75 protein-coding genes and 4 pseudogenes are annotated in these 84,205 nt (G+C 67.7%); 37 read left to right on the top strand and 42 right to left on the bottom strand.

From position 1 onward, the window contains the following. Positions 1-621 precede the first annotated feature (621 nt). The 3 genes from MKK60_RS02940 (at position 622) to MKK60_RS02930 (ending at position 3,213) form a co-directional block, all read left to right on the top strand. A complete protein-coding gene (locus MKK60_RS02940) occupies positions 622-2,166 on the top strand; it encodes a chromosome partitioning protein ParA (RefSeq protein ID WP_243983874.1) in 1,545 nt (514 codons plus the stop codon). 33 nt (positions 2,167-2,199) lie between these two features. After that, entirely contained in the window at positions 2,200-2,694 is a 495-nt protein-coding gene (locus MKK60_RS02935) for a hypothetical protein (protein ID WP_147725143.1), read from the top strand. A 72-nt stretch (positions 2,695-2,766) separates the two neighbouring features. Continuing rightward, a complete protein-coding gene (locus MKK60_RS02930) occupies positions 2,767-3,213 on the top strand; it encodes a hypothetical protein (RefSeq protein ID WP_243983873.1) in 447 nt (148 codons plus the stop codon). Positions 3,214-3,292: 79 nt separating this feature from the next. On the opposite strand, the gene MKK60_RS02925 is transcribed toward MKK60_RS02930, so the two are convergent. Next, positions 3,293-3,781, bottom strand: coding sequence for a hypothetical protein (locus tag MKK60_RS02925; RefSeq protein ID WP_243983872.1), 489 nt, complete (start codon positions 3,779-3,781; stop codon positions 3,293-3,295). A 236-nt stretch (positions 3,782-4,017) separates the two neighbouring features. On the opposite strand from MKK60_RS02925, the pseudogene MKK60_RS02920 reads away from it, so the two are divergent. Beyond that, positions 4,018-4,218, top strand: a pseudogene (locus MKK60_RS02920) (DUF4113 domain-containing protein); the annotation flags it as partial. An 86-nt stretch (positions 4,219-4,304) separates the two neighbouring features. Here the strand turns inward: MKK60_RS02920 and uvsE are convergent. From uvsE to MKK60_RS02905, 3 genes are all read right to left on the bottom strand, one after another. Next, on the bottom strand, positions 4,305-5,459 hold the full coding sequence (gene uvsE, locus MKK60_RS02915; protein WP_243983871.1) for a UV DNA damage repair endonuclease UvsE: 1,155 nt from the start codon (positions 5,457-5,459) through the stop codon (positions 4,305-4,307). After that, positions 5,456-6,472: a DHH family phosphoesterase gene (locus tag MKK60_RS02910; protein ID WP_243983870.1), complete on the bottom strand. Its 1,017-nt coding sequence runs from the start codon at positions 6,470-6,472 to the stop codon at positions 5,456-5,458. The genes uvsE and MKK60_RS02910 overlap by 4 nt, the downstream gene beginning before the upstream one ends. A 650-nt stretch (positions 6,473-7,122) precedes the next feature. Next, positions 7,123-8,031, bottom strand: coding sequence for a Ku protein (locus MKK60_RS02905; RefSeq protein WP_243983869.1), 909 nt, complete (start codon positions 8,029-8,031; stop codon positions 7,123-7,125). A 205-nt stretch (positions 8,032-8,236) separates the two neighbouring features. Between MKK60_RS02905 and ligD the strand changes: the two genes are divergently transcribed. Together ligD and MKK60_RS02895 are read left to right on the top strand one after the other, a co-directional pair. Further along, a complete protein-coding gene (ligD, locus tag MKK60_RS02900) occupies positions 8,237-10,744 on the top strand; it encodes a DNA ligase D (RefSeq protein WP_243983868.1) in 2,508 nt (835 codons plus the stop codon). An 803-nt stretch (positions 10,745-11,547) separates the two neighbouring features. Then, the gene (locus MKK60_RS02895; protein ID WP_243983867.1) at positions 11,548-14,199 is read left to right on the top strand and encodes an EAL domain-containing protein; all 2,652 of its coding nucleotides are present in this window, start codon (positions 11,548-11,550) and stop codon (positions 14,197-14,199) included. Positions 14,200-14,661: 462 nt separating this feature from the next. Here MKK60_RS02895 and MKK60_RS02890 read toward each other — a convergent pair. The 13 genes and pseudogenes from MKK60_RS02890 to MKK60_RS02830 form a co-directional block, all read right to left on the bottom strand. Continuing rightward, positions 14,662-14,810, bottom strand: a pseudogene (locus tag MKK60_RS02890) (IS3 family transposase); the annotation flags it as partial. A 53-nt stretch (positions 14,811-14,863) separates the two neighbouring features. After that, entirely contained in the window at positions 14,864-15,886 is a 1,023-nt protein-coding gene (locus MKK60_RS02885; RefSeq protein WP_243983866.1) for a zinc-binding alcohol dehydrogenase family protein, read from the bottom strand. A 136-nt stretch (positions 15,887-16,022) separates the two neighbouring features. Next, on the bottom strand, positions 16,023-16,298 hold the full coding sequence (locus MKK60_RS02880; protein WP_243983865.1) for a hypothetical protein: 276 nt from the start codon (positions 16,296-16,298) through the stop codon (positions 16,023-16,025). Between the two features lie 8 nt (positions 16,299-16,306). Continuing rightward, a complete protein-coding gene (locus MKK60_RS02875) occupies positions 16,307-16,618 on the bottom strand; it encodes a Rieske (2Fe-2S) protein (RefSeq protein WP_243983864.1) in 312 nt (103 codons plus the stop codon). Positions 16,619-16,631: 13 nt separating this feature from the next. Next, entirely contained in the window at positions 16,632-17,336 is a 705-nt protein-coding gene (locus MKK60_RS02870; protein ID WP_147725158.1) for an ABC transporter ATP-binding protein, read from the bottom strand. After that, the gene (locus MKK60_RS02865; RefSeq protein WP_243983863.1) at positions 17,329-18,156 is read right to left on the bottom strand and encodes an ABC transporter ATP-binding protein; all 828 of its coding nucleotides are present in this window, start codon (positions 18,154-18,156) and stop codon (positions 17,329-17,331) included. The genes MKK60_RS02870 and MKK60_RS02865 overlap by 8 nt, the downstream gene beginning before the upstream one ends. Further along, the gene (locus MKK60_RS02860) at positions 18,153-19,181 is read right to left on the bottom strand and encodes a branched-chain amino acid ABC transporter permease (RefSeq protein WP_147859438.1); all 1,029 of its coding nucleotides are present in this window, start codon (positions 19,179-19,181) and stop codon (positions 18,153-18,155) included. The genes MKK60_RS02865 and MKK60_RS02860 overlap by 4 nt, the downstream gene beginning before the upstream one ends. Then, positions 19,178-20,050 carry a branched-chain amino acid ABC transporter permease gene (locus tag MKK60_RS02855; RefSeq protein ID WP_243983862.1) on the bottom strand — a complete coding sequence of 291 codons (873 nt, stop codon included), beginning with the start codon at positions 20,048-20,050 and terminating at the stop codon, positions 19,178-19,180. Before MKK60_RS02855 ends, MKK60_RS02860 begins: the two co-directional genes overlap by 4 nt. 73 nt (positions 20,051-20,123) lie before the next feature. Further along, on the bottom strand, positions 20,124-21,287 hold the full coding sequence (locus tag MKK60_RS02850) for an ABC transporter substrate-binding protein (RefSeq protein ID WP_243983860.1): 1,164 nt from the start codon (positions 21,285-21,287) through the stop codon (positions 20,124-20,126). A 37-nt stretch (positions 21,288-21,324) separates the two neighbouring features. Next, a complete protein-coding gene (locus MKK60_RS02845; protein WP_243983859.1) occupies positions 21,325-22,548 on the bottom strand; it encodes a xanthine dehydrogenase family Fe-S subunit in 1,224 nt (407 codons plus the stop codon). Next, on the bottom strand, positions 22,545-23,411 hold the full coding sequence (locus MKK60_RS02840) for an FAD binding domain-containing protein (protein ID WP_243983857.1): 867 nt from the start codon (positions 23,409-23,411) through the stop codon (positions 22,545-22,547). The genes MKK60_RS02845 and MKK60_RS02840 overlap by 4 nt, the downstream gene beginning before the upstream one ends. Beyond that, complete coding sequence (locus MKK60_RS02835) at positions 23,408-25,711, bottom strand: xanthine dehydrogenase family protein molybdopterin-binding subunit (RefSeq protein ID WP_243983881.1); 2,304 nt, start codon at positions 25,709-25,711, stop codon at positions 23,408-23,410. The genes MKK60_RS02840 and MKK60_RS02835 overlap by 4 nt, the downstream gene beginning before the upstream one ends. Before the next feature lie 65 nt (positions 25,712-25,776). Further along, entirely contained in the window at positions 25,777-27,051 is a 1,275-nt protein-coding gene (locus MKK60_RS02830) for an amidohydrolase/deacetylase family metallohydrolase (RefSeq protein ID WP_147840963.1), read from the bottom strand. A gap of 122 nt (positions 27,052-27,173) precedes the next feature. On the opposite strand from MKK60_RS02830, the gene MKK60_RS02825 reads away from it, so the two are divergent. Further along, complete coding sequence (locus tag MKK60_RS02825; protein ID WP_243983855.1) at positions 27,174-27,695, top strand: MarR family winged helix-turn-helix transcriptional regulator; 522 nt, start codon at positions 27,174-27,176, stop codon at positions 27,693-27,695. 38 nt (positions 27,696-27,733) lie between these two features. On the opposite strand, the pseudogene MKK60_RS02820 reads toward MKK60_RS02825, so the two are convergent. From MKK60_RS02820 to MKK60_RS02810, 3 genes and pseudogenes are all read right to left on the bottom strand, one after another. Further along, positions 27,734-28,892, bottom strand: a pseudogene (locus MKK60_RS02820) (M20 family metallopeptidase). Between the two features lie 66 nt (positions 28,893-28,958). Beyond that, positions 28,959-29,261 carry a class II aldolase/adducin family protein gene (locus MKK60_RS02815; protein WP_279603949.1) on the bottom strand — a complete coding sequence of 101 codons (303 nt, stop codon included), beginning with the start codon at positions 29,259-29,261 and terminating at the stop codon, positions 28,959-28,961. A 105-nt stretch (positions 29,262-29,366) separates the two neighbouring features. Then, positions 29,367-30,347: a LysR family transcriptional regulator gene (locus tag MKK60_RS02810; RefSeq protein ID WP_243983880.1), complete on the bottom strand. Its 981-nt coding sequence runs from the start codon at positions 30,345-30,347 to the stop codon at positions 29,367-29,369. A gap of 100 nt (positions 30,348-30,447) precedes the next feature. Here MKK60_RS02810 and MKK60_RS02805 point away from each other — a divergent pair, with 100 nt between their 5' ends. Further along, positions 30,448-31,191 (top strand): SDR family oxidoreductase, encoded by a 744-nt coding sequence (locus MKK60_RS02805; protein WP_147840966.1) that lies wholly within the window; start codon positions 30,448-30,450, stop codon positions 31,189-31,191. 453 nt (positions 31,192-31,644) lie between these two features. Here the strand turns inward: MKK60_RS02805 and MKK60_RS02800 are convergent, their stop codons facing one another. The 9 genes from MKK60_RS02800 to MKK60_RS02760 all read right to left on the bottom strand — a co-directional run bounded on the left by MKK60_RS02800 (position 31,645) and on the right by MKK60_RS02760 (position 41,159). Continuing rightward, the gene (locus tag MKK60_RS02800) at positions 31,645-32,349 is read right to left on the bottom strand and encodes an FAD-dependent oxidoreductase (RefSeq protein ID WP_243983853.1); all 705 of its coding nucleotides are present in this window, start codon (positions 32,347-32,349) and stop codon (positions 31,645-31,647) included. A 636-nt stretch (positions 32,350-32,985) separates the two neighbouring features. Continuing rightward, entirely contained in the window at positions 32,986-34,467 is a 1,482-nt protein-coding gene (locus tag MKK60_RS02795; protein WP_243983879.1) for a PAS domain-containing protein, read from the bottom strand. Between the two features lie 460 nt (positions 34,468-34,927). Next, the gene (locus tag MKK60_RS02790; RefSeq protein WP_147840968.1) at positions 34,928-35,110 is read right to left on the bottom strand and encodes a hypothetical protein; all 183 of its coding nucleotides are present in this window, start codon (positions 35,108-35,110) and stop codon (positions 34,928-34,930) included. Positions 35,111-35,674: 564 nt separating this feature from the next. Then, entirely contained in the window at positions 35,675-36,427 is a 753-nt protein-coding gene (locus tag MKK60_RS02785) for an amino acid ABC transporter ATP-binding protein (RefSeq protein ID WP_279603944.1), read from the bottom strand. 29 nt (positions 36,428-36,456) lie between these two features. Next, positions 36,457-37,305, bottom strand: a complete 849-nt coding sequence (locus tag MKK60_RS02780; protein WP_243983851.1) for an amino acid ABC transporter permease — start codon at positions 37,303-37,305, stop codon at positions 36,457-36,459. After that, positions 37,302-38,048, bottom strand: a complete 747-nt coding sequence (locus tag MKK60_RS02775) for an amino acid ABC transporter permease (RefSeq protein ID WP_243983849.1) — start codon at positions 38,046-38,048, stop codon at positions 37,302-37,304. The genes MKK60_RS02780 and MKK60_RS02775 overlap by 4 nt, the downstream gene beginning before the upstream one ends. A gap of 40 nt (positions 38,049-38,088) precedes the next feature. After that, positions 38,089-38,919, bottom strand: coding sequence for a transporter substrate-binding domain-containing protein (locus tag MKK60_RS02770; RefSeq protein WP_243983847.1), 831 nt, complete (start codon positions 38,917-38,919; stop codon positions 38,089-38,091). 130 nt (positions 38,920-39,049) lie between these two features. Next, positions 39,050-40,219 (bottom strand): N-methyl-L-tryptophan oxidase, encoded by a 1,170-nt coding sequence (solA, locus tag MKK60_RS02765; RefSeq protein ID WP_243983877.1) that lies wholly within the window; start codon positions 40,217-40,219, stop codon positions 39,050-39,052. Between the two features lie 319 nt (positions 40,220-40,538). Beyond that, positions 40,539-41,159 (bottom strand): helix-turn-helix domain-containing protein, encoded by a 621-nt coding sequence (locus tag MKK60_RS02760; protein WP_409567354.1) that lies wholly within the window; start codon positions 41,157-41,159, stop codon positions 40,539-40,541. Positions 41,160-41,437: 278 nt separating this feature from the next. On the opposite strand from MKK60_RS02760, the gene MKK60_RS02755 reads away from it, so the two are divergent. The 5 genes from MKK60_RS02755 to MKK60_RS02735 all read left to right on the top strand — a co-directional run bounded on the left by MKK60_RS02755 (position 41,438) and on the right by MKK60_RS02735 (position 46,034). Beyond that, positions 41,438-42,745, top strand: coding sequence for an MFS transporter (locus MKK60_RS02755; RefSeq protein WP_243983876.1), 1,308 nt, complete (start codon positions 41,438-41,440; stop codon positions 42,743-42,745). Between the two features lie 120 nt (positions 42,746-42,865). Then, on the top strand, positions 42,866-43,264 hold the full coding sequence (locus MKK60_RS02750; protein ID WP_147840973.1) for a Rid family detoxifying hydrolase: 399 nt from the start codon (positions 42,866-42,868) through the stop codon (positions 43,262-43,264). Then, positions 43,261-43,830, top strand: coding sequence for an MOSC domain-containing protein (locus MKK60_RS02745; protein ID WP_243983844.1), 570 nt, complete (start codon positions 43,261-43,263; stop codon positions 43,828-43,830). Before MKK60_RS02750 ends, MKK60_RS02745 begins: the two co-directional genes overlap by 4 nt. Before the next feature lie 3 nt (positions 43,831-43,833). Further along, a complete protein-coding gene (locus MKK60_RS02740) occupies positions 43,834-44,781 on the top strand; it encodes a PDR/VanB family oxidoreductase (protein ID WP_243983841.1) in 948 nt (315 codons plus the stop codon). Between the two features lie 50 nt (positions 44,782-44,831). After that, entirely contained in the window at positions 44,832-46,034 is a 1,203-nt protein-coding gene (locus MKK60_RS02735) for a Zn-dependent hydrolase (RefSeq protein WP_243983839.1), read from the top strand. Between the two features lie 60 nt (positions 46,035-46,094). Here the strand turns inward: MKK60_RS02735 and MKK60_RS28380 are convergent, their stop codons facing one another. Then, positions 46,095-46,217: a hypothetical protein gene (locus MKK60_RS28380; RefSeq protein WP_279603943.1), complete on the bottom strand. Its 123-nt coding sequence runs from the start codon at positions 46,215-46,217 to the stop codon at positions 46,095-46,097. Positions 46,218-47,047: 830 nt separating this feature from the next. Between MKK60_RS28380 and MKK60_RS02730 the strand changes: the two genes are divergently transcribed. Together MKK60_RS02730 and MKK60_RS02725 are read left to right on the top strand one after the other, a co-directional pair. Beyond that, positions 47,048-50,245 (top strand): efflux RND transporter permease subunit, encoded by a 3,198-nt coding sequence (locus tag MKK60_RS02730; protein ID WP_243983837.1) that lies wholly within the window; start codon positions 47,048-47,050, stop codon positions 50,243-50,245. Between the two features lie 13 nt (positions 50,246-50,258). Beyond that, on the top strand, positions 50,259-51,530 hold the full coding sequence (locus MKK60_RS02725; protein ID WP_243983835.1) for an efflux RND transporter periplasmic adaptor subunit: 1,272 nt from the start codon (positions 50,259-50,261) through the stop codon (positions 51,528-51,530). Between the two features lie 194 nt (positions 51,531-51,724). Here the strand turns inward: MKK60_RS02725 and MKK60_RS02720 are convergent, their stop codons facing one another. Beyond that, entirely contained in the window at positions 51,725-52,294 is a 570-nt protein-coding gene (locus MKK60_RS02720) for a thermonuclease family protein (RefSeq protein WP_243983833.1), read from the bottom strand. Between the two features lie 118 nt (positions 52,295-52,412). On the opposite strand from MKK60_RS02720, the gene MKK60_RS02715 reads away from it, so the two are divergent. The 5 genes from MKK60_RS02715 (at position 52,413) to MKK60_RS02695 (ending at position 58,112) form a co-directional block, all read left to right on the top strand. Then, positions 52,413-52,721: a PepSY domain-containing protein gene (locus tag MKK60_RS02715; protein ID WP_187274690.1), complete on the top strand. Its 309-nt coding sequence runs from the start codon at positions 52,413-52,415 to the stop codon at positions 52,719-52,721. 21 nt (positions 52,722-52,742) lie between these two features. After that, a complete protein-coding gene (locus tag MKK60_RS02710) occupies positions 52,743-53,423 on the top strand; it encodes a response regulator transcription factor (RefSeq protein ID WP_147843851.1) in 681 nt (226 codons plus the stop codon). Then, positions 53,420-54,769, top strand: coding sequence for a sensor histidine kinase (locus MKK60_RS02705; protein WP_243983831.1), 1,350 nt, complete (start codon positions 53,420-53,422; stop codon positions 54,767-54,769). Before MKK60_RS02710 ends, MKK60_RS02705 begins: the two co-directional genes overlap by 4 nt. A 656-nt stretch (positions 54,770-55,425) precedes the next feature. Beyond that, positions 55,426-57,150, top strand: a complete 1,725-nt coding sequence (locus MKK60_RS02700; protein ID WP_243983829.1) for a putative bifunctional diguanylate cyclase/phosphodiesterase — start codon at positions 55,426-55,428, stop codon at positions 57,148-57,150. A gap of 26 nt (positions 57,151-57,176) precedes the next feature. After that, a complete protein-coding gene (locus tag MKK60_RS02695; protein WP_243983827.1) occupies positions 57,177-58,112 on the top strand; it encodes a BLUF domain-containing protein in 936 nt (311 codons plus the stop codon). A gap of 89 nt (positions 58,113-58,201) precedes the next feature. Here MKK60_RS02695 and MKK60_RS02690 read toward each other — a convergent pair whose 3' ends face one another. Beyond that, positions 58,202-59,425, bottom strand: a complete 1,224-nt coding sequence (locus tag MKK60_RS02690; protein WP_243983875.1) for a lytic murein transglycosylase — start codon at positions 59,423-59,425, stop codon at positions 58,202-58,204. A 166-nt stretch (positions 59,426-59,591) separates the two neighbouring features. Here MKK60_RS02690 and MKK60_RS02685 point away from each other — a divergent pair, with 166 nt between their 5' ends. The 7 genes from MKK60_RS02685 (at position 59,592) to MKK60_RS02655 (ending at position 68,370) form a co-directional block, all read left to right on the top strand. Next, positions 59,592-61,028, top strand: a complete 1,437-nt coding sequence (locus MKK60_RS02685) for a carotenoid oxygenase family protein (RefSeq protein WP_243983826.1) — start codon at positions 59,592-59,594, stop codon at positions 61,026-61,028. Between the two features lie 364 nt (positions 61,029-61,392). After that, a complete protein-coding gene (ugpB, locus tag MKK60_RS02680; protein ID WP_243983825.1) occupies positions 61,393-62,736 on the top strand; it encodes a sn-glycerol-3-phosphate ABC transporter substrate-binding protein UgpB in 1,344 nt (447 codons plus the stop codon). Between the two features lie 30 nt (positions 62,737-62,766). Next, positions 62,767-63,648: an ABC transporter permease subunit gene (locus tag MKK60_RS02675; RefSeq protein ID WP_243983822.1), complete on the top strand. Its 882-nt coding sequence runs from the start codon at positions 62,767-62,769 to the stop codon at positions 63,646-63,648. Between the two features lie 11 nt (positions 63,649-63,659). Continuing rightward, positions 63,660-64,481 carry a sn-glycerol-3-phosphate ABC transporter permease UgpE gene (gene ugpE / locus MKK60_RS02670; protein ID WP_243932763.1) on the top strand — a complete coding sequence of 274 codons (822 nt, stop codon included), beginning with the start codon at positions 63,660-63,662 and terminating at the stop codon, positions 64,479-64,481. Then, a complete protein-coding gene (locus tag MKK60_RS02665; protein ID WP_243983820.1) occupies positions 64,481-65,596 on the top strand; it encodes an ABC transporter ATP-binding protein in 1,116 nt (371 codons plus the stop codon). The genes ugpE and MKK60_RS02665 overlap by 1 nt, the downstream gene beginning before the upstream one ends. 26 nt (positions 65,597-65,622) lie before the next feature. After that, the gene (locus MKK60_RS02660) at positions 65,623-66,669 is read left to right on the top strand and encodes an alpha/beta hydrolase (protein WP_243983819.1); all 1,047 of its coding nucleotides are present in this window, start codon (positions 65,623-65,625) and stop codon (positions 66,667-66,669) included. 198 nt (positions 66,670-66,867) lie between these two features. Continuing rightward, positions 66,868-68,370, top strand: coding sequence for a short-chain fatty acid transporter (locus tag MKK60_RS02655; RefSeq protein WP_243983817.1), 1,503 nt, complete (start codon positions 66,868-66,870; stop codon positions 68,368-68,370). 19 nt (positions 68,371-68,389) lie between these two features. Here MKK60_RS02655 and MKK60_RS02650 read toward each other — a convergent pair whose 3' ends face one another. The 4 genes from MKK60_RS02650 to MKK60_RS02635 form a co-directional block, all read right to left on the bottom strand. After that, entirely contained in the window at positions 68,390-69,169 is a 780-nt protein-coding gene (locus tag MKK60_RS02650; RefSeq protein WP_243983815.1) for a DeoR/GlpR family DNA-binding transcription regulator, read from the bottom strand. A gap of 155 nt (positions 69,170-69,324) precedes the next feature. After that, positions 69,325-70,332, bottom strand: coding sequence for a 4-hydroxythreonine-4-phosphate dehydrogenase PdxA (gene pdxA, locus MKK60_RS02645; protein WP_147726469.1), 1,008 nt, complete (start codon positions 70,330-70,332; stop codon positions 69,325-69,327). After that, positions 70,329-71,636 carry a four-carbon acid sugar kinase family protein gene (locus tag MKK60_RS02640; RefSeq protein ID WP_243983813.1) on the bottom strand — a complete coding sequence of 436 codons (1,308 nt, stop codon included), beginning with the start codon at positions 71,634-71,636 and terminating at the stop codon, positions 70,329-70,331. Before MKK60_RS02640 ends, pdxA begins: the two co-directional genes overlap by 4 nt. A 1-nt stretch (position 71,637) precedes the next feature. Next, on the bottom strand, positions 71,638-72,678 hold the full coding sequence (locus MKK60_RS02635; RefSeq protein ID WP_279593283.1) for a 2-keto-3-deoxygluconate permease: 1,041 nt from the start codon (positions 72,676-72,678) through the stop codon (positions 71,638-71,640). Positions 72,679-73,083: 405 nt separating this feature from the next. Here MKK60_RS02635 and MKK60_RS02630 point away from each other — a divergent pair, with 405 nt between their 5' ends. Continuing rightward, entirely contained in the window at positions 73,084-73,464 is a 381-nt protein-coding gene (locus MKK60_RS02630) for a ComEA family DNA-binding protein (RefSeq protein ID WP_243983812.1), read from the top strand. A gap of 132 nt (positions 73,465-73,596) precedes the next feature. On the opposite strand, the gene MKK60_RS02625 is transcribed toward MKK60_RS02630, so the two are convergent. The 3 genes from MKK60_RS02625 to MKK60_RS28375 form a co-directional block, all read right to left on the bottom strand. Further along, positions 73,597-74,874, bottom strand: coding sequence for a cation:proton antiporter (locus tag MKK60_RS02625; RefSeq protein ID WP_147725579.1), 1,278 nt, complete (start codon positions 74,872-74,874; stop codon positions 73,597-73,599). A gap of 349 nt (positions 74,875-75,223) precedes the next feature. Next, positions 75,224-75,694 carry a regulator gene (locus MKK60_RS02620; protein ID WP_243983810.1) on the bottom strand — a complete coding sequence of 157 codons (471 nt, stop codon included), beginning with the start codon at positions 75,692-75,694 and terminating at the stop codon, positions 75,224-75,226. A 181-nt stretch (positions 75,695-75,875) separates the two neighbouring features. Next, entirely contained in the window at positions 75,876-76,001 is a 126-nt protein-coding gene (locus MKK60_RS28375; RefSeq protein ID WP_279603942.1) for a hypothetical protein, read from the bottom strand. Between the two features lie 130 nt (positions 76,002-76,131). Here MKK60_RS28375 and MKK60_RS02615 point away from each other — a divergent pair, with 130 nt between their 5' ends. From MKK60_RS02615 to MKK60_RS28370, 5 genes are all read left to right on the top strand, one after another. Continuing rightward, positions 76,132-76,506, top strand: a complete 375-nt coding sequence (locus tag MKK60_RS02615) for a response regulator (RefSeq protein ID WP_147840804.1) — start codon at positions 76,132-76,134, stop codon at positions 76,504-76,506. Between the two features lie 260 nt (positions 76,507-76,766). Next, on the top strand, positions 76,767-77,045 hold the full coding sequence (locus MKK60_RS02610) for a hypothetical protein (RefSeq protein WP_243983808.1): 279 nt from the start codon (positions 76,767-76,769) through the stop codon (positions 77,043-77,045). Between the two features lie 128 nt (positions 77,046-77,173). Then, the gene (locus MKK60_RS02605; RefSeq protein WP_243983806.1) at positions 77,174-77,569 is read left to right on the top strand and encodes a DUF4149 domain-containing protein; all 396 of its coding nucleotides are present in this window, start codon (positions 77,174-77,176) and stop codon (positions 77,567-77,569) included. Positions 77,570-77,737: 168 nt separating this feature from the next. Beyond that, positions 77,738-78,373, top strand: coding sequence for an NAD(P)-dependent oxidoreductase (locus MKK60_RS02600; RefSeq protein WP_243983804.1), 636 nt, complete (start codon positions 77,738-77,740; stop codon positions 78,371-78,373). After that, on the top strand, positions 78,271-78,933 hold the full coding sequence (locus MKK60_RS28370) for a helix-turn-helix domain-containing protein (RefSeq protein WP_313901109.1): 663 nt from the start codon (positions 78,271-78,273) through the stop codon (positions 78,931-78,933). The genes MKK60_RS02600 and MKK60_RS28370 overlap by 103 nt, the downstream gene beginning before the upstream one ends. A 125-nt stretch (positions 78,934-79,058) precedes the next feature. Here MKK60_RS28370 and MKK60_RS02590 read toward each other — a convergent pair whose 3' ends face one another. Further along, positions 79,059-79,868, bottom strand: coding sequence for a GntR family transcriptional regulator (locus MKK60_RS02590; protein WP_243946009.1), 810 nt, complete (start codon positions 79,866-79,868; stop codon positions 79,059-79,061). Positions 79,869-79,921: 53 nt separating this feature from the next. Here MKK60_RS02590 and MKK60_RS02585 point away from each other — a divergent pair, with 53 nt between their 5' ends. Continuing rightward, the gene (locus MKK60_RS02585; protein ID WP_147858497.1) at positions 79,922-80,890 is read left to right on the top strand and encodes a PfkB family carbohydrate kinase; all 969 of its coding nucleotides are present in this window, start codon (positions 79,922-79,924) and stop codon (positions 80,888-80,890) included. Here MKK60_RS02585 and MKK60_RS02580 read toward each other — a convergent pair. Then, complete coding sequence (locus MKK60_RS02580; protein WP_243983800.1) at positions 80,853-82,244, bottom strand: helix-turn-helix transcriptional regulator; 1,392 nt, start codon at positions 82,242-82,244, stop codon at positions 80,853-80,855. The genes MKK60_RS02585 and MKK60_RS02580 overlap by 38 nt on opposite strands. A gap of 36 nt (positions 82,245-82,280) precedes the next feature. Between MKK60_RS02580 and MKK60_RS02575 the strand changes: the two genes are divergently transcribed. Genes MKK60_RS02575 through MKK60_RS02565 form a run of 3 tightly spaced genes read left to right on the top strand, consistent with a single transcriptional unit; the run spans position 82,281 to position 83,839 of the window. Further along, positions 82,281-82,484, top strand: a complete 204-nt coding sequence (locus MKK60_RS02575; protein WP_243983798.1) for a hypothetical protein — start codon at positions 82,281-82,283, stop codon at positions 82,482-82,484. A 16-nt stretch (positions 82,485-82,500) separates the two neighbouring features. Further along, positions 82,501-83,277, top strand: a complete 777-nt coding sequence (locus tag MKK60_RS02570) for a LysE family transporter (RefSeq protein ID WP_243983797.1) — start codon at positions 82,501-82,503, stop codon at positions 83,275-83,277. A gap of 25 nt (positions 83,278-83,302) precedes the next feature. Beyond that, positions 83,303-83,839 (top strand): hypothetical protein, encoded by a 537-nt coding sequence (locus MKK60_RS02565; protein ID WP_243983795.1) that lies wholly within the window; start codon positions 83,303-83,305, stop codon positions 83,837-83,839. A 237-nt stretch (positions 83,840-84,076) separates the two neighbouring features. Here the strand turns inward: MKK60_RS02565 and MKK60_RS02560 are convergent. Continuing rightward, positions 84,077-84,205 (bottom strand): annotated as a pseudogene (locus tag MKK60_RS02560) (IS5/IS1182 family transposase); the annotation flags it as partial.

Raw genomic sequence — 84,205 nt, 5'->3', positions numbered from 1 at the left:
GGTCAGATACCATGTCTTCGATGAAGCCTTAGTCAGCAACACCATCACACAGTGCTCCACACCCATACAATAACGCCAGAATCTCTTGCCTTGTTGTGCGGGGGTGTCCAGACAGAGGGGCAAAAGGTTGGGGTCCGTTTGGGCGGCGCCCACGCCCGCCCCGGTCCCCCCGTTGTGGCGCGCGCTTTCCCCCCCCCCCCCCCCCCCCCCCCCCGGTGACCTCGACGGGGGCTCTGCGTCGCTTGGGACGGCTGACAGCCGGCGCCTGCTCACCATCAACGGCAGCTCCCTTGTGGCCGAGATCGTCATCGCGCGACGTGGGCGCCGCCGCCGCAGATGTCAGCGCGATCGCCCACTGTACATCGGAAAGCCTTCAACATTCCTTATAGGAAAAAAACGAACAACCCATCCATGAGAGGACGCATTCTCATCCGAAAATTTCTGCGCGCATTCGACTAGACGCCGAAACTGGACGCTTGAACGAGCTTGAATCAAAAAACAACGCTCGATGTCGATCCGAATGTCCCCGCCGCATTTGGGATTCGCCTTTGATAGATTTGCGTGATATAAATCTACTTATGCCTATAATAGGTATTTAATGCGTATAGGATCGTCTTCGCGATGGCATGGTCATCTTTTCGGAACGTGCTGGCCTCGCCGTCGTCTGGCTCGTCGCTGAAGGATGCGCCGGTCGATGAGGTATCGAGACAGCCCAAGCCTGACATCGCCCTGCCCAAAGCGAACCTCGATGCGTTCGATAGCCCAATGAAACGGACGAGCGCGGCGCGCGCAGAGAAGCCGTTGTCTCTCGACTCGATCGGCCAGCGCGATGAGGTCGTAAGGCAGCGCATCAATGCGATGATGGATCGCCTGGAGGACTTGAGGACATTGGAGGAAGATTTTTCCTCCATTCTCGAGCCGATCATCAGTATTAGCGATGAACTGCCTCGCGCAAGCATGCGCATCGCCGAACTCGAGACGTCGCTTGCGCAGGAATTCCAATCGAGCCGAACGATCAGGCTCGAAGTCGCGGAGCTTCTCACCCGATCGGCAGGTCTGGCGACCGAGCTCTCCGATGCCCTCGCGCGAGCCGATCGATCTGAGAACCAGTTGCGCGCCGCGGATGCTACGATCGCCGACCAGCGTGTCGAGATCCGCGACAAAGCGCTCTCCATCGAAAACATGGAGCGGCAACTCTTCGCTGAAGCCGAACAGGTGAAGGCTTTGAGCGGCGAGAACAAAGCCCTGCGGCTGGAAGCACAGGCCGCCGACAGCGCGCTCGCACGATCGGAGCATGAGCTGCTCGGCGCCCGCGAGAGCCTTGGTGTCCTCGATGCGGACAACCGCCGCATGACGACGCTCAACGAGGAGCAGGCCGTTCAGCTCTCGGAACTGGAGAGCCGCCATCGAAGCTTGGAGGCTCTGGCTGACGTGGAGCGCCACCGCTTGCGGGCGGCCGAGAGCCAGCTCGCGAGCGAGGTCGCCGCGCGAGAAAGGAACGAGGCTCAACACGAGACGGACCTCAGCTTCTTGCGCACCGAGCGCTCAGGATTGGCCATGAAGCTCGAAGCCGCGACCAATCGAGCGGAATCGAACGAGCAGCTGCTCGGCCAGGCACGCAACCAACTCCGTGAGAAGGATGAGGCGCACAGGATCGCGGATCGCAATTTCAAAGAGGCTAGCATCGCGCGTACCACTGCGGAGAGGCGCTTGGACTCCCTACAGACCGATCTGGCGCGTCAGACCGAACGGTTCCTCGACATGCAGCGGTTGCGCGGTGAGCTCGAATCGCGCTGCGACATGCTCGGCAAGGCGCTGGCGGCCCGAGAGGCGGCGGTCGAGCAAGCTGGCATTCGCAACGCTGCCCTCGTCGAGCGCATCGAGCAGATGACCCATCGTCAGGAAGCGGCGCGCGCCGAGTTCGAGTTGGCAAACCGGCGGTTGACGGAGGACTTGCAGAACGAGCGCTCGGAGCGCGCTCTGGTCCAAGGCGCCTTGGACATCGCCCGGGAAACGCGTGTATCGCTTCAGAAGCAGTACGAAGTCCTCAAACGCTCGGGCCGAGGATGGCGGGCCGGGGAAGAGGATGCGTCTCCGGTTGGTGCCGAGCCAACGTCGGAGCCCGTCAGCAACGTCCGGCCGTTCAACCCAGCCGTTCAAAATTAACGATCAAATATTCATTGCGGAACAAGGTTTAGGATGAGCGATCCCGCCTCCAAAGACATGCCGTTCTCTACGGGGCAGTCGATGATGCTTCGTGCATGGCAATCGAACGCGACGAAGCCTGGAGAAAAGGTCGTCAGCTTCCTCCCGTCATCGGAAGGTGGGTCTGGAGCGATGTCGGCAAACCCGGAGAATGCAGGAGGGCCGCCCCTGAGGGAGTGGTCGGCCGCCGTCGATCTCATCGAAGAGGCGAGCGAAGCGATCCGCATCGGTGAGCAGCGAGCTGCGGAATTGGAAGCCCAGCTTACGCATGTCACCACCCAGGCATCGGAGGAGATGCGCCGTCTGAATCAGCAGATTTCGCTCACGGAGCAGAAGCTTTCTCGTGCCGAGGAGCGCGCGCGTCTGGCCGAAAGCCGGGCCCACGAAGCTGAGGCGTGGCTCGTCCGGCTTCACGACGCGGCAATCACGGCTTTCGGATCGAGGGCCGCACAGAAAGCCGCGTCCCTCAATGGCGAACCCTCTGACTGAAACGGACTCGGTGCAGTGTTCAGGTCGGACCCGACGTCCTCGTTTACGGCTACTTCCGCCGATCATGCTCAGGTGGGCTCGTCGAGCCTTGCTACACCGTTGCATTTTGCCAAGGTCAATGCGGGTGTCGTCCTTGAACTGATTGCGCAGGCCGAGACAGAAATTACCAGTTTCGACCTTTGGCGCAACAAGATCCATTCCGATGCGTGCCTGCTGCTCGCTCGCATCAAGCAGGAACGCCTGGACTACGCCACGCAAATCAGGAACCTGGACCATGAGGTCAGGGTTTTACAGGAGAAATCCACCGAGGCAGAGCGTGTCGCCTATATGGCGCTCGTTGAGCTGGACGGCGCACTCCGTCTCTGCGAGATGGCAAATGCAAGAATTCTAGAAGCTGAAAAAAGGGCAGAAGCTGCCGAGAGGCGCGCTGAAAGCGCCGAAGGTTGGCTCGAGAAGGTACAGGCCGCCATTACGTTCGAATTAATAGATCAGCCGCGCGAGCGCCATGGCGGCGAATGAACGCTTCATCAAATTAAGAGATTTATACAAAAGCTATCATTCGTCTCTATCTTGCCTGTGGTCATTTTGAAGGCCGACATCAGATAACGTGTTTTAAGGCTGGCTTCTCTGAAAATTCTGCCACGATAGTTTCCTGGACCCGCGCCAGCCACTCCTCGGAGATACGCGCACGCTCCTCGGCCGCCAGCAGTTTTTCGTCGGCAGCCTTTAGCAAGGCGTCGGCGCGGCTCTGGATATCGGCAGAGCGTGCCTCGGCAGCCCGGACACGCTCAGCGGCATCCCGGACATCCTGCCGGACACGGTCGAGCAATGCCTGAACGCGCAATTCCTGTTCCTGAGCCTGCGCCTCAATATCACGAGCATGCTGGGCCGCCTGACGAACCCGATCGATTAGTTTTGACCAATCCTCAGGTGGCGAACGAGGGTCAGAGGTAATCTCTGTTCCAACGCTGTCGAAGTGACTGACAAGCGGTAGCACCTTCGTGATATGAGTGCCGACAGCATCCCCTTGATTAGACGCATCGAGAGCTGAGAGGTATCCAAAAGGGAATCTCTTTACCGGTTTCATGGAGCTCCTTGGCGCGACGCGGGCGCCATTTAGGTAGGCCGCGATTATTGATGATAGTAAATTTAAGCTATCTAGTGTCCGGTTTGCAAGTCACGGCGTCCTAGCTCCGGCCGATCTCCACACAGCTCTCCCAGCCTTGTGCCGTACCAAGGCCTTCCGCTGCCGATGGAGCTTGACCTTTAGCATGGGACCCCAGCGCCACGCGTTCTCGATACCGTGCAAGACCCTCTCCTGTTCGCGCATCGATCGGCCAACTCGACCGCGAGCGCTCCCGGCCGCTGATGGCGGCGATCGACGCCTGCAACGCCCGCTTCGGCCGCGGCAGCGTCGTCCCCGCCCGGGCTAGACTCGTGAGGAAACGGACATGGAGCACGAAGTTTGAGATGCGGACGCCGCGCTACACGAGCCAGGTCGGCAAGTTGGCGATGGCGCACGCGCGACCGGCGGTATGGCGGGCCGTCGCAGCAGGGTCGTCTTGTCGTGAAGTGCGCACCTTTGAGGTGGCGTCCCGGGATTTCCAGGGTCATTCCACGGCTTCAGCGCGCCCCTCGTCGACATCCGCCTCATCGTCGGCGTCGACGCCTTCCTCCAGCTGCTCCTCGTCGTCCGTCGCTGCCTGCGGGGTGATCCCAAACCGGGCGGCGACGTCGGGTGCGAACCGCAGCAAATCGGGGCGAAGACGCAGGAGGCTGAGGTCCTTGGATTTTCCTTCCAGCATCACGTCGAAAACCAATCCCTCGGCCATCCGCATGAACGTCGCGAACTCGAAGGGGTTGGTGAAGTCGGCGTGACCCGTCCAGACCGGGGGCCGCAACACCGTCTTCACCCGTGCCGTCGCCTTGATCGGCGCCTTCAACACCTCCTTCGATTTACCCCTGGCTTTTCCGGCCTTGGCCGCCTCTCGTTGCTTGGGGGTGATCTTTTGCTTGATCTCGCGCAACTCGGTGCGCGGCGAGGAGAAATGCATTTTCGGGCGGACGCCAGCGGGCCACGTCGCAAGGAAGCGCTCGAAGGTCTCGCGCATGTCCAGCCGCTCGGGATTGAGGCACCAGAAATGCTGGTAGTCGAAGATCAACCGCACCCCGGTACGCTCGTGGATCCAGAGCACGTCCGCCGCCGAGAAGCGCAGGTCATCATTCTCCAGCACCAGACGGCGCTTCACGTGCTCCGGGCAGAGGTTCCAGCCGTCAACCCAACGCGCCCGGCTCGCCTCGTGGTCGTCGTAGACGCCACCGACATGGGTGATCATCACCGCCTCGTCGTCCAGCTCCATCCGGTCCAGCATCTCGGCTTGGCTGGAGAGATCCCAGATGCTCTTCTTCGTGAGCTCGGGGTTCGGAGCGTTCAGCAGCACGTACTGCGAGGGATGGAACGACAGCCGGATGTCGTAGGCCCGGGCCTTTGCGCCGAACGCCCGCAGCTCGGCATCGCTCTCCGCCACCATGTTGTGAAACCGGGGCATGTCCGGGTGGGTCGCATAAGGCGCGATGTCCGACGACATCCGGTACATGTCGAGGTTCTTGGACTTGAGGTAGTCCAGCACGTGGTCCAGCAGTTCGAGGGAGCACTTGAGATGCGGATCCTTCTGCCAGCGCCGGGTGTCCTGCGACTTCAGGTCTGGCCGCCCCATCACCTTGACGGGAAAGCCCAGCCGCAAGGGACGATCATTGCCGGTCATGCCTGCACCTGTGCCTGGGGAAACCCGAGTCCCTGGATGAAGTCGTTCCAGTCGGCGTTGCGCAGCGCCCCGCCTGTCGCCTGGGCGTGGCCGTTGCCGTAGCGCCCGTCGGCGTTGGCCGGACGATGCTCGGCGAGGAAGGCGATGAGATCGCGCCCGCTGGCCGACCGAGCGGCGAAATGCACCCAGCCGGGGCGATAGCCCGCGTTCGCGGCGATCACGATCTTGTTCTTCAGGCGCCCCCGCCATTGCTGGGCGATCAGGGGATGGATCTGGCACGGGGAGTCGAGCGATATCAGCGCGACGTCGCCGCCGATGGCGGGCGGCACGCGCTTGGCCGTGTCCATGGCCGCCCGGACCTCGGTCTTGGCCGCGTGCAAGGCTAACGCATCGGCATCGTCGCCCTTGGTGATGCGTTTTGGGCCGTCCGAGGCCAGCAGAAGTCGTAACGCCGGCCCTGCATCGGCCGCCGCGGTTCGGCGGGGGGCGTTGACGAGCGACGTGGCATCGCGAAGGGCCGTCTTGCCCCAGCGAGCCTGGGCCTCGGCGATCTCCGGGAAGTCGAGGCCCTCGGCCATGTCGCCGATCAGGCCCACCGCCGCCAGCCATAGCAGGTCGGCCTGGTCCCCCATGGCGCCAACGGCCCACCAGGCAAGCAGGGCGGTGGTCGGCTCAGGGACGAGACCGTTCCCGCTGATCGTGATCGCGTCCCTCGGTTCGCCGGTCGGGACGTGGTGGTCGATGACGAGTGTCGGGCAGCCCGACAGCACGGGGTCGGCTCGGGTGCCGAGGTCGGCCAGGATCAGTCCGCCGGGCTCGTGCTCGCCCAGCCGGTCGGCGACCTGGGGGTCCCACGGTGACTCCCCCTTACCGACAACGACCGATACCGCCTCCCATCCCGCTTGCCGGAGGGCTCGCACCAGTATGGCGGCCGCGGTCAGACCGTCCGCATCGAAATGGCTGACGATCAGGATGGGCTTCTCTTTGTTGAACTTCGCGAGGGCGGCCTTCATCGCGTCCCGTGCCGACCCTCGTGTATCGCCATGCGATGACAGGCTTCCGACCATTCGAGACCTCACTGACCCACCCGTCATTTCATACCCTGTGGCCCCGTTCGAAGGCCGGCCCCGAAATCCTTTGATGCAAGCCAGAGATGCGCATCGCCCGGCGAGGCAACGTCCGAGTTTCGGAACCGATGGCAGGCCAATCAGAGAATTCTGTTCAAAGATTCCATTGCCCGGGGTGCAAGCGCACAGGCGATCGGCCGTCGGCACCATACGGCCTCCCAAACGGCATCGGCCTGCTGATGTCCGGGGTCGGAGGATGTTAGGATCTGGTCGGAATCACGTCGAGGGGCTCTGGGAGCCATGCCTGGTCCGACCTGCCGGTTTCCCGGCAGCTGCGATGCCCTTGGACCGGGAAAGCCCTGTCGCCACTGTATCGCGGCCGCGATTGCGCAACGTGCCGTCAGTCTCCGTGAACGCATCGCCGCGAACCGAATGGAAGGACGGCCGCCATACGCCAACCAACTGGAACAACCGTCGAATCCAGATCGGGCGCTTCATGGTTCGCGCATCGGGCTAGCAACCGCAGCGAAAGCGGCCGTCGGAGCGTCGGATTGTCGGTCAAGAGCGTTGACCGGCGACGTCGGTCACACGCCGGGTCAAGCGGCCTTCCGGGTTTTGCCGGCCATAGCCTTGCCCGAAATGCGCTTCCGCGTAGCCGTCGAGGTCTTCGCCTTGGTCTTGCGCGGCTGCACCTTCGCTGATCCCTCCCCATTCTCGGACCTGATGCTGCGCTTAAGGGCCTCCATCAGGTTCACGACGTTACCGGAGTTCGGCGCACCGGCCTTCGCCTTGCCCTTGCTCTTGCCCTTCGCCGGCTTCGGTGCCTTGCCCTTCACCAGGGCGATCAGCGCCTCCTCGTAGCGGTCCTCGAACTTCGACGGATCGAACTTTCGGGTGGAGCGCGCGATCAGCTCCTCGGCGAGCGCCCGCATCTCGGCCGTGGGATCGCCGTCGGGCATGTCCTCGAAGTAGGCCGTCGGCGAGCGGACCTCGTCCTCGTATCGCAGCAGCGTCGCGAGCAGGCCCTTGCCGTACGGTTCGAGCAGGACCACCCGCTCGCGCTTGTAGATGACGATGCGGCCGAGCCCGGCCATGCCTTTCTTCTTCATCGCATCTCGGATCACGGCGAAGGCCTCGCGCGAGACCTTGTCCTCGGCCGCCAGGTAGTACGGCTTGTCCAGGTAGCGCTCGTCGACCTCCGCGCGCCTGCAGAACGCCTCGATGTTGATCGTGTGCGTGCTCTCCAGGGCGATCTCGCTGAGTTCGTCGTCCTCGATCGGCACGAGGTCGTCCTTGGCGATCTCGCATCCCTTGACCTGATCGTCGCGATCCACGGTGTCGCCGGTCACGGAATCGACCATCAGCTGCTTGAGACGGTTGCCGGTCTCGCGGTTGATCGTATGGCACTTCAGCTCCCTCGACGAGCTGACTGCCGGATACAGTCCGACCGCACAGGAGACGAGTGAAAGTCGAAGATGACCTTTCCAGTTGGCGCGGGCTGCCACGTCCGTCTCCTGTGTCCGTCGAAGTATTTCCGGCCGCCGATGCCTTCGCGCCGCGAAGGTCGGGAGCTTGACGGTTCAACGAGAGTCCAACTCGACTCGTTCCTCCACAGGCGCAGCTGTGGATAACCTGCCCATTATTGTAGATGGCCCTGCCGAAGGAGTCGGCTCAGGAACCCGAGCGGGCCGTTCCGGTTCTCACAGGACGATGACCGAGCTGCTCAGATCCTATCGGGACAAGCGGGACTTCGGGGCCTCGCCCGAGCCCAAGGGCAAGCGCGGCCGCAAGGCGGCGAAGGCGCGGTTCGTCGTCCAGAAGCACGACGCGCGGCGTCTGCACTACGACCTGCGGCTCGAGATGGACGGGGTGCTCAAGAGCTGGGCGGTGACGCGCGGACCGAGCCTGTCGCCCGCCGAGAAGCGGCTCGCGGTCCAGACGGAGGATCACCCGGTCGACTATCTGGCCTGGGAGGGCGCGATCCCGAAGGGCCAGTATGGCGGTGGGACCATGATCGTCTGGGACACCGGTTCCTGGGAGCCCATGGGTGATCCGTCCGTTGGACTGGCGAAGGGGCACCTCGAATTCGCCCTGCACGGCGAAAGGCTCGTGGGCCGATGGCATCTCGTGCGCATGAAGGGCCGCGGCGGCGAGAAGAAGCAGCCCTGGTTGCTGGTGAAGGCCGACGACGAGCACGCCCGCCGCGACGGCGACATCCTCGTCGAGCACGAGGCCTCGGTCCTGTCGGGCCGGACCAACCAGGATCTCGCCGAGGGCGGGGTCGTCAGAGCCGATCATGCGGCCCGCGCCGAGGTCGCCGCCGAGCGGAGGACGAAGCCGCCCGCGAGCCGCTCCAAGGGGGCCCGCCAGGCGATCCTGCCGCCCTTCGTCGAACCCGCGCTCGCGACCCTCGTCGACGACGTACCCACCGGCGACGGCTGGCTGTACGAGATCAAGCACGATGGCTACCGCATGCAGGCCCGCATCGCCGGCGGCTCGGTGAAGCTTCTGACGCGCTCGGGCCTCGACTGGACCGCGAAGTTCGAAGCCGCGGCCCAGGCCCTGAAGGGTATGAAGCTGCCCTCGGCCCTGATCGACGCCGAAATCGTCGTCGAGACGGAGAGCGGGGTCTCCAGCTTCTCCGCCCTGCAACAGGCGCTCGCCGCCGGCGATACGGGATCGGCGGTCGTCTACGCCTTCGATCTGCTCTACCTCGACGGCAGGGATCTGCGTGCCCTGCCCCTGACCGAACGCAAGGACCTGCTGCTGCAGGTCCTCGACGACGCCCCGCCGGGCGGCCCCATCCGGTTCAGCGAGCATCTCACCGCCGATGGCGAGGCCATGGCGCGCCACGCCTGCAGGCTCGGACTGGAAGGCATCGTCGCCAAGCGCGCTGACGCGCCCCACCGCTCGGGCCGGACCGATGCCTGGCGCAAGATCAAATGCAGCTTGTCGAAGGAGTTCGTCGTCGCCGGCTACATGCCGTCGACCACCGCGTCCAGGTCCGTCGGGTCGTTGATCCTCGGGACGCACGAGGACGGCACCCTCGTCCACGTCGGGCGGGTCGGCACCGGCTTCCGCGACGCGGTTGCGCGGGATCTCTGGACGCAGCTGGAACCGCTGCGCATCCCGGCGGCGCCCTTCGCGGCCGAGCTGCCGCCGCCGGCGCGCCGCAACGCCCGCTGGGTCGAGCCCCGGCTCGTCTGCGAGGTCACGTTCCGCGGGTGGACGGGCGACCGCCAGCTTCGGCACGCGTCCTTCAAGACCCTCCGGAGCGACGTGCGGCCTGAGGAGGTCGTACGGGAGAAGGGGGCCGCGGCCGCGAAGCCTCGTATGCGGAAGCCGCCGGTGAAGGCCACGCCGCTGACGCATCCGGATCGCGTGCTCTGGCCCGACGTCGGCCTGACCAAGGAGGGTCTCGCCGAGTATTACGAAGAGGTTGCCGACCGAATCCTGCCGCACGTCGTCGACCGGCCGCTATCGCTTCTCCGGTGCCCAGATGGCCTCGGATCCTGCTTCTACCAGAAACACGCCTGGGCCGGTCTCGACGACCGCCATATCCGGTCCGTGGACGGGGAGAACACCGTCGTGATCCGGGATCGGGATGGCCTTCGCGCCCTCGTCCAGTCGAGCGTGCTGGAGATCCATCCATGGGGGGCGACGGTCTCGGACCCGAATCGGCCGGACCGGCTGGTGTTCGACCTGGATCCGGGCGACGGCGTCGCGTGGGACGATCTCGTCGCCGGCGCGCTGGAGGTGCGCGAGCGGATGTCGGCCTCGGGCCTCGCCAGCTTCGTGAAGACCACCGGCGGCAAGGGGCTGCACGTCATCGTGCCGATCGAGCCGAAGGTCGGCTGGGACGAGGCCAAGGCCTTCGCGAAGCGCATCGCATCCGAGATGGCGAAGGACGTCCCCGACAGCTTCGTCGCGACCGTGTCGAGGAAGGCCAGGGAGGGACGGATTTACGTGGACTACCTGCGCAACCAGCAAGGCGCGACCGCCGTCGCGGCCTTCTCCACCCGGGCGCGCCCCGGGGCGCCCGTATCCGTTCCCATCGATTGGAACGAACTTCCGTCGCTCGGCTCCGGGGCGCGCTTCGACGTTACAAGCCTGCTGGGGCGCCTGTCCGCATTACAGCGCGATCCCTGGACCGGGTTCGAACGCGCGGCTCGTCCGCTCGAGGTTGCTGGGCGCCGACCCCGTCGACGGACCTCGTAGGCGAAACCTGACGCTTGGTACCCATTCACGAGGGGCGTTTGGGCTGGCGACCAGACTTTGGTCCTTCGTCCCGAAGCGGATGTTCCACCGTCGACCCAAACTCGCCGCTCAAGGCTGCTCGCGCCGGGCCCGAAAGCGGTCATTCGGCCAACTGCCGTCCTTGCAGCAGCGAACCCAGCAATGACCGTTCGCCCGTCCGCGGCCGCGTTCGAACCGGAAAAGAAGTGCCTCTTCCGTGTGCGATCATTCGATCGCTATCGGCGTTTCGCTCAGGAGGCCTGGGACATCCTGCCGGATCGCGTAACGATGCTTGTGAGCGACATCACGCTCTGGATCAGTGCCGATTTGGTCCAGGAGCCCTACCAGCATGGGCAGATCCAGAGCTTGGACACAGTCAGGAAGCGATCAAGGAGCTGGTGTACCGCAAGCGATATTTCGTGGGCGATGGCGACGTCGACGAGGATGCGGCGGAGGAACGAGCAAGGTGTCTTAGAAGAGATCTATCTTCCTTCTTCCCCTAGCGGATACTGAGACCAGTATCATCCCCTTCACGCCGGGTAAGAAAACATGTGGCTCTCCGACGAAGCCAGGCCCGATCGAAACGACGCCCTGTTCGCTCGACGAAGATCCCGCGAATGTCCCTGAGCGTTAAGGGGTTAAGCCGCCGCTGGCACCTTTCGTTCGCAGGCGGGCTCAAGAGGGCTGTTGCTCGGGCATAGGTCTGTTCTCGGCGTACAATTGTCGGCAGCGATCCAGGCAGGATTAAGGATCGATTAAGCCGCCGTGAGCGAGACATCGCGTAAATGTTGGTTTCAAAAATGGTGGATCGCCCGATCCTGGAGTTCACGCTGATGAACACCCCCTTGTTGCGATCTTCCAATGAGGCCGAGCGCCTTGCCGCCCTGCGTGACCTGAACATCCTTGATACCGCACCGGAGACCCAGTTCGATGCGATCTGCCGTACGGCGCAGGTCTTGTTCGGAATGCCGATTGCCCTGGTCTCGCTCCTCGACGAAGACCGCCAGTGGTTCAAGGCGCGCTGCGGGCTGAGCCACGACGCAACGTCCCGGGACGTCGCATTCTGCAACCATACCATCCAGGCCGACGAGGTCCTCATCGTCGAGGATGCCCGTGACGATGCCCGGTTCAAGTCGAACCCCCTGGTCACGGGGGAGCCGGGCATCCGCTTCTATGCCGGCGCACCGCTGATCCTGAGGTCCGGCATCCGCGTCGGATCACTCTGCATCATCGATACCGAGCCGCGACGCTTCTCGAGCGAGCAGGGCCGCCAGCTCCGCGACCTGGCCGAGGTCGTGACCGCGAACCTGCGCGTCTACCAGGATCGTACCGAGCACCGCCGCGTGGCGGCGACGCTGGCGGATACCGATGATGCGTTGCGCGACGCCCGATCCCGCTACGCCTCACTCGCCGATGCCCTGCCGCAGATGGTCTGGACCGTCTCGCCGGAGGACCGCGTCACCGCCTACCGGAACGCGAGCTTCCGTGCCTACTACGGCGAGGCCGACGGTTCGCGCGGCCGGGCCCACAGCCGCAACCATCCGGGTGACGTCGACCGCATGTCGAGCGCCTGGGAGGCCGCGGTCTTGGGCAAGCAGGCTTTCGAACTCGAAGGTCGCCTCAGGCGGCATGACGGCGACTACCGCTGGCACCGGATCGTCATGATTCCGCTGAAGCGCAGCGGAGAGGTGATCGAGTGGCTCGGTACGGCGCTCGATATCGACCACATCATCGCGGCGCAGACCGCGCTGAAGGCGACCGGAGACCTCCTGCGTCTCGCCCAGGAGGCGGCCGAGGCGGGCATCTGGGAGTGGGACATGCGCGACGACGTCGTCCGGCTTTCATCGATGAGCGCCCGCATGCACAACCTTCCGGTACCGGTCGGCCAGGACGCGATGGAGATCCCGCTGGCCGATTGGAAGGTGCAGGTCCATCCCGACGACCTTCCTAAGGTCTGGGACGAGGTAAAGCGCGCCATAGCCGATCGGACCACGTACAGCTGCGAGTTCCGCATTGCCAATCCTGCGGTCCCGGCCGAACCGCGATGGATGCAGTCTTTCGGTCGCATGCTCGACGACGCGGCCGGCGAGCCCGTCCGCTGCGTCGGCCTCCAGATCGACATCACGGATCGAAAAGTCTCTGAGGCGCGCATCGCCCACGTCGCGAGTCACGACAACCTCACCGACCTACCCAATCGCGTGGTCTTCCACGCGACGCTCGAAAGATGCCTCGCGGATCTCGGAAACGGTCAAGCCGCGCTGCTCTGCCTCGACCTCGACCGCTTCAAGACCGTCAACGACACGCTCGGACACCATGCCGGGGACAGGCTCCTACGCGTCGTCGCCGACCGTTTGAGGGACTCCGTCGGGAATGAGGGCGTCATCGCGCGCCTCGGCGGGGACGAGTTCGCGATCATCCTGCCGGGGGACGGGCTTGAGACCGCGCAGGCGCTCGCACGGACCGTCATCGACGCCATCGGCCAACCGATCCATCTCGGCAGCCAGGTGGTGACCATCGGCGCGAGCATCGGGATCGCGCTCGCACCGGAACATGGACTGGAGGTGGACCTCCTGCATCGCCATGCCGACCTCGCCCTCTACCGGGCCAAGGGGGCCGGACGGAACAGCTCCCAGGTCTACACCAAGGGAATGGACGAAGCCCTGGAGGACAGGAACAAGCTTGAGTTCGACATGCATCTCGCCCATCGCAAGGCGGAGTTTCGGCTGTATTACCAACCCGTCGTCGCACTGACGGACGGGCAGGTCCGTGGCTTCGAGGCCTTGATGCGCTGGCCGCATCCGATCCGCGGGATGGTCTCGCCGGCCGAATTCATCCCGATCGCAGAGGAGACTGGCCTGGTGGTTCCCCTCGGGACCTGGGCACTGGAGGAGGCCTGTCGCTTCGCCGCGTCGTGGCCGATCCAGGCGCGCATCGCCGTCAACGTCTCGGCGGTCCAGTTCCAGCAGCCCGGCCTTGAAGCGGCCGTTGCGAACGCCCTTGCTGTCTCCGGTCTCGCGGCCAACAGGCTCGAACTGGAGATCACAGAGAGCCTGATGATCCAGGATGGCGACGCGGTCATCGCCTGCCTGCATAGGCTTCGGTCCATCGGCGTCCGCATCGCCCTGGACGATTTCGGGACGGGGTACTCCAGCCTGAGCTACCTTCGGCGCTTCCCGTTCGACAAGATCAAGATCGACCGGTCGTTCGTACGCGAGATCGACGACCCCGACGCGCAGGCCATCGTCCGCGCCGTGGTCAGCATCGGCGAACGTCTTGGGACCGCGATCACCGCCGAGGGTGTCGAGACTGAGGATCAACTCGCCCTGGTGACCCAAACGGGATGCACGGAGGTTCAGGGTTTCCTGTTCGGCAAGCCGATGACGCCCGAGCAGGCCCTGGCTATTATGAGAGAGCAAACCCCGCGGAAGGCGGCGTGAAGCAGCCGTCATGCTACAACTGCAAGATCAATGCCGCTTGAGGACCGGACGCGGCTGTAAGCAGCCAGACGTTTCCCACCCCGAACGGTCATTCCGGATCCGACTCGGCCCGGCTGACATACCCGGCTTGCCTCGGCTTCCGATGCAAACGCTCGGACATGCTGGTGCTGTGCTGCGCCAACCGGGACATCACGCGGACTTCCGGCCGGGTTCGCGGGAGCACGTGGCTAGGCGGTGGTTAGGCGTCGGGACTTCGCGTGGCGCCTTGACGGTGATGACGACCTCCTGACCGACGAATTTCACACTATCGGCGCACCGGCGTGTGTTGCGCTGCCCGACCGCTTCGGGCGCCTTCCCACGTGGCAGCCAGCGCGGCGGTACGGCCGCGCTGGCCCGACCCGGCTCAGCGCAGGAGCTGGAGGATGCCCTGGTTGGCGCTGTTGGCCAGCGACAGCGCCGAGATCGCCAGCGACCGGCGCGTCGACAGTCCGTGACCTCCGTTATCTCGATCGACCGGATTGCTTCGGCAACCCAGCGGCCTTGCAACCCCAGGATATCCACCTGACGCAACTTCGCGACAATTTTCCAGCCGTATGCTGCTTCCGACCCATGATGACATCCTCCACATGGCTCAGGGAGGACCACTTTTCAGGGGCAGGCCAGCTTAATCGTCGAAGCCTTCCAGAACGACTTTGCCCTTCGCGCGACCGCTCTCGATCAGTGCATGAGCCCGCGCGAGGTTGGTGGCATTGAGAGGTCCGAATGACTCATTGAGCGTGCTGTGGAGTTTTCCCGCGTCGATCAGGCGGGAGACCTCGGTGAGGATCTCGTGCTGCCGCTCCATGTCTGCCGTTCCGAACAGCGAGCGGGTGAACATCAGCTCCCAGTGAAGCGACAGGCTCTTTGGCTTGAGCGGCATCACGTCGAGGGTTGTGGGATCGTCGATCAGGCCGAGCCGCCCCTGCGGCGCAAGCAGCTCGATGATCTGAGGCAGATGCGCATCGGTCCCTGTCGTCGCAAACACGAAGCCCGGTACGCTGACCAGACCCAGGGCCGCTACCTCGGCGGCGAGCGGCTTGGAATGGTCGACGATGTGGTGGGCGCCGAGATCCCGGCACCATTGTGCGGTCTCGAGGCGCGACGCGGTAGCGATCACCGTCAGTTCGGTAAGCTGCCGGGCGAGCTGAATCGCGATCGACCCGACGCCACCCGCGCCGCCTATGATCAGGAGCGCAGTCGCGGCGCCGGGCACTGGCTTGGAGACGTCGAGACGGTCGAACAACATCTCCCAGGCGGTCAGCGCTGTGAGCGGCAATGCGGCGGCGGCCGAGAAGCCCAGGGTGTCGGGCTTCCGCCCGACCAGGCGCTCGTCCACGCATTGCAGGGTAGCGTTGCTGCCAGGTCTGTCGAGGGCACCGGCATAGAACACCGCGTCGCCTGGTTTGAACAGGCGCGCCTCGGGACCGACGGCCGTGACGATTCCGGCCGCATCCCAGCCGAGAATCTTCGGCGTGCAGGCCTGCTGATAGACCCCCTGCCGCACCTTGGTGTCGATCGGGTTCACGGAGACGGCGTGGACGCGCACGAGCAGGTCGCGGCCGGTGGGGACGGGATCGGCGAAGGTCGTGTCCACAAGCGCGCCCGGCGCCTCGATTGGTGAACCTTCGGTGTAGGTGACGGCACGCATGGCTCTCTCCTAACGCTTGGTTCGATGTCGCCCAGGGATGAAGGGCCTTCAAGCCAGCTCATATAGGCCGGGAAACGGATCGGATGAGTGCCGGGTGGGGGCTGCCGCCATTGACGGCGCCGTGGGACCGAACGGCTCAAGCGTCGTTCACGCCGGCATCGGACGACGGCTCGGCATATCGACATTGATCGACCCCCACGAGGCAGTCGCGGCCCACGTCGCCATCATGCCGCCGGATCGCTCGCGGGCCCGCCGCCGTAAGGGATGCTTCATTCCAAGCCTGGGCGTCGGCGGGCGTGTCGAAAGCATCGGGCGCAACGACGGCATCTCGCGGAACGCCTGCGCGATTGAAGGCCGAGGCTGCCCTGACCGTCCGGCGCGTTTTCCATTTCGATGGATTCGCGTCGTTCATTCCATGCTTCAGGTCGGATCGATAGTTATCCAGAATCCATCAAGTGACTGATCTACGCGATAGAGGCGAAGCGCACGGAAAGACCAGCCCGGAGAGACCTTTCCCGACCTGAGGTCGAAGGAGGCCAAGTGCCTCGGACAATGGATCCGGCCCGCCGCGCAGCGCCCGAGCGACAGGTCGGCGCCTTCGTGAGGGCAAGCCCGCTCCGCCGCGACGAGCCTTTCGCCGTCCCGCATGAGGATCAGGTGATGCCCCCGCACGAGAATCGGCGTCGGCGCCGGCCCGTCGAGGATGTCGAGAGGACCGAGGTGCAACCGCACGGGCCGCTCCGGGTCAGCCACCGAGGTAGGCGTCGCGAACGTGCGGATCGGCGATCAGGTCGGCGCCCTTGCCCGCGAGCACGATGCGGCCGGTCTCCAACAAGTAGGCGTAGTCGCAGAGTTCCAAGGCCGCGAAGGCGTTCTGCTCAACGAGCAGGACCGTCGTCCCGGCATCGCAGATCGCGCGGATCACCGAGAACATCCGCTCGACGATGTTGGGGGCGAGCCCCAGGGACGGTTCGTCGAACAGGACGAGCTTGGGCCGCGCCATCAGCGCCCGGCCGATCGCCAGCATCTGCTGCTCGCCCCCCGAAAGGGTTCCGGCCGCCTGCGCCCGGCGCTCGGCGAGACGCGGGAACTCGCCGTAGATCCGGGCGAGGTCGGCGGCGATGCCGGCCTTGTCTCGCCGGAGATAGGCACCCATCGCGAGGTTCTCGGCGACGCTCATCTGCGGGAAGACCCGGCGCCCCTCGGGGCAATGCGCGATCCCATGGCCGAGCACGCGGCGCGGGTCGGCTCCGGTGATGTCGCGGCCCTCCAGGCGGATCGAACCCGAGCGGGCGGGGACGAGGCCCGAGATGGCGCGCAACGTCGTCGACTTGCCGGCCCCGTTGGCGCCGACCAGTGCCACGAGCTGCCCAGCCCGGACCTCGATCGTGAGACCTTTCAGCGCCGTCACGTGTCCGTAGCCGCAGACGAGGTCGCGGATCTCAAGCATCGCTCGTCTCCCGTACCGCGGCGGCTCGGTGGGCGGCCTCGCGGGCCGCACTGCCCTGGCCGAGATAGGCTTCGATCACCGCCGGATCGGTGCGGATCGCCGCCGGCGGCCCTTGCGCGATCAGGCGTCCGTGGTTCAGCACGGCGATGCGGTCGGAGACCGCCATGACCATCGGCATGTCGTGTTCCACCAGCAGGATCGTGATGCCGTCGTCGCGGATGCCGCGGATCAGGCGGACGAAGACCTGGGTCTCGGAGGCGTTCATGCCCGAGACCGGCTCGTCGAGGAGCAGCATCGTCGGGTTGCTGGCTAGCGCCAACGCCACGCCGACGAGGCGCTGCTCGCCATAGGCGAGCGCGCCCGCCTTCTCGCCGGCGCGCGCGGCGAGGCCGACCCGATCGAGCAGTTCGAGTGCCCGCCCCCGCGAGGCCCGCTCCGCGGCGCCGTCTCGCCCGAGCAGGGTGTCGAGCAGCCTCGGATGGTCCCCGGACGCCCCACGTCGGTGCAGGCCGATCATCACGTTGTCGAACACGGTGTCGTCGGGAAACACGCTGGTGCGCTGGAACGTGCGCGCGAGCCCGAGCCGGACGATCTCGTGGGGCTGGAGGCCGCCGAGCGGGGTGCCGCGGAAGCGCACCTGCCCGCGGCTCGGCTTCAGGAAGCCGGTCATCACGTTGAAGGCAGTGGTCTTCCCGGCCCCGTTCGGGCCGATCAGGCTGACGATCTCGCCCGGAGGGACGTCGAAGTGCAGGTCGGCGATGGCCACGAGGCCCCCGAAGCGCACCCCGACATGGTCGATCGCCAGGAGCGGCGCGCTCATGGGTGCACCTCGGCGGCGAGCGGGGCGGGGGCCGGCCCGGCGCGCCGGCGGACGAGACCGGCCAGTCCCGGCACGATGCCCTTCGGCACCACGAACAGGATCGCGATGAGGACGAGGCCGTAGACCATCCACTGCGCTTCCGGCGCCATCACGGGGCGGAGCGCCACCGGCAGCATCCCGAAGATCACTCCACCAATGATCGGCCCGAGCAGGGTGCCCTTGCCGCCGCCGACCACCATGATCACCATCGTGACGGTGGTGGAGAACTGGAACACGTCCGGGTCGATGATGCGCAGATAGTGCGCGTAGAGGCTGCCGGCGGCGCCCGCCATTCCCGCCGAGATCACCGCGGCGATGGTGAGCGTGCGGGTCGCGTCGATGCCGACCGAGAGCGCGAGCGACTCGTTCTCCTTGAGCCCGCGCATCGCCCGGCCGAAGCGCGAGCCGACGAGGCGGGCGACGATCAGGTAGCAGAGCGTACCGACCGAGAGGACAAGATAGTAGTTCTGCAGCTTGGTCTTCAGGGTCCAGGTGCCGAGCCCCGGCAGGCCGAGGGTGAAGGCCGGGATGCCGGTAAGCGCAAGCGGCCCCTGGGTCAGCTCGACCCAGTTCAGCGCTACGAGCCGCACGACTTCGGCGAACGAGATCGTGACGATGACGAAGTAGGCGCCGCGCACCCGGAACGACAGCCGCCCCACGAGCCAGCCGCACGCGCCCGCCGCCAGGATCGCCAGGGGAAAGCCGATCGCCGCCGGCCAGGGCGCGTGCACGACGCGCAGGCCGAAGCCGAGGTCGACGTCGAACCCGAGGCTCGTCAGGGCACTGACGTAGGCGCCGATGCCGAAGAACGCGATGTGCCCGAGGCTGAGCTGCCCGGTGAAGCCGAGCAGCAGGTTCAGGCTCATGGCCGCGATGATCAGGATGCCGGTCGTGATCATCGCGTTGAGGAGATACGGGTTGGTGCCGAGCGCCAGCGGCAGCAGGCCGAGGCCCGCAAGAACGGCGAGGGGGGCGAGCCGGGTCATCCGATGCGCTCCGCCTTGGCGAACAGCCCGGTCGGCTTGAACACAAGCACCGCGATGATGATCAGGAAGCCCATCGCGTCGCGATAGCCCGAGGAGATGTAGCCGGCGCCGAGTTCCTCGGCGAGCGCCAGGATGAAGCCGCCGATCGCGGCGCCGGTGATGTTGCCGAGGCCGCCGAGGATGACGATGGCGAAGGCCTTCAACTCGGCCATCCCGCCCATCTGCGGAAACACCACGTAGACGGGGCCGAGGAGCGCGCCCGCGGCGGCAGCGAGGCTCGACCCTATGGCGAAGGTCGCGGTGTAGATCAGCCGCACGTTGACCCCCATCAGGGCGGCGGTGTCGTGGTCCTGGAAGGCCGCTCGCATGGCGAGGCCGAGCCGGGTGCGGTTGATCAGGACGTAGGTGAGCACGATCAGCGTCAGCGCCGTGCCGAGGACGAACAGGCGGAGCCATGAGACGGAAACCGGCCCGATCTGAAGCGGTGCCTCTGGAAACGGCGTCGGGATCGCCTTGGCGACGCCGCCGAACAGCCAGAGCGTTCCCGATTGCAGCACGATGCCGGCCCCGATCATCACCAGCATCGTCGTGTCGATGTCGGAGCCGCGCAACGGCCGCAGCAGCACGAGCTCGATCGCGGCCCCGAGGACGAGGCCCCCGAGGATCGCCGCCGGCAGCGCCAGGAAGAAGTTCAGTCCGAGCGCGGCCACCGCGAGGTAGGTGAGGTAGGCCCCCACCGTGTAGAGCGCCCCGTGGGTGAAGTTCACGACGTTCATGATCCCGAAGATCAGCGTCAGCCCGATCCCGAGGAGCGCATAGGTGCCCCCGAGGACCAGGGTGTTGAGGAGGTGCTGGTAGAATTCTGCCATCGGGCAATCCCTGTCCGTCGCGGGCGGGCCCGGCCGGGCTCGGTGCCGGCCGGGATCGATCGGGCTGGCGGCGTCAGAGGGTCGGAACCGCGACCTTCCCGTCCCGGATCTCGATCAGGTAGACGTCGGGCTTGCTCTGCCCGCTCTCCTTGCCGGCGGGGCCGGCCTTGATGAAGCGGATCGGGCCGTTGAGCCCGGTGAAGTTGACCGACCAGAACGCCTTGGTGATCGCGGCGGGATCGGCGGACCCCGCCTTCTCGATCGCCTGCGCGATCGCCCGGATGCCGTCGTACCCGCGAAAACTCTCGGTGACGCCGGCGAACTGGAAGCCGCGCTTGTTCCATTCGCCGATGAAGTAGGCGGTGGCCTGCGGGTTCGGGGTCTTCTCGGGGAACCAGGGCAGGAAGGTCGTCAGGTGCATTGTGCCGTCCGCAGCGCTGCCGGCCTGTGCGATGATCTGGTCCGGGTTCTGCGATCCGCCGGTGGTGATGACCCGCTTCTTGAGGCCGAGCGCGGCCATCTGCTTGAAGATCAGCACCAGTTGGTCGACGGCGCTGGTGATCATGATGGTATCGCTGTCGGAGGCCTTCAGCTTGGACAGCTGGGCACTCATGTCCTGCGCCCCCTGATCCATGGTCTCGACGAGTCCGACGGCGACGCCCTTGCCCTTGATCATCGTGCCGAAATCGGCCGCGGCCCCACGGCCGAAATCGTTGTTCAGGATGAGGAAGTCGACCTTCTTCAGCCCAAGCTTGGCGACCATCGGCGCAAACGTCTCGGCCTCCAGGGACGAGGGCGGCGAGATGCGAAAGACGTACGGGTTGCCGGACGTGGTGATCTTGCCGGACGAAGAGGTCTCCACCAGCATCGCCGTCTCGTAGTCGGCGAGCTTGGGCATCACGGCCAGCGTCAGGCTGGAGCCCCAAGCGCCCATCAGCACCGGGGTCTTATCGCTGGTGATCAGCTTCTCGGCCACTGCCGCGGCCTCGGTGGGGTTGCTCTTGTTGTCCTCGATCACAAGTTCGATCTTGCGCCCGAGCACGCCGCCCTTGGCGTTGATCTCGTCGGCTGCGATCTTCGCGCCGTTGACTACGTAGGTGCCGGATGCCGCGAACGCTCCGGTGAGCGGCTCGTTGACACCGATGCGGATCGCCTGCGCGTAGGCCGTGCTCGATGCGAGGACCAGCGACAGGGCCAGGGCGTGTGTCAGGGCGGGCGCGAGGGTCTTGCGGGTCATGTCGATCTCCGGGACGTCATGGGGCGATTGGCGAAGGTCAGGGCCGCGGCCCGCGCCACGCGGCGAACCGCTGGCGCAGCGGATCGAGCAGCAGGCCGAGGATCAGGCGGATCGGATGGAGGTCGGCCGGCGGTGCGGGCGCCGCGCCGGACAGCCGGGCCTCAAGGTTGCGCGCGAAGTCGGCCGTGAGCCGCCCCGCAAGGTCGCGCACGAGCCCGGGGCGGCCAAACTGCGCCAGCGGCCCCTTCAGGGTGTAGCCGACAGCGAGCACCACCCGCGCCGTGCCGGGGGCCTCGCCGGGTTCCACCCGATACCGGATCTCGCCCTCGGTGGCGGAGCGTCCACCCGCGTCGCTGCCCGCCCCCAGGATCCGGCCGGTGCGGGCGGGCACGTCGCGCCAGATCCGCGCCCGACCCGCGAAGCGCGCTGTGATCGGCCCGATCCGTACTTGAAGCGCGCCCTCCACCGCATCCGGCCGCGGCGTGCCCAACAGTATGGCGCCCGGCAAGCAGGCGGCGACGGCCTCCACATCCCCGAACAGGGCGAACACAGCCTCGGGGGCATGGGCGACTGCGAAGGTCTGCGCGAAGCCATGCGCGGGCTCGAAGTCGTCCGCGACATCGAGGATCGCGGCGGGTGCCGCGACCGATGGGCGGGCGGCGGCGGTCGTCGCCCCTGCGGCGGCGGTCGTCCCGGTCCTGGCGCCGACAGGCCCGAGCGTGCGCACGGCATCCGCCCCGCCATGCGCCGCGGCGGGAATGCCCCTCGCCCGGCGCTCGGCGATTACCGCGCGCACGGCCCGGACGATGCCGGCGTAGCCGGTGCAGCGGCAGAGGTTGCCCGAAAGCCCGGCGCGGATGCGCCGCTCGTCGGGCTCGGGCAGGCGGATGACGAGGTCGCGGGCGGCGACCAGCATCCCGGGGGTGCAGTAGCCGCACTGAAGCGCGTGTTCGCGGTTGAACGCGGCGCGCAGTTCGGCGGCGATCGGATCGTCGTCGAGGCCCTCGATGGTGGTGACGACGCTGCCTTCGCAGGCGCCGCCGAGGGTCAGGCAAGCGCGGGCCGGCTCGCCGTCGAGCAGCACCGTGCAGGCGCCGCAAACGCCGTGCTCGCAGCCGAGATGGGTACCGGTGAGGTCGAGGGTGTCGCGCAGTAGATCGGCCAGGTGCGTGCGCGGCTCGGCCTCGGTGCGAACGGCACGGCCGTTCACCGTGAGCGCTAGCGGCATCCGGTCGTCGCGGGCAAGCGCCGCCGTGCTCATGCGGCCTCCGTCAGGCGTACGGGTGCGGGACGTGCCGCCTGCGCCACGGCGCGGGCGAGCACGGTGACGTGGACGTGGCGGTCGATCGCCTCGGACATACCCGCCTCTCGCAGGGCGTCGTCGGCCGCCCTCGCATCGAAGCGGTCCGAGAAATCCGCGCCGATGCGGCCGCCGAAGAGCGGGCGGGCGTCGGCCAGCAGGAGCGGCGCCCGCTCGATCGCGCCGATCACCACCCGTCCATGTCCGGCTTGTCGGTCGATCAGGACGGCGCCGATGGCGTGGGCGAACTCGCCGATCTTCGAACAGTGCTTGACGTAGCCCCAGGCGGAGCCTTGCGGGATCGCGGGGATCCGCACGGCGACCAGCATCTCGCCGGGCTCCAGAGCCACGTCGAGGGCGCCGCGGACGAAGGCGTCGAGGGCGAGGCGCCTGCGCCCGGACCGCGAGACCAGCTCGACCTCGGCCCGAAGCGCGATCAGCGCCGTGACCCAGTCGGCGGCGGGGTCGGCGTGGACGAGGCTGCCGCCGACGGTGCCGCGGTTGCGCACGGGACGATAGGCGATGGCAGAGGCGACGCGCGCCATGGCGCCGCCGGTCACGTCCGGCACCCGTCCGTCCTCGATGTCGGCGTGCGTGACGCACGCGCCAAGCACCAGGGTCGTGCCGTCGAGGTTCGCCCGCCGCAACTCGGGAACACCGGTCACGTCGAAGACCCGGTCGGGCTCGACGAGCCGCAGGTTCAGCATCGGCCCGAGAGACTGGCCGCCGGCGATCAGCTTGACCGAGCCGTCGGCCTCGGCGAGCCGCTCGAGGAGCGCAGCGAGGTCTGCGGGACGTTCGTAGGCGAAGCGGGCGGCCTTCATGCGGCGGCCCTTGCGCCGACGGCCGTCCGATGGCGGGCGGCGAGCACGGCTTCGACGATGCGGCGCTGGCTCATCGGCGACCGCAGCATCTCGACGCCCAGCGGCCCGAGCGCATCGTTGATCGCGTTGGCGAGTGCCGCAGGCGGCGCGATGGCGCCGCCCTCGCCGATGCCTTTCACGCCGAATTGCGTGTAGGGGGAGGGCATCTCCATGTGGTCGATCCGGGGATCGGGCACCTCGGCGGCGCCGGGCAGGAGATAGTCCGCGAAGGTCGAGGCGAGGGGCTGACCGCGGTCGTCGAAGGCCATCTCCTCGTAGAGCGCTGTGCCGATGCCTTGCGCGAGCCCGCCGCAGATCTGGCCGTCGACCACCAGCGGGTTCACCAGCACGCCGCCATCCTCGACGATGACATAGTCCAAGATCTCGACCGCGCCGAGGTCTGGATCGACGGCGACCACCACCGCGTGCGCGGCGTAGGAGAAGGTGCCGGAATCGCGCTGTGGCTTGTAGCCGGCGGTAACCTCAAGGCCGCCCGGGTTCACGTCGGGCGCGAGATCCTGCGGCCGCCGGTACCAGGTGCGGGCGATCTCTTCGAGCGACACGTCGCCCGTCGGGCCGATCACCCGTCCGGCCGCGAACCTACAATTCACAGGCTCGGCCTGGAGCAGGTGCGCGCCGATGGCGAGCGCCCGGTCGGCCAGTTCCCGGCAGGCGGTGGCCACCGCGCCGCCAGCCATCACCATCACCCGCGAACCCCAGGAGCCGGTGGAATAGGGCGTCATCGCGGTGTCGCCGTGGACGAGACGGGTTCTCGCGACGGGCACGCCCAGGATCTCGTGGGCGACCTGGGCGAGCGTCGTCTCGAGGCCCTGGCCGTGGGAATGGGCGCCGATGCGCAGTTCGAGGCCCCCGTCCGGGGTCAGTCGGGCGCCGGCTTGCTCGTGGCCCGGCACCATCGGAATGCCCCAGCCCGAATAGACCGAGGTGCCGTGCGCCGCCTGCTCGCAGTAGATCGACAGGCCGAGGCCGACCCGGCGCCCGTCCGCCTCGCCCGCGGCCTGCCGGGCGCGCAGGGCCGGCAGATCGACGGCGTCGAGCGCGCGGGCGAGCGCCTGCGGATAGTCGCCGCTGTCGAAGTGCTTGTTCGTGATGTTGTCGAAAGGCATCTGCTCGGGCCGCACGAGGTTCTTCGCGCGCACCACCCACGGCTCGATGCCGGCTTCGCGGGCCACCGCGTCAAGGACGAGTTCCAGCGCGAAGCAGACGCCGGTGCGCGCCACCCCGCGATAGGGCAGGATCGGGCACTTGTTCGTCGCCACCGACCACGTGCGGCAGCGGTAGCTCGGGAAGTCGTAGGGGCCGGGCAGGATGCTCGCGACCTGCGCCGCCTCCAGGCAGGCCGAGAACGGATAGGCGGAGTACGCGCCGGAATCGACGGTGGCCTCGCAGTCGATGCCGCGAAGCGTTCCGTCGCGGTCGGCATAGGCGGTGATGCGGTAATGGTGCTCGCGGCAATTGGCGTTGGCGGTGAGGTGCTCGCGCCGGTCCTCCAGCCAGCGCACAGGATGGCCGCAGCGCAAGGCGAGCCATGCGAGGCAGATCTCCTCCGCGAGCAGAATGCCCTTGTAGCCGAAGCCGCCGCCGACATCGGGCGCGACGATGCGGATGCGGCCCTGCTCGATCCCGAGGCACTCGCTAAGGCCGTTGCGCACGATGTGCGGCATCTGGCTGGCGGAGTGGACCACGAGCTGGTCCATGCGATGATCGAGATGCACCACCGCGCCGCGCCCCTCGAGCGGAGCCATGCACTGGCGGGCGGTGGAGATCGTGCGCGAGACCTGGATCGGCGCATCGAGCGCAGCGGCGAAGTTCACGTCGACCTGCGTCTCCAGGAAGACGTTGTCGCCCCAGTGCTCGTGGACGAGCGCCGAAGCTGGTTCGCGGGCGGCGAGCATGTCATGGACGGCCGGAAGCTCCTCCAGGTCGAGGACGACCGAGGCGGCGATGTCCTCGGCCTCGGCCCGCGTCGGCGCGACGCAGAACGCCAGCAGCTCGCCGACTTGCCGCACCTTGCCCGTGGCCAGCACCGGCTGCTCCGAGACCTTGAAGCCCGGCAGCCCCGAGACCGCGCGGATCGGCTGCACGCCGTCGAGATCGGCCGCGGTGAACACCCGGTCGCGATAGCCCTCCGGCACGTGGATCGCCCGGATGCGGGCATGCGCCAGGGGGCTTCGTACGAAGGCTACGTCCTGCATCTTCGGCATGCGGATGTCGCCGACATACTGGCCGCGCCCGCGCATCAGGCGGTCGTCCTCCTTGCGCGGCAGGCGGGCGCCGACGCCCTCACCGAGGATCGGGCGCGCCGTCACGCCGCGATCGCCTGCGGCAGGATCGGTGAATCCGCGTCGAAGCGCTTGCCCGCGCGCAGGCAGAAGGCCGGCTGGAGCAAGCGCTGTGCGATGACCTGCGTGTCCTCGTTGTCGCGCAGGAGAAAGCGGCCGCGATGGTCGTGGAGCACCGACACGTCGGCGGCGAATCCCGGTGTCAGCGCGCCGATCCGGTCGGACAGGCCCAGCATCTCCGCCGGGTGCGAGGTCACCATCGGCACGACCTGCTCCAGGGAGAGGCCGAGTGCCATCATCGAGCTCATCGCTTGGGTCAGGCTGAAGCGCGCCTGACCGAGGAAGGGATGGTTCTCGTCGTCGTGGTGCTCGTCGGGGGTGCCGGCGGGCTTCGGCACCTCGGTGTTGTAGCCGTGCATGTCGGCACCGAGGGTGTAGGGCATCACGCCCGCCGGCAGGGAGGCGCGGGCGACCCGGTAGGAGAAGTGGCTGCCATGGCCGACGTCGACCCGCAGGCCCGCATCCATTGCCGCGCGGATGATCGGGTGGACGACGCCGTCCTCGTTGATGAAGCCGCCCGGATGCCGGGTGAAGGGGTGGGCGAGAAAGTCGCCGGGGCGCAGCAGCGGGATCACCCGCTCCATGATGGTATTGGCATCCTCGCCATTGGCACCGCTCTCGGGCAGGCCCCAGAGCTGACCGAAATGCACGTAGAGCGGCAGGTCGGAGCGGCGGCTGATCTCGGCGGCCATCTCCATGACCTTGATGCCCCAGCGGGCGAACCCCCCGATCTCGGCATGGCCCTTGATGCCGCGCACGAGGTCGCGGTTCTCGGTGGCCGACTTGACCGTCGCCTCGATGTCGACGCCGTCGGGGCTGTAGAGGTTCGGGTAGAAGTGCCCTTCGAGGCCGCCCACGAGGTAGGCGGAGAGGAAGGCGTAGACCCGCGTCTCGGCTTTCTCCGCGACGAAGTGGCGGAAGCCCGGCAGTGTCATGCAGGAGGGGCCGCCCTGATCGATCACCGTGGTCACGCCGGAGCGCACGCCGACCATGTCGGGCGGCAAACCGAAGCGGCCGGTGACGTACTGGTAGACGTGGCCGTGGGTGTCGATCATGCCCGGCAGCACCAACTTGCCGGAGACGTCGATCACCTCGGTCGCTGCCGACGGGACGACGGACTCAGCGACCGCCGCGATGCGCCCGTCTCGGATCGCCACGTCGCGGATGCCGTCGATGCCGGAGACCGGGCAGATCATGCGTCCGCCGCGCAGGAGCAGATCGAAACGGGGATCGTCCATGGGACTGCCTCATCGTCGGAGCGCCGGTCGGGCCGACGCTCTGATGTATCGAAAAGCGAAGTGTGCTTCGTAATTGTCGGTATGCAGTCCGCGTGCCAGACTGGTTCGGAGGATGGATTGCGATGGACGACAGGATTGCCGACGACAGGGCCGGCGACCACGAGGAGACGGATGCCGCGGCGGCCGCCGCACGCGCCTGGCCGCTGACCGAGCGCCCCGGCTTCCTCGCGCGGCGCCTCCACCAGATCCACGTGAGCCTGTTTTCCGAGCGCTGCGCTGCGTTTCGGATCACACCGCTGCAATACAGCCTGCTGTCGCTTCTGCGGGATCTCGAGGAGGCCGACCAGACGACGCTGGCCAACGCCGTCGCGCTTGACCGCACGACCACGACGGGCGCGTTGAAGCGGCTCGCCATCCGCGGGCTGGTCAGCCGTTCGACCTCCTTGGCGGATCGCCGGGCGCAGGTCTGTCGCATCACCGCGGAGGGCAAAGCGCTCCATGCGGCGATGGAGCACGCCGCCCACGAGGCCCATGCCCTGACGATCTCGGCGCTCGCCCCTAAGGATCAGGATCTTCTGGTCGGACTCCTGAGGCGCGCCGTGGCGGGCCACGATCATCGGCGAGGCCACCTCGATCTTGGGTAGTCCAGGCCGGCCGATCGCCGGCCCGACAGGCGCGGCCGCTAAGCTTCCATGATCGTCACGGCCAGCGCGCGGGCACGCGGGACGAGGCTCTCCACCTCCCGGTACTCCTCCGGGGAATGGGCCCGGCCGCCGACGGGTCCGACCGCACAGTGAGTCGGGCAGCCGACGCTGGCGGTGAATCCGGAATCGGCGCAGCCGCCCGTGAACGCGCCCGAGACCGTCGCGCCGTAGCGCACGCTCGCTCCGGCATAGGCCTCGAACAGGGCGCGCGAGGCCGCATCCTGCAGCGGCAGGAATTCCCCGCGGATCGTCAAAGCGGCCGAGGCGCCGGGAAGCATGGCCTCGGTTACGATCGCCGCGATGCGTGCCATGGCTGCTTCGCGATCCTCCGGGCGGACGTAGCGCAGGTAATCTCGCAGGTGGCGAGCGGCGCGACCGTGTTGACCGACTGGCCGCCCGAGACGAGTCCGACGTTCACGGTGGTGCCGCGTTCGAGGTCGGTGATCGCATGCAGCGCGATCGTCTTGTGGGCGAGTTCGCCGATGGCGCTGGTCCCGCCCGCGGCGTCGGCGCCGGAATGGACAGCCTTGCCATGCACCGTCGACGCCATGAACACGCCGCCCTTGCGGCCCGTCACCACATCGCCCGACGGACGCCCCGGCTCCGAATTCAGCACCGCGCGCGCGCCGCGCGTCGTCTCCTCGATGATCGGGCGGCAGGCCGGCGACGCGGTCTCCTCGTCGCTGGTGAACAGGCCGACGAGCGGAGACGGTGCCCCGCCCACCCGTTGGAAGGCGGCGAGGCGGAAGGCGTTCATCGCGAGCCCGGCCTTCATGTGGGCGACGCCCGGGCCGTAGGCGCGACCATTCGAGACCCGGAACGGCCGCCGCGCGGCCTCGCCGGTCGAGAACACCGTGTCGCGGTGCCCCATCAGCACCGCCGGCCGATTGGCGGCTCCGCGCCCGGCCACGTGGGCCTTCAGCGCATCGCCGTATCCTGCGATCGGGATCGTGGCGACGGACACACCATGCTCGGCGAGAACCCACCGATCCGGGCAGCGACGGCATCGACGCCGGCCTCCTCGTAGGAATTGGAATCGATGTTCACGAGAACCGCGAGCAGGGCCAGCATCGCGGCCTCCCGTGCTTCGAGCCAGCGGACCGTGTCGGCGCCTCTGTCGGACAGCGCAACTCCCATCGGGCTGCCCCGGCACTTGGGACGGATGGATCCGCCGCCGGCCGTGCCTTCGTTCCTTCCGCCGCGTCAGTCCCGGTACGCCGGCTCCTCGCGATCCAGGATTCTCCGGATCGCGGACAGGGGCAGGCGGGCGGATTCGGGATCGCCGGCGCGCATCTGGCGGGCCGTGGCTTCGGCGATCGCGGGATCCACGGGAATGACCTGGCGCCCGGTCGAGAGCGCCAGGGTCTGCACCTCGGCAGCCCGCTCGAGATCGTAGAGGTCGTCCCAGGCTTCCGCGATGGTCGGCCCCAGGACCATCACCCCGTGATGCTTCATGAAGAGGCAACCGAACCTTGATCTTGCTTCCGGAAGAAGACGTTCCGTCAGCGACTCGAGCCGGTCGCTTCGTGTCCGGCGAAGGCTCCCCGCAAGTGGATCGCTATCGAGCGCGATGGCCTTGCCGTCAGCCTTCGAGCTCGGTCGCCATCGAGCTTAGACGGGCTTACCAACACGATCCTGGGACATGCGGCCCACATGAGCTGCCACTGTCACGTCCCAGGGCGCCGGGGTTCGAAAGATTTCGCCGAGGAAGGTCAGGAACGCCTTCACGTTTGGATTGCCCCGGCGGCTCTCTGGCCACAGGGCGATCATTGCGTGGCGGTCCACGGAATACTCATGCAGGATCGGGATGAGTTCGCCGCGTTCGACGAAGGGAGCCGCCAGATAGGTCGGCGAGATGCTGATGCCGCCACCCGCGACGAGAGCGAATGCAACGGCGTCGCTGTTGTCGGTGACGATGCCGGCGTTGGGTACGATCTCCAGAATGCGATCCCCGGCTCGAAAAGGCCAGCGTAGCGCTTGGCCAGTGCTCTGGAAGCGAAAGTTCACGCAGTCGTGGTCCACGAGTTCGTCCGGATGCCGTGGGGTTCCGCGCCGGACCAAATAGGCCGGGGATGCGAATGCGCAGACACGGTGTGGCGCCAGCGTTCGAGCGATCAGTCGGCTGTCTCCGAGATCCCCGACGCGGATGGCGACGTCGATGCCGTCCGCGATCAGGTCGGCAAAGCCATCGCCGAGGCGCAGGTCCACCATCAGCTTCGGGTAGCGCTCACGGAAACGGGGCAGTGCCGGAGCAATCAGGTGCAGCCCTACCGGCAACGGCGCCGTGACCTTCAAGGTCCCGGCCGGTTCCGAGCGGGCCGCCACCGCCATCTGCTCGATCTCCTCGGCATCGCGTAGCAGGCGAAGCGCTCGCTCGTGCAGGTCGCGTCCTTCCGAAGTGAGCGTGAGCGACCGGGTGGTTCGGTGGAAGAGGCGCAGACCAAGATGCTGCTCTAGGCGCTGGACGCTTTTGCTCACCGCGGAGGGCGAGATCGAGAGCGCGCGCGCTGCCGCGGTATAGCTCCCCAGCGAGCCGGCACGAGCGAATGCGATGAGGCCGGTGAGCCGGTCGAGCCCAATTTGTGCCGTCATGGCGTAACTGAACCGCCATGCGGCAGAATTATCAAGCCCAAAGCGAAGATCTAAGTTTTGGTCCCCGGCGACCGACGCCTGGAGCACGAGGATCAGGACCATGAACGACATCAGCTCGCTTGCGGCTTCCACCCTTCAAGATCGCACCGTCGTCATCTTCGGTGGCACCTCCGGCATCGGTTTGGCCTCCGCGATCCAGGCCAAGGCCGCGGGCGCCAAGGTCATCGTCGTCGGGTTCAACCCTGAGGGCGCGGAGCGGGTCGCGACGGAGAACGGCTTCAATGGCTGGCGTGCGGCCGACGTGACCAAGCCCGAGACCATCGCACAGGCCCTCGTGGACATCCCGCACGTGGACCACCTCGTCCTCCTCGCCGGCACCTTCGTCGCCGGCAAGGTCCTGGATGCCGAGGTCGAGTACTTGAAGCGCGCCTTCGACGAGCGGATCTGGGCGGCCGTCCATACCCTACGGACGCTCGGTGAACGCCTCGCTTCCGATGGCTCCGTGACCTTCATCTCGGGAGCGCTGGCGGATCGCCCGAGCGCCCAGGGAACGGCAGTGCTCGCCGCCGCCTCGGCCGCGATGGAGGCTTTTGCCCGGGGTCTGGCGCTGGAACTCGCGCCGATACGCGTGAATACGCTCTCACCCGGCACCACGGACACGCCGCTTCTCTCCCATACGCTGGGCACGCATCGCGACGCCTACGTCGCCGCCCTCACCGAGAAGCTCCCCCAGCGTCGTCTCGGCACGGCGGAGGAGGCTGGTGCAGCGGTCGTCTTCCTCATGAGCAACGGCTTCATGAACGGCGAGACCCTCCACATCGACGGCGGCGCACGGCTGGTCTGACCGCCCGGCCAAACCTCGCCGAAGTCTGCCTGCCGAAAGTCGTTGCCCGAACGAAGGTCCGCTTCATAGCTTGAGTTCCCCGAAGCGGATCAACCCCCAATCCATTCGACCTGGACGGAGGTCATCCTCCACCAAGCTACCGAGAAGCGGACCTCCCCAGGGTCCGGAAGGGTCGAGAGCGGAACGTCCGAGGCGGCTAGGTTTCCGCAAGTCTACTCTTGGAACGCAGACCCGAGAAACCGGACGTGAGCGCGGAATGCGACGCATGTCGGCTTTTCGCCCATTCCGATCGGTCGTGAACGCCGGACGGCATTCGACCGCCGATGCCCTGGGGGCGCGGCGGTCCGCGCGGCACGAAAGGACGGAGGGCCGGCGCCACGCCGACCCGGCGGCTTGATCCCTGAACCTAGCGCCTGACCTTGCCGCGGTTCGCGATCGGTTGCCGGACAGCCGCTAGGCAGCCTCGCGCGCAAGGGTGGGCAGGTCCGCCCCGGCCTCGATCTCGGCCGCCGAGGGAAGACTTCCGAGGCCGAGCAAGTGCAGGAAGGCGGTGAAGGCACTGTTGCGGCCGATGCTGCAGGCGGCGGTCACTCTGTCGCCGGTGACGTAATAGGCGATGAAGTCGAGGGCGGCGGGGTCGCCCTGAACGATGATCCGGTCGAAACCTTTGGCGTATCCACCGTAATTGAGCCGCTTGTCGCCCTGGTTGCTCCAGAAGAATGGAGCACCTGCGAACACGCCGCTTCGGCCGAGGATGGCATGGGCCACATGGGTGCCGTGCTGCTGCGCGAGACGCCAATGCTCGATCCGTGCGGTCTCGCCGCTCGCCCTCTCCGGGAAAGCGGCGATATCGCCTGCGATCCAGACGCCGTCCGCGAGCTTGAGGTCCCCGCCGACCTCGAGACCGCCGCCCTCGCCGGGCTCGACGCCTGCGATCAGGCTGCTTTCCGGATCTGCACCTGCGCCGACGAGAACGATGTCGGCCGGGAGGCGCCGTCCGTCCTTCGTCTCGACAGCTTCGACACGACTGATGCCAGTGATCCTGACGACGGAGCCGGTCTCGAACGTGACGCCGTTGTCGGCATGGTACTGCTTCAGCGCTGCGCCCACCGCCTCGCCGAAGCGCTTGGCGAAGGGCACCTCCTCGCGCGCCAGCACGGTTACGGACAGCCGGCGGCGACGATACTGACGATGCCCCATTTGCGCCGAGCTACGCCTTCCGAACGCGCCGCATGAGCGGCGATGGCGGATGAGGCGTAGATGCCGACGCTGCATACGACTGCGGCCAACAGCAACAGCTGCTCGTCGTGGAAGTCTCGAACGCAAGTCACAATCGAATGCATGTCGACTTCACTGGTGATATCAGAGTCGGAAGTGTCCGGTGATCAGAGGTGGCCATCGCACCTGGCTGCGGTGGCTTTACTCGCGCCTTTTTATGGTTGCGCCTTTGGGTGTGGACCGAGCAGAGTTTTGCCGTGTCGGATCAGGAGCTCGACTTCCGCTAGGGCTCGCACGGAGATGTCTTTCAGGTCGTCGGTGGAGGGACCAAAGCTCGCGTGCATCTGCAACGAAGACGTCCAAAATCTTTCGATGCCCGATCGTAATGTCTCCCGTCGAGCGCGTAGGCCTTGGAGCAGCAAGCGAACCGGCACTGCGTTGGTGGATCCGTTTTCCTGATCGGCATCCACGATCGTATCACGTGCGCTTGAGCCGACGACCGACCGCGTCGGCTTGGACCATCGGACAAGAGAAGCGAACTCAGCGCTCATCTCGTCCTCGCCTGGGACGACGTCTCTAGACAGCCGCTCGTGATGCCTGACGAACCTTTCGGGTGGCTTGATCGACTTGCTCGCTTGCCCGGGCAATGTCCTCCATGCTTCCGGCGATCGTCGTCACCCCGTGGGCGGCCGTATGCATGCTTCCCGACATCTCCCGGGTCACGGCGGACTGTTCCTCCACAGCAGCGGCGATGGCGCCCGACACCTCATCGAGCGAGCGTATCGTTCCCTGGATGGAGCCGATGGCATCCACGGCTTCGCGTGCGGCGGCCTGTGTGGCGGAGATCTGCCCACGGATCTGGTCGGTCGCCTTGGCGGTCTGCTCAGCCAAAGCCTTCACCTCGGAGGCGACCACCGCGAAACCTTTCCCGGCCATGCCGGCGCGCGCTGCTTCGATGGTCGCGTTCAAGGCCAAGAGGTTGGTCTGCGCGGCGATGCCCTGGATCAGCGTCACCACGTCGCCGATCTGCGCCGCCTGGCCGCTCAGCCCGGCGACGATGCTGCCCGTGCGCTGTGCCTGCTCGACCGCCTGGGCGGCCATCCGCGCGGCATGGCTCACCTGCTGGCTGATTTCGCCGACCGAAGCCGATAACTCCTCCGCGCCCGAGGCGACGCACTGGATGTCGTTGGACACCTGCCCCACCGTGCCGGCGGTCTCGGCCGTCTGACGGGTGACGTTCTCGACGGCTTGGCCGATCGCGTCGAGATCGGTGCCGATCGCCTGCTGCGCTTCGGCGCGACGCTGCCGCTCGTGCACCTGGGCCGTGATGTCGGTCGCGAACTTCACCACCTTGATCGGAACCCCATCGCGATCACGGATCGGATTGTATGTTGCCTGGATCCAGACCTCACGCCCCCCCTTGGCGATCCGCCGGAACTCGCCCGACATGAACTCGCCGCGTCCCAGCTCAGCCCAGAAGTTGCGATAAGCCTCCCCCGTCCGTTCGTCCGCATCGACGAACATGCTGTGCCGCTGCCCGCGGATCTCATCGAGCCGGTAGCCGACGGCAGCGAGGAAGTTGGCGTTGGCCGTCAGGACGGTGCCGTCGAGAGAGAGCTCGATCACCGCCTGCGAGCGGTTGAGGGCAGCAAGCTGGCCTTCATGGTCGATCGCGCGCTGAACCTGCGAGGTGATGTCGGACGCGAACTTGACAATCTTGCGAACGCGGCCGGCGCGGTCCAGCACCGGATTATAGGTCGCCTGGATCCAGATCGCACGACCATCGTTGGCAATGCGCTTGAACTCGCGGGTCTGGGACTCCCCTTTGCGCAATGCGTCCCAGAACGCGTGATAGGCCGGCGCGTCGCGCTCTGCCGGCGTGACGAGCTTGCGGTGGTTCTGGCCTTTCAGCTCCGCCAGCGTGTAGCCAACGAGGCCGAGGAAATTCGCATTGGCATCGAGGATCGTGCCATCGGGGGCGAACGCGATGCGGGCGCGCGAGCGGTCGATGGCCTCGAACAGCGCACGAAAAGAGCTATCGAACAAGCGCACCAACAGACTCCCAGCCGGAGGGTCTACGACCTCTTCGACTTGAATTGTAATTCTTGCGGTAAATTATAGATTAATTTCTCGATCAAACTGCCTATTTGTCGCACATACGGGATATTGGATTACAATCTAGAGGCCGGCTGGAACCACTGAAGATATGGTAGGGGCCCCTGTGGGATTTGCCCTTTTCGCGCGTATCCGCTTCTTCCAACCCGTCCCATGCGAACTTCAAGTTGGCCGCGTTCCGTCACTCGCCGTCCGCGCCCCTGACACATCAGCGCCCCGCCGCCTTATCAACAGCGCCAAGCGGACCGCCGCGCGACATTTCCAGCTTTGCGCAAAGGAAAGCGCTCGAGAGCATGCCGGCAGCAATCCACCAAAGCTGAATAAAAACGCGGATGCTGGTGACCGCGTAGAAAGATCATCTCCGACGTCCTCGATAGAAAGCGCTGCAGGCACCATTCAGAGCCTAGCGAACCCGCGACGCCGCAGTGATCGGCCCGAACTCGGTGCCCAGGAGGGTGACGGCGTACGACACGCGTGCCCCTGCCCCTTGGCCGCCCTGCGCGAACGCGTCGGCGAGCCCGACGATATCCAGCGTCTGAGACAGCCGAGGTGCCACCAGGCCGACGGTCACGACTCTGGCGTCCATCGGAAGTCCTGCCGCCGGATGTGACGCGGCACTTCCCGCGCGGCCTAGCTTCTCAAGTGTATGACCGATTCGCACAATCAATCGCCGCGCGGTCCGGAGCCGGACTTGTGCTTCTTCCTCACTACATCGGGCGCAGAGACCCGATGTTGAGAATGACTGAACTCGGACCCGTGCCGCCTGGCAAGGACGTCTTCCTGCTCACCCGTAGCCGCGACAGGAAGGATTTGTCGATTTGTACCGTCGCTCCTGAGCTGGCCATCATGTGTGCGCAGGATCATGCTCTATGTCCAAGCTAATGCTCTATTTCCATGAAGACAAGTTCGCACATCAGCACGTTGTCAGCGACAAATATCCGGATGCCCGCAATGCCAGCCATCTAGCCCCGAAAATGCCGCTCCGCTTTCGGCCATTTCCTGCCGCCCACGACAACGGAGGCTTACGTCCGCTTTCCGGCAGCCACGATGTCGTCTCGTACGGATGGGTTGGGCCGCAAGCCGCCGATCACCTTCCTATCGGGTAGGGGGGCGATGCCACGAGTTTGTCTGCCTCTACTCGGATAGGCTCTCAAAGAACTTGCGATAGGAATCGTCGTGTGCGCGGGTCGACAGCGGACGCGAACAGCGACTCGGGCGGCCCGTGCTCGACGATCACACCGCGATCGGTGAAGTAGACGTGGTCGGCGACCTCGCGGGCGAAGTTCATCTCGTGTGTGACGAGGATGCAAGTCATGCCCTCCTCGGCGAGTTCGCGAATGGTGACCAGCACCTCCTTGACAGTCTCCGGGTCGAGCGCGGCTGTGACCTCGTCGAACAGCATCACGTCAGGCCGCATCGCGAGCGAGCGGGCGATGGCCACCCGCTGCTGCTGCCCTCCCGACATCTCGCCCGGATAGGCCGCTTCCTTGCCGGCGAGCCGGACCTTGGCGAGGAGGGCGTGCGCCCGGACCTCGACCTCGCGCCTGTCCTGGCCGAGCACGTGGATCGGCGCCATCATGACGTTTTCCAGCGCCGTCTTGTGCGGAAACAGGTTGTACTGCTGGAACACCATGCCGACCTTGCGCCGCAGGGCGAGCTTGTCGAGCTTCGGGTCGGCCACCTCGATCCCATCGACCCGGATCGTGCCGGAGGTGAGCGGTACGAGAGCGTTGATGCAGCGGATCAGCGTCGACTTGCCCGAACCCGACGGTCCGATAATGCAGACGACCTCACCCCGGCGCACGGCGAAGCTGATGCCCTTGAGGACCTCGGCCTCGCCGAAGGACTTGTGCACGTCGAGCAACTGCACGATCGGCAGATCGGCGGGCGGAACACTCAGCATCGGGGACGCACCATCGGACACGCGAGGCCTCACGCCGTCTCGAAGCGCCGCTCGAGGCGCGCGGTCAACCGGTCGATCGGGTAGCAGTAGAGGAAGAAGCACAGCAGGGCGAAGCCGTAGAGGGGCGCGAACAGCTCCGGCCGGCCTCCTTCCGCCGCGTGTACCTGCGCCGTCAGCGTCAGCATCTCGGTGACGCCCACGATCGAGGCCTGGACCGTGGCCATGGCAATCAGGGCGTAGACGTTCATCCAAGGCGGCAGCATCCGCTTCAGGCATTGAGGCAGGATGATGCGGAACAGCGTCTGGCGCCGGGTGAAGGCCAGGGACTCGGCTGCCTCCCACTGGGTGGCCGGCACCGAGCGCACGGCGCCGCGCACGATCTCGGCGACGTTGGCCATCACCGGAAGCGCGAACCCCACGGTCGCCTTGATCCAGTCGGGCAGCGGCACCCGCATGCCGAGCACCGTGACCTGGAACGGCACAAGGAACATCACGAAGAACAGCAGCACCAGCCAGGGCACGTTGCGGAAGAACTGCGTCAGGGCCCAGGCGATGCGGCGCAGGATCGGGCCCTCGCTCAGGAGGCCGAGCCCCAGCCCGACGCCCGCGGCCGTGCCGAGAAGCATCGCGATGAGCGAGATCGCGACGTTGAAGGCAAAGCCCGTCAGCAGCAGCGGCGCCCAGCGCAGGACGACCTGGAACGGCGACAGCACCGCGTCCGGCCCCTCCGCGAAGGCCGGCGCCACGAGGACGAGCCCGGCGAGCCCGGCCCCGAGGAGCCCGGCCCGGACCGGTCCTACGGCGAACCGAGCCCGCGTGCGCGAGACCCGGAACGGCAGCAGCACCGGCAGGTCGCTCGCGGTCTGCGGCGGCCTCACCGGCTGTAGCCCGGGATTCGCAGAGCCCGCTCCCAGCAATGCATGATCCAGACGAGGACGCCGACGAGGACCGCGTAGGTCGCCAGCAGCACCATCATCATCTCCAGCACGTTCTGCGACTCCGACCAGATCTGCTTCACCGCGTAGAGTGTCTCGGGTACGGCGATGGCGTAGGCCAGGGTTGTGGTCTTCAAGAGGTTGATCAGGTTGTTGTTCAGGGCCGGCAGGCAGACCCGGAGGGCGAGCGGCAGCACGACGTAGAGGTAGGCCTTGCGTCGGGTGTAGCCGAGGGACTCGGCCGCCTCGACGGTGGTGCGCGGCACCGCCTCGATGCCCGAGCGGAAGATCTCGACGTTGAAGGCCCCGGCGAACAGGGCCAGCGAGACGATGGCCCATTGCACGTTGTCGAGGAGGGGTACGCGCAAACCGTCGGCGGTTCGGGCCGCCGGCAGCAGGGTGCCGAGCCCGAAATAGAAGAAAAAGATCTGCACCAGCGGCGGCGTGTTGCGGAACACGACGACGAAGCCGTTCACGACGCTGCGCAGGAAGCGGGACGGGCCACCCTGGATGAATGCCCCCACGGCGCCGATGACGAGGCTCACCAGGATCGTCGTCACCGTGAGCAGCAGGGTGATCTTCAGACCGTTGACGTAGCGATGCCAGTCGTAGGGGTCGTAGAAGACCGTGAAGTTGAAGCCCGTGGTCTCGTAGAGGGACCGGAACCAGTTCGGAACGGCGTCCATCGTGTTCCTCAAGACGGCCCGTCGAACGGCCAAGCGCGGCTCAGTTGGTCGCGTTCTTGTACTTCTCGTGCATCGCCTTCGAGTATTCCGTCGGCTCGATCCCCCACTTTTTCTCCTCCTCGACGACGAAGCCGGACTTCATCCAGTCCTTGGTCGTCGTCTCCAAAAGGGCCTGCAGCGAGCTGTTGCCGAGCGCCACGGCCATCATCCAGGGGGCGTCGAGGATGCCCTTCAGCGGCAAGGCGTAGTCAGCCTTCCAGTCTGCGTCGAGAAGCTTACCCTGCAGCATGCTCTGGTCGTAGACGTAGCCGACGCAATTGCCCTGCTTGAGCGCGAAGAGCGGCTTCTCGGAACCGTCGAAGGCGACGATCTCGGCGCCGTAGGAGCGGGCCACGTCCTTGTTGTACCAGGCTCCAGAGGTGGCGCAGAGAGGCTTTCCCTTGAGCTGCGCCCAGTCGGTGATGCCGGCCTTCTTCGGCAGCATCACGTTGACGAAGTCAGAATAGTATTGCGGGTCGATCGCCTGCACTACGCGGCGTCGCTCCGGTTTGTCCGAGAGCGTGGCGATGAGGAGATCGACCTTGCCCTGCTGCAGGAACTCGATCCGGTTCGAAGAGACCACCGGCACGAGTTCCAGCTTCACACCAAGACGCTTGGCGACGTCGGCGGCGAGGTCCGGTTCCAACCCGATGATCGCCCCGCTCGGATCGCGGAAGCCGAAGGGGCGGTAATCCGCCTTCACACCGACGACGAGCGTCCCACGTTGCTTGATCGCCTCGATCCCGTCCGCCGCGATCGCCGAGGAGGCGGAAAGCAAGGCGGCGGCCGCGAGCAGGCGAGAGCCGAGGAACGCCGAAGTCCGCTTGCGCATGGAACGATACCTTGTGCTTGGTAAATCCGGGTCACCGGAGAGGAGACCAGGGCTCGACGAGCGCTTTTCGGGGAGACTGCCGTTTCCGGTTAAACCGAGTCAAGCAATCCATAGGCCATCGCTCCGGGGATCAGCCGAACCGCGCGAGCGAGTACGGCGCGAGATCGATGCGGCCGTCGGCCCGAACCATCTCGTTCGCCACGGCCTCGCCGATCCCCGCCGAGTGCTTGAAACCGTGCCCAGAGCAGGCCGAGACAACGAGGACCCGGTCCATCCGCGGGTGGCGGTCGATGATGAAGCCGCGGTCGGGCGTCACGGTGTAGAGGCAAGCGGCGGCCTGGGTCACCCGCGCCGTCGCACCAGCGAGCCGGCCCGCCACGTGATGCTGGTACATGGCGGCGGATTCGTCAGAACTTACGGTGCGATCGAGGGCTTCGGCCGGCGTGGCAATCTCGTACTGCTCGGTGGCAACCTTGACCTGGGCCTCGCCCGGCAGGGGCGGGAAGCCGTAGAGGTAGTCCGTGTCGCCGGCGCCGTGCATCCAGATGAAGACCGGCGCGCCGGGGCCGTAGGCCGAGGCGTCGTCGAGGGCGTACCAGTGCAGGAGTTGCCGGTTAACCGTAAGCAGGTCCGTGAAAGGTGCGCCGAGAAGAGGCGCGGTCCAGGCCCCGGCCGCAACCACCACCTGATCGGCCAGGACGACGCCGTGGTCGGTCTCGATGCGGACCCCGCCCGGTTCCTGGAGAATCGAACGCACCGTCGTCCCGGTTCGGATTGCTGCGCCGAGTTCGCCGGCTCGGCGCAGTTGCGCGGCGATGCAGCGTTCGGGGCGCACGTAGCCGCCGCCCGGCTCGTAATAGGCCTTCTCGTCGCCGGTGAGATTCCGGAATTGCGGGAAGCGGCGCGCGACCTCGTGCCCGTCGAGGACCTCGTGGGGAATCGCAAAGGCTTGCGCGGCGTCGATCGAGCGTCCGACGAAATCCGGCTTGCCGTGATGGGAGGAGATTCCGCTGCCCGGCCCCATCACCAGGGCGCCGCAGGCGGTCAGCAGCGTCTCGCCAGTCTCCGCTTCCAGGGCCCGCCAGATCCGGTGCGAGGCCAGGACGAAGGGGACGTAGTCGCGGCCCTCGCCGACGGCCTGACGGGTGATGCGGCTCTCGCCGTGGCTCGATCCCAGAGTGTGCGGCGGGGCGAAGCGATCGATCCCGACCGCCTTCGCCCCGCGCAGCCTCAACTGATAGAGGGCTGCGCTACCCATGGCGCCGAGGCCCACGACGGCAATGTCAAAACGGCCTTCCATCGTTGGAGGCGCTCCGTCCGCACTCGAGCCGCTCTGTGCTTCGCTTGAGGGCAAATCCATTGCGAGGCAATGCGTCTGGCCGCATGGTACGCCCAACGCGCCGATGGGGCGGCACCTGCCGGGTCGCTCCACCGCTGAACCGAGCGGGGATCGGTTCATCCACCGTGGAGGCGGCGGGCGCCTAGCAGTATCGTCCGGTGCGACATCGGCCTGCCGCACCAACACGCTTTCAGGAAACGGACGGACTGTCGCTCACGCCGACCGGTTACGCCGAACCTAAACGTCGCATGCGAAAACCCGGGCGTCCGACACCGGCTCGCTACCGAGCGCGGGACGGATCGATCACCAGGATATACTCGCAGGGCTCCTTGCCGAGACTCGTGAAGGCGTGCCCAGCATCGGCTTCGAAGTACAGGCTATCCCCCGTCTCGGCGACGACGGTCCGATCGCCGATCACGGCACGCAGGCGGCCGCGCAGGATGTAGATGTATTCCGAAACGCCGGGGCGATGGGCGGTAAACTCGCCTGTGCTGCCACCGGGCGGCAGGGTGTTCAGCACCAGATCGATGCCTCGGCCCGGCAGGACCGGGGACAGGCACCGGCGTAGGAAGCCCGACTCGTCATCCCGCAGCACGGGCTGCCGGCGCGCCGGAATCAGCAGCACCTCACGTTCGGTCGTGGGTGACATCAGGCGCGAGAAGGTCACCCCGAGCGCCTCGGCCAAGCGCGAGAGCACGACAGTCGACGGGACCGCCTCGGCTCTCTCGATCTTCGAAATCATCGAGCGGCTCACGCCGGACCGCGTCGCCAGCGCCTCCAGAGACAGGTGAAGCTCCCTGCGGCGGCGACGGATCTCCTCGGACACGTAAATCTGAGAACTCGTCTCCGTCCCGCTCTGCCCCGGGGCGACCATCTCCCTCACCGACATGCCGTCATCCACTCCCATCCTTCCGGTACCCCGGCAGCATGGCCGTGCGGGTCAGCTTTGCCCCTGAATAGTTGATCAGCGGGACGTTTGCACGAGCCCCGCGCCCCGGTGTTCCGACCCTCGCAGCCCCCCGGGCATCGTCGCCCGAGATGTCGCGCTCCTGCGCCACCGTCCTGCCGCGTCCTCGCCGAAAGATCCACACTCAGCTGGCATGCCGATTGCCTCCACGTGAGTGGAAATTTCTCCAAGTCGGTGGAGGGCTGAACATCATGGCCAGTGCGGCGATCGCGATGGAGGCGGAATCCGGTCTCGACCAGAATGAGAGCTCGCGCGCGGACCAACGACAGATCGTCTGGTCGAGCGTGATCGGCACGACCGTCGAATGGTACGACTTCCTGATCTACGGCACGGCCAGTGCCTTGGTGTTCAACAAGCTCTTCTTCCCGAGCATTGATCCCGTCGTCGGGACCATCGCGGCTTTCGGCTCCTATGCGGTCGGTTTCCTTGCTCGCCCCTTGGGCGGCGCCGTCTTCGGCCACTTCGGCGACAGGATCGGCCGCAAGGCCATGCTGTCCCTGACGATCATGATCATGGGCCTCGGCACCTTCCTGATCGGCTGCCTTCCGACCTATGCGCAGATCGGCGTCTGGGCGCCGATCCTCCTCGTCGCCCTTCGGCTGGTTCAGGGTATCGGGATCGGCGGGGAATGGGGCGGTGCGGTCCTGATGGTGGTCGAGAGCGTACCGGCGCATCGGCGCGGCTTCTTCGGGAGCATCGTTCAACTCGGCTATCCCCTGGGCGTGATCCTCTCCATCGGAGCCTTCGCCTTGGCCGGGCTCATGCCCGAGGCCGAGTTCCTTGGCTGGGGCTGGCGCCTGCCGTTCCTGGCCAGCGCCTTCCTCGTCGCTGTCGGGCTCTTCATCCGGCTTCGTCTGCATGAGACACCTTCCTTCCAGCGCGTGAAGCAGCGTGCCGCCGTCGCGAAGATCCCGGTGGTCGAAATCCTCACCGAGCATCCCCGCACCTTCCTGAAGGCTGTCGGCCTGAAGGTGTCGGAGATCGCCTATGTCAGCATCGTCACGGTGTTCTCGATTTCCTACGTGACGGGGCAACTCGGCCTGCCGCGTAGCGTCATTCTGAACGGCATCCTCGTCGCGGCCATCATCGAGCTCTTCACGATCCCGGTCTTCGGATGGCTCTCGGACCGCTTCGGCCGGCGCGCCCTGTTCGTGGCCGCGTGCCTGTTCTCGATCGTCTTCGCCTTCCCACTGTTTCAGCTTCTCGACACCCGAAACCCGACCATCATCACACTGACCGTCGCGGTAGCCCTGAGCTTCGGCCAGGGCATCATGTTCGGTACGGGGGCGGCCTGGATGTCGGAACTGTTCGACGCACGCCTGCGCTACAGCGGTGCCTCGCTCGGCTTTCAGGTCGGGGCTGCCCTCAGCGGTGGCTTCACGCCACTCATCGCCGCAGCCCTACTGACCTGGAGCAGCGGTGCGACCTGGCCGATCTCGATCTACCTGATCGTGCTGGCCTGCGTGACCCTGACTGCCGCGTTCCTTTCGCCAGAGACCGCGCGGCGTCAGATCGATTGAGCGGCCGGACCCGGGTGGTTTTTGACACAGCGGGAAACCGCCACCCACAACTCCTTCACAGTGGATAATTTTCTAGTATCGTAGATGGATTCTGGAGCCTGTCGGCTTCGAGGAGGATGGATGAATAGGACGATCATCAAGACGGACAAAGCTGCTCCGGCGGCCGGTCCCTACGCCCAGGCGACCCGTGTCGGCGATCTGGTCTTCGCTTCCGGGCAGCTCCCGATCGACCCGGAAACGGGTGGATTTCCCGACGGCATCGCGGCGCAGACGCGCGCCTCGCTGGCCAATCTCGCAGCGGTTCTAGAGGCGGGTGGCGCGAGTCTGGCGAGCGTGGCCAAGACCACCGTGTTTCTGAAGGACATGAACGACTTCAGCGCCATGAATGCCGTCTATGCGGAGCACTTCCCTGGCGATGCCCCGGCGCGCTCGACGATCGAAGTCGCACGGCTGCCCCGCGACGCCATGGTCGAGATCGAAGCCATCGCCCTCGCGACCCGGCCGGAGACCACCCGATGACGGACGCATCGGCTCCCCGCATGGTTGAGGCGTTCTCGCACCCGGCCGGCGCGATCGCAGTCGGCGTCCCCGGCGGAGCCGTGGGATGGCAGGGCGTCCTGCTCAACATCCATACGGCTCCAGCAGCGAGCTACGAGATGGAGGAGCATACCGAGGCCCGGTGCGTGGCCGGACGCGGCATCGAGGGCGACCGCTACTATCTCGGTTCCGGCACCTATTCGCCCAAGCCGGATACCCGCGAGGTGACTCTGATCGAGCAGGAGGCGCTAGATGCGATCAACCGAAACGACCCGCCCCTGCAGAGTGGCCCCATACACATGGCGCCCATCGATCACCGCCGCAACCTTACCGTCCGCGGCGTTCCCCTGAACCACCTCGTGGGACGACGCTTTCGCGTCGGTGAGGTGATCTTGCGCGGCGGACGGCTGAACTTCCCCTGCAGGTACCTTGAGGAACTCCTCGGCCAGCCTGTCTATCTGCCGCTGTACAACCGCTCGGGCCTGAATTGCGGGATCGAGCGAGGCGGCATCATTCGCGTCGGCGATACGATCGAGATGGTAGACTAGCTCGTGAGCGCACGCCTGATCATGAAGTTGCAGGTTGCGGCGGCCGTCGCGACGACGTCCGACGTCCTGCATCTCACCCTGGTTCATCCGCGTCGGCCGGAACTCCCATCCTGGACAGCGGGTGCCCATATCGATCTGCGGCTCCTCGACGGCCGCGTGCGCCAGTACTCGCTCTGCGGCGATCCTGCCGAGCGCGGCCGATACGAGATCGCGGTCAAGCGCGAGGATGCGGGTCGCGGAGGTTCGACCTGGGTGCACGGCAACCTCACCGCGGGTTCGGTTGCTGACGTTTCCGCGCCTCGCAACAACTTTCCACTCGCCCCCGCTGCACGCCGCCACATCCTCGTTGCAGGTGGGATCGGCGTAACGCCGCTCCTCGCCATGGCGCGGACACTTGCCGACGAGGAGGCTGACTTCGATCTGCATTTCTGCGCACGCTCCGCGGCCGACGCGCCCCTTCTCGCACCTGTCCGCGCAGTCTGCGGTGATCGCCTTCAGCACTGGTTCTCCGATCAAGGACAGCGCTTCGATCCAACACGGCTGGGTGGCTCTGCTGCGGACACCCACGTCTACGCTTGTGGCCCGCGGCGCCTCACCGAGGCCGTCCAGGCTGTTCTTGGCAAGAAGGGCTGGCCGCCGGAGCAGGTCCATGTCGAGCATTTCGCCGCCCTTTCGGACGAGACCTCCAAGCCCGAGCCGTTCGAGGCGCACATCGCATCGACAGGCGCCCTGCTTCACGTGCCAGCGGATCGTTCCCTCCTCGACGTCCTGCGGGAGCACGGCATCTCTCAGCCCGCCTCGTGCGAACTCGGGGTCTGTGGCGCTTGCGAGTGCGGCTATCGCGACGGTACGGTGATCCATCGCGATGTCGTTCTCTCGGTCGGGAAACGGCGGGATCGAATGACGCCATGCGTCTCGCGTGCTCGGGGCGGCGTGACCCTCGATCTCTGAGAGAGGGTGGGGCGATGACCACCGAACGCGATCATTCGCATGGACCGAGCATGACCGAGATCGATACCGAAACGTTTCTGGCCGACCTGTACGAATTGCGCGAGATCGGCCGGTTCCGCACCGGCGTCCACCGGCCGACCTTCTCGCTTGAGGATATGCAGGCGCGCCGCTGGCTGATGACCCGGCTCGAAGAATGCGGTCTCGAGGCGTCGATCGACGGCATCGGCAACGTGCTCGGTCGTCATCGCGGCCCGGGACCCCACCTCTTGGTCGGCAGCCACATCGAGACCCAGAACGAGGCCGGCTGGCTCGACGGGGCGCTCGGCGTCGTCGCCGGGCTGGCGCTGGCGAGGGCCGGGCTGCCCGTCGACGTCGTCGCCTTCGCCGACGAGGAGGGGCACTTTTCCGGCGGCTTCCTGGGAAGCCGCTCGGCGATCGGTGATCTGACGGAGGGTGAGATCGACGCCGCCCGCAACCGCACAGACGGCACGCCCCTGCGGATGGCCCTCGAATCCGCAGGGCTCGCGGGCCTTTCCCGGATGCAGCTGGATCCCGCCCGCTACCGTGGCTTCCTGGAACTGCATATCGAGCAGGGCACGCAGCTCGAAGCCGCCGGCCAGCATCTCGGCGTGGTCAGCGGCATCGTGGCGATCTGGCAGTTTCAGATCCTATTCGAAGGCAACCAGGACCATGCCGGCGGCACCACAATGATCGAGCGCAGGGATGCCGGGCTCTCGGCGGTACGCCTCCTTGCGGCGGCCGACCGGGAATTTCCGAAGGTCGGCGGCCCGCGCAGCACCTGGACGACAGGACGGATCACCCTGGATCCCGGCGGCTACAGCATCATCCCGGGCCGGGCCGAGGTGGCCTTCCAGTTCCGAGACGTGTCGATTCCAGTGCTGGAGCGGATGGAGGCTTGCCTCGAAGCGCTGGTGCGCGAGTCGAACCGGCGGGAGCGTTGCACCGCCACGCTCACGGCCCTCTCGAAGGCGATCCCCGCCCCGTGCGACCCGAACCTGATGCGTGCCCTCTCGGAAGCGGCCGAACAGGTCTGCCCCGGCCGCTGGCAGGTGATGCCCTCGGGGGCCGGGCACGACGCACAGAACGTGGCCCGCATCCTGCCGGCCGCCATGCTGTTCGTCCCATCGATCGGCGGTATCAGCCATCACTGGGCAGAGGATACCTGCGACGCAGACCTAGTTTCCGGCGTGCGCGCCCTTGGAGCGGCGGCGAAGCAGGTCCTCGCCAAGTGATTTCGCCCAGCGTTTCTGGAAGCCCCCGTCAAGACTCCAGCCGCTGACCCGTCCTGATGTTTAGGCAATGACGTCGATGATCGGCGATAGAACCAGCTCGGACTGACCGACGCGGTGCCGTGCGAGCGCCTGCGACGCGCGGTTATGGCCGTATTCATGCAGGATCGCGTCGACCTGATCCACGTCGGGCTGGGGATGGTGGCGTGGCGGCTACCTGAGGCTGGACGATGTGCGTGCGGCGCTCGTGATCCATGACGAGGTTCAGGAAGGCGTTTTCGCAGAAGCCTTCGTCGATGGCCGCTGTTCAGCGCATGCCGTTGCCGTGCCCCAGGTCGGGGGAGACCGATGGCGGAACGTCAGCCCGGACCAAGCCCCCGTTGACGCGAGCGCTGCCGGGTTGGAAGCGATCGGCTGCCGGACCATCCGGATCCGGCAGCCGGGACGGGGGGCAACGCCAGGAGGATGGCCTGGTTTTGGACATCACAGGGTGGGATGTCGGGCGACAATCCGGGCCGGCTGCCGGTTGGGCAGCAACTCCGATGGCGGAAATGGCGTTCACCGTCCGAAAACCGTGGTGCGGTCTCATCGACCAATAAACGTCCGCCCGGTCTCGCTCCAGACCGCGGCGTCTACCGCATCGAACGATGAGCCGCCGGTCCGGCACCCGTGTCGTCCGAGATCCGCTGTGAATTCAAAGCGGGTGTGGGTCAGTCCCACCGCGCCCTCATCCAAGAGAAAGCTCAGGTTGCCGCAGCGGCAGCTTAAATCGTCAGGTCGCAGTCATCGCTCGGCGTGCCATAAAAGTACGCTACGAATCGTATTCAGTGCCGTCAACGACAGCAGAAATGACTGCACTGACCATCGATAGAGGATTGTATCTCCTTGTTTCTGGTCGCCTCGCGCGTGTGACGTCATCAAATTGCCGCACTGGCCCGATGAATGCATGATACGATATGCTTCTGTACGCGGCCGTCGAGCCCCGCCCAACGGATTGATCGAGGCGAATTCAAGGTATGGCGGCGATCGTCCGACTGGCCCTGCTGCGGCCCTACACCTTCGTCGTGATGTCGATCCTGATCCTGATCTTCGGGGTCATGGCGATCGTGCGCACCCCGACCGACATCTTCCCCCGGATCGGCATCCCGGTGATCAGTGTCGTCTGGCAGTACACCGGGTTGCAGCCCGACGACATGGCGGGACGCATCGTATCGGTGTTCGAGCGCTCGCTGACCACCACGGTCAACGACATCGAGCACATCGAATCGCAATCGGTCCCGGGCTACGGGATCGTGAAGATCTACTTCCAGCCCGGCGTCGACATCACCGCGGCTCAGGCGCAGGTCACCTCCATCTCGCAGACGCAGCTCAAGCAGCTGCCGCCGGGCGTCACGCCGCCCCTGATGCTCGCCTACAACGCGTCGAGCGTGCCGATCATCCAGCTCGCCCTGTCCAGCGACAGCCTCTCGCAGACGGCGCTCAACGACCTCGCGCAGAACTTCATCCGGCCTCAGCTCACCACGATCCCCGGGGCGCAGCTGCCCTACGCCTACGGCGGCGCCGCGCGCCAGGTACAGATCGATCTCGACCAGTCGGCGCTTCACGCCCACGGCCTGTCGGCGGCCGACGTCGGCGCGGCCTTGGCCCGGCAGAACCTGATTAATCCGGTGGGCACCCAGAAGATCGGGAGCTTCGAGTGGATCGTTGACCTCAACGACTCACCCAAGAGCATCGAGGCGTTCAACGACCTGCCGGTCAAGGTCGTGGACGGCGCCGTGGTTTTCATGCGCGACGTCGCCCACGTGCGCAACGGCTCGCCGCCCCAGACCAACGTCGTCCAGCTCGACGGCAAGAAGGGCGTGCTGATGTCGATCCTCAAGATCGGCAACGCCTCGACCTTGGACATCATCGCCGACGTCAAGGCGCGCCTGCCCGCCATCCAGGCGGGCCTGCCGACGGGCGTCGACCTCAAGTACGTGGCCGACCAGTCGGGCTTCGTGCGCGAGTCCGTGGTGGCGGTGGTGCGCGAGGGGGTCATCGCCGCCGCGCTGACCGGCCTGATGATCCTGGTCTTCCTGGGCAGCTGGCGCTCGACGCTGATCATCACCGTGTCGATCCCGCTCGCCGTGCTGTGCTCGCTGATCGCGCTCTCGGCGCTCGGGCAGACCATCAACGTGATGACGCTCGGCGGGCTCGCGCTGGCCGTCGGCATCCTCGTCGACGATGCGACCGTGACCATCGAGAACATCAACCGGCACATGGAAGAGTTCGGCGAGGACATCGTCACCGCGATCACCCGCGGGGCGCAGGAGATCATGCCGCCGGCCACCGTCGCCCTGTTCTGCATCTGCATCGCCTTCGTGCCGCTCCTGGCGCTGGGCGGCGTGGCGGGCTTCCTGTTCCGGCCGCTGGCGATGGCGGTGGTGTTCGCGATGATCGCGTCCTACGCGCTCACCTATACCCTGGTGCCGACGCTGGCGCGCTACCTGCTGACCGAGCACGCCCACGAGCAGGATCCGGCGAACAAGCCCGGCCCCTTCGCCCGGTTTCAGCGAGGCTTCGAGCACCGCTTCGAGGCCCTGCGGCAGGCCTATCTCGGGCTGCTCGGCTTGGCGCTGTCGCGCCGGAAGTCGTTCGCCGTCGGCTTCCTCGCGGTGGTCGGCCTGTCGTTCGGCCTCGTCCCCTATCTCGGGCGGGACTTCTTCCCGGATGTGGATGCAGGGGCGCTCCGCATCCACCTGCGGGCCCCGACGGGCACGCGCATCGAGGAGATGACGGCCCTGACCGGGCGGGTCGAGGGACGGCTGCGCGCGCTGATTCCGCCGGGACGGGTGGCCAGCGTCGTCAACAACATCGGCCTTCCGATCAGCGGCATCAACATTTCCTATGGCAACAGCGGCACCATCGGCACCTTCGACGCCGACATGCTGGTGACCCTCGACGAGACCAGTGGCGGCAGCGAGGGCGGCCCATCGACCGCGGCGCTGACCCGGCAGCTGCGCGAGCGCCTGCCGCAGGATTTTCCCGGCGTGACCTTCGCCTTCCTGCCCGCCGACATCGTCAGCCAGATCCTGAACTTCGGCTCCCCCGCCGCGCTGGATGTCCAGGTGGCCAGCCGCGACATCGCGGGGGGCCGCGCCTACGCCAACATGCTCCTGGCCCGGGTCCGCCGCGTAGCCGGGGTCGCGGACGCCCGCATCCAGGAGCAGGCGCGCAACCCGGCGCTGCGGGTCGATTTCGATCGCGCGCTCGCCGGGGTCGTCGGCCTGACCGAGGGCGACGCGGCCGCGAGCCTCCAGGCGACGCTGTCGGGCAGCACGCAGACCGCTCCGACCTACTGGCTCGACCCGCGCAACGGCGTGTCCTACCCGGTCTCCGTCCAGACGCCGCAATATTCGATCGACACGCTGGGCGCGCTCAACAACCTGCCGATCACCGCCGCCCGCTCGGAGCAGCTCCTGGGGGGCTTGGCGACGATCCGCCCCGAGCCGCTCAGCGCGGTGGCGACCGACTACAACATCGCCCCCACCGTCAACATCCTGGCCACGACGCAGGACCGCGATCTCGGCGGCGTCACCGCGGACATCCAGGGGGCGATCGACGCGACGCGGGCCGACCTGCCGAAGGGGGCGACCGTCACGGTGCGCGGGCAGGCGGTGACCATGGCGCAGGCCTACCAGCAGCTGCTCGTGGGCCTCGCCTTCGCGATCGTGCTCATCTACCTGCTCATCGTCGTCAACTTCCAGTCCTGGGTCGACCCGTTCGTCATCGTGACGGCGCTGCCGGCGGCGCTCGCCGGCATCGTGTGGATGCTGTTCGCCACGCACACCCACGTTTCGGTGCCGGCGCTGACGGGGGCGATCATGTGCATGGGCGTGGCGACCGCCAACTCGATCCTGGTCATCAGCTTCGCCCGCGAGCAGCTCGACGCGGGACGCACGGCGATCGAGGCCGCGCTGGCGGCCGGGGCGACGCGGCTGCGGCCTGTGATGATGACCGCGCTGGCGATGATGATCGGCATGGCGCCGATGGCGATCGAGCCGGGCCAGAACGCCCCGCTCGGCCGCGCCGTGATCGGCGGATTGCTGTTCGCCACGCTCGCGACCCTGTTCTTCGTGCCGGTGGTCTTCGGCATCGTGCATGGGCGGCCGCGCCGCGCCGCGGCCCGGCGCGAAGACGCTTCCCCCCAGCCCCTCTCGTCCCCATCGGCCTGAGCGCAGATCCCGCATGCACCCGACCCAACACGCCAAATCCGACGACGCCGCGCACGCGAGGGCCGAGCCCGCAGTCGCGTCGCCCCGCACGCCGTCGGGGCGCCGGGTCGGCGCGCTGCTGGCGGGCGTGGCCATCGGCGCCGCGGCGCTGGCCTGGGTCGGCATCAACGACCGTGCGAAGGGGATGCAAGAGGTCGAGAGCTGGACCGAACGGCAGGCCGTGCCCACCGTTCGGGTGGTGCACGCCCGGCGCGGGCCCATGGACGAGGACCTCACCTTGCCCGGGTCGCTGAGCGCCTTCTACACCGGGACGCTGTATGCCCGCGCCAGCGGCTACGTCACGGCCTGGCATCGGGATATCGGCGCCCGCGTGCGCAAGGACGAGGTCCTGGCCGAGATCTCGGCGCCCGACCTCGACCAGCAACTCGCCGAGGCGCGCGCCACCCTTGTTCAGCTTCAGGCGGCGGTCGACCAGGCTCAGGCGAACGCCGATCTCAGCGCGGCCACCAACAAGCGCACCGCCCGCCTGGTCACGCAGGGCTGGTCGAGCGAGGAGCGCGGCGACACCGACCGCTTCACCGCGGCCTCGCGCACGGCGGCCCTGTCGGTGGCCAAGGCGAACATCGTCGCCCAGCAGGCCAATGTCGGGCGCCTGGAGGAACTGACGCGGTTCAAGGAGGTCCGAGCACCCTTCGACGGGGTCGTGACCGCGCGCAACGTCGACATCGGCGACCTGCTCACGGCGGGGGGAACCTCGGGTCGGCCGCTCTACCGGGTCTCGGATCTCCACCGGGTGCGCGCCTACGTGAACGTGCCGCAGGCCTTCCTCGCCGTGATGAAGCCGGGGTTGAAGGCCTCCCTGCGCGTGCCGGGGCAGGAGGCGGCGTTCGACGCGGAGGTGACCTCGACCGCGAACGCCATCGCGGAGGATTCCCGAAAGGGTCTCGTGGAGCTCCAGGCCGACAACCCGGAAGGCAAGCTCTGGCCGGGGGCGTTCGTGGAGGTGCGATTCCACGTGCCCTCGGACCCGGGGACGTTGCGCGTGCCCGCCACCGCGCTGGTGTTCGACCGCAACGGCACGCAGGTGGCGCAGGTGGGCGACGACCACCGGATCGCGCTGAAGCCCGTGACGCTCGGGCGGAACCTCGGCAACGAGGTCGAGGTGCGCGCGGGCGTGACCACCGCCGAACGGCTGATCGACAATCCTCAGGAGTTCCTGGCGAGCGGGGACGTCGTCCGCGTCGCCGGAGAGGAGGCCGCTCCGCGGACCGCCTCGGCGAACTGACGATCGCCCCCGCGGCGGACGTTTCCCGGGCCCCGCGTGGTGCACCGCGACCCGCCATCGCGAATGGGTCAGGCCGCCGTGCAGCCTGACCGCACGGCGATTTCGCCGGTCGCCGGCGGGCACGTCATGGCAACTGCACGCACCTAGAGCGGCGCCGTTCGTCTATCAGATACGCCCTATCGCCCGCCCTGCCGTCAGTCCGTCGGATCGTCGAACACTCCGGCCCACAAGCCGGCACGACGCCCCCAGGCCCGGTCGCTCGCCCGCCTGTAGGATGCCGGCGCGTCGCGGGCGGGCATCGCGTAACCGTTGGCGATCATCCAATCGCCGAGGTCCTCGTCACCGATTCGACACGTCGCCTCGGCGGAACCGCTGTCTGGGCGATCGTGCCGCTCGCAAATCGGCTCCGCCGTCCCGATGCGTGCGATCATCTTCTCGCGGACTTGACGGCCGCACGCGTAGGGAACCTCGTGGGCGTCCCAACACGTCGCATCCGGTGCGGGCATCACGATGCCGAACAGCGTGACGGATCCGCCGTCGATCGTGAGGGTGGTCCCGTTGATCAGCGAGACATGCCCCGTCGCCGGTTCCCCAGCCAACGCCGGTTTCCCCGCGATGGCGAGACAAGTGGCCAGGGCCAGCGTCAAGACGCGGTTGTCCGGGACCCGGGCCGGGGGGTGATGTCTTGTGGCCGGCGGCGGGCACAGGATCGTGCCGGCAATCGCCGCCACGACGGTCAGAAGGATGCCGATGATGATGGACATGGCCGTGCGGCTCCGCGAACGAGGGATCTGCGGAGCGTTCTGGCGGATCCTGAACCCGCCGGCCTGACGGAGCCCGTCAGCCTCCCGTCAGGTTGACCCACCCATGGTGCCAGTGTCCATGCCGATCCTCCGCATCCTTCTCGTCGCCGCCCTTTGCTCAGGTCTCGTCCGGATGGTCCCTGCGCGCGCGGACGACGACGCCGACCGGGCCCGTCGCGCCCTCGAACGCGGCGAGATCCGTCCGCTCGACGAGGTCCTGCGCGCCGCCCGTGCTGCCGTGCCCGGCGACGTCGTGGCCCTCGACCTGAAGCACCACGACGGGCACTGGCTGTACAAGCTGCGTATCCTCGGCGCGGACAGCAAGCGTCGCGACGTGAAGGTCGATGCGCAGTCGCTGCAGATCATCGACAGGGACGACGATGACTAACCTGACATGGAAACGCGTCCGATGCGGGTGCTAGTCGTCGAGGACGAGCCCCGCATCGCCGCGGACGTGAGCGCTGGCCTGGAGCGTGCCGGCTACGTTGTGGACGTCGTCGCGGATGGCGAGGCCGCGTGGTTCCGCGCCGAGACCGAGACCTACGACGCGATGGTGCTGGACTTGGGCCTGCCGCGCCTCGATGGCCTCGGCGTGCTCCGCCGCCTGCGCGCAGCCGGCACGATGGTCCCCGTGCTGATCCTCACCGCGCGCGATGGCTGGCGGGAGCGCGTGGAGGGCATCGACGCAGGCGCCGACGACTACCTCGCCAAGCCATTTCGAATGGAAGAGCTCGCAGCGCGGCTGCGCGCAATCCTGCGGCGCACCGCCGGCCACGCTTCGCCGGTGCTGCGCGCCGGCGCCGTTGAGCTCGATACGCGCACCCGGGCCGTCAGCGTCGCCGGTCGCGAGATCGACCTGACCGCGTTGGAGTACCGCCTGCTCGCTTTCCTTATGCACCAGCAGGGACAGGTGGTTCCGGCCGGCGAACTTCTCGACCACCTCCACGGCGTCGGAAGCGACCGCGAGGCCAACGCACTCGAGGCGCTGTTGACGCGGTTGCGACGCAAGCTCGGGCCGGGAATGATCGAGACCCGGCGCGGCCAGGGGTACCTCGTCCCCGCCGACCAACCGAAGGCGCCTGGCCGTTGAGGGCGGACTCCCTGCGCCTGCGCCTCGGGATCACCGGCGCCGCCTTGATCGGCCTCGCTCTACTGCTGGCCGGCTTCGGCCTGACGATCATCTTCGACCGCGTGCTGGACGCCCGCACGGCCGACGAGCTCGACCGCTCGGCCAAGCTCATCGCCGGGCGCGTCGGACTGGCTTCGGACGGTGCCCCGACCCTGTCGCGCGAGCCGCCGGATCCGCGTTTCGCCACACCCTATGGCGGCCTGTACTGGCAGGTCGAGACGCCGGACCGGCGGTCCCTGCGGTCGCGCTCGCTTTGGGACAAGAGGCTCGAATCGTCGGGCCTGGACACGGGTGATGCGCCGATGGTCGCCGATGCGACGGGACCGGATGGGGGGCGGCTCCTGTCCCTATCGCGACCGGTCGAGATCGATGGGGCCGGTGGAACGGCGACACGGTTGCGGGTCACCGTCGCCGAGGATCGGCGTGGACTGGCCGCGAGCCGGTCGACGTTCCTGCGCCTTCTTATGCCGTCGCTCGCCGCGCTGTTCGTTGTGCTGACCCTGGCGATGGCGGTCTTCGTCCATCGCGCGCTGACGCCATTTCGAACGTTGCGCGCGAGCCTTGCCGCGGTGCATGCCGGAACGCGCGAACGCCTCCCGGACGTCTTCCCGGACGAGGTTCGTCCGCTCGTGGCCGACCTCAATTCGTTGCTCGACGCACAGGAACGGGCGCTCAAGCGAGCGGAGGCCGGCGCGGCGGACATGGCACACGGACTGAAGACGCCGTTGGCCGTCATCGACGCCCTGATGCGCAGGCTCTCCACAACGGAACCGCTTGTGGCGCAGCAGATCGCGGAACAGACACAGGCGATGGGCGGTCAGGTCGATCGCACGCTGGCTCGAGCGCGCCTCGCGGGTGCTCGGGACCTGCGTCGCAGATCCTGTGGCGTGGCGGCGGTCGTGGACAGGCTCGTCGCCACGATGCGGCGGCTTCCCGAGGGCGACTCACTGGTCTGGGACGTATCTGTCCCTGCCGATCTGTCTTACCCGGGCGACGAGGGCGAGCTGATGGAGGTTCTGGGCAACCTGCTCGACAACGCGCGCAAGTGGGCACACCGGCGTGTGCGCGTCACCGGGACGCCGGACGGGGCGGGAGGCCGCTTGTCGGTCAGCGACGATGGGCCGGGGATGGACCCTCCGGCCCTGGCCGGGCTGGGCCGTGGGGTGCGCTGGGACGAAAGCCGACCGGGCACCGGTTTCGGGTTGGCGATCGCCCGCGACGTAGCCGAGGCAGCCGGTGCCCGGATGGCATTCGGCGAGGCCGCCGAGGGGGGGCTGATGGTCGAGATGGTTTGGTTCTCCGGCTGAGGTCTTCGGCAGTCTTCCGCCGGCAGGGGACAGTCGAGACCGCCAGGGTGGATCTCCAGGCGGCTCCGCGAGCCACCTGGCCCGAGACGGCCCTTGCCGGCGCTGCCGGGACGCAGAGGCGGCCGCTGACGCTTCGAGTTCGAATCGAACGTCAGGTTCAAGGCCAAACGTCGGACGGGATCGACGCTTTACCCCGGAAGCGGACATCCGTTTTCTGCCGTTCCGGCAGCGGTCCGTTTCCCCCGTCACCGCGGTGGATCGAGCAAAGCTTGCGAGTTTGGCAGCTGCGGATGCCGGCGTGCGACGACCTTGCACGCCGCCGGGAATATCATGCCCGTGCGTGTCGACCCCGGTATCCGGCGTCGCCTCAGGTGCCGGATGCCTGCGTTCGACGGTCGATCCAAGTTCGACCTACCGGCTCCCACTGAACCGCTGCCGGAGGGCGTCGGCTTTGCCGCCAGTCCGTTGCCGCCGATACGATGGAGGCCAAGGCCGTCGACCTGTCCGGTGGCAACAGGTTCGAATGGCGGCTGATTGCAACTTGAGAGCGCGAATTCAACGCCCGGTGTAGCCTCTAATTAAGAATTCTACCTCTATAAATAAGTGCTTCCATTCGGCACGCTCGCTGGGCGGCCTGAGATCGGGTCCGATGTGCCATGAGCGCTGAACGGCACTACCTTGGCGCTGTCCGGCGCGAGACGCCGCGGAGCCTGCGGCCGAACGCGGGCACCCCCTCCCACTCCTGGGCGCGCTATCTCGACGTGATCCGGCACGGGCTGCTGATGATCGACGATGCGGGGCGCGTGATCGTCTCGAATGCGCCGGCCGAGCGCCTCCTGACCAACTTCCTGCCGCCTTCGCGCGAACCGGGTGCCAGGCCGTTGCTTCGCGCCCTGTGCGCCGGGACTGCGAAACCGAGGCGCGAGGTCTTCCGATCCTTGCGCCAGGGACGCGATCGTCGCACGGCCGTTTCGTTCGAGGTCAGGGATCAGGGGCTCACGCTGCAGGTCGAGCTGAATCCTGCAGAGGAACAGGGTTGGATCGCGACGATCGAGGACGTCAGCGCGCGCAAAGCCAGCGAGGCGCGCGCCGACGAGGCGGCACGCCAGGATCCGCTCACCGGCTTGCCGAACCGGCTGCTCCTGCAGGAACGACTCTCCGAGGCCCTCGTGCGCCTCCATCGCAACGGCGAGAAGTGCGCGCTTCTCCTCGTCGACCTCGATCGCTTCAAGCCCGTCAACGACACGCTCGGCCACCCGATCGGCGACGCGCTCCTGAAGAAGGTCGCCGATCGACTGCGCTCGGCCGTGCGGCCCACCGACACCGTCGCCCGGATCGGCGGCGACGAGTTCATCATCGTGCAGGCAGGCATCCGCGAGGCCAGCGACACGCAGGCCCTGGCTCGGCGCCTCGTCGACCTGATCGGCCGAACCTACATGATCGACGGGCACCTCCTGACGATCGGGGCCAGCGTCGGCGTCGCGTTGGCGCCCAACGACGGGGACGCCTCCGAGACGCTCCTGAAGAACGCCGACCTGGCCCTCTACCGGGCCAAGGTCGACGGACGCGGCACGTACCGCTTCTTCGAGCCCGAGATGGACGCGCGCATGCAGGCGCGCCGCCGGCTGGAGCTCGACATGCGTCAGGCGCTCGCCCGCCGCGAGTTCCAGCTGCACTACCAGCCGCAGATGCAGCTCGACGGTGATCGGCTGATCGGCTGCGAGGCCCTGATCCGCTGGAAGCATCCCGAGCGCGGGGCGGTGTCACCACTGGACTTCATCCCGCTGGCCGAGGAGATCGGCCTGATCGTGCCGATCGGCGACTGGGTCATCCGGCAGGCCTGCCGCGATGCGATGCACTGGCCGGCGCACATGGCGGTGGCCGTGAACGTGTCCCCGGCCCAGTTCAAGAGCGACCGCCTGGTCGAGACGATCATGTCGGCGCTTGCCGGCTCGGGCTTGCCCGCCCGGCGCCTGGAGGTCGAGATCACCGAGGGCGTGCTGCTTCAGGAGAACGAGAAGACGCTGCGGACGCTGCATCGGCTGCGCGAGCTCGGCGTCCGCGTGTCGATGGACGATTTCGGCACGGGCTACTCCTCCCTGAGCTACCTGCGCTCGTTCCCCTTCGACAAGATCAAGATCGACCGCTCCTTCGTGAAGGACCTGTCGAGCAAGCCGGACGGCGACGCGATCATCAGGGCCATCGCGGGCCTCGGCAAGAGCCTGGGCATGACGACGGTCGCCGAAGGCGTCGAGACGCCGGAGCAGATGCAGCGCATCCGCGAAGAGGGCTGCACCGACGTGCAGGGCTATCTCATCAGCAGGCCGATACCGGCCGACGACCTCATGACCTTCCTCGCGAGCTACCCGCCGCACGCGTGATCCACCCCAGTCCCGGATAGTCTCTGATGAGCGAACTCTATCGCCTGGTCTACGCGAGCAAGAACCTGCTGAAGGGATCGGAGGCCGAGATGACGGCATCGATCACGCAGATCCTCGCGGCGTCGCAACGGAACAACGCCGAGTCGGACGTGACCGGCGCGCTGATGTTCAATGCGGGGGCGTTCGCCCAGGTTCTGGAGGGACCGCGCCGCGAGGTCGAGGAGACGTTCGAGCGGATCCAGTGCGACGATCGGCACGGCGACGTGACGGTCCTCCAATGCGGGCCGACCGAGAAGCGCGGCTTCGCGAACTGGTCGATGGCCTTCGTCGGCCAGTCCGCCGGGGGACAGGCGCAATTCAGCCAGCTTGCGGCCGAGAGCGGCTTCGACCTCTCGCGCCTGGACGGCGACGCCGTGTTCGCGATGCTGCACGGGCTCGTGCTGGAGGAGGAGCGGGTGCCGGCCCCCGCGCAGATCGCTTCGCCGTCCGAGGATCTCCCCGCAACGGGCCTCGATGTCGAGCAGCTTCGAACGGAGATCGCGCAGCTTCGGCGAGAGGATGCGGCCCCCCGGATCCCGCCGGCGCCCGACTCGGTCCTGGCCGGCCCGATCGCGGTCGTCGGCCTGCCCGCCCGCCCGGGAGGCGACGCGACGGGCTCGGTGGCCGGCGCGGCGGACGCTGCCTTGTCCGTGCTCAAGACCGCCCTGGCGCGCGAGCGGCAACGGACGAGCGAGCTTCGGACGGAGATCGACGCGCTAGAGGTCGCGCTGGCCTTGCACCAGGACCAGATGGAGGCCCTGCGGGCGGACCGGGACCGCTGGGCCGAGCGCGCACGCCTTCTTGCCGCGGCGATGGTCCAGGAGGCGGGCGAGGTCCGGACGTCGCCCGATCACGCGAGCGCCGGGTCCAGGGAGCCGACATCCGCCGCGGCGCCGGGCGCGGCCCGTCGCCTGCGCGCCTAGAGCCTGTTCCGGCGAGCGGGATGCCCCGGTGATCCGATCGCGGGCCGGCGCGAATACGGACCGTCGTCCACGCCCGCCGGCGCCGGACGTCAGGGCGACGTCCGCAGCCGCTCCAGCAGGGTGACGTCGGCATAGCCGTCCGGACGGAGGCCGGTCGAGGCCTGGTAGGCGCGGATCGCGGCCCGAGTCTTCGGACCGATCCGGCCGTCCACGGCGCCGGCCGTGTGGCCGTGCGCGTCCAGGCGGGTCTGAAGGTCGCGGCGCTCGGCTTCGGTCAGGACGCGGTCGCCACGGGGCCAGTCGCGGGCGAAAGCGGCCTGCCCGCGAAGGCGGTCCGACAGGTGCGCGACGGTGAGCGCGTAGGACAGCGAGGTGTTGTAGCGCAGGATCACCGAGAAGTTCGGCCGCAGCAGGAAGGCCGGGCCGCCCGCGCCCGCGGGGACGACGAGGGTGGCCTGCGCGACGCCGTCCGTTTTGCGATCGGGGACGGGCGTCGCGCCGAGCGCGTGCCAAGCGTCGAGGCTGCGCGAGGTGGTCTCGTCCGCCAGCGCGTAGTCGAAGCTTTCTCCCAGCACGGCGTCGGTGCCCCAGGGCTCGTTGCCGCGCCAGCCCATGGCGACGAGGTAGTTCGCCGTCGAAGCGAGCGCATCAGGCACCGACCAGAGGTCGCGCCGGCCGTCGCCGTCGAAATCCACGGCGTGGGCGCGGTAGACGCTCGGCATGAACTGGGTATGCCCCATGGCGCCGGCCCAGGAGCCGGTCAGGCGCGCGGGCGGCACATCCCCTTGCGCGAGGATCCGAAGCGCCTCGACGAGCTCGTCGCGCCAGTAGCTCGGTCGGCCTGGATCGCCGCAGGCCAGCGTCGCGAGCGATTGCACCACCGGACGGACGATCGCGGCGTCGTCGAGGACTTTGCCGTAGCCCGACTCGACGCCCCAGAAGGCCACGAGGGTGAAGCGGTCGACGCCGGTGCGTCGCTCGATCGCCTCGAGGACCGCGGCCCATTCCTCGAGCTTGCGCTGCCCTTCGGCGATGGTCGCCTCGGTGATCGTGGCGTCGAGGTAGGCCCAGATCGGCTTAACGAACTCGGCTTGGCCGCGGGTCGCCGCCAGCACGTCCGGATTGGCCGCCAAGCCGGCGAGCGGCCCGTCCGCCCAGGCCGGCGGCACCCCGCGGGCCTGGGCGTCGGCGGCGATCCTGCCCAGGCAGTCGGCCCAGGGCGATGGTTCCGACGATGGTTCCGAGGATGCCGGGCCGGCCGTCGTCAGGGCCATGGGGAGGGCTGCGGCGCGGAGCAGGTGGGCGAGGCGCATCATCGGTTCTCCGCGTCGGGGTGGCGATCGCATTGCCGGAGGAAGCCCCTCGGCCCTATGTCGGTTCTCGATCCCGCTCAAGGCGCGCGTGCGGTCGCGACCCGGCGCATCCGTCACGGTTCATCACGGCTCTCGTCCCCGCACCGCCCTTGGAACCCCTCGACCGATGCCGAACCGTCTCACGTCGACCGTCCGCGCCGCCGCCGAGGGGCTCGTCGCGCTGGTGGCGGCCGGCAACCGGCTGCGCCTGCCGGGGACGGCGCACCCCTTCGTGGTCGGCGTCCACGCGCCGATGCGCGCGGAGCTGACGCTGCGGGACCTGCCCGTGACCGGGACGATCCCATCGGGGCTCGACGGGCGCTACCTCAAGATGGGCGCCAACCCGGCCCGCCCGACGACGCGCGGCCACGATTGGTTCCTGGGCGACGGCATGGTGCACGGCCTCCGCGTCGCGGGGGGCAAGGCCCTGTGGTACCGCAACCGCTGGATCGGATCGCGGGCGGCCTCGGCGGCGCTCGGCCGGCCCGCCGCCCCCGGACCGCGCCGGGGCGACGACACCGTCAACACCAACGTCGTCGAGATCGGCGGCCGCGCCTTCGCCCTGGTCGAGGCCGGCAGCTATCCGGTCGCGCTGTCCAAGGATCTGGAGACGCAGCTTTACGATCCGTTCGAGGGGACGCTCGCCGGTTCCTTCACCGGGCATCCGCACCGCGACCCCGAGACCGGCGAGACGCATGCCATCGCCTACGACGGCCGGATCTGGGACAGCGTGCGCCACGTCGTCGTCTCGCCCGCCGGCCGCGTCGTGCGCGACGTATCGATCCCGGTCGAGCACGGCCCCTGCATCCACGATTGCGCGATCACGGCGCGCTTCGCGGTGGTGCTGGACCTGCCCCTCACCTTCTCGATGCGGGCGGTGCTGGCCGGCCACCGCTTCCCGTTCCGCTGGAACCCCGCCCACCGCGCGCGCCTCGGCCTGCTCCCCCGGCACGGGACGGCCGCCGACATCACATGGTGCGCCCTCGATCCATGCTTCGTGTTCCACGTCGCCAACGCCTACGACGACGCGGACGGGCGGGTGGTCCTCGACGTCGTCGCCTACGAGAGCGTGTTCGCCTCGGCAGGCGGCGGCCTCGACAGGCCGGGCCGGCTGGAGCGCTGGACCGTCGACCCCGCGACGGGGCGGGTCGACCGGCGGGTGGTCGATCCGGCGCCGCAGGAGTTTCCGCGGATCGACGAGCGCCGCTTCGGGCGACCCCACCGCTACGTCTACGCGGTCTCGGTCCCCGCCGACGGCAACACGCAGCTCGAAGGCGCGACGCAGATCTACAAGCACGATCTGGCGCGCGGGGCGCGGCGCGTGCACGAATTCGGTGCCGGCCGCGTCCCGGGGGAGTTCGTGTTCGTGCCGGCGCGGCCGGAGGCCGGCGAGGACGAGGGATGGCTGATCGGGCTCGTCGTCGACACGGCGCGCGACACGACCGACTTCGTCGTCCTCAATGCGCGCGCGTTCGAGGCGCCGCCCGTCGCCACGATCCACCTCGGGCACCGGATCCCGCCGGGCTTCCACGGCAACTGGTTTCCCGCGCGCGATCCGGCGTGAACGGTCGCGGAGGTTGACCCCGATCACCGCGTCGATGCCCGAGGGCGTGATCGCGCTCCAGCCGCATACAGCGGCGAAAGCCATCGAACGCCGTAAGCGAGTGCTGCGATGCAAGGCGAGCCGACGGCGCCTCCGGCGGGGCGGCGAAGCCGGCAAAACGACCACGAGGAGCGCGAAGCGGGGATGGCTCCTCCGACGCCTGAAGCCAAATCGCGGGACCGCACGGCGTGGCGCTTTATTCCGCTGGTCGGTCCGTGCATGATGAAGGCATGAGCGTCGCGCCGTCCGGTGCGGGTGCCGCGGGATCGCATCTCAAGCCCGAGGACAACGGGCAGGGCGGTTCCGCCGACGGGGAGGGTTTTGGATGGATCGTCGCGTCCTGTTGGCCGGCGTCGGCGGTCTTGCCGCGTGGGCTGCGCTTCGCCCGTCGGCCTCCGTCTCCGCCGGCGACAGGACGCCCATCGTGCTCTGGCATGCGATGTCGGGCGCGAACGGCGAGGAGATCGAGCGGCTGACGCGCGATTTCAACGCGAGCCAGTCCGATGTCACCCTCCAGGCGGTGTTCAAGGGCACCTATCCCGAGACGTTGACGGCGGCGATCGCGGCCTACCGCGCCGGCAAGGCGCCGCACGTCGTCCAGATCTTCGAGGTCGGCACGGGCACGATGCTGCAGGCTGGCGCCGCCATCAAGCCGGCCTGGAAGCTGGCGGAGGAGACCGGGCTCGCACTCGATCCCAAGGCCTACATCCCAGGCGTGCGCGGATACTACAGCCTGGCCGACGGCAAGCTCGCCTCGATGCCCTTCAACTCCTCGACGGCGGTCATGTGGTACAACCGCGACGCCTTCGAGAAGGCAGGGCTCGACCCGGACGCGCCGCCGGCCACCTACGACGACTTCGCCAAGGCGGCCCGCACCCTCGCCTCCAAGGCGGCCACGCCCATCGCCAGCACCTCGGCCTGGATGACCTGGATCCAGTTCGAGGAATACGCCGCGATCCAGAACCTCGCCTACGCCACCGAGAACGACGGCTACGACGGCCTCGGCGCGGAACTGCTCATCAACACCAAGCCGTTCGTCGACCAGCTCCAGCGCTTCTTGGACCTGTCGAAGGACGGCGCCTTCAAGTACGCCGGCCGCGACGGCGCGCCCGATGCGGTCTTCTATTCCGGGCAGGCCGCGATCGGCTTCGGCTCGTCCTCGGGCCGTGCCGACATCGTCAAGAACGCCAAGTTCCGTTACGCCGAGGCCTTCCTGCCGACCGAGCCGGCGCTGAATCCGCGCCCGAACAACTCCATCATCGGCGGCGCCAGCCTGTGGGCGATGACGGCGCCGAAGCGCAGCGAGGCCGAATACAAGGGCGTCGCGGCCTTCTACGCCTTCATCGCGAAGCCCGAGCAGGTCGCCCTCTACGCCCAGAACACCGGCTACGTTCCGGTGACGCTCGCGGGCTACGCGGCCACGAAGCAGGCGGGCTACTTCGACAAAAATCCCGGCACCGACGTGCCGGCGCGGCAGCTCTCCCGCGGGGAGCTGACCTCGAACTCGCGCGGCCTGCGCCTCGGCCGCCTGCCGGAGATCCGCGCGATCCTCTACGAGGAGATCGAGAAGGCGCTCCAGGGCCAGCAGACGGCGCAATCGGCGATGGACGCCGCCGCCGCGCGCGGGAACCGCGTCCTGCGCGACTTCCAGAAATCCGCGCGCGGCTGACGCGGCGGACCGGCGGAAGGCACGCGTGGGATGGAACGACGGATGCTGTTCCCGGGCCGGGTGCTCCCGGCGCTGCTGATCCTGCCGCAACTGGTGCTGACCGGCGTCTTCTTCCTGTGGCCGGCCATCCAGGCGATCAAATCGAGCCTGGAGCGCGAGGACGCCTTCGGCACCAGCGCGGAATTCGTCGGCCTCGACAACTTCGCCGACCTGTTCGGCGATCCGCTCTACCTCGCTGCGATCGGGCGGACGCTGGTGTTTTGCGCCTGCGTGACCGGGATCGCGATGGGCGTGGCGCTCGTCCTCGCGGTCCTGGCCGACACCGAGATCCGGGGGCGCGCCTTCTACCGCACGATGCTGATCTGGCCCTACGCGGTGGCGCCGGCCATGGCGGCCGTGCTGTGGGTGCTGATGTTCCACCCGCAGATCGGTCTCGTCGGGGCGTGGCTGAACCGGATCGGGATCGCCTGGGACTACAAGCTCGACGGCACGCAGGCCATGGGGCTCGTAATTCTGGCCGCCGCGTGGAAACAGGTCAGCTACAACTTCATCTTCTTCCTGGCGGGCCTCCAGGCCATCCCGAAGACGATCATCGAGGCGGCCCGCATCGACGGCGCCCGCGGCGTCCGCCGGTTCCGCACCATCGTCCTGCCGCTGCTGATGCCGACCGTCTACTTCCTGCTCGTGGTCGACCTCGTCTACGCGGCCTTCGACACCTTCGCGACCGTCTACGCGGTGAACGGCGGAGGGCCCGGCCAGTCGACCCAGACGCTCGTCCTCAAGGTGTACCTCGACGGCGTCGTCAACGCGAACGTCGGCTCGTCCTCCGCGCAATCCGTGGTGCTGATGGCCGGCGTCATCGTCCTCTGCGCCCTGCAGTTCCGGTTCCTCGGGCGAAAGGCCGCCACCTGATGCGCCGGAGGATGCCCCCTCTGATCCCGCATGCCGTGCTGATCCTGGCGATCCTGCTCTTCGCCCTGCCGATCTGGATCGCCGTCGCGGGCTCGACCCAGGATTCGGCCGCGATCGCCCGTGGCGAGGTCTCGCTCGTCCCGCGCCTCTCCGGCCTCGGCGTCTACCGCGACGTGCTGGTGAACGGCTCGGCGGGGGCCGGGCCGGTCTGGCGCTCGCTGCTCGTCTCGGCCGCGATGGCGCTGGCGATCGCGTTCGGAAAGATCGCCCTGTCGCTGCCCTCGGCCTATGCGGTCACCTTCTTCCGCTTTCCCTTCCGCATGACCGCCTTCTGGCTGATCTTCCTGACGCTGATGCTGCCGGTCGAGGTGCGGCTGATCCCGACCTTCCAGGTCATGGCCTCCCTCGACCTCATCAACAGCTTCACGGGGCTGACGATCCCCCTCGTCGCCTCCGCCACGGCGACGCTGCTGTTCCGGCAGACGTTCCTCGCGGTTCCGGACGAGCTCGTGGAGGCGGCGCGCATGGACGGGGCCGGGCCCCTGCGCTTCCTGCGGGACATCCTGATCCCGGTCTCGGGCGCCAACATCGCGGCCTTGTTCGTCATCCTGTTCGTCTACGGGTGGAACCAGTACCTGTGGCCGCTCCTGGTCGCGACCGATCCGAAGCTCGACACGGTGGTCATCAGCATCGTCAAGATGGTCGGCGTCGACACCGCCACCGAATGGAACAAGGTCATGGCGACGGCGGTGCTGGCGCTGGTCCCGCCGGTCGCGGTGGTGCTCCTCATGCAGCGCTGGTTCGTGAAGGGCCTGACGGAGGGCGACAAGTGATGGCGGGCCTGAAACTCGACGGCCTGCGCAAGCGCTTCGGCAACAACGAGATCCTGAAGGGCGTCGACTTCGCCCTGGCGGACGGCGAGATGCTGGTCATCGTCGGCGCGTCGGGCTGCGGGAAATCCACCCTCCTGCGCATCGTGGCGGGGCTCGAGACGCCGTCCGCCGGGCGCGTCCTGATTGACGGGCGCGACGTCACCGGCCTCGACCCGTCGGCGCGCGACATCGCCATGGTGTTCCAGAACTACGCCCTGTACCCGCACATGAGCGTGTTCGAGAACATGGCCTACGCGCTGAAGATCCGCGGCCTTCCCCGCTCCGAGATCCGGGCTAAGGTCGATGCCGCCTCGGCCCTCCTGGGCCTGGAGGCGCTGCTCGAGCGCAAGCCGCGCCAGCTGTCCGGCGGCCAGCGCCAGCGGGTCGCCATGGGGCGCGCCATCGTCCGCGACCCGAAGCTGTTCCTGTTCGACGAGCCGCTGTCGAACCTCGACGCGAAGCTCAGGGTGCAGATGCGCGGCGAGATCCGCCGCCTCCAGCGCCGGCTGAAGGTGACGAGCCTCTACGTCACGCATGATCAGGTCGAGGCGATGACGCTCGGGGACCGGCTGCTCGTGATGCACCAGGGCGTGCCGGTGCAGCTGGCGACGCCGACGGAGGTGTTCGAGCGCCCGGCCGACACCTACGTCGCGGGCTTCATCGGCTCGCCGGCGATGAACCTGCTTCTCGGCACCCTCGGTCGCGACGGGACGTCGGTACGCGTGGCGGACGCGGACGTCGCGCTCGGGGCCTGGCGGTTCGACCGGCCCGACGGCCACCGGGTGGTGCTGGGCATCCGGCCGGAGCATGTCGTGCTCGACGCATTGGGCATGACCTGGCCGGTCGAGGTCGTGGAGCTGCTCGGGTCCGAGATGCTGGTGCATGCCGGACGCCCGGGCGGGGCGTCGCTCACGCTCAAGATCGCCAACGGCGCGCCCGTGGGCGACGCCATCCGGGTGTCGTTTCCCGCAGCCCACATCCACGTCTTCGACGAGGCGACCGGCTTGCGGATCGAGCCGGCCCTCGCATCCTCGCGCGTGAGGGAAGCCGGCTCGCGTGCGGATGCGGGGGCCTGACCGTGTTCCATCGGAGGACGCACCGCATGCGCTTCGTGACCGCCATCCTCCTCGCCTGCCTCGCGGGCCCGTCCGCGGCGTGGGCGCAGGCGGCGCCGCCCTCGCCCCGCGAGGTGCCGGCCAAGACGATTCCTGTACCGGACACCGTGAGCCCGGCCCTGCAGGCGATCATCGCCCAGCCGCTGCGGACGAACTGGGACAAGCCGCCGACGACCCCGGACAGCTGGAAGCAGCTCTCGGACGGCTTCGCGACGCTTGCCGCCCCGCAGATCGGGCCGATGTCCGAGCGTCTGCGGGTGACCGTGGCGCCGACGACGATCGACGGCGTGCGGGCGTACACGATCACCCCGACCGACATCCCCGCCGCGAACCGGGAGCGGATCGCGATCCACGTCCACGGCGGCTGCTACGTCCTCAACCCCCGCGAGGCCGCCCTGCCGGAGGCCATGCTGCTGGCCGGCTTCGGCCGGATGAAAGTGATCGCGGTCGACTACCGGATGCCGCCGGAGGCGTTCTTTCCGGCGGCGCTCGACGACGGCATGACGGTCTACAAGGCCGTGCTTCGGACCACCGCCCCCGGCCGGATCGCGGTCTTCGGAAGCTCGGCCGGCGGCGCCTTGACCCTCGCGATGATGCTGCGGGCCAAGGCGGAAGGCCTGCCGCTGCCCGGGGCCATCGCACCCGGCACGCCGATGTCGGACGCGACGCAACGCGGCGACTCGTTCCAGACCAACGCGAGGGTGGACAACGTGCTGGTCTCGCCGGCGGGATTCTGCGACGCGGCCACGAAATTCTACGCCGCGGGGCACGATCTCTCCGATCCCCTGCTTTCGCCGATCAACGGAGACGTGCGCGGATTCCCGCCGACGATCCTGACGACGGGCACGCGCGACCTCCTCCTCTCGAACACCGTCCGGATGCACCGCAAGCTTCGGCAGGCCGGGGTCGAGGCCGCGCTTCAGGTCTTCGAGGGGCAGTCGCACGCGCAGTTCTACCGGGACGATCGCGTGCCGGAGGTGAAGGAGGCGTTCGAAGAGATCGCGTCCTTCCTCGACCGGCATCTCGCGCGCTGAACCCGGGGCCGCCACGTCGCCCGCGACAGGCCTCGGGCGACGTGGCCTGCGGGGATGCGGCGGCCCGCAGACGAACCGGCCGCCTCCACGATCGCGGCCGCCTGTCACGATCTTGATCGGGGCACGCCTTCGAGGTCGAGCGAGGGCGTGTCATCCATGCGGCTCCTGCCGCGAAGAGCCGAAGCCCAGAGGACATCCATGGCGATCGCGCCCGTTGATCCGGCCCCGTCCAAGCCCCGGCCCTCCCAGGCCGTGCCGTCCAATCCCGCGCCGGCAACGGATCCCGGAACAGCGCCGGCGGCCGGGACGCTCGAGCGCCTCGGCATCCGCTTCACCGCCTGGGCGGAGCGCTGGTTTCCGGACGCCTTCATCTTCGTCGCCATCGCGGTCGTGATCGTCGCCCTCGGCGTCCTGGCCAACGGCGCGCCGGCGGCGTCCGTCGCCAAGAGCTTCGGGGACGGGTTCTGGAGCCTGATCCCCTTCACCATGCAGATGGCCTTCGTCACCATCGGCGGCTACGTCGTGGCGGTCTCGCCGCCGGTGCGGGCGCTGATCGAGCGCATGGCGCAGGTGCCCCGGACCGGGCGCGGGGCGGTCGGCTTCGTGGCGGGCGCGACGATGCTCTCGTCGTTCCTAAGCTGGGGCCTCAGCCTGATCTTCGGCGGCCTGCTGGTCCGGGCGCTCGCCCGGCGGACGGACCTCCGGATGGATTACCGGGCCGCGGGCGCGGCGGCCTATCTCGGGCTCGGCGCGACCTGGGCGCTCGGTCTCAGCTCCTCGGCGGCGCAGCTCCAGGCCAACCCTGCGAGCCTGACCAAGAGCCTGCTCGCGATCTCCGGCGTGATCCCGTTCAGCGAGACCATCTTCCTGTGGCAGTCGATGCTGATCGCGGCGATCCTGTTCGTCGTCTCGGTGGCGATCGCCTACGCCTCGGCGCCGCGCGGGGCGACGGCCGTCACCGCCGAGACCCTGGGCGTCGACGTGAGCCGCGAGTCGACCGACATCCCGCCGCCGCGCCAGCCCGGGGAGTGGCTGGAGCATTCGCCGCTCCTGACGATCCTCCTCGTGGTGATCGCCGGCGGCTGGATCGTGCAGGAATTCGCCCGTCAGTCGTGGATCGTCGCGATCTCGAACCTCAACACCTACAACCTGCTGTTCCTCACCCTGGGCCTGCTGCTGCACTGGCGGCCGAAGCGCTTCCTCGTGGCCGTCTCGAAGTCGGTGCCGGCGATCGCGGGCATCCTGATCCAGTATCCGCTCTACGCGGCGATCAGCGGGATGCTGACCGTGCCGAAGAACGCGGCCGGCGCCTCGGCGTCCGATGCGATCACCCATGCCTTCGTCAACCTCAACACCGCCGGCACCTTCCCGCTGACGATGGGCGTCTACTCGGCGATCCTCGGCTTCTTCGTGCCCTCGGGCGGCGGCAAGTGGCTGCTCGAGGCGCCCTACGTGCTCCAGGCAGCCAACGAGCTGAAGGTCCACCTCGGCTGGGCGGTGATGATCTACAACGCCGCCGAGGCGCTGCCGAACCTGATCAACCCGTTCTGGATGCTGCCGCTGGTCGGCATCATCGGCCTGAAGGCCCGGGACATCGTCGGCTTCAGCTTCCTCCAGCTCATCGTGCACCTGCCGCTGGTGCTGTTCCTGCTCTGGGCCCTGGCCTTCACGTTGACCTACCATCCGCCCGTCATGCCGTGAGGGCGAGGCGGCGGGAGGGTCAGATCTTGCGCGATGCGCCATGGCCGACGAGGACGGCGGCGCCGGCATCCGCGAGACGCTGCATCTGATCCTTCGGCGCGTCCGAATTCGTGACCAGCGTCCAGCGTTGCGGGAGAGCCGCCCAGGCGTTCTGCTCGGCCCGGCCGAGCTTGCTCGCGTCGGCGAGCACGATCACCCCGTTCGCCTGGCGCATCATCAGGGATTTGAGCGCCACCTGATCGAGGCTCGCCTCGCAGAGGCCGCGCCCCGCCACCACCCCGTCGGCGCTGAGGACGACGTGATCCGCGGTCATGAGGCGAAGCGCCTCGACGGCGAGGGGGCCGACCGTGCTCATGCTGGTGGCCCGCAAGGCGCCTCCCAGGACCACGAGCTCGATCCCCGGCGCCTCGGCGAGGGCGGGGAGCAGGGCGAGGTTGTTGGTGACGATGCGCAGGCGGCGCTTGGCGAGGAGCTGCCCGAATGCGGCGACCGTGGAGCCGGCATCGAGGATCAGCGTGTCGCCGTCCTCGACCAGCGTGATCGCCTTGCGGGCGATGGCGAGCTTCGCGGGCCCGTTCACGGCCATCCGCTCGGCCAAGGTCGTCTCGACCGGGTGGCCGGCGAGGATCGCGCCGCCGTAGGTCCGGCGGACGGCCCGGGTGGCGGAGAGGACCTGGAGATCGCGCCGGACCGTGGAGGCGGAGACGTCCAGGCGGGCGGCGACGTCGTCGACGTCGATCTCGCCGAGCTTCAGCGCCTCCAGCAGCAGCGCCTGACGCGCCTTGCTCCGCATCGACATGAGGACGACGACCCTACCGAGATGATCCGGTGCGCCCGATCCGACCCGGACGATCCCTTCGGGACGGCGGATCCGGGCGCGGCACGGGCTCGCCCGATCCGCCCTCCGCTCCGATCGAGGGGAGGGCGCATCATGCCGAAGGTCGGGCCGGCTGGCTATGCGGAAGCCGGTGCCGCCTTCGGCGCGAGGTCGACCGCCTGTCGCAGGGCCTCCATCAGGCTGCGCTCGTCGGCGACGCCCTTGCCGGCGATGTCGAAGGCGGTCCCGTGGTCGACCGAGGTGCGGATCACGGGAAGGCCCACGGTGATGTTCACGCCGGCCTCGAGACCGAGCACCTTGATCGGGCCGTGACCCTGATCGTGGTACATCGCGACGACCATGTCGTAGTCGCCGCGTCCGGCGAGGAAGAACAGCGTGTCGGCCGGCAGCGGGCCGCGCACGTCCCACCCCCGGGCCCGACAGGCCTCGACCGCCGGCGTGATCTTCTCCGCCTCCTCGCCGTGGCCGAACAGGCCGTTCTCGCCCGCGTGCGGGTTGATCGCGCAGACGCCGATCTTCGGGTTCGCGATGCCGGCCTTCACCAGCACCGCGTGCCCCCGCGCGATCACGCGCTCGACCAAGCCGGGCTCGATCTTCGCGATCGCGTCAACAAGGCCGATATGGGTCGTGACGTGGATCACCCGGAGTTTGGGCGAGACCAGCATCATCGAGACCTCCGGCGTGCCGGTCAGGTGGGCCAGCATCTCGGTATGACCGGGGAACTTGTGGCCGGCGGCATGAAGCGCCTCCTTGGACAGGGGCGCGGTGCAGATCCCGCCGGCCTCGCCCGCCTGCACCAGCTCGACGGCCTTGGCGATGAAGCGGTAGGCCGCCTCGCCGCCGACCGGCGACACCTGCCCGAACGGCAGGTCGGCGGGGACGACCTTGAGGTCGATGCATTGCACCGCCCCCGTGTCGAAGTCGGCCTCGCCGACATCGGCCAGGGCATCGACCGGTACCCGCGATCCGACGATCTCGCCCGCCTGCCGCAGGCGCCCGGCATCGCCGACGACCAGCGGACGGCACAGGGCCTGGACCTCGGCATGGGCAAGCGCCTTCATGATGATCTCGGGGCCGATGCCGGCCGGGTCACCCATGGTGATGGCGATGGTCGGACGTGTCATGAGAAGCTTCCTTCGATGCGGACCGCACGCAAGCGCTCGCGGATGCGGATGAGGCTGTCGGCGTCGCCGAAGGCGCCCGCCTTCGTCGCGACGGGGATGGCGAGGCGGCCGAGCGTGAGGCCGAGGGACACGCCGGGCTCGATCTCGTCGACGAGGCGGATCCCGTCGACGCCGAAGCGCGACAGGAGGGCGGAGGCGGTCTCGCCCCCGGTGGCCGCGAACGCGCCGATCGCGGCGCCCAACGGCGCGAGCGCGTCGGCGAGGGCATGCACGAGGCGGGGGCCGAGGGCCATATCGGGAACGCCCGCCATCGCGATCTCGACCAGGACGTCGTGCCCGGCGGCGATCGCGATCGCGACGCGCGCGACCGCAGCGGCCAAGTCGCCCGGATCACCGAGAAGGGTCTCGGACGAGACGGGCAGGTGGACGACGCCGTCGAGCGCCGCGAGCTTGCGGCTGGCCGCGCGGGAGGTCGTCGCAAGCGATCCCACCACGATCAAGCTGCCGCCCCGGCGCGACGCGATCCGCAACGGCGCGAGCGCCGGCCTCGCCTCGACCGCTGCGAGGGCGTGGGCAAGGCCGGCGCTGCCGACGAAGAACGGCGCCAGCCCGCCCGACGGGCCCGCGGCGGCGATGCGCAGGCCCTCGGCGGCGATGCGCAGGCCCGCGGCGGCGATGCGATCGAGATCCGCCTGGGTCTCGGCATCGCAGACGGCGACGACGTCGCCCGTGGCGGCGACCTGCCCGAGCGCCGACGCGAAGCCCGGGCCGCGCACCGTGACCAGCGGCACGGCCATCGTCCGGATCCCGGCCGTGCCCAGCACGAAAGCTAGGTCGGCGTTGGCGTAGCTGTGGTCCCGTGCCCAGACCTCGGCCTCCTCGAGGGGGCGCCCGTCGACCTGGACGCGCCCGCCGACGGTCGTCCGCCCAGTGGCCGGAAAGGCCGGGGCGCAGATCCCGAACACGGTTCCGGCGAAGCCGGCCTCGGCGCGGCCCTTCAGGTGACGGATCGCGGCGGCGGTCTCTGCGGCGGGCTGGCCGCGCAGGGTCGAGTCGATCTTCTTGAACAGGATCCGGTCCGGATCATGGAGGCGCCTCAGGCATTGGGCGTGCCGCTGCGCGGCAGCCGCGGCGGAGAGGCCCCGGCTGTCGGCATCGTAGGACAGCACCGGGAGATCCGCCGACCCGCATCCCGTCGCGGTTCCCCACGTCACCGCCGCCGCTCGGCCGCGACGACCGAAGGCGATGGCGCAATCGGCGGCGCCGGTCAGGTCGTCGGCGAGGATGAGCCAGCGCTCGGCCATGTCAGCGCCCGGCGACGACGCGGTCCGGCTCGGCCGTGCGGCCGGCAGGTGCGCTCCCCGTGACCTCCGCGATTTCGCCGTCGGCCCCCACGGGATCGCCGAACCGCCGCGCGGCCCAGGCGGTCGCCACGGGGACGAGGATGGCCGTGACGACGACGCAGGCGGCCACCAGGATCGTCGCCGGACCTGCGGCGTCGGCATAGGCCGGGTTGGCCGAGGCCACGATCGCGGGCACCGCCGCGGCGTTGCCGGCCGTCGAGGCGGCGGCGATCCCCGCGACCCCGGTCCCGCCGGTGAGCCGGTCCGCGAAGAAGAGCGGGATGCCCGTCACGACCACCACGGCGACGCCCATGGCGAGGCCGAGGAGGCCCGCCTGCCAGACCTTGGTGAGGTCAAGCCCCGCACCGAGCGCGAAGGCGAAGAACGGGATCATCACCGGGATGGCGCGGCCGAGGAAGGCACGCATCTCGCGGTCGAGGTTGCCGATGATCATGCCGACGAGGAGCGGCAGGATGGCGCCGACCAGCGTCTGCCAGGGAAAGGCCGAGAGTCCCGCGACCCCGAGCGTGACCATGGTGAGGAACGGCCCGCTCTCCAGCGACATGACCGTGTAGGCGCCCACGTCGCGCGGGCGGCCGTACTGGCCCATCAGCGCCATGTAGAGGCCGCCGTTCGTGTCGTTCATCGCGGCGACCACGGCCAGGGTGGACAGGCCCGCGAACATGCCGGCGGCGACCGGCGCCTCGCCCAGGACGCGTCCGAAGACCAGGCCCAGAAGCACGGCGATGCCGACCTTCACGAGCAGCAGGGTGCCGCCCTTCCTGGCGATGTACGGCGTCGCGCGGAAATCGATGCTCGCCCCCATGCACACGTAGAAGACGGCCAGGATGGTCAGCGCCCCGGAGAACAGGGCGCCCGTGAACGAGCCGAAAAGCTTCGGCGTGCCGGGGAAGAAGGTGGCGATGAGCGCCCCGGCGAGCAACGGAACCACCATCATGCCGCCGGGCACGGCTTCGATCGCCCGCTTGATCGGGATCTGCATCTCGGGCTCCTCCCTGCGCATTTTGCGCAGATTTTTCATTCTTGTGCTGATCAAACCCACAACGAGGTCATGCAGCGCATTCATTCTGCACTGTTTGCGCAGTTTGTCTACAAAGTCGTTCAAACCGCGCGATCCTAAACGTTCGACCAGCACGACAGATGCCGCATGGGGCGCCGTGTCGATCCTAGACAGGTGACGCGCACGCGGCGCGAAGACGTTGCGTGGGACGAGGCGGTTGTGACTGGTCCAAGGGCCACCCGCGATGCGGTGCTCGGCCGAGGGCGGCCTCTCCGGCCCGTCGCCCGGACAAGCCTTTCAGGGCCGTCGGTCAGGTCCCCGCCTGCTGGCGCCGGTATCCGCCCGGCGTCGTGCCGACCCGGCGGACGAACGCACGCCGATGTGGCCATGGACATCTCCCGTCCCGGCGCGCGCAGCCAGCTCGCGGAGCATGGGGACGTGATGCAGATCCTGCCGGTGGTTTCGGCCGATTCGAACGGCCTCTCTCGATTCCTCGGGATCGGGACCGGTGCGTCACCCGAGCCTGAAACCCATGGCTCCCCTTCCGGCTTTCCCCATTCCACAGAAAGGCGTGTGATGATCGACCTGAACACCGCGACCGCCGAGGAACTCGACACCGTAGCGGCGTTGAGGGGCCACGGCTTCGAGATCGTGCGGTACCGTGAGGAGCGTGGCCGTTTCACCAGTCTGCGGCAGCTCGACGAGGTGCCAGGTCTCAGTGGCAAGACGGGCGGCGTCGAGCGCGACGTCGATGTCGGCAAGACCTAGAGCATTCTCGAGCGAGGTGGATCGCTGCCCGCGTGAAGAAAATGCGATTCCACAACAAGATAGAGAATTTCCCGTGATCCAGGGATCACGCAAAATTCTCTAGCGTCCGGAACCCTCGCTGGCACCCGCGTCTCAGGGGTGGGACAGGGTCAGGTCGAGCTGCGCGCTTTCCGTATCCCGTCCCATCCGCCGATCCAGCGCTCGCAGGACCGGCGTGACCGAGACCCCATGCATGAGGATGGAGATCAGCACGGTCAGGCTGGCCGTGGCCCAGAGAAGGTCCGCCTGTGCGAACGTCGCGTGGCCCATGGCGAAGGACAGGTAGTAGACCGTCCCGAGGCCGCGGATGCCGAAGAAGCTGACCACCGCACGATCCTCGCGGGATCGACCGCTACCGAGAAGACCGAGCCAGCACGCGAGGGGTCGAACCACCAGTATCGCGATCAAGGCGAAGGCGGCGGCTGTCCATGTGAGGGCCTGGAGCAGCCCTCCGGCGGCCAGCATGGCTCCGAAGCCCACGAGAAGCACCATCATCAGCAGGCGCTCGAGCTCCTCGGCATAGCTGTGCATCTTGCGGTGATAGTCATGCCCGTGGCTGGAGGCGCGCAGGGCCAGGGCCGCCGCGAAGACGCCCACGAAGCCGTAACCGTCGACGGCCTGGACGCAGCCATAGGCGATGCAGGTCACCCCGAGGGCGACGAAGCCGTCGCCGGTCCGGGACAGCTTCGAGACGTTGGGGAGATGGAAGGTCAACCATCCCAAGGCCCGCCCGATCAGCGCGCCGAGGACGGCGCCGACGAGGATCTTCCAGAGGACGTCGACCGCGAACCAGTGTGACCAGGGTACGCCGGCAAAGCCACTCGTCCCCGCAAGGGCGATGGCGAGGTTCACGAAGGGGAAGGCGAGCCCGTCGTTGAGGCCGGCCTCGGAGGTCAGGGCGAAGCGGGGCTCGTCCTCGTTGTCCTCGGCAGGCTCTCCGACTTGGACGTCGGAAGCGAGCACCGGGTCGGTGGGTGCCAGCGCCGAGGCGAGAAGCAGGGCTCCCGCAGCGCCCAACCCGAGCAGGGCCGACCCAAGGAGGGTCAGGGCCAGGATGGTGAGCGGCATGCCGATGCCGAGCAGACGCCAAGTCATCGACCAGCGCTTCCAGCCGATGAAACGGTCGATCTTCAGACCAGCTCCCATCAGCGAGATGACGACCACCGCCTCGGTCGCGTGCTCGACGAGCGTGGGGTGCGTGCCGGGATGCGGGGTGAGCTCGCCGATGGCAGGGACGAGCGACAGGGCGGCACCGATGCCGACGCAGCAGATCGGCAAGGACAGGGGCAGGACCCGGAGCACCATCGGCAGCCATGCCGTCAGAAGCACCAGGACACCGAACCCGGCGACGACGAGGACATAGGTTTCCATTTCAGGGCGAACCGTCCCAGGTGCGGTCACGTTCCCGATACCGGCTCCTCTGCGACCCTGGCGACCTGCGGGACACCACAAACTATCGTCGATTTCCGACCGTCGGCCGCGGGAAGCGGTTCGAATTCGCGGCAGAGCGGGACTCCAAGCCCATCTGCAGGCGAGCGGCACTGACAAGGACAAGCTGACGGCAGGGCAGAAGGCCGAACGTCGCAGCCGCGCGGTGGCGGAACCACGCCGTCGCTACGACGCTCCGGCCACGCGAAGTTGCGGTTGGGCCAACGGTTTTTCGCGGTTTGGAACGCTGCCTCGCCGGGAATGCAGCTCGCTTTCCCGGCGCTCGCTGGGGTCATGCTGCTCGAGCGGCGACCTTCGCGAAGGTGCCGGTCGCGATCTGCTCTTGGAGCTGCGCCTTGAAGTCCGCGATGCCGAGGACCTGAACGGGATTGCCCGCATCGTCGAGGAACTCGTAGAGCGCATCCTCGATATTGCGGTTGCTGAAGAAGACGATCGCATCCTCGTCGCCGCCACCCTCCATGTGGGGGTCGGCGTTCGCGACGCCCGAGACGTAGCTGCCCGTCGGACGGGTCTCTTTCAGGGTTCCGTCCTCGCGGTAGAACCTCAACTCACCTTGCATCACCAGCGTCACGTACGGGCTCTTGTGCCGGTGCAGCATCACCCGCTGGTTGGCGGCGAACTTGAACACGACGTCGACGATGCGGTTCTCCTCGTCGACCTTGTAGACGAAGAAGGCGATGTGCGGCAGCCAGTCCAGGGTCCGCCAGGTAATGTTGGTTTCGTCGAACGTATGCTTGGACATTTTGTTTCCTTCCGTTCCCCCATCCCGCCGCACTCGGCGGACGCGCTGTTTTCAGCTGCTTCGGATGGTTCGACGTAGACGCAACGTCCTCCGCGATGAATCGATACGCGGCTTTTTCGCCGATCCGTCATGCGTCCGACGTCACCGGGCGATCACGTCCGTCCCTGACATGGGCCTCCGGTCAGCGCCTCTCGCTCCGCCTCGGGACTGCCATGGCCTCGATGAAGTTGCGGATTTCCGTCTGGCGCTTGTCGCCCTCCGTGACCTGGTCGTCCGGGCCGAGGCGCCAGGCGAGGTCCCGGGACATAACCCGCCAAGGTCGTCCCGGCTCCGGTCGCGCTTTCCCCGATCTCTTCAGGTCGAGGCCGGCATGCGCGACGCTTCAGCCCAGGGATGCCTCGGCTGCAACAAACGTGCGGATGGCTCGTTGATCGCCCATGTCCGCGAAGCGCCCCTTGGATGCCTCGGTGATCCTCGTGGTCGAGGACGACGATCTCGTTCGCCTATGCGCCGCCGAGATGCTTGAGGACGCAGGCCTGACGGTGATCGAGGCCGGCAACGCCGATGAGGCTTGGGACATCCTCGAACGGCGCTCGGATGTCGGGGTGCTGTTCACCGACATCGACATGCCCGGCTCGATGTGCGGCAAGACGCTGGCGGAGCGCGTCTACGCCTCGTGGCCGGATATCCGACTGGTCCTGACCTCCGGGCGACACCGCTTGGCGGATGAGGAGGTCCCCGATCACGGCCACTTCGTGTCCAAGCCCTACAGCACGCGGGATGTCGTGGAGGCCGTCGCGGACGCCAAGTAGGGCGCCCTCGACGTCAAGGTCGGTGCCAAGCCCCTCGTCGACAAGGCCATGGGGAGGCGTGATGCAGGCAAGGGCGGCGCGACCTGGGACAGGGCCCGCCGACTGGGGAAGTCGCGCCTTTCTACCAGTCGGTGCAAGCATAAAAACTACGGTTGCCGAAGCGGACCACCGTTCTTGTGCTCGTTCACCAAGCGCCTTGAGGCGATGCGAACAAGTAGCCGGCGACTGTTCCAGGACCACTTTGATGGGGGAAATCCAAGATGCCGGTTCGCGCTTTCGTGATTTTGATGCTGGGATCGATCGCGACGCCAGCCTTGGCCTTGCAACCGCAGGACACCCTGCGGGACTGGAGTGCCGCAACGGGCGCGGACCGTGATCGTCTGCTGCAGCAGCTAGAGAAATCCAGCGCAATAGCTGCTCCGCGCAAGGATGTGCTGTCCTGCCTCAATGATGCCGCGAGCATGAATGCGCATGCCGACTTGGCGATCGGCGATGTGTTCAGGGCCTGTGCCAAGCAAGCATCGGAAGACTCGATCTGAGTGCCGACCATCCCCTGACCTCGCGCGTGAAGCGGAGAGGCGTTTCAGGACGCAGGGGACGGCTATCAGCCGAGCGAAACAGATGCCGCCCACGAGGGCGATCTGAAAGCCATTGAGGTTTGGAACCGATGCTCACGCAAGCGGCTATTCTCGTGACGGCCCTCCTGTTCGGCGGGATGGTCCTGTACTCGTTCGGTTTCGCTTCGTTTCTGTTCAGCGCGCTGCCCGCCGACGCGGCAGGCCCACTGCTGCGCCGCGCCTTCCCGCATTTCTACATCTTCGTCATGGTGTGCGCCCTCGGTGGCGCGGCGCTGACAGCCACCATCGATAGGGCATCCGCACTCATACTGGGACTGATCGCCGTCACGGCGCTCCTCGCGCGCCAGATACTCATGCCGGCCATCAATGGCGCGACCGACATGGGTAATCGCGCTCGCTTCGGCATCCTTCATACCGGATCGGTCCTGGTGACCCTGGCTCACATCGTTGGGTCCTCCGCAGTAATCCTGAGACTTTCCGCCTAGCCGCGTCCGATCAGGGGCACTCTTGCAATGCCCGGGGGCATGCCAACGATATCTCGGGCTTTCAGGACAGCTCGATCACCGAACCGTAGAGAGGCTGGTCAAGCGACCGCATGGCGCGTCCGCGGTTGATGGGGTCTCGTCGCGCATTCAACCAACCGGGAAACGACCATGGCCCACGTCCTCGTCATCGGCGCCAGCAAAGGTATCGGCCTGGAGACCGTGAAAGCGTCGCTCGCGGCCGGACATCGCGTCCGGGCTTTCGCGCGTTCGGCCACGACCATGACCCTGTCCGGTACGGGTCTGGAGCGTTTCACGGGTGACGCGCTGAAGGCTGGAGATGTCGCCGCCGCCCTCGACGGCGTTGACGTCGTCGTCCAGGCGCTCGGGGTGCCGGTCAAGGATCTGCTCGGCCCGGTGACGCTGTTCTCGGACGCGACCAACATGCTGGTACCGGCCATGGAGAAAGCCGGGGTCAAGCGCCTTGTCGCCGTCACCGGCTTCGGCACGGGCGATAGCAGAGACTCCATCGGCCTGCTTCAGCGCGTCCCGTTCCGCCTCGTCTTCGGTCGCGCCTACGACGACAAGGATGCGCAGGAGATGCGCATCCGCAAGAGCGACCTCGACTGGACGTTCGTTCGGCCAGGGGTTCTCACGCCCGGATCGGCGACCGGCCGCTACAAGGTTCTCACCGAGCCCTCAAAGTGGCGGAACGGCCTGATCGCGCGGGCCGACGTCGCCCACTTCATCGTCGGGCAGGTCGACCAGCCGACCTACGTGCGAAAGGCCGTCGTCCTGATCGGCTGATCGACCACGGCCGGACCCAGGCATCCAAAAATTCCGTGACCCGTATCGGATGCCGTGACGCGGCATGCGTTACCCTCGGAGCGGCGCGGCTCCCGCCCGAGGCCCAGGTCGACCCGTCATGTTCGCCTCCGTCTACGTCATCCTGCCGGTCTCGGACCTCGCGCCCGCCGAGGCCATCCGCGCCTCGCTGGCGCCCTTCCAACGCGGCGGCAAGGCCTTGGCAATCCGGACCTCAGCCTGGCGACCGTGGCACACAGGCCCAGCGCGTCTCCAGCCGCCAAGTCCAGCCGATGTTCCAGGCGGAGGGCCAGACCTTGTCGGGCTTCGTCCTCGACCGACGCCTCAACCGCGCCATGCAGCGCCTCATCGAGGCCGAGGATGCCCGCCCGGTGAGTGCGATCACCTTTGATGTCGCTTTCGGAGACCTGTCCTACGTCAATCGGACCTTCCGCAAGCGCTTCGCCCTGACTCCGTCCCAGGTCCGCCGACTGGGCAGAACCACCGGCGGAGTAGCTTCGGGGCCGGCCGGAGCCCGCGAGTCACTGCGCGCTGAGCGGTAAAGCAGGCACAGACCTTCGAGCCAAAGCCGTAAGCATCGAAGCTCCTATCCATCCAACCCAAGCCGATGGGTTCATCCATTCGAAGCAGTCCACGCGAGGAGGGATCAGACGTCGGATCTCAGTCGCTACGCGCTCAGATTCAGCCGATAGCGATAGGCATCGCCCCGGAACAAGCCCTCGACGTACTCGATCATGACCGAGTCCTGGTTGTAGCTGTGGCGCTTGATCAGCAGGCATGGGAGGGGCCGTTCAAAGGCAAAGATCTCGCATTCGTCCGCCGTCGGCATGGTCGCCTCCACCGTCTGCTCGCAGCGCACGAGGCGGCCGCCCGGATGCTCGCCCAGGAAGGCGTAGACCGAGCCGGAAAGGTCGCCGGTCTCGAGGGCGGGCACCGCGCGGATGTTGTACCAGGCGACCTCGCGCGACATCGGCACGCCGTCGCCCGACCGGACGCGCGTCAGGCGCAGGAACGGGGCCGTCGAGGGGAGGCCGAAGATCGAGGCGATCGAGCGGTCCTCTGTGACCGTCCGCTCCAGAATGCGCGAGGACGGGATCTTCCCCAGCTCCCGCATCTCCTCCGTGAAGCCCTTGAGCCGATCCATGCCCGGGCGCACGGGCTCGGGGGGACGGCGCACGAGGAAGCCGGAGCGCCCGCGCGGCACGAGAAACTCGTCGTCGCTGAGCTCGGCATAGGCGCGCTGGACCGTGACGCGGCTGACCCCGAGGCTGTCGGCGAGCTGGCGCTCGGCCGGCAGGATGACGCCCGGCGGCAGCGAGCCCGAGAGGATCAGCTCGCGCAGCTGGCCCTCGATCTGCCGGTAGAGCGGCATCGCGGTGTCGCCGCGCAGGCGCAACAGAGACAGCACCGAGGGACGCTCGCCGCTCGCGATGTCCCGGTCGACCTCCCCCTGCATCGTCCGATTTTTGGGGCGCACGTCCGATCGACCTCCGGTACAGAGGCTTATATCGGATCGGCTCGGAGCGCTCCATGCGTGTCTTTGTCATCGGAAGCTTCGTGATCGCCTGCTCGGTCAAGGTCGCGCGGCTGCCGCAGGCGGGCGAGTCCCTCGACGGCTCGGCCTTCGTGGCCGAGCCCGGCGGCAAGGGCTTCAACCTCGCGTTCGCCGCGCACCGGCTCGGCGTCACGGTTGACGGGCTCTTTGCCGTGGGCACGGACGTGTTCTCCCCGGTGGTCCGCGCGACCTTCGCGCAGGTCGGGTTCTCCGAGGCCATGCTGGTGCCGCATGCCGGCTCGACGGGCGCCGGCGTCGCCTTCGTCGATGCAGCCGGCGAGAACTGCCTGGCGGTCTGCCTCGGCGCCAACCTCGCCCTCGCTGCGGAGGACGTCCGAGCCGCTGCCGCCCGCGTCGGGCAGGCGGACCTCGTGGCGGCGACGTTCGAATCGCCGGACGCCCCCATCCGCGAGGCCTTCGCCCTGGCTCGGACGCGGGGTCTTCCCACCCTGCTAAATCCCTCGCCGGTGCGTGCCCTCGACCCGGCGATCCTGGCCGACACTGCGATCCTCGTCGTCAATGCGGTGGAGGCGGCCGATCTGGGCCTCGGCGCTCCCGACGCCATCGCTGCGGCCCGGGCCGCGACGCCGGCCATCGCCGCCCTGCTGGACGGCGGCCTCGAGCTCCTGGTGGTGACCCTGGGGCAGTGCGGCGCGATCGCGTTCCGCCGCGGAGTGCCGCCCCTGCGCCAGCCGGCCTTCGCCGTGACGGCGGTCGATACGGTCGGGGCGGGGGACGCCTTCGCGGCCGGGCTGATGGCGGGCCTGCTCGCACAACAGCCCCTCGACGCGACCCTGCGGCAGGCCGCGGCCTGCGGCGCCCTCACGACCCGCCGGTTCGGGGCCTTCGACGCCTTTCCGACCGCGCAGGCGTTGGCCGCCTTCCTGGACGAAGCCGGACCTCGACTCAGGCCGCATCCAGGCACGGCGCCGTCTGCCCGCTGAACATCGAGAGCGAGGCGACGATGCTCAACAGCTCCGCCTGCCGCTTGGTCCCGGTCTTGTTGAAGATCGAGGTGAGCTGGGTGCGAACGGTGCTTGTCTGGACGCCGACGCTCTCGGCGTAGCTCTGCAGGCGCGAGCCCCCGGCCAGCGCCTGGAGCAGGCGCGCTTCCGCCGGGGTGAGGTCGAACAGCAGGTTCAGGAGGCCGTCATCCGGAACGGCCCACGCGCCGACGTGCACGAGGACGAGCAGCACCGCCGAGGCACCGAAGACGTCGCCGGGGTGCCGGTCCAGGCGCATGACGTGAGCGATCTGAGGGCGGTGGTCGGAATAGCCGCGCACCGGCATGCTCTGCGTCGCATGCCGGCCGCCGACGACGTTGCCGATCGCATCCTGCAGCAGCTTGCTGTTGATCAGGCTCTTGAACAGCAGGCCGCCGTGCTGGCCCGGCGGCAGGACCTCCTCCCGCTCCTGCATGCGGGCATTCATGGTCAACACCCGCCCCGAGGCCGACAGGACCGCCGCGGGAAGCCCGATCTGGTTGAGCGTCATGGTGGCCACGCGGGTGCGCTCGCAGCCGAACTGGGCGCCGAGTTGGCACGCACGCGCGAGATGGGGCCGCAGGGCGTCGAGCCGAGGCAGGATGGCGGCCTCATGGGGGCCGGTCCGGGCCCGGCGTTCGGCGGTGATGATCGCGACGTCGCCGGTCGCCAGGGGAATCGTCGTCCCCACCTGCCAGAACGGCGCGTCGACCTCGCAGGGCCGCCCGTCATGGGAGCCCGGCACGAGGTCGACGTCGCGCATGAAGCCCGCATGAGCCAGGGTGCGCCACTGCGCCGTGCGCCCGCTGCCGCGCCAGGAAGCCGTGGTCGTGTGATGACGCAGGCGCTGCTCCAAAGTCGGTGAGGCGATCCACCGGGGCATGCCGACGGGGGGCAGCACCATGAGCACGGCACCATCCGAGTTCGCCGTATCGCCAAGAGATTGAAGGACCTCCGGCCAGAGCTCGGGAGTGCCTGCAGCCTCGTAGATCCGGTCGATGAGAGCTTCCCGCATCAGCACGCCCCACGGTGATCCCGCTGATCGCGATAAGACCAATATCAGTCCAAAATCGACGGCGGTATCCCTCAAACGGATGATGCCGGCGACGAGGGACGGCGCCGCGAGCCCGGTTCCGGCAGGTTCGCCGGTGCGTCGCCTCGCCGGGGGCGGCGACGACGCGGCATCCAGCGTCGTGGGTGAAGCCGTGCAAAGGCCTGACGTGGCGGAGCTTTCCTGTTCGGCCGAGACGTCCGCGGCGGGCCTGCGGCGGCGCAGGCGGTGCCATCCGCCAGACGGAGGATGCTCGGGGTTCAACCATCCCTAGATTGTCGGCTCGCGGAAGGATCAGCCATGAGAACAATCGTCGCCAGCCTCATCGTCGTCTTGTCCTGCACCGGGATCCGGGCCGACGAGTTGAACGACATGCCGGACATCGCCTGCGCCCAAGCATCCTCGGCCCTGGAGCGCGCGCAAATCGAGTGCCCGGACGCCGACAATGCCGCGCCCGAGCCCCGGGCGGTGGCCTCGCCCCTCGACCGCCGGGAAGACGACTGAACGCAGTGCCGCCGCCATGGGCGTCATCGCCACGGCCCTGCTCGCCGGCGCGAGCCTTGGGCTGACCATCGCCGCGCCGATCGGGCCGACGAGCCTGCTTTGCGTCCAGCGCACGCTGGCAGGGGGCCTGCCGACGGGCGTCGCCACCGGGCTCGGCGTCGCCACCGTGCATCTGACATACGGGGGGCTGATGGTGCGCTGGAGCGCGGACTTGGCTGCGGCGTTCTCGAACGGGGCCGTGCTCTCCCTGGTCTCGGGGACGGTGCTGCTCGGCCTCGCAATCCGGGTGCTTCGCAGCGTTTCGGTCCTGCACGTGAGCGGCGAGCGCCGCCACACCCTCGCCGCGAGCTACGGCAGCGCGGTCGTGCTGGCCCTGGCGAATCCCATCACCCCCGTGCTGTTCCTGGCCGCCATGCCGGCCCTCCTCGCGCGCGCGGCCGCGCCGCTTCCGGCGCTAGCGTCCGGCGTCTTCCTGGGCTCGCTCAGCTGGTGGGTCGTGCTCAACACCGCCGTGTCCCTGTTCCGGCGCTGTGTCACCAATCAAGTTCTCGGCCGGATGAACAAGGCCGCCGGCCTCCTCCTCGCCGTCCTCGCGTTGAGCCTGCTGGCTCGGGGGTTGGACGGCCGCTGGGTGGGCCTTTTGGACGGTCCGCCCAGAGACGGGACACGATCGGCCGGCCCCCCGATCGGTGCCGAGGGGCCGCGCGGGACCGACCGGGCGACCGCGACACCCTCGCCACCGGTCACGACATCCTCCGCCCACTGTATGGCCGGGCCGTGGAACGCACCCTAGGTCGGCGTCCCCGTTACGATTCGGAATGATGGATATGCAATTTCAATATCGTCACAAAATTGCATTGATATTGTCCGCAGGATTGTTGCTGTCTTCGGCTCCCGTCGATTCACGGGAGGAGATGTTCATCGAAACCGTCGAAGGCTGGGACATCAATAAGACACTTCGAAACAACGATCCGCTTCCCTGTCAAATGACCCATTCCTATCGCGACATGACGGACGGGGGAGCTCAAAATTCGGTCGGGATTACGAGATCGGACGGGCAAATCGTATTCATGCTGTCGTATGAAAGATGGAATTGGTCGGAGGGTGAAAGTCTCAAATCAGATCTGATCACCGGAAACGAAACGATCAGCCCCGTCCCAACCTGGATCGGCAAGGGGACGATCCTGTACTGTCGTATACTCGACAGGGAAGTCCGCAAGCTGTCGCTGAGCCGGACGGTTTTCGTTCGGTTTCCCGAGGGAGATGCTGATTTCGACGTTTCGGGTATCGAGGGCGCACTTGCGGCGATGGACCGCTGCAATCGATCCGATACAAAAAACGGGATGGAGAGATAGTAATTCTGTGATTCAATTTGCATTATTATCGCTGAACATTGATAATTTTTGATTTGAATTACTTATACATCAAGACAATCACTTGCGCGAATGAGCCAATCATATAGATCGAAGCCTAGAAATACCGTGATTCTCCTCTCTTGGTTGTCGAAGGGATTCTTGGCGATGGTGGACGGCACGCGTCGGGCGATCCTCGGCGGCATCACTCTGGCGGCCGGTGCGCTCTCAGACCCTGTTTCATAAAGCTCGGGCGATCCGTCTGACGAGGATCATGGCTGCGGCGAGGACGAAGAAGGCGAGCGCAGAGGACGGGGTAGCCTCGTGGTCGCGAGCCAACCTGCGGCAGCGGGCGATCCAGCCGAAGCT

This window comes from Methylobacterium sp. J-092 (assembly GCF_022829325.1).
Classification (GTDB): domain Bacteria; phylum Pseudomonadota; class Alphaproteobacteria; order Rhizobiales; family Beijerinckiaceae; genus Methylobacterium.
This window is presented reverse-complemented; position numbering and strand designations above follow the sequence as displayed.

Excerpts from the sequence above, each read along its gene's own strand:
- MKK60_RS02855 (WP_243983862.1), bottom strand. The coding sequence starts at position 20,050 with ATGGCAGAATTCTACCAGCACCTCCTCAACACCCTGGTCCTCGGGGGC.
- ligD (WP_243983868.1), top strand. The coding sequence starts at position 8,237 with ATGACCGAGCTGCTCAGATCCTATCGGGACAAGCGGGACTTCGGGGCC.
- MKK60_RS02870 (WP_147725158.1), bottom strand. The coding sequence starts at position 17,336 with ATGCTTGAGATCCGCGACCTCGTCTGCGGCTACGGACACGTGACGGCG.
- MKK60_RS02720 (WP_243983833.1), bottom strand. The coding sequence starts at position 52,294 with ATGTCCATCATCATCGGCATCCTTCTGACCGTCGTGGCGGCGATTGCC.
- pdxA (WP_147726469.1), bottom strand. The coding sequence starts at position 70,332 with ATGACACGTCCGACCATCGCCATCACCATGGGTGACCCGGCCGGCATC.
- MKK60_RS02615 (WP_147840804.1), top strand. The coding sequence starts at position 76,132 with ATGTCCGCGAAGCGCCCCTTGGATGCCTCGGTGATCCTCGTGGTCGAG.
- ugpE (WP_243932763.1), top strand. The coding sequence starts at position 63,660 with ATGCCCCCTCTGATCCCGCATGCCGTGCTGATCCTGGCGATCCTGCTC.
- MKK60_RS02885 (WP_243983866.1), bottom strand. The coding sequence starts at position 15,886 with ATGCGTGCCGTCACCTACACCGAAGGTTCACCAATCGAGGCGCCGGGC.
- MKK60_RS02830 (WP_147840963.1), bottom strand. The coding sequence starts at position 27,051 with ATGGACGATCCCCGTTTCGATCTGCTCCTGCGCGGCGGACGCATGATC.
- MKK60_RS02725 (WP_243983835.1), top strand. The coding sequence starts at position 50,259 with ATGCACCCGACCCAACACGCCAAATCCGACGACGCCGCGCACGCGAGG.
- MKK60_RS02690 (WP_243983875.1), bottom strand. The coding sequence starts at position 59,425 with ATGCGCCTCGCCCACCTGCTCCGCGCCGCAGCCCTCCCCATGGCCCTG.
- MKK60_RS02755 (WP_243983876.1), top strand. The coding sequence starts at position 41,438 with ATGGAGGCGGAATCCGGTCTCGACCAGAATGAGAGCTCGCGCGCGGAC.
- MKK60_RS02825 (WP_243983855.1), top strand. The coding sequence starts at position 27,174 with ATGGACGACAGGATTGCCGACGACAGGGCCGGCGACCACGAGGAGACG.
- MKK60_RS02635 (WP_279593283.1), bottom strand. The coding sequence starts at position 72,678 with ATGCAGATCCCGATCAAGCGGGCGATCGAAGCCGTGCCCGGCGGCATG.
- MKK60_RS02745 (WP_243983844.1), top strand. The coding sequence starts at position 43,261 with ATGACGGACGCATCGGCTCCCCGCATGGTTGAGGCGTTCTCGCACCCG.
- MKK60_RS02575 (WP_243983798.1), top strand. The coding sequence starts at position 82,281 with ATGAGAACAATCGTCGCCAGCCTCATCGTCGTCTTGTCCTGCACCGGG.
- MKK60_RS02685 (WP_243983826.1), top strand. The coding sequence starts at position 59,592 with ATGCCGAACCGTCTCACGTCGACCGTCCGCGCCGCCGCCGAGGGGCTC.
- MKK60_RS02770 (WP_243983847.1), bottom strand. The coding sequence starts at position 38,919 with ATGCGCAAGCGGACTTCGGCGTTCCTCGGCTCTCGCCTGCTCGCGGCC.
- MKK60_RS02710 (WP_147843851.1), top strand. The coding sequence starts at position 52,743 with ATGCGGGTGCTAGTCGTCGAGGACGAGCCCCGCATCGCCGCGGACGTG.
- MKK60_RS02610 (WP_243983808.1), top strand. The coding sequence starts at position 76,767 with ATGCCGGTTCGCGCTTTCGTGATTTTGATGCTGGGATCGATCGCGACG.
- MKK60_RS02660 (WP_243983819.1), top strand. The coding sequence starts at position 65,623 with ATGCGCTTCGTGACCGCCATCCTCCTCGCCTGCCTCGCGGGCCCGTCC.
- MKK60_RS02620 (WP_243983810.1), bottom strand. The coding sequence starts at position 75,694 with ATGTCCAAGCATACGTTCGACGAAACCAACATTACCTGGCGGACCCTG.
- MKK60_RS02850 (WP_243983860.1), bottom strand. The coding sequence starts at position 21,287 with ATGACCCGCAAGACCCTCGCGCCCGCCCTGACACACGCCCTGGCCCTG.
- MKK60_RS02835 (WP_243983881.1), bottom strand. The coding sequence starts at position 25,711 with ATGCGCGGGCGCGGCCAGTATGTCGGCGACATCCGCATGCCGAAGATG.
- MKK60_RS02730 (WP_243983837.1), top strand. The coding sequence starts at position 47,048 with ATGGCGGCGATCGTCCGACTGGCCCTGCTGCGGCCCTACACCTTCGTC.
- MKK60_RS02640 (WP_243983813.1), bottom strand. The coding sequence starts at position 71,636 with ATGGCCGAGCGCTGGCTCATCCTCGCCGACGACCTGACCGGCGCCGCC.
- MKK60_RS02925 (WP_243983872.1), bottom strand. The coding sequence starts at position 3,781 with ATGAAACCGGTAAAGAGATTCCCTTTTGGATACCTCTCAGCTCTCGAT.
- MKK60_RS02785 (WP_279603944.1), bottom strand. The coding sequence starts at position 36,427 with ATGCTGAGTGTTCCGCCCGCCGATCTGCCGATCGTGCAGTTGCTCGAC.
- MKK60_RS02655 (WP_243983817.1), top strand. The coding sequence starts at position 66,868 with ATGGCGATCGCGCCCGTTGATCCGGCCCCGTCCAAGCCCCGGCCCTCC.
- MKK60_RS02735 (WP_243983839.1), top strand. The coding sequence starts at position 44,832 with ATGACCGAGATCGATACCGAAACGTTTCTGGCCGACCTGTACGAATTG.
- MKK60_RS02600 (WP_243983804.1), top strand. The coding sequence starts at position 77,738 with ATGGCCCACGTCCTCGTCATCGGCGCCAGCAAAGGTATCGGCCTGGAG.
- ugpB (WP_243983825.1), top strand. The coding sequence starts at position 61,393 with ATGGATCGTCGCGTCCTGTTGGCCGGCGTCGGCGGTCTTGCCGCGTGG.
- MKK60_RS02775 (WP_243983849.1), bottom strand. The coding sequence starts at position 38,048 with ATGGACGCCGTTCCGAACTGGTTCCGGTCCCTCTACGAGACCACGGGC.
- MKK60_RS02860 (WP_147859438.1), bottom strand. The coding sequence starts at position 19,181 with ATGACCCGGCTCGCCCCCCTCGCCGTTCTTGCGGGCCTCGGCCTGCTG.
- MKK60_RS02700 (WP_243983829.1), top strand. The coding sequence starts at position 55,426 with ATGAGCGCTGAACGGCACTACCTTGGCGCTGTCCGGCGCGAGACGCCG.
- MKK60_RS02805 (WP_147840966.1), top strand. The coding sequence starts at position 30,448 with ATGAACGACATCAGCTCGCTTGCGGCTTCCACCCTTCAAGATCGCACC.
- solA (WP_243983877.1), bottom strand. The coding sequence starts at position 40,219 with ATGGAAGGCCGTTTTGACATTGCCGTCGTGGGCCTCGGCGCCATGGGT.
- MKK60_RS02605 (WP_243983806.1), top strand. The coding sequence starts at position 77,174 with ATGCTCACGCAAGCGGCTATTCTCGTGACGGCCCTCCTGTTCGGCGGG.
- MKK60_RS02585 (WP_147858497.1), top strand. The coding sequence starts at position 79,922 with ATGCGTGTCTTTGTCATCGGAAGCTTCGTGATCGCCTGCTCGGTCAAG.
- MKK60_RS28375 (WP_279603942.1), bottom strand. The coding sequence starts at position 76,001 with ATGTCCCGGGACCTCGCCTGGCGCCTCGGCCCGGACGACCAGGTCACG.
- MKK60_RS02665 (WP_243983820.1), top strand. The coding sequence starts at position 64,481 with ATGGCGGGCCTGAAACTCGACGGCCTGCGCAAGCGCTTCGGCAACAAC.
- MKK60_RS02940 (WP_243983874.1), top strand. The coding sequence starts at position 622 with ATGGCATGGTCATCTTTTCGGAACGTGCTGGCCTCGCCGTCGTCTGGC.
- MKK60_RS02570 (WP_243983797.1), top strand. The coding sequence starts at position 82,501 with ATGGGCGTCATCGCCACGGCCCTGCTCGCCGGCGCGAGCCTTGGGCTG.
- MKK60_RS02935 (WP_147725143.1), top strand. The coding sequence starts at position 2,200 with ATGAGCGATCCCGCCTCCAAAGACATGCCGTTCTCTACGGGGCAGTCG.
- MKK60_RS02715 (WP_187274690.1), top strand. The coding sequence starts at position 52,413 with ATGCCGATCCTCCGCATCCTTCTCGTCGCCGCCCTTTGCTCAGGTCTC.
- MKK60_RS02790 (WP_147840968.1), bottom strand. The coding sequence starts at position 35,110 with ATGGACGCCAGAGTCGTGACCGTCGGCCTGGTGGCACCTCGGCTGTCT.
- MKK60_RS02810 (WP_243983880.1), bottom strand. The coding sequence starts at position 30,347 with ATGACGGCACAAATTGGGCTCGACCGGCTCACCGGCCTCATCGCATTC.
- MKK60_RS02750 (WP_147840973.1), top strand. The coding sequence starts at position 42,866 with ATGAATAGGACGATCATCAAGACGGACAAAGCTGCTCCGGCGGCCGGT.
- MKK60_RS02630 (WP_243983812.1), top strand. The coding sequence starts at position 73,084 with ATGGACATCTCCCGTCCCGGCGCGCGCAGCCAGCTCGCGGAGCATGGG.
- MKK60_RS02910 (WP_243983870.1), bottom strand. The coding sequence starts at position 6,472 with ATGAAGGCCGCCCTCGCGAAGTTCAACAAAGAGAAGCCCATCCTGATC.
- MKK60_RS02675 (WP_243983822.1), top strand. The coding sequence starts at position 62,767 with ATGGAACGACGGATGCTGTTCCCGGGCCGGGTGCTCCCGGCGCTGCTG.
- MKK60_RS02650 (WP_243983815.1), bottom strand. The coding sequence starts at position 69,169 with ATGTCGATGCGGAGCAAGGCGCGTCAGGCGCTGCTGCTGGAGGCGCTG.
- MKK60_RS02845 (WP_243983859.1), bottom strand. The coding sequence starts at position 22,548 with ATGAGCACGGCGGCGCTTGCCCGCGACGACCGGATGCCGCTAGCGCTC.
- MKK60_RS02865 (WP_243983863.1), bottom strand. The coding sequence starts at position 18,156 with ATGAGCGCGCCGCTCCTGGCGATCGACCATGTCGGGGTGCGCTTCGGG.
- MKK60_RS02840 (WP_243983857.1), bottom strand. The coding sequence starts at position 23,411 with ATGAAGGCCGCCCGCTTCGCCTACGAACGTCCCGCAGACCTCGCTGCG.
- MKK60_RS02625 (WP_147725579.1), bottom strand. The coding sequence starts at position 74,874 with ATGGAAACCTATGTCCTCGTCGTCGCCGGGTTCGGTGTCCTGGTGCTT.
- uvsE (WP_243983871.1), bottom strand. The coding sequence starts at position 5,459 with ATGACCGGCAATGATCGTCCCTTGCGGCTGGGCTTTCCCGTCAAGGTG.
- MKK60_RS02895 (WP_243983867.1), top strand. The coding sequence starts at position 11,548 with ATGTTGGTTTCAAAAATGGTGGATCGCCCGATCCTGGAGTTCACGCTG.
- MKK60_RS02695 (WP_243983827.1), top strand. The coding sequence starts at position 57,177 with ATGAGCGAACTCTATCGCCTGGTCTACGCGAGCAAGAACCTGCTGAAG.
- MKK60_RS02880 (WP_243983865.1), bottom strand. The coding sequence starts at position 16,298 with ATGAACGACGCGAATCCATCGAAATGGAAAACGCGCCGGACGGTCAGG.
- MKK60_RS02565 (WP_243983795.1), top strand. The coding sequence starts at position 83,303 with ATGATGGATATGCAATTTCAATATCGTCACAAAATTGCATTGATATTG.